Consider the following 115,343-nt stretch of genomic DNA (forward strand, 5'->3'; position numbering starts at 1 on the left):
AAATTTCGACCTAACTCAGTCAAGGTCAGTGTCTTACATTCAATCAGTGCCTTAGAGGCCAGCATCAAGCTGTTTAATCGTTTTAGGTGAAGTTCTGGGCAGTATTGGTGTAAAGAATGTTGTAGGATATTGGCTTCGCGCATCTTGTTGTCCAAGTGTAGTTTTTGGAGAAACCATTTGATCATGCAACAAGATGCGCTTCCACCCTAATTTGATGATTTATTTGTAAATCATCAGGGGATTCTTCAGGACTCTATTCCAAGTTTCGGTGATAATTTTATTTTCAACATCGTTATGGAAGTAGGTGATCGAGCCACCAAAATCCGTGGTTTGATATTGGGTCGATAACTCGTAGTTCACTGAGGTTTCGGGTTGTAGATCAGGATTTCCCGCAACGGTACAGGCGCCACGACAAGCGGGGATAATATAATCGGCTTGGGATTGCGCCATATTTGGCGCTTTAAAGGCTTTGCCGCCACCACCTTTAATGACCCATTCAGAGCTTAAGTTATACACCAAATACAAGCGTGGGCTAAATTCGGTGCCGTACACATCGTGGTGATCGACGCGCCCGCCTAAGGTGATATTGAGTTCGCCTAAGCTAAATTCATCTTGTAGATACAATGCCGATTGGCTGTCGTCTAAGGTGCCATCACCTAAAATATTGCGGCTATTTTCGAGCTGGGTCCAACGGTATTCTGCACCGCTGGTTAACATGTGATCGCCAAGCAGGACAGTGGTTTGACCGTCGAGATTGTGGTTGGTTTGGGTGATATTACCAATCTCGGCGATTAACGCTGAGTCGTCAGTCACCTCAACATTTTCATAGTAATAGCGCAGGCGAGTATCGCCCCAGTTCCAGTGGCCATTATGGGTCAGACCTGAACTTATCCGCTCCGCTTGTTGGTTATTGGTGAGAATCGTGCCGTAGTTATTCCAATCAGACTCGCGTTCATCGTTGGCGTAACTTAAGTCAAATTGCAGATCTTGCTGGTTATCAATCAGCCATTGTAAATTGGCGAGGGCGCTGATTTCATCTCTGTCTTCTAGCGCATCAATAGTGGGTTTTAAGTCCGAGCGCCATGCATCGCGTTTATTGCTGTCGACGATTAAGTTTGCCAGTAATTTATCTTTGATCAGCGCGCCACTGCTGTAGAAATTGTACTTAGTGCTATCGCCACCTTTGCCACTGGTAGGTGCATCGTATTGCACGCCAACGCTGGTTTGCCAGTCCTCAGTTGGTTGACGCAGTATGACGTTAACCACACCGCCTAAAGCTTCTGAGCCGTAGAGGGATGACATAGGCCCACGCACAACTTCGATACGTTCAATGGCAGACATTGGAATAGAGGACAAGTCAAAATCGTTGCCATAACCAGAGGTTAATGCTTCGCGGGAGTTAATGCGGCGGCCATTAATCAAGATTAAAGTGTAATCTGAATCTAAGCCTCGCAGGCTGATCTCATTGCGGCCATAGGGCGTGCCTTCGCTGATGTTCACACCCTGTAAATAACGGACTGCGCTAGCGAGATCGTCTATGACGAGAGCTTCAAGTTCACTGCGGTTAATCACGGACACCGAAGCGGGCGCCGAAAGCTCCGAGTGTTTAGTTTGTGTTGCTGTGATTACCATGCGCTCCATTTCTGGAGTGGTATCTTGCGTATTTGCCGCACTAGCCCATGCTGCAGGTAATAACAAACATAAACCAATAGCGCGTGATAGCTGGCTCAACATAGGTGTCTGTGTTGCATGAGATAGATGCGAGGTTTGGCGAGTGCGATGGATAAAGCGGGGCATATCATTCTTCCTTCGGTAATTTTGGCGAATGATAATTATTCTTAATTATAGCTTCAAGCTTGGATGTCTCTCTTTTGTGTAAAGGCAGTGTAAATTTTTAGTGTTTAATAACAGTGTGATAGCCCGTATATTCGACGTGTTGCTCGCTGGCATGGTCATTCTGATTGAGCGCATTGAGCACAAGGCACTGAGTATGACGATCTGAGTCTGACTGTCGTCGGATAAATCACTAAAAAATAGTGAGAATAATCAGAAACTATCACCGCACAAAACTGCATAACGTAATATGAAACTATATCAATATGATTAATATGGACATTTTAACTGGCATAAGCTTTGCTGGCGATGTGACTTTATGTTTCGTGGTGCATTCATGTTTGTGACGTGAATCGTCGCCATACAAAATGTATTGCCAATATTTACGGAGAGAATATGAATCCAGCATTTTATAGCCTAGCCACAGTCACTGTTTTAACTTTGTCACTCGCCACTACCGAACCTGCTGTTGCCACAGATACGCCAACATTAGCTAAAGCAGCATCAGTTAAAACGGCTGGTGCTTCACAAACTGACATTGCGCAGCCCGCTGCTGCACTTACAGACACTTTATCTACCCAAATTGCAGCGGTGGATTTTGCCTTGTTCGACAGTTTCAATAAGTGCGCCGCCCCTGCTGAACTCAATAAACACGCGGCGTTTTTCACTGAAGATGTAGAGTTTTACCACGATACGGGTGGCGTGACGTGGAACCGCAAGGACATGATCGCTAATACCGAAAAATATGCCTGTGGCCATTACCGCCGCGAGTTAGTTGCGGGCACGCTGAAAGTGTTTCCGGTGAAAGAGTTTGGCGCGATAGAGCAAGGCGTTCATCGTTTTTGCAGCTTTGAAACCGGCAATTGTGAAGGTCTAGCCGACTTTGTCATTGTGTGGCGCAAACAGGACGAGCAGTGGAAAGCTACCCGAGTACTGAGCTATGGACACAGAACCGCCGAGGCCAAAACGGACTAAACCACTCAACCAAAGCTAGCTTTTAACAAAAAGCTAGTCTCTAACAAAATGCAGTAGTCGATTATTGGCGGGCATAGCCACATCTTACTTCAGTGTTAAGCCTTGCTCGCTAGCTAAACTGCAAATCCATTCAATATCACGAATGCCGCTGGCGGGATCGCGCTGTTTTAAAAAAGTATCAAACTGGCGATTGCTGTCACTGCTAAATTCGCCTTGGTAGTTAAAGGGGCCGTAAATACACAGGGTCTTGAGTTGGGGCAGGTACAGACCAAGACCAGTAAAAAACGCTTCAACCATATTTTTGCTCATAATATGCAAAGTGTTTGCAGTAAATACGCCATCAATATCAGGTGTTAATCCCTTCACCGGCCATGGCACAGTGACATCAAGGGTAAGTGGTAAGCGTAGGTTTGCCGCTGCGTTGGGTAGCTTGCCTTCATGCATACACCTTGCGGTAATGACCTCAATATATTCAGCTTGATCGCTGGTTTGCCAGATTAAATGGGGAAGATTTGCTGCAAAATACACAGCATGTTGCGCTGTGCCACTGCCGATTTCGAGCACATGTTGGTTGAGTGAGAATGCTTGTGTTAATACCGCTAAAATCGGCGCTTTGTTGTTTTCGCACGCTTGGGAAAACGGCAATTGGACAAGTGGCTGGGCAATTGGCATTAGTGGCATAATGGACTCTAGGTTGCTGAGATTAAAAGAGGATGACGCCGCACAAGCCTATCTTAAACCAGCAAAAAGTATAAGGCTTAAAAGATAAAATGAGCCGCGCCTTAACATTCGGAGTCTCTATCTTAGATAACTTAATCTTAGGTGCCTTAATTTTAGTGCCTTAATTTTAGGTACCGCCATTTCAGAAGCTTCCATCTCAAGCACCTCCATTTCAGGTTCTTCAAGAAGGAGTCAGCAGCCAGCTCAACTTCCTTTGTCATGTCCTGCAAAAATAGTTATCGCAATTCACTGTTGACCTCGATCTCAACTTAGATATACTCACAAATTCTGAACGCTTGTAAAAAATATAAAACAACGTCGGTATGATGCCGTGTTAAAACGAGTCTCCAAAACTGAGTGTCCAGAAGAACTGAGAGCCCAGAACTAAGACTTAACACTCACTTTCAGCTATCAACTTTCAACAGTTAACTTTCAACATCAAGGAATGACCATGCCAGCAGAGCGTTGCGCCTCCTACTACAATGCCACCATTGACCAAGAGTCAGATTATCCTGCGCTTGAAGGCGACATTCGAGTCGATGTGGCGATTGTGGGTGGCGGTTTTACCGGCGTGGCAACGGCGTTGGAATTATCTGAGAAGGGCTACAAAGTGGCGCTTATTGAGGCCAATAAAATTGGGTGGGGCGCGACCGGACGCAACGGTGGGCAGGTGACGGGCAGTTTGTCCGGCGATGTTGCGATGACAAAACAGCTGCGCCGCCAAATTGGCAATGAAGCTGAAGATTATGTGTGGAATTTACGTTGGCGCGGTCATGACATTATTAAAAACCGGGTGGCCAAGTACGGCATAGACTGTGATTTAAAGTTTGGTCATATCCAAACCGCCTACCAGCCAAAGCACATGCAAGAGCTTAGGGCTATGCATGATGAAGCGCAGCGCCGCGGCATGGGTGAATTTATGACGCTGGTATCCGCCGATGAAATGCCCGCCTATTTAGGCTCGCCCTTGTATCACGGCGGCTTAGTCAATCGGCGCAATATGCATTTGCACTCAGTTAATTTATGCCTTGGTGAAGCCCGCGCGGCAGCAGGTCTTGGGGCGTTAATCTTTGAACACTCACCCGTACTTGATATTGAAGAAGGCGATGTGGTGACTGTTGTCACTGCCAAGGGAAAAGTGCGCGCCAATAGTGTGCTGATCGCGGGTAATGCTTACCATAAACTCGCCCGTCCAAAACTGCGCGGTATGTTATTTCCGGCGTCCTTAGGCAATTGCGCCACTGCGATTCTGCCCGATGATGTCGCTTTGCAAATCAATCCGCAGGATTTAGCCGTGTACGATTGCCGCTTTGTACTGGATTACTATCGCCTGACCGCGGATAAACGGCTGATGTTCGGCGGCGGCACTAATTACAGCGGCCGCGATCCTAAAAATGTGGCTGCAGAATTACGGCCTGCGATTGAGCGTACGTTTCCACAATTAAAGGGCGTTGATATCGAATTTGCCTGGGCGGGAATGGCGGGAATTGTGATTAACCGTATCCCGCAGCTCGGCAAAGTGTCGCCTAATGTATTCTATTGCCAAGGATATTCTGGGCACGGAGTAGCGACATCGCACATTATGGCCGAGATAATGGCCAATGCGATGGACGGGGAATTGCGTGAGTTTGATTTGTTTGCGGCCATGCGCCATATCCGCATTCCGTTAAATGAATGGTTCGGCAATCAAGCGCTTGCATTAGGCATGTTGTATTACACTTTGCGAGAAAACTGGCGCTAGTTTGCGCCGTGTTGTCTGCTACCAATCAATTTGCTCAAACAGTATTTAATCCTGCTCGGCGAGTTTTTCGGCAAGATAATCAACCAATACGCGGATCTTGGCCGACAGGTGGCGATTTTGCGGATAGAGTGCCCAAATGCCTTCTTTGGCTTCGCGGTGAGTGTCAAGGAAGGAGAGCAACCGTCCGGCTTGAATATCTTCTTCAATATAATAATCAGGCAGTTGAACTATCCCTATGCCTTTTAGTGCCGCATCCCTTAATGCGTAGCCGCTGTTACAATTAAGATTGCCGCGGACTTTAATATTGCGCTCGCGGCCATTTTCTACAAAGCGCCAGTAATTATGATTACCAATCAAGCAATTGTGCTGGCTAAGTTCAGATAAGGTATGGGGCTGGCCGTATTTTTCCACATAGCTTGGTGAGGCGGCGACATAGTGGGTACGGCTGCTGAGCGGTTTGGCCATCAAACTCGAATCGGCGAGTTTTCCGAGGCGAATCGCCAGATCATAACCGCCTTCAATCAAGTCCAAGGTGCGATTGGTCAAGTCGACGCTAAATTCAACACTGGGATATTGCACCATAAAATCATTGAGTAACGGCATGATAAATTTCTCGCCATAGGCGACTGGCGCCGTGAGCTTGACTAAGCCTTGGGGTGAGTCCTTTAGGTTTGAGATGGCGCGCTCGGCTTCTTCTAACCCAGTTTGTAATTGGCGGCAATGACGATAATAAATCGTGCCTTCTTCGGTTAACGACACTTTGCGGGTGGTGCGGTAAAAGAGTTTTGTGCCGAGGCGATTTTCTAAGGTGCTCACTTGGCGGCTAACATGGGCGGTGGAGATATTCAGCCGCTGCGCTGCTAGGGTAAAACTTTCGGCCTCAGCCACTGCGACAAATTCAGAAATGCCATCCCAGAGGTACATTGTTGTTACTCAGTAAAAATGAATTGCTTGAATACTAGATTGTCTCTCGCTGAGAAACAAATACAATCCTCCTATTCAGTAGCATTAGTGCAATGGGCGCAAGAGTTTGCTTGGCCTGAATTGAATCTATGATACACCAATGACTTACTCCTATTACCTATTCAAGGGACGTAACAATGTCGAACGAAAAACCGCAGTTTATTAAATCAAAGGCCGCTGTTGCTTGGGGACCAGGACAACCACTGAAGATTGAAGAAGTGGATGTGATGTTACCTAAAGCGGGCGAAGTCTTAGTGCGCATTGTGGCTACGGGCGTGTGTCACACGGATGCGTTTACCCTGAGCGGTGACGATCCAGAAGGCGTATTCCCAGCGATTCTAGGCCACGAAGGCGGCGGTATCGTTGAGCAAGTGGGCGAGGGGGTGACCAGTGTACAAGTGGGCGATCATGTGATCCCACTTTATACCCCAGAGTGCGGCGAGTGTAAGTTCTGCCTATCGGGCAAAACTAACCTATGCCAAAAAATTCGTGCGACCCAAGGTAAAGGCTTAATGCCCGATGGCACCACGCGTTTTTATCTTGATGGCAAGCCTATTTTCCATTACATGGGCTGCTCGACCTTCTCTGAATATACCGTGTTACCTGAAATCTCATTGGCTAAAGTCAATAAGAGCGCGCCATTAGAAGAAATTTGTCTGTTAGGTTGCGGCGTAACCACAGGCATGGGCGCGGTGATGAACACGGCCAAAGTGGAAGAAGGCGCAACTGTGGCGATTTTCGGCCTCGGCGGTATCGGTTTATCGGCGATTATCGGTGCGACGATGGCAAAAGCCAGCCGCATTATCGCGATTGATATCAACGAGTCTAAATTCGAGTTAGCCAAAAAACTCGGCGCGACCGATTGCATCAATCCTAAATTACTCGATAAGCCCATCCAAGAGGTGATCGTTGAAATGACCGATGGCGGCGTGGATTACTCATTCGAGTGTATCGGCAACGTCAACGTGATGCGCAGCGCCTTAGAGTGTTGCCATAAGGGCTGGGGTGAATCAGTCATCATAGGTGTTGCCGGTGCTGGTCAAGAGATTTCAACCCGTCCATTCCAATTGGTGACTGGCCGCGTTTGGCGCGGTTCTGCCTTTGGCGGTGTGAAAGGGCGTTCTGAACTGCCACACATTGTTGAGCGTTACATGGCGGGCGAATTTAAGCTCGATGATTTTATCACCCATACAATGGGACTTGAGCAAATCAATGAAGCGTTCGAGCTGATGCACCAAGGTAAGAGCATCCGCAGCGTGATCCATTTTGATAAATAAGCGATTTTGCACGCTAAGTTGATGCTTCAGCTTGATGTGACAAACCGGCAGACAGGTGCAAATCTGTCTGCTGTGTTGCCAACTGAGCAGATGACTAACGCTAAGACAAGCGCTAAAAGATTGAGCTTAAAAGGACTTGTATGACCATAGAAAATATCAGTTGTAACAAGAGTTTCGGTGGTTGGCATAAGCAGTATCGCCATCAATCTCAGTCGTTAAACTGCGAGATGCGCTTTGCCATTTATCTGCCGCCTGAGGCGGTGAATAAACCTGTGCCTGTGCTGTATTGGCTTTCAGGTCTAACCTGTACCGATGAAAACTTTATGCAGAAGGCGGGGGCACAGCGCATGGCAGCGGTACTTGGGATGGCGATTGTCGCCCCTGATACCAGTCCTCGCGGTGACGATGTGCCCGATGCGGCGGATAAAGCTTACGATTTAGGCTTAGGCGCGGGTTTTTATCTCAATGCGACAAAAGCGCCTTGGAATCGTCATTACAAGATGTACGATTACATAGTCCATGAGTTGCCTACCTTGATTGAAGCGCATTTTCCTGTCACTACCCAGCGCGCCATCTCCGGCCATTCAATGGGCGGTCATGGTGCTTTGGTGATTGGTCTGAGTAATCCACACAGATATAGCTCAATTTCGGCCTTTAGCCCGATTTCTAATCCAAGTAATGCACCTTGGGGCATTAAAGCCTTTAGTGAGTATTTAGGTGAAAATCGTGAACATTGGCGCCAGTATGATGCCTGCGAGTTGCTTAAGCTCGCGATTAGCGAAGTGCCAGTACTGATTGACCAAGGTGAAGCTGACAGCTTTTTAGATACCCAATTGATGCCACAATCGCTGGTGGATATCGCCCATACCAAGGGTTATCCCTTGGATGTGCGGATGCAAGCGGGGTACGATCACAGCTACTACTTCATCGCGAGCTTTATTGAAGAGCACCTTAAGTTCCATAGCTTGTACTTTAAGCCATAAATAGCCGATTCGGCAGTCACGTCGATGCGCTAAAACAAAAATGCCGCAACTCGCTGAGTTATGGCATTTTTTATGGTGCGATTTAAGCAATTAGCGAAAGTGAATTAACACTCAGCACTTAGCACTCAACAATGTTGACCGCTAAACCACCTTTGGCGGTTTCTTTGTATTTACTGCGCATGTCTTTGCCTGTATCCATCATGGTTTTGATCACTTTATCCAGTGAAACCTTATGGTTACCGTCGCCACGCAGGGCCATACGAGAGGCGTTAATCGCTTTAATCGCGCCCATGGCATTACGTTCGATACAAGGCACTTGCACTAGGCCGCCCACAGGATCGCAGGTTAGACCTAAGTTATGTTCCATGCCGATTTCAGCCGCGTTTTCAACGTGCTCAACCGTACCGCCCATGATCTCAGTCAGTGCGCCAGCGGCCATAGAACAGGCCACACCCACTTCACCTTGGCAACCGACTTCGGCGCCCGAAATTGAGGCATTTTTCTTGTACAAAATACCAATTGCAGCGGCAGTTAATAAATAACGGGCGCAGACATCGATATCCACTTCTTGTACGAAGGTATCGTAATAGCATAATACGGCAGGAATAATTCCCGCAGCACCGTTTGTTGGCGCAGTGACGACGCGATCACCGGCCGCATTTTGCTCGTTGACCGACAGTGCGAATAAATCGACCCAATCCATAGCGGTTAATGGATCGACATTGTTACGGCCTTCGGCTTTCAAACGGCGGTACAGTGCAGGAGCACGACGACGCAGTTTTAGGCCGCCAGGTAAAATGCCTTCCTTCTGATAACCGCGTTCGATACAGGTTTTCATCGTCTGCCAAATATTCCACAGCTTGGCTTTGACTTCCTCTTCAGAGGCTAAACTCAGTTCGTTCGCCATCATCAAAGAAGAAATGCTGAGACCTTGCTCGCCGCATAATTCCAGTAAATGAGCCGCACTCACAAAATCAAAAGGTGCCGATTCAATTTGTGAGGCTGGCGATGCATTACGTTGGCTAATTTCATCTTCATCTAAAATAAAGCCGCCACCCACTGAGTAGTAAGTGCGATCAAAAATACATTCCCCTTTACAGTAAGCGTACAAGGTCATGGCGTTAGCATGTGCAGGTAGCGTTTTGCGTCTGTGATAGGTAATGCCTTGCTCACGGGTAAACTTAACTACTTTGCCACAGTGTAGAGTTAAGGTTTCGTCCTTGGAGACGTGTTCTAAAATACCGTCGATACTGTCAGTGTCCACGGTTTCGGGATCTTCGCCCATTAAGCCTAAAATCACTGCTTTGCCCGTGCCGTGGCCTTTGCCTGTTTGGCCGAGGGAGCCAAAGAGTTCGGCTCTTAATTCATCAATCTGGGTCACGAGTCCTGAGTCAGTCAGGTTTTGCATAAAGATTTTGCCCGCTTTCATTGGGCCGACGGTATGTGAACTCGATGGACCTATGCCGATCTTGAACATGTCAAATACGCTAATCATGATAGAAGTCCTGTTGTGTCTTGTTTATTATTTTAGTCTGAGTGCATGGGATTGCTCGCTCTGCAGATTGAAGCACGCTAATCTTGCGCGTGTACTCTGGTCAGTGGCGGCGTTCTTTCATGCGAAATCTGCTTGTGTGATACTCTAACGCCAGTATCCCATAGATTAGTGTGACAATTCACATTAGTTTTTTTTATTCGTAATAGTTCGGATAAGCTGAACTTAATTGGGACTTTTTTACAGGCCATTTTATGGCCAAGAATACAGGCTTCGATAGCGCTACAAGGGTAGGTGGCTCGCTTTTTTTAGCTTTTTTGTGAGCGTGGACTACTTATGGCTTGAGTGGTTATTTTTTGAGTATTAATGAATATTTTTAGGGAGAAGTATGAGCTATTTAATGTTGGATTTACTGTCGTTGGACGTCAGTGAGGCTGAATCTGAGATGCTACGCCATCCACAGGTGGGTGGTCTAATCCTATTTTCCCGCAATTTTTCGAGCCGTGATCAGTTGATCCGTCTGGTACAACAGATACGCCAAATCCGCCCAGAAATATTAATCGCCGTCGATCATGAGGGGGGCCGAGTACAACGTTTCCGTGATGGCTTTACCATTATTCCCGCCATGGGCGACATTCTCCCCGCAGCAAAGGGTGATATGGTATTGGCCAAGCGTTGGGCCTGTGAGCTCGGTTTCTTGATGGCGATTGAATTACTGGCTTGCGATATCGACTTAAGTTTCGCGCCCGTGTTGGACTTAAACGGCGTGAGCCAAGTCATAGGTAAACGCAGCTTTAGCCCAGAGCCCGCCGAGGTTATTACATTGGCCGAAAGCTTTATTGCTGGCATGGCCGCAGCTGGCATGGGCGCCGTGGGTAAACATTTCCCCGGACACGGCAGTGTAGTGGCGGATTCGCACTACGAGAAACCCATTGATGAACGTGATGCCGAGGCGATTTTTGCAAAGGATATCCTGCCGTTTAAAGAATTGATCGCAAAAGAAAAGTTATTAGGCGTGATGCCCGCGCACGTGGTTTACCCTAAAGTCGACCCCAACTCTGCGGGCTTCTCTGAATACTGGCTAAAACAAGTGCTGCGTAAAGAACTTGGCTTTAACGGGGTGATTTTCTCCGACGATCTCGGCATGCAAGGCGCAGGATTTGCGGGCGATTACCGTGCAAGGGCCAGCGCCGCCTTAGCCGCAGGTTGTGACATGATTTTAGTGTGTAATGACAATGCGGGCGTAATGTCGCTACTCGATGGCTTTACTTGGCCTGTGAGCGCGCCACAGTATCCTGCAAGTTTACTTAAACCCAATGCCGCGCAAACGGCAGCGGCGCTCGATAATACGGCCCGTTGGGAAAATGCCAAGCAGCTTGCAGAGCAAATTTGTTTGGCTCAACAGGCGAAAGTTTGATGTAGCGCAAGGTGTGAGATCACTCTTTTGCTAGGGTTAGCTAATTCACTGTAATCAAAAATGATTAAAAGGCCTTGATATGATTTTCTATCTTCATGGATTTGATGCTACTAGCCCAGGTAATCACGAAAAAATGCGTCAGTTGCAATTTATTGACCCTGATGTGCGTTTGATCAGTTACAGCACCTTGCACCCTAAGCACGACATGCAACACTTGCTCAAGGAAGTCGCTAAGCAAATGCAGCATAGTGACGATCCCGCGCCGTTAATGGTTGGCGTGGGACTCGGCGCTTATTGGGCCGAGCGGATTGGATTTTTAAATGGTCTTAAATCAGTACTGATTAATCCTAATTTGCACCCAGAAAATAATATGCAGGGCAAGATCTGTCTCTTGATCAGATCTCATAGCGTTTTTCCGGCTTCAAAAAGGGCTTTGGCTAATCGATAGCCCTTTACTTGAGCCTGAAGATCATCCCATCCTTCCCAAATCGTGGTCCAGCTAGCCATTCCCGTGCGCTTGCTATCATTAAAGCCGCCTAATTTCGCCAGAGACTGATAGGCCCACTTCATATTTGGTGCCTCTTTGCCTTTGTGCGCCCTTGGCTTGTAGAGCGCCATCAGTACTCGCCATTCATCATCCTCAAAAACACTGCTGCTGCTTTGATTTTCCATGCCCAGGGCTGCTTCGACCTTGCCTCTTTTTCTCAGATAGACTGGCAGACTCATCACTTCCCTTAGTTGCAGTAGCCGCACACCGATAAAGCAAAGTATAGAGGCCGCTCGCTCAAGATTATCTGGCGAGGTCATCCGTAATCTTTCTACCCCCGCGCCAGTTTTCCACGCTTTATGAAAGTCCTCTATCCGCCACCGAGTGGTATAAATATCAATCACATGAAGTTGCTGCGCCAGCGTGTCAATCGGCTCACTGGTCAGGAGCATCCAAGATAAACCCGCTTCACCTTGGGGCGAATGGCATTCTTGCGCATACACCACATTAAGCGAGTGCTCTTTGCCATTATGTTTGACATTCACCGCACTGGCTTTGAGAGTGAGCTTGGCTGTTCGCGAAGGACGATTCTTGCTTTTACCACTGGCTTCCTTCATCCCTTTTTGTGGGATGGTGATGGTGTATCCGCCGGTAACGGGATGGCTGTCCATGTGCTCAAACAGCTTAGCCTCGGATTCAACAAGGTTTCTGGCATGTTTTGCTCGCACCACAAACCGTTCACTATGTGACTGTTTATCCGCTAAATAACTCATGATATCCGCTTCTCTATCACACACTGAGATCACTCTCGACATGTGAGACTGCAAGCGTTGTCGCGTAAAATAAGATGCATCGGCCCATTTACCGCTCTCTTTTTCATCGGCCTCGTTGGGATTGTCAGGTCGACACCACCAATCTTGGTGGATCAAGCCCAAGGTCCGAGAAGTATAGCTATCCAGCAGCAAGACAGAATGAACCCACCACCCACGAGACTTATCTGTAGGTTTACCTAATTTCCCTAATTCAGGCGCCACACTGTGCTTATAACTCAGGGCTGTTGTGTCTTCTAGAGCAAGTATTTCATCCACATTTTCAACCACTTGGGTTGTGCGAGCAAAACCGGCGACTCTGATCATAGATGGGCTAACATTATCATTGCGGATCAATCGATAGGCTCCTTCGAGTTTGGCATCTTCACCATTACATGATCTGGCAACCGATTTGCCGCTGCCAACCGCCATATGTTCAGCAACGACGGTTAACCTTGCCGCTCTTCGTTTATCACCTAGCTCAGCATGATGAAAGTGATCGGCTGCCCATTGGCTCGGGTTAAAAATTGACATGGAAAATGGTGAAGTAAATGAATTTGCATGATCAGATCATCGGCAGTCAAGAGAGTTCCGTTTTTTTACTAATTATTTGTGTAGAAGAGACAGGGGCAAGATCGATCGCCCAGAAGAATATGCCGATATTGCCAATAAGTGCGTGTCGCAATTTCGTGAAAAGAATACCCACAAGGCCATGTGCATATTTTCTGTGAATGATGAGATGTTCGATAATCAGCAACTCGCCAGTGAATTAAGCGCCTATTATTCGATTGATTGGGATGACGTTCAACCCCACAAATTCCCCCAACTCGCCGCCCATCTCCCCAAAATAAAAGCCTTTAAGTTGGCTTGATTGATATCGATTGAATAAAAGTATCACTCCTCTTTTTATATTTAAGAGGGGGAGTGGATTTATCTTATCGATTATTCTGCCTTATGGTTTGGCTTTCGTACTTCATGTGGCGGACATTGCGACTTTGAATATGACTGTGGCTATTGGGAATATTTTTAAGTAGAGCACATTGAGGGCTCTAGATTATAAAATCGACTGTATTGGTTTTGGACTGAAATGTGTAGGAAAGTAGTCTCGAGTGGCTGCGACTTTTGGTTTTTTTTTAGGGGATTAGCGTTGGCTGGTATCTACTTGCACAGGCTTGCCATGGCATTGACTTACCGACACGCAGCCAGTCCATCCTTGGATGCTCGACCGCCCCGTCCATGGGGCGGACGGTCGTCTCGCCAATCACCATGGCTCACCTTTCGTGCATTCACGTAACCTGTAGATTTAAAAGACATACGCAACACACTTTTGGACAAAACGTGTTTGATTCCTAACTCTAATTTGTGATTTTCAGATTAAAATTTCTATGAATTAACACCGCCAACAACAACAGCAAGCGTAGCTTTGATGTACGATGATGCTCGGCTCTGTTAGCTTTACAACTCCACGATAACTGCATAGTAGAACTTCATTGCCAAAACCCATTTCTTAACATCTATTTCAATATGCCAAGGTTTACCGTGCATATCCCCTTTTAAGGAACAAATGCCATTCCAATACTGACCTAAGCCACTCTCAATCGCAGTAAAATTTAGACTTACATCTTTTGCATGGATAATTTTATTACAGCATTCTCGAATAGATAGTTTTACGTTACCAACTATACACTTTGCAACTCCTGAATAACGCTCAAATGATTCTTTATCAGGGCAATATTCGGGATCATCGGTTTTAAATTCATTGGAGTCTTGAATGATTCGAGTTCGACTCGCACACCTAATTAGATAATCACTAACAGATGCTTCCAAAAATCCTTAATAGACAATTAGCTCACCTTCAAACTATGAAAGGCAGATCTCACATTCTTATTTCGTATCGAATAAAGATTCGTAATACTCCACCATTGCTCTACTACCATGAACAACTTGCTCAAGTAGTAGTAAATCTTCCTCTATAGAGCCGTAATAAATTTGATGAGACATATATTTCCTGTAAAGACAATACCTTATTAGCTGTAAATTATTTCAAAGTCGACATCAAATCTATCACTATTTTCTAAAGTTCTATAGAAAGTTAAGTTTGAACTGAACCTATTATTTTTTCTAATGGATTTAATGGCTTCATTGATTATTTCATTTGAAACTCTACATCCGAAATATATGGATTGAATTGCGCTTGGCATAAGTCTTTTGAAAAAGAATAGGCTTCCCATAGATTTTATATTACTATCATTTATTACCTTTGCAAGATTATTAATGGGAAAATTAATGTTTTCATTTTCAAATATATATTTACTTCCAACTTTAATAAAATCAATTTTTCTTTTACGTAAATACTCATCAAATTCATCAGTCGAGTAGATTTCATTATTAAAATTCAAAATAGCAACATCAGATTCAGTTATAGGAATCAAGAATCTATGTTCTTTTTCATACATCCAGCTATCACTTTTAACTAATGCGAAATGCCTAAAGAATTCATCCTCGTATATAGAAAATATGCACTCATCAGGAATATCTTTACTAGGTCGATTATTATCATATCGAACACGTACAGCTTTCTTCTCACCGATACGTGAAGATTTAATGCCATCTTTAGAAAAGGAAAATGTATCTTCTGAATTAGAAATTGCAATAACAATTCCGTTATGTTCGTTAGCATAGTGCGACCACATAAGAAGATTATGAGGGTTTTCTGTAAGTGAAATAATACCAAATTTATGGAGTTCTGTTTCTAAGTATTTTCTCGTATCACCATGTTTTAAAATAATTTCTTCATCAGAAATAAAACCAGCCCCTTCCCCCATATTATCAATCATAAAAGCGATCTTTTTTCTGATCGCTTCTTTAGTTGGCTTTGAGTCAAAAGGGTCATTAAGACTATATGGTTGAGTTAATCTAAGTAATGGATCACTGAAGAACTCTTGTCGTAATGGCATATATTTATACAAAACTTTCAAATGAACTCCTTTCCAACTAGACATAATGATTCCCCGCGCATGGCGGTGAATCGCCACGGATATCATAGTCACTTTGTATCATTACTAAAATTTAGTCAACATGCCATCTATTAACCAAACACTCCGGATTACTCTTAGCTTGCAATGGCGCATATACAGTGCCAGAACTGATCTAGCCTGACACGAGTTTGGACAGAAATGAGTTGGTGATTAGACTCTAAAAAAGCTCAACTCTATGCAAGATAGTCTTTCCATCCTTCACCAAACTCTTCATTCATTCTATTTTCAAAAGACTCGCTTTTTAGCTGCAACTCTTTATCAAATTCGAGATCATCACCAATCTCTTGGATGCAGCCACGTTCTTTTAAAATACTAAACTCTATCTTAGATATGGCTTTCTCTGTTTGTTCAATAGTTTGGTCTACATTGGCCCAAAATTCATCAGAGAGAACTATTACTTTTTCACCACCTGATTGGTAAGTTAATTTAACCTCAAAACTTTTATTCATTATTGTAAAACTGCCATGAGCCACGGCGTTTCGCCATTCCTGAATCTTCTTTAAGTCAGTTTGCAACGTTGCCTTTTCTTTACCGGAACAATATGAGGTTTTATTGAGAATATTAAATAAAATATTACGCTTTGCATTGTAACTCATTGCTGTTGATTCAATTATTAACTCATCAAATAATACAGAACGGTTATATTCTTCTTCAGAGTGATCTTTACTAGCAAAAAAATAACTACTAATAACACTGCCAACATCCTCATCGATTCTTGTTCCTGCATGCAATACCATCGAAGCGTTGTCCGTGGCAATTCTTGAAAGTTCTTTTCTCTTATTCTCGTGGCGGTACATGTGAATAAGTGCATCGTCTTCCCCCGTAAAATCATCAGGATCTTGAGTAATTGAAACAGGCACTTCTCGATTCAGCTTGTACATAACTTTACCTAAAGATTAAAAATAACTTATTGTACATTTGAAACCCTGCTTTGCAATGTTACAAAATCTCTAAAATCAAGTGTTCAACTAACACTATCACCCTCTGAATGCAATAGTAGGATTAATCTAGTTCTTCTATTAGAAGTGATATTATATTTTTGAGGGAAATGTAAGTGTCGTCATCTGAATAGATATCAACTTCAAACGCGTTTTGGGGCAATAGCATTTTAGCTAAACGAACTGCGAAAGTGATAGTTAGGATTGGCATTGCAGCTACAGTGATAGTTGACATGATGGGTGTCGCCGTCGAGCCTATAGGGATACTTCTTATTAAATAAAAAATCGGCGAGTCACTGGGAAACAATGACAATTAATGCCGCACAGCTAGCTGTTTGCATCAGTTCTTGATGCCGGAATTCGTCATTAAGAATTTGCCTAAGATTGGCATTGCTGTACCTGTGACTATCTAAAAAGGATGCTTTAGTCGCGCACTCAGGTGTTGCGCTGGACAGGCAAAATAGCCAAAGCATTTTATTTACTGGGTATGAAAGGGCATAATGCGGCGCTTACTATTTGTTTGAGATACAAGGAATAACCATGAAGTACTTGGTTAGCGTAGTTGCATGCTGTTTATTATCGGCCTGTTCTTTTGGGGATGCTGATGTTGAGTTTACGCCTGAAAAAGGGGAAGAGCGCTCTTATCAGCTGTATAGCACCACTAACATCACTGTAGACAATGGTCAGCGTACCGAAACGGTTAACGCCACGTCACATCAATTGCTGCGTTATAAGGTCCTCGAAACAGGCAAAAACAGTCGGTTTCAAGTGCATGTCGATTATATGAACATGCGCGATGGCCAAGGGAGCGGCGTCAGTAGTGGCCAGCGGGCCGATCGTAATCCAGAAATGCACGCTATTTTCTCGCAGGGGTTTGAATTTTCTTTAAATCTAGACGATGGCAGCGTTAAAGAATTCAGTGCATTGAACAAACCTGTATGGCAGGCGCTGTTGGCTGAACGCGGCGCAGAGCTTGAGCAGGAACTGAAAAAGCTCTTTAGCTCATCTGCCTTCCTTAGCACCATACCCGCCAAAGCGGGGGCGGTCGTCGCGCTTCCTGCCTATCAAGGCCACGCCAATGCCAAGCTTACTGTATTGCAAGTCACAGATACGCATGTGTTAGCCAAAGTTGAAAGTGGCGGCGAACAAGCCAAAATATACGGTCAGTTGATGTTAGAGCGTGAGCGGGGTTGGTTAGCGCAGTTAGCCTTAGTGGCGGAAGCGCCGTTTGAGCGCTACGGCTATAAGGGCACAGTGCGCAGCAACGTTATTATGTTGCCGCAGGAGCGCCAGTTGGGCGATCTGACGCAGTATTTAGGTTTTTATTATTTCCCAGTATTTGAGTATCAAAAACAACCTGACGTTGTGTTGGATAACGTCAATAAGACCTTAACCCAAGATGCTGTATTTGCCTATGATGCGGGCTACTTTTACCAGCAAGATGATTTATTAAAGCTGACTTATCAGTATGACTTTTCAGGTTTTAAACCCGAAGGCGGGTTTAGCTTAACCGATATCACAGCACACAATGCGGATGGCACAGTACTGCCGCTGCAATTGAGCAAGGTAGGCAGTTACAGTTATCCAGAACAGGATGGTTTCCATCAGTCTGAGCAGCAGAATTTGCTTATCGGCTGGAATGCACCGAATGACCTATTAGCTCAGGTTGCTGAGTTTCGCGCGACTGCCCATTATCGCGGCGCGAAATTAGTCAAACTTAACCTGACCCCCGATCCCAGCAAAACTGTGGCCTTGCAGTATGAAGATATACAGCTGGAACTCTCGCCAATCCCAGATAAACCATTCAGTTATTTGCTGAAATCGCGAGGCAGCACTGACAAATCTTGGTTATACCGGCGCTTTGACGGTGCCGAAGGCGCTATGGTGAAATATCTTTCACCGCCGCCCACTGGACCGGATTGGTTAACCCCGGCAGAGCAAAATATGGTGGCGTTGGCCTCATCGACACAATATGAATCGATCACACATTTTACCTTTCCCGCAGCGCCGCCCACGCTGACACTCTATGTGAATACTGTGGTTGATAGTGGTGAACTGACTAAGAACATTCGTTTTATTCCGACTCAAGATTACGCGCAAAATGTCGCCTATCCGCCGGCGCAGCAACAACTGCTTTATAGTGATGATATGTATGCGTCCTATGTTAATCAGCCGCAAGTTACTGCACCTGAAGACCCCGCCTTACTTGAGCCGCAAGTCGTGGCCAAATACGGCGTCAGTTTGCTGTTAACTTCCGAGCAGGCAGCGGTGTGTACGCTCAGTGTTGTCGATGCACCTAAGGTCAACGAGCACACACTGCAATGGACAAACACAAGCACTAACAACACGGGTTTTGGTGGAGGGCTGGATAAGTTTGCGCTGTACCAACTGACTAGCGCCGATGGGATCCGCCGCAATTTTTACGACATCAATGTCAGCAGCACTTTGGCCTGTACCGGTACGCCCAAATGGCAAGCGCTAGCGTATCAACCCGAGCAAAGCTGGTTGATTGATATCACTCAGTTGCCGAATGTTGATACCCATCAAACCGTGGCCGACTTTATGCGGCGCTATCGTTTTTTAAATGCGCAAAATTTACAGCTAGCTCCTGCTATTCAAGGTGACAGCAGTGATTTTTATCAGCGTCCGTTGCAGCAAGTATTACGTGAGGAACGCTGGTTTGTACTGGCGGGGCGCACAGCACAGATAGAGCAGCTGACGATAAGCGGCGAACCGGTCAATAAACAGTGGGTTAATACATTCCCTGCGTTACCTTAAGGAGCAGAATATGAGAGTCTTATTACTATTATCTGCACTACTTATGTCGTTTAATCTGTCGGCTGAGCGAATTTTACTCGACGAACTATGGCGGCTTAGCGATGTGCCTGGTGAAGCCATTTATTATCAGGAGCAAGCGCCGACAGAGCAAAATGGCGTGTGGCCGCTACAACTCTTTTATCTGGAGACGGATAAACCCGTTTTTAAGGGCAGCGTCAACAGTCCTAATTTAGCCGAGAGTTTTATCGTTGGTGATTTCGAGTTTTTCTATCCCGACGGTCAACTGTCTCGCAAGGGCAGTAGCGATGCACAAGGGCGTTATCAGGGCACGCATCTGCATTATTGGGAAGACGGAGCGCTCTCGGGAGAGTACCACTACCAGCATGGCCAGTTGCATGGAGATCAGAAAAGTTATCATACTAATGGTCAATTAAGGGAGCTTCAGCATCGTGTGAATGGTGCTGAATTAGGATTATCGCAAAGTTATTTTAACAATGGCCAGTTGCAAACACGCGTAACCTACGGCGCTAACGGTATGGAAGGGCTATATGAAAGTTTTCATAACAATGGTCAGCCGGAGCAAACCGTTAATATGGTGGCGGGAAAAAGAGAAGGCGAACGACTGTATTGGACAAAAGACGGCTGGTTATACACTAAAGAGTTTTATCTTAAGGGGAAAATACACGGCGAAGTGTTGATTTACCGAGCTGCCGATGTGCTGCAAGAGATTAAACACTATGAGCATGATAAACAGGTGGGAAACCAGCAGCGTTTTGATGAACAAGGGCGGTTAGCAGAGCTGCAAAAGTATGATAAGGATGGTCGTGAAATTCAACATATTACCTATGATAATGCCGGTAACGTTGCGACCCAAACCTACACGCAATACCTCGCTAAGGGTCAGACCAGCACTGAACAGCGCTTCGATTCTGCGGGTAAGTTAACTTATAAATATCAGCAAGATACTACAAAAGACTGGAGCTTACGTCAGCGTTTTGATGTAGCAGATGAGCTGATTGAACGTGATGAACAACTCAAGGGACGATACGATGGTTTGTATATCGGTGCTGGTTGGAACGGTTATATCAGGCGGATAAACTACCGCAAAGGTCAAATGCACGGTGCATATCGAGAAGACAAGGCCGAGGACGGCGGTTTTGTCATCGGCCAATATCACTTAGGGTTAAAGTCCGGCAAGTGGGTCACAAAAAACGCGGATACGACGCGCAATGAGCAGTTTAACCAACAAGGTGAGCTGAGTGGTGAACAAACAGAAATCGCAGCCGATGGCACGATAATGCGCCGAGAGTTTTATAAAAACGCTAAATTACATGGCGCGTATTTACTGCGTGGCTTTGATAAACAACTGCAAGCCCAAGGTCAGTATGTTAACGGTCAGCGCGAAGGCCAATGGCTGCTGCAAGATGAAAGCAGCTACAGCATGGTTAAGCTCTGGCATGGCAACTATAAAGCAGGACACGAAGTGGGTCACTGGCAAGCCTTTTCCGCCAATGGCCATTTATTAGGGCAGACCCAGTATGATGATCAAGGTCAATTGCAAGGCAAAGGCTATAGTTTTAACGAAGATGGCAGCCTACTGCAAAGTGATGAGTATCTTGATAATCAACTGCACGGCAGGTCGGTGTACTACTTTAATGGTGAACCCTCATCCGAGTATCGCTATCAAAATGGTCTGATGATAAGCGAGTAGCACTTCATCACCTACCCACACAATCGAGCAAAAACCGGCTAATTAGGCCGGTTTTTTGCTTTTTTGCATCTAGTTTGCTTGCCTTGCTTTATCGTCAGGCATACGCGCCGCTTGTCATTAGAGGGGGACTTCTCAAACCCTCGTTTCGCGTTTACTAACTTGCCAGAACAAACACAATCTCAGCGTTAAACGTCAACACGCCTTTATACTTCTTCGGTTATCACAGGGGGTGTTTTTAAACATGAACAATGCAGATGGGTGTACGAGCTGATTTTCAGCTAAAAGCATTATATTCATTCGGGATGGATAGTTTTACTTTTCAAACTCTTGAAAATAATTATTTATTGTGTAAAGTAGCGACCCTTGCTATTTTGTAACAAAATGATACAGAGTTGCTGTTTTATTTGTCCATTTATTGGATATCCCTTTGCGTATGTCGCCCGACACAGCTAGCAGCAGTCTTGTTAGCTGTTTTTTTTGCCTAAATTTAAATATTGTTTGTTTTTTGCTCTACAAATCCATAGGTTAACACTTAGCCTTTGGATAATTGCGGCTATGCTTATTTCTATAACAAGGTTCCGTGAAAAAGGAGCGTGAGATGAAGCGAGTATTAATTAATTTGACGGGAAAAGTGCAAGGTGTTGGTTGCCGTCATGCGACCTTGACTAAGGCCAGAGCCCTTGGTGTGACAGGATATGTAACCAATTGCCGCGATGGCAGTGTTGAAGTACTCGCCCAAGGCAGTGACATTGCCGTTAATGCTTTAATTGCTTGGTGCGAAGTAGGTGTGCCTTGTACCGAGGGATTAACCGTAACGGTAGGAGAAGACGAGGCTGATGATATCTACCTCGATTTCTCCATCGTTCAGTCTTAATTTAAACGTACCGTGTTAGCTTAAGAATTGTGCGGGTTGTGCGTTTGTTCAGTATTGGCCAACAGTCTGTATTGATTCGGCATTCTGATTATTTTGCATTGCACTGGGTTGCGCCATCTTGCGGATTTGGATCACCATGCCCATTTCGGGATGATCTAAATAATGGATTTCTTCACTCTTCACGCGGCGGTTTTGCTCCAAAGGCACAGACATTAAAAATGGTGTCATGACTTTGGGCGCCGTGAGTGTTGCGCTGGTATCGGCCGCATCACTGGGTACGGCTGGCATTAATTTTCTGCCTTCTTTGCGCAAGTGCAATGCGGTTTCAATATACAAATAGTGGCTTAAATAGATATTCAGTGTGCCATCTAATTCCCATACCGGTGATACAGCAGGTGCAAGCATTGGTGTGCCATCGGCATTAGTCATAGGCTCTGCTTGAGCTTGCTTAATGATTTTTCTGCCATCGAAGTGATAAGTACCTGAGAAATCTTTACCCGCAAATAAGCGTATGGGTACTGAGCCACTCTTACCACGCATAGGTTGTTGCCAAGCCATGTGCAGTAAACTGCGCGTACCACGTTCGCGGGAAATACTATTGATAATGCTCGCGAACTGACTTTGGCTGCGGGTTAACAATACTGGGTTGCCATTGGCTGTAGGATAACTGATCTGTGCGCTGCTGATTTCTGATGGGATCACCGGCGGGTAACGATATTCCACACTCGCAGGCGCGGCAGGCATAGGTTCTGACGTCGAGGTACCGTTTAAGGTTTCAGCGCAGTGGCTATTTGCATCGGCATCAAATACCAGTGTGCAAGGCGCAGATGCGCTGGGTATCGGCGTGATTGCTTGCGCGATAGCTGGGGAGATTAAGTCTATTGCGTTATCGGTTTTCGTCTTGTTCGGCGCATCAGGCCATTGTTCACTTGACTGACTTTGGCGTTCAAACACATAGACTTCAACCTCGAACCAAGCTTCTGCTTGGACGACCTGACTGTGTGATAGTGCAATGAGTGTAGCGATAGAGACCGCGAGTTTACGTAACACTATTTATCTCCAAGACGATGTTGCGATAATTGTTCTAGCAAGAGTTTCACTAAAGCGAGCCTGTCTTTACTGGTTTCGGCTGCAAGGCTGAACTTTAACTTATTCGGTCCTTCCATTCGATAGATTTGTGGCTGGCTTTGGAGTAATCCAATAATAAACACAGGATCTATGACATGATCATCACTAAATTCGATGCTGCCACCTTTACTGTGCACTTCTATTTTAGTCGCACCTAAGCGAGTCGCCTCATGTTTATAGAGGGTCATTTCCATTAAGTTACGCGTCGGTTCAGGTAATAAGCCAAAACGGTCGATCAATTCGACTTTTAACTCATCCAGCGCCGCCTGTGTTTCGCACCCTGCGATGCGTTTATAGAGCGACAGACGAATATTTACGTCGCTCACATAGGCTTCAGGCAGCAGGGCGGGGATACGCAGTTCAATTTCGCATTGCTGATTGAGCATTTGCGCCAGTGACGGTTCTTTGCCTTGTTTTAAGGCTTTGACTGCCGCTTCGAGCATTTCCATGTACAAGCTAAAACCAATTTTCGAAATATGGCCACTCTGTTCATCGCCCAAAAGTTCACCTGCGCCGCGGATCTCTAAATCTTGGGTCGCCAGCATAAAGCCCGCACCGAGATCTTCAAGAGCATCAATGGCTTCTAAACGTTTGCGCGCATCTGGCGTCATACGTTTGGGATGCGGCGTCATCAAATAGGCATAGGCCTGATGGTGCGAGCGTCCGACGCGGCCACGCAATTGGTGTAACTGTGCCAGACCAAAGGTATCGGCGCGCTCAATAATAATGGTGTTGGCACTTGGGACGTCGATACCGGTTTCGATAATAGTGGTACAGACTAACACGTTGAATCTTTGATGGTAAAAGTCTGACATTACCCGTTCTAGATCGCGCTCACGCATTTGACCGTGGGCAACAACGACTCGCGCTTCAGGCAATAAATCGATAATGCCTTGGGCACATTTCTCAATACTTTCAACATTATTGTGCAGGTAATACACTTGGCCGCCACGGAGAATTTCACGCAAAATGGCTTCGCGCACAGTCGCGGGATCTGATTCCCTTACAAAGGTTTTCACTGCTAAACGTTTGGCGGGCGGGGTGGCGATAATCGATAAATCGCGCATACCCGACATGGCCATGTTTAAGGTGCGCGGAATAGGCGTTGCGGTCAGGGTTAAGATATCCACGTTGGCGCGCAGCGCTTTGATTTTCTCTTTTTGACGTACTCCGAATCTGTGTTCTTCGTCGATAATCAACAGACCTAAGTTTTCAAACTTAGCCTCAGATTGCAGTAACTTGTGGGTACCGATCACGATATCGACTTTGCCTTCTTCCAATTGCTGCAGCACTTGAGTCTGCTCTTTGGCGGTACGAAAGCGTGACATCACTTCAGTGACCACGGGCCAGTCGGCAAATCTGTCTTTAAAGTTTTCATAGTGTTGCTGGGCAAGCAGTGTGGTCGGAACTAGCACGACCACTTGTTTGCCAGCGTTGACGGCCACAAAGGCGGCGCGCATGGCGACTTCGGTTTTACCAAAGCCCACATCGCCACAGACTAATCTGTCCATTGCGGTCGGCGATTGCATATCGGCTAACACGGCGATGATGGCGCTTTCTTGATCGACGGTTTCTTCGAAGGGGAAGCCGCGGGCGAATTGAGCGTATTCTTCTTCATCAATTGCGCAGCTTTCGCCGGGACGCGCTTGGCGACGGGCATAGACATCGAGCAGCTCGGCTGCGACGTCGCGGATTTTTTCAATCGCCTTTTTCTTGGCTTTAGCCCACGTCTCATTGCCGAGTTTATTTAAGTTGGCGTCTTCATCGGCGCCAACACTGTAACGGCTGATGAGATGCAATGAAGACACTGGCACATACAGTTTGTCACCGCCAGCGTATTCTAATTGCAAGTATTCTGCGACCAATCCACCCGTATCTAGGGTGACTAAGCCCCTATAAAGTGCAACGCCGTGTTCTAAATGCACTATGGGCTGGCCAACTTTGAGTTCGGCCAAGTTTTTAATCAGAGCATCATTACTGATCTGACGCTGTTTCTCACGGCGGCGTTGCTGGGAAATTCGATGGCCGAAGAGTTCAGTCTCACAAATGATACTGATACTATCTTTGGCGCTGATCTGCAGCAAACAACCGCGTGACAGCGGTGATACGATAAGGCCTAACTTGGTATCACTTTGAATAAATTCATCAAAATGGTTAAACAGTGCAGGTTTTAACTGAATTTTAGCGAGCAATTCAAGCAGCGCTTCGCGGCGACCCTCGGACTCAGCGCTAAACAACATGCGTTTGGCGCTGCTGGCATAATCTTGCAGCGCTAGCAGCGGTTGCTTTAATTTATGATTGGCGCTGATGTCGGGCAGGGTGCTGGCGGCAATAACAACCGCTTTCGTTGTTTCAGTGCCATCTGTTGGCACTTGCATTTGATAACGTGGCAGCGGTTTAAAGGCGGCAAATAACTCTTCTATGAGTAAATACAGCTCTTTAGGCGCCAGTAATGGCCGCAGCGGATCGACGCGTCTGTCTTGATAGCGATGTTCGACTTCTTGCAGATGGGCGCGCGCCGACTTTTCGATATCGCCTAAGGTGACGAGTTGAGTGTCCTTGGGTAAGTAATCGAATAGGGTGGCGGTGTCATCAAAAAATAGCGGCAGGTAGTTTTCGATACCTGCTGGCATCAAGTTACGGCTCACTAGCTGATAAACCGATTCCGGCTCTTTGACTATAACCTCGAAACGGCGGCGGTATCTTTGCCTAAACCCTTCTATGGCCGAACTGTCGGTTGGGAATTCCTTCGCGGGCAATAGGCGAATCGAGTCGACAGGTTGCAATGAGCGTTGGGTTTCTGGATCAAAATGGCGAATGGTTTCCACTTCTTCATCGAATAGCTCGATGCGCAGTGGCATATTCATCCCCGTTGGGAAGATATCCAGAATCGATCCGCGAATGGCAAACTCGCCATGTTCATATACTTGCTCCACCGAATGGTAGCCAGTGTCGGTTAAATGCTGGCGTACATCGTGTAACTTGTAGCTATCCCCCTTTTTGAGCACAAACACGTTGGCGCTTAAATAGGCCTTAGGTGGCAGGCGTATCATCAAGGTGGTGACGGGCACGATAACGATATTTTGCTCAATCTGAGACAGCTGCGATAGCGTTTCGAGTCGCTGGGAGATTAAATCCTGATGGGGCGAAAAACTGTCGTAGGGCAAGGTTTCGCGGTCAGGGAACAATCTGACCTTAATGCCTGTTTTACTGAGCAAATAACTCAGCTCTAACTCTAAGCTTAAGGCACTTGGCGTGTCACTGGTGACGACTAAGGTCGTTCCCTTATGTTGACGCGCTAAATTGGCGAGTGTAACGGCTTGGCAAACGCCGCCCACGGTGGACAGAGTCTGAATTTGAGTGCCATTTTTGACGGCTGGCGGCGTTAGGGCTGATATGTGAGTCATTGGCGTGCGATAAACTGATTTATTCACAAAGAGTTGCAGACATTGTAGAGACTTGATGGCGTAGGTGCCAGAGAAAAGTCAGCGGCTATTGACGCTCGTCTCTGGCGAGTTTGCGTAACTTGAGTTGTTTCTGTTGCACATTGAGGCTGGCTTTGACTAATTGCTCCACGTCAGATTCAAGAATTTGACTGAATTCAAAGTCGGTTTGCCATTGTAGATGTTCAGGTTGAGTATGTTGTTCTGTTCTGTCATTACGACTCATATCGCCTTCGGCTTGTGCTATTTTTTGTGCTTGAGTGGCGATGACTTTGCCAAAACAGAGAATGGCAACTAATTCGTCGTGAATAAACAGAGTAATTTTATAGTGGGAGCCAATGTCTAAGGCTGTTGGGGTGAGTAATCTCAGGCCACTACCACCAAATTGGTTACCAAAGCATTTTTCGCCCTCTTGGGTTTCTTTTTCTAATACATGTTGCAGCACTAGATCTACTTTGCGGGATTGCAGCTTTAAAAAATCCACGACAACTTTTGCCTCGTTATCTAAATGGCGCAGCTGTAGCAAGCAGTTAGCTTCGAGTGTTTTGACTTCGCTGAGCAGTTGAATGCCTAATGATTGCATTGATCTCAGTGCCATTTCTGAGGGTAATGGCTGGGAACTCGGCCATTGGCTTAGGTAGGCGGTAAAGTGGTGAGGCACACTAAAATACGGATTGGTGTCAGTGAACAAGGCTTGCCTCTTTATTTATAGGACCAATACCCCTATTATCGTGCCCATCTTCATGATTTAGCAAGTTCAGCACACAGGACGCAACCCTCTTTCAATGAATCCAGGATTCCCTTTCTATATCGGTTACCGTTATTGGCGGGCCAAAAAAGCGAACGCGTTCGCGTCGTTCATTACCTTATTTGCCGTTTCGGGCATTTTTTTAGGCGTTGCAGCCTTGATCGTTGTCAGCTCAGTGATGAATGGCCTTGAAGGCCAACTTAAGCAACGTATCTTAGGTGCAGTGCCACAATTAACCCTTTATAGCGAAGCGCCATTAGTCGATTGGACAAAGCAGGCGAGTGCGCTTAAAGCCTTACCGGGTGTGTTAGGCGTTACACCGAGCGTATCGACGCAGGCCATGGTGCAATCAGCGTCGAATATTCGCGCTGTGCAGGTTTATGGGGTGTTTCCCGAATTAGCGCAAAAGTTATCCTCCGTTGCGCAGCACACTTACTCAGGTGCATTTGAACAGTTGGCGAGTGGCGACTTCAAGGTGATTTTAGGAGCTGAGCTCGCACGGCAACTCAAAGTCGCTCCCGGTGATACGGTACGATTATTGAGTGGCGATGGTGTGGTGTACTCCCCATTAGGCCCTGTGCCGAGTCAACGTAAGTTCTTGGTATCTGGCATTTTTGAAATGGGCTCTCAGGTTGATGCTGGCGTTGCATATATTCATTATCAAGATGCAAAGCGTCTAATGCGTCAACCGAGTGAGGCTATTGATCAGCTTAGACTTTATTTAACCGATCCCTTTAGTGCGCCCGCTTTAGCGTCTAAAGTGCAGGATGTTCTCGCTAAACAAGATATTAAGGTAACAACTAGCGATTGGCGTGATACCTATGGTCACTTGTTTGGTGCGGTAAAAATGGAAAAGAACATGATGTCACTGATGCTGAGCCTGATTGTGGCCGTGGCCGCATTCAATATTGTTTCGGCGCTAGTGATGATGGTGGTCGATAAAACCACGGATGTGGCAGTGCTAAAAACCCAAGGCGTAACCACGCCCGCCGTGATGGGCATTTTTGTGGTGCAGGGTTCGCTCAATGCAGTACTCGGTTTAGTGCTTGGGCTCGCGGTAGGTATACTTATCACTTTGAATCTGAATGGCATTATGGCGACCTTAGGCATTTCGATTTTAGGTGCGGGACAGAGTTTGCCAGTAAAACTGGAGTTGATACAGTTGTCAGTGATCGTGATAGGCACGCTATTGGTCACCTTGTTGGCGACCTTATATCCCGCGCTGCGTGCGGCCAGAGTGCAACCTGCAACTGCGTTGAGATACGAGTAAGCTTGTGAGCTTTTACGAATAGTCGTCACCCATGGGCATTCATTCGTGAGTGATGGCTTGCCAAGATGGAAATAATTTAATGCATTGATTTAATGAAATAAATTGATGCCAAAGCATGTTTAAGAGAGAACTTCAATGCAAGACGTGTTACTGCAAGTGCAGAGTGTCAGTAAGAGTTACCATGATGGCGCCGTGACCACGCAAGTGTTGTCTAATGTCGATTTGCAGGTGTTTAAGGGCGAGCAGTTGGCGATTGTCGGCAGCTCAGGCTCAGGTAAGAGTACGCTGCTGCATATTATGGGGACTTTGGATGAGCCAACCGCGGGCAAAGTCTTGTTGCTAGGCGAAGATTTATACCAAGTGTCTAGTGCGCGCCAAGCGCAGATCCGCAATCAAGATCTCGGCTTTATCTATCAATTCCATCATTTATTGCCTGAATTCACTGCGCTAGAAAACGTCGCTATGCCGGCATTTATTCAAGGTAAAGATCGTAAAAAAGCGCTCTTCGATGCCAAAGTCTTATTGGAGCGGGTAGGGCTAGGCCATCGCATGACCCACATTCCCGCCGAACTATCGGGCGGCGAGCGTCAGCGTGTCGCTATCGCAAGGGCGTTGATTAATAAACCTAAGTTAGTGCTGGCCGATGAACCTACGGGTAATTTAGATGCTAACAGTGGCGATGCGGTTTATGAGTTGATCCGCGAGCTGGCCGATCAGTTAGGTACGGCGTTTGTGGTGGTGACCCATGATCATAAATTGGCTGCCCGTATGGACCGCCAACTGATGATGAAAAACGGTTACTTGCAATTAGCGGCGGAAACCCAAGTATGAAAGGACCGTTAGCCCTATCCATTGGTTGGCGTTTTTATCGCGCCCGCCAATCCAACAGTTTTATTAGTTTTATTTCCTTTGCATCGACTGCCGGTATCGCTTTAGGTGTGGCGGTATTGATCATAGTTCTGTCTGCAATGAATGGTTTTGAGCGAGAGCTAGAGCAAAGATTACTGGGTGTAGTGCCACAGGCGGACATTGTCGGGGTGGACGAACCTATCGTCAATTGGCAGAGTGTTGCGCAAGGTGCGCTACAAATTGAAGGTATTCGTGGTGCAGCCCCCTTTATCCGCATGCAAGGTTTAGTGCAGAAGCCAGGTGGTTTTCAAGGCTTAGCCGTGGTGGGTATTGATCCGAAAGAAGAAACGAAGGTTTCAACTTTGTCACAGTTTATGAGTGATGCAAGCTGGCAGAGTCTGAGCCAAGATGAGAATCATATCGTCCTTGGCGAGAGTTTATTGACTAAGTTGGGGCTTGAGGTGGGTGATACGCTGGCCTTATATGTGCAGGATATCGATCCAGACGCGGCAGGCAGTTTACGTGCTGCGAAGAGCCATCGTTTTGTGGTGTCAGGCACCTATCATCTGGGCGGCGAGCTTGAACTGACAACCGCTTATATTCCATTGCAATACGCGGCGCAGATCTTGAACATGAATAACGGTGTAACGGGTGTGCGTATTAGCGTCGATAAAGTGTTTGATGCACCAGTAAAAGTGCGCGAACTCGGTTATGCGCAAAAGCAGTCTGTGTATATCAGTGACTGGACTCGTACTCAAGGGCATTTATATCAAGATATTCAGTTAGTTCGCACTGTGATGTATTTAGTTTTAGTGCTCGTGATTGGTGTGGCCTGCTTTAACATTGTCTCCACCTTAGTCATGGCGGTGCGGGATAAAGCGTCCGAAATTGCGATTTTGATGACCATGGGCCTGAGTCGTTTGGCTGTGATGGGGATTTTCATGGTGCAGGGCGCGTTAAATGGTCTGCTTGGCTGTGGTCTTGGCGGCATTATTGGCATTAGTGTGGCGCTGAATTTAAGTGCGATTGCGAGCTCAGTTGAGCAATTACTCGGTATTCAACTGCTCTCGGCCGATGTTTACTTTGTCGATTTTTTACCGTCTGAATTGCATGTTTCGGATGCGGTACTGGTGATTGTGATGGCGTTTGTGATGAGTTTAATCGCGACTTTGTATCCCGCTTGGAAGGCGAGCCAAATTGCACCAGCACAAGCGTTAGCGGGTAGATAACTGGATAAGTGGCTGTTCGTCATGTTAGCCGATGTGGGCTGAAATCAGTGCAGATGTTTTCAGGACACTCCTTTCTTCCCAATGACTATTGCTTAATTACTATACTATTTCTAAATACGATATTGTGGTGACTGAGGACTTGATGACTCGAGTACTTAAGGCTTTAGAATGAAAACCATATAAACAAAAAGGCCAGTGGGTGCTCTTAAAGAGATTACCACTGGCCTTTTTTGTATCTGTTTTATGCGTTTATTTAAAGCTAAGTGTTAATCTTGATTAACGCTTTAAGCCTTCGTTCAATAATGGACGCATGATCTTCACTAATTCTGTGGTCACCTTAGGCGAGCCAGCAACTATGTTGCCCGAAACCAAATAGTTATGGTTGCCAGTAAAATCAGTCACAGTACCGCCCGCTTCGCGGCAAATCAGATCGCCAGCAGCGATATCCCATGGCTTTAAGCCGATTTCAAAGAAACCGTCCAAACGACCCGCGGCAACATAGGCTAAATCTAATGCGGCAGAACCTGCGCGACGTAAGTCAGCACATTGGCCGAAGACTTCGCCGAAAATAGCCATGTAAGTTTCAGTGTGTTGACGCGCCTTGAATGGGAAGCCAGTACCAATCATAGTAGGTGCTAATTCATTCACGTTGGTAACACGCAGGCGGAAATCATTGAGTTTGGCGCCTTTACCACGGACGGCGGTAAAGAGTTCTTCACGGACAGGATCGTAAACAACGGCAACTTCAGTCTTGCCTTTGTATTGCAGAGCGATAGAAACCGCGAAGTGGGGAATGCCTCTAACAAAGTTGTTAGTGCCATCCAGAGGGTCGACTATCCAAACATAGTCTTTATTCTCACCGCGGTTTTCGCCTTTCTCTTCACCCACGATAGTGTGATCAGGGTAAGATTTACGAATTTGGTAAGTAATTGTCGCTTCTGCTTCCTTGTCTACACTGGTAACAAAATCGTTGATACCTTTTGAACTGACTTCGATACGGTCAAGTTCAGTATAGGCGCGCATAATAGTTTGGCCGGCCGCGCGGGCAGCGCGTACAGCAATCGTCAGCATCGGATGCATTGCAATCCCCTGGATGTTAAAGAACGTTAAAATAGCGGGCGGTATTATACTCGATTTGATAGTTATATCAAATACCGATTTTCATATAAGCATTCGGCAATGGCTGTGATAATATTCGTCCCCAACGTTTTATGAATTAAATTAAGTTGTTTCATGCTAAGTAATATTCGAGTGGTTTTAGTGGGGACTTCGCACCCCGGCAATATTGGTTCTACTGCCAGAGCGATGAAGACTATGGGTCTGTCTACTCTGTATCTTGCAGAACCCCGGGTTGAGCCCGATGGTCATTCCATAGCATTAGCCGCGGGTGCATCGGATATTCTGAAACATCTTGTGAAAGTGGATTCACTTGCTGAAGCGATTGCCGATTGCAGTCTAGTGATTGCAACCAGCGCGCGCAGTCGCACTTTAGATTGGCCCATGTTAGAGCCAAGACAAGCTGGGGTGAAATTAGCGACCGAGGCACTTAAAGGCCCTGTTGCGATTGTGTTTGGCCGTGAAAACCATGGTTTAAGCAATGAAGAGCTGCAACAGTGCACTTATCATGTGGCTATCCCTGCAAATCCAGAGTACAGCTCGCTTAATCTGGCGCAAGCCGTACAAATCATTTGTTATGAAACCCGCGTTGCCCATCTCGCGCAAAAAGACGTTGCCGAAGAAGAGCTGACTGAGTATCCCTTGGCTGCCGATCAGGAACGTTTTTTCGCACACCTTGAAACGACACTGTTATCAACTGGATTTATCATCAAGAACCATCCTGGACAAGTGATGATGAAACTTCGCCGCTTGTTTAGTCGTGCACGGATTGAGAGTCAGGAAATGAATATCCTCAGGGGCATTTTGACGTCAATTGAGAAAGTGGCGGGTTCTAAAGAAAAATAGCCAAACCTTAATAATTAACACTAATCGCGAAGGATAAACAATGGGCGTGATAGCTAGGCTAAAAGAAGATATTGAATCTATATATCACCGTGATCCTGCGGCGCGTAGCGCGTTTGAGATCTTGGTTAACTATCCAGGCATGCATGCCATTTGGTTGCATCGGATAAGCCATAAGCTATGGAAGCGCGATTGGCGCTTAACGGCACGTTGTTTATCGACGTTTTCCCGTTGGTTGACAGGAGTTGAAATCCATCCAGGGGCAACCATAGGTCATCGATTTTTTATCGACCACGGTATGGGCGTTGTGATAGGTGAAACGGCTGAGATTGGTGATGATTGCACCCTTTATCACGGTGTCACGCTTGGTGGAACCACCTGGCAGGCGGGGAAACGTCACCCTACGTTAGCCAATAACGTGGTGGTGGGCGCAGGGGCAAAAATCCTCGGTCCTATTACCATGCACGATGGTGCGCGTGTGGGTTCTAATTCTGTTGTGGTGAAAGATGTGCCCAAAGATACCACGGTTGTGGGGATTCCTGGGCGCGTAGTGGCTACACCGTCACCGCAATCGAAAGAGAAAACTGAACGCCGCAGCGCGATGGCAAAAAAATATGGCTTCGATGCGTATGCGGTATCACCGGATAATCCCGATCCGGTGGCCAATGCAATAGGGCAGATGCTCGATCACATGCATTTGATGGACTCGAAAGTTCAAGAGTTATGTCAAGCCATTCAAGGGCTGGGTGGCAATGTCTGCACTGAAAAACTGCCAGAGCTGGATATGGGCGAGTTTAATGATGCAGAAAAAGCGGCAGCGGAAAAACGCCATAGTGCATTAGATGAGTTTGATCCGAGTATCTAAGTTTCAAGAAATAGTTCAACGAAATGATTTAACTTAGCGGTCTAACTTGCTTAAGGGTTGACCCTCACAAGGGTCTCCTTTAGCGTTTTACTTTAGCTCATCCTGTTGTAAAGGCGCATATTGCGATCAAACCTGAGTTTGATGGCGCCATAGTACCGAGATCACTTTTATCCTGCGTTTATATCGTGCTAGATGTCGATTAATTGGCGCTTTAGCATTGAATCTTAGGCTAGAAAAAGGTTAAATACCCCACCAAGATGAAAGGGTATTGGTTATGTGCACACTCATATACTTGAGTGTTTTAGTAGGTTTTAATACTTGACTGAATTACTCGGGTATGTTGAAATAATGCATACCTGTTCGGGAGCTATGGTAGTTATGAAACTTACATCAAAAGGTCGTTATGCAGTAACCGCTATGCTAGATGTGGCAATCCACTCAGCATCGGGACCAGTTCCCTTAGCGGATATCTCTGAAAGACAAGGTATTTCGCTTTCCTATCTGGAACAACTCTTCGCTAAGCTAAGAAAACACGGTTTAGTTGCCAGTGTACGTGGACCGGGCGGTGGTTATCGCTTAGGCCTAGAAGCCAATGATATTTCAGTCGGCATGGTTGTCCATGCTGTAGACGAGTCTGTCGATGCGACTCGTTGCCAAGGACTTGGCAATTGTCAGAGTGGAACTCGCTGCTTAACCCATTCACTTTGGGGCGATTTAAGCAAACAAATTTCCGATTTTTTAGATGGTATCAGTCTTGCCGGCTTGATGCAGAAGCGAGATGTGCAATTTATCTCACTTAAGCAAGACACTATGCAAAAGGAACAAAGAGTCAGTTTATAGCGGCACTTTGTTATATATAAAAATAATTTTTGTACGTTGTATGTAGCCTCTACCAGAGACTGCTCAGTACGGAGTGTGTTATGAAGCTTCCTATCTATTTAGATTATGCCGCCACCACGCCTGTTGATCCTAGAGTCGCGGAAAAGATGTTCCAATGCATGACAATGGACGGCATCTTTGGTAATCCGGCCTCACGTTCACACCGCTACGGCTGGCAAGCCGAAGAAGCGGTGGATATTGCTCGCAACCAAGTTGCCGAGTTAATTAACGCCGATCACCGCGAAATTGTGTTTACCTCTGGCGCGACGGAATCGAACAACTTAGCGATAAAAGGTGTTGCTCATTTCTATCACAAGAAAGGCAAGCACATCATCACCAGTAAGACTGAACATAAAGCGGTTCTCGATACTTGTCGCCAATTAGAGCGTGAAGGTTTCGAAGTGACTTATTTAGAGCCTGCGGTAAACGGCATCATTCCGATGGAACGTTTAGAAGCGGCAATGCGTGACGACACTATCCTTGTCAGCATCATGCACGTGAACAACGAAATCGGTGTGATCCACGATATCGATGCAATCGGTGAGCTATGCCGTTCAAAGGGCATTATTTTCCACATGGATGCGGCACAAAGTGCAGGCAAAGTGCCTATCGATGTGCAAGCCACTAAAGTGGATTTGATCTCGATTTCTGGTCACAAAATGTATGGCCCTAAAGGTATAGGCGCACTATATGTTCGTCGTAAGCCACGCATTCGCTTAGAAGCGCAAATGCACGGTGGTGGCCATGAGCGCGGCATGCGCAGCGGTACGTTACCGACGCATCAAATCGTAGGTTTAGGTGAAGCGGCTGCAATCGCAAAAGCGGAAATGGCCTCTGATGACGCTCGTATCGGTGCATTACGTGACAAATTATGGAATGGCATCAAGCACATTGAAGAAACCTATATCAATGGTGATGCGATTGAGCGTGTTAGCGGTAGCCTCAACGTCAGCTTCAACTATGTTGAAGGTGAGTCGTTAATGATGGCACTGAAAGATTTAGCGGTTTCATCGGGTTCGGCTTGTACCTCAGCCAGCCTAGAGCCTAGTTACGTATTACGTGCACTTGGCTTAAATGATGAAATGGCACATAGCTCGATTCGTTTCTCAATCGGCCGTTTCACAACCGAAGAAGAAATCGATCACGCTATCGAAGTTATTACTCAATCTATTGATAAATTAAGAGAAATGTCTCCTTTGTGGGAAATGTTTAAAGATGGGATCGATCTGAACCAAGTTCAGTGGGCACATCATTAATTCTGACCTTTACAATAGATAATTTTGGAGCAGTACCATGGCTTACAGTGAAAAAGTGATAGATCATTATGAGAATCCACGTAACGTTGGTTCTTTTGATAAAAACGATCCTTCGGTCGTGACCGGTATGGTAGGCGCGCCTGCTTGCGGTGACGTGATGAAACTTCAGTTGAAAATTGGTGCTGATGGCATCATTCAAGACGCTAAGTTCAAAACTTACGGTTGTGGTAGCGCAATTGCGTCTAGCTCACTGGTAACTGAGTGGGTTAAAGGCAAGACTATCGAACAAGCTGCGGCGATCAAAAATACGGATATCGCTGAAGAATTGGCATTGCCACCAGTGAAGATCCACTGTTCAATTTTGGCTGAAGATGCCATTAAAGCTGCTATCGACGAGTACAAATCGAAACAAGCTAAGTAACATCTGGAGTTAAGATGGCGATTACAATGACCCCAGCGGCAGCCGATCGTGTCAGATCTTTCTTAGTCAACCGAGGCAAAGGTGTAGGCCTGCGTCTCGGCTTAAGAACATCAGGCTGTTCTGGTATGGCTTATGTACTTGAGTTCGTTGATTCTTTAAATGATGACGATGAAGTGTTTGATATCGAAGATGTGAAAATCATCATAGATGCCAAGAGCCTTATCTATCTTCAAGGGATCGAGCTGGATTTTGTTAAAGAAGGGCTGAATGAAGGCTTCCAATTTAATAATCCTAACGCAAAAGGTGAGTGTGGTTGTGGTGAGAGTTTCACTGTTTAACCGCTAAAGTTGACGCATGAATTATTTCGAGCTGTTTAAATTTCCCCCTGCCTTCGATATTGATACCGCCTTACTTGCAGAACGCTATCGCGAACTGCAACGGGCGGTTCATCCCGATAAATTTGCCAATGATACTGATCAGCAAAAATTGCTGTCGGTGCAGCGCACGGCGCAAGTCAATGATGGTTTTCAAACCTTAAAAGATCCCATTCGCCGCGCCGAGCATATGTTATCGCTGCGTGGTATTGAATTAAGCCATGAAACCACGACAGTGAAAGATACTGGCTTCTTGATGCAGCAAATGGAATGGCGCGAGGCGTTAGAAGATATACGCGATAGTGCCGATCCTCAAGCGAGTATTGACGAGCTATATCAATCTTTTGCGCAGTACCGCGCGCAACTCACTCAGCAATTGACTCAACTGTTAACCAGTGAGCAGGCTGAAGATGCATTGTTAGCGGCAGATCAAGTTCGCAAACTCAAATTTATGGCAAAATTACACGACGAGTTGACCAGAGTCGAAGACGCTCTGTTAGATTGATTTTCCGTGTTTATGTTACTTTGCTGACTCAAGTACGCTTGAGTTGGCATTACTAAGTTGGATATATATGGCCCTTTTGCAGATAGCTGAGCCCGGTCAAAGTGCCGCGCCGCACCAACATAGACTTGCCGTTGGCATCGATTTAGGTACGACCAATTCTTTGGTGGCGGCCGTTCGAAGTGGAGAGACGGCAACCCTGCCGGACGAACTTGGACAGCATTCATTACCTTCTATCGTGCGTTATACCCAAGATTCAGTCGAAGTCGGCGCACTTGCGGCGTTGAGTTCGGCGCAGGATCCGCAAAACACGATCGTTTCGGTAAAGCGTTTTATGGGCCGCAGCCTAGCGGATATTCAAGCTGGCGAGCAATCATTACCCTACGAGTTTGCCGAAAGCGAAAACGGTTTACCTTTATTTGTGACTCCCCAAGGCCAAGTGAATCCCGTGCAAGTATCTGCGGAGATTTTACGTCCGCTGATCGCCCGCGCTGAAAAAACCTTAGGCGGCGAACTGCAAGGCGTGGTGATCACTGTGCCTGCGTATTTCGATGATGCCCAGCGCCAAGGCACAAAAGATGCCGCAGCTTTGCTGGGTGTTAAAGTGCTACGTTTGTTGAATGAACCGACTGCTGCTGCGATTGCCTATGGTTTAGATTCTAAGCAAGAGGGCGTGATTGCCATCTATGATTTAGGCGGCGGTACTTTCGATATTTCTATTTTGCGCTTGAATCGCGGTGTATTCGAAGTGTTAGCCACTGGTGGTGATTCAGCGCTTGGCGGCGATGATTTCGATCATTTACTGCAAGCACATATGCAACAAGTGTGGCAGCTTAGCGACATCGACTCACAATTAAGTCGTCAGTTGTTGATTGAATCGCGTCGAGTCAAAGAAGCCTTAACGGATGCAGCAGAAACTGAAGCAAAAGTGATCCTTGCCGATGGTACTGAACTGACGCAAATCGTTACTAAAGCTGAATTTGATGCCATGATTGCGGCATTGGTGAAAAAGACGATTGCCAGCTGTCGCCGTACCCTGCGTGATGCGGGCGTGACGACGGATGAAGTGCTTGAAACTGTGATGGTTGGCGGTTCAACGCGCGTGCCATTAGTGCGTGAACAGGTCGAAGCTTTCTTCGGTAAACCACCCCTGACGTCTATCGATCCCGATCGTGTTGTCGCCATTGGCGCGGCCATTCAAGCCGACATTTTAGTGGGTAACAAACCCGAATCGGATTTGTTATTGCTCGATGTGATCCCTTTGTCATTAGGCATAGAGACCATGGGCGGCTTAGTGGAAAAAGTGGTATCGCGTAATACCACGATTCCGGTTGCACGGGCGCAGGAATTTACCACCTTTAAAGATGGTCAAACGGCCATGGCATTCCATGTGGTGCAGGGCGAGCGTGAGCTCGTCGCTGATTGCCGCTCACTGGCGCGTTTTACCTTAAAGGGTATTCCGCCGTTAGCCGCTGGTGCTGCGCATATTCGTGTGACCTTTCAAGTGGATGCCGATGGTTTACTTAGCGTGACCGCGATGGAGAAATCCACCGGCGTGCAGTCTAGTATTCAAGTTAAGCCGTCTTTTGGTTTATCGGATACTGAAATTGCCACTATGCTGAAAGATTCGATGAAGTATGCCAAAGACGATATAGGTCGTCGTATGCTGGCCGAGCAGCAAGTGGAGGCGGCGAGGGTACTCGAGTCTTTACATGCAGCGTTAGCGAAGGATGGCGATTTGCTGAATGCCGATGAGCGTGCTCAGATCGATGCTACTATGGCCAATGTGGCGCAAGTTGCCGCGGGCGATGATGCCGATGCGATTAAACTCGCGATTGAAAAACTGGATGAGCAAACCCAAGATTTTGCTGCCAGACGTATGGACAATTCTATTCGAGTGGCATTTAAAGGCCAGTCGATCGACAACATATAGGTGATGTAATGCCCCAATTAGTCTTTCTTCCCCATGCCGAGTTGTGCCCTGATGGCGCTGTGCTTGAGGCGAATGTTGGTGAGACCATTCTCGATGTTGCGCTGCGTAATGGCATCAATATCGAGCATGCCTGTGAAAAGTCCTGTGCTTGCACGACGTGTCACTGTATCGTGCGTGAAGGCTTTAATGATCTTGAGCCAAGTGATGAGCTAGAAGATGACATGTTAGACAAAGCATGGGGACTCGAGCCCGAAAGCCGTCTATCTTGTCAGGCTAAAGTGGTCGACACTGACATGGTGATTGAGATCCCTAAATACACGGTTAACATGGTTAGCGAAGGCAATTAATATTGCTTCGATAATGATTAAAACCAGTCCACGTGACTGGTTTTTTGCTTTTGGCGTTGAGCATTTGTGCAACTAATCTTGTCTATGCCTCTAGTTGTTTGATTTATCCTTGCGCAGGCGTATTATGCGCTCAAAATTAATGGTTGCCGGAGACCAAATGAGAATAGCGATTTTATCGCAAGGGCCAGAGTTATATTCAACGAAGCGACTCGTTGAAGCCGCTCAATTACGTGGTCATGAAGTACACGTAATCAATCCCCTTGAATGTTATATGAATATCAACATGCGGCAATCGAGTATCCACATTGGCGGGCGAGAGTTACCTGCATTTGATGCCGTGATCCCCCGCATTGGGGCGTCGATTACCTTTTATGGTTCGGCGGTGTTGCGCCAATTTGAGATGATGGGAGTCTATGCCTTAAATGATTCAGTTGGAATTTCCCGCTCACGGGACAAATTGCGTTCTATGCAGCTGATGTCACGCCGCGGTATTGGTTTGCCTATTACCGGTTTTGCCAATAAACCGAGTGATATTCCAGACTTAATTGATATGGTGGGTGGTGCGCCTCTGGTGATTAAATTACTCGAAGGCACCCAAGGCATTGGCGTGGTATTAGCCGAGACTCGCAAAGCGGCTGAGAGCGTGATTGAAGCCTTTATGGGCCTGAAAGCCAACATCATGGTGCAGGAATATATCAAAGAAGCCAACGGCGCAGACATTCGCTGTTTCGTGCTCGGTGATAAAGTGATTGCCGCCATGAAACGTCAAGCTATGCCCGGTGAGTTCCGCTCTAATTTGCATCGTGGTGGCACGGCGAGTTTAGTCAAACTAACTCCTGAAGAGCGCTCTGTGGCTATTCGTGCGGCGAAGACGATGGGATTGAATGTGGCAGGGGTTGATTTGTTACGCTCAAACCATGGTCCAGTGATCATGGAAGTGAACTCTTCACCAGGGCTTGAGGGGATTGAAGGCGCCACCACGAAAGATGTGGCGGGTGCTATTATTGATTTTGTTGAAAAAAATGCGATTAAAGTAAAAAAGGTGACGCAAGCACAGGGGTAATGCCTCGGTTGTCGAGTATTGACTACGGAATATCAACACTTGATTCACCTCCTTATGGGTAACGGCGTTAAGCACTAGCTTATCCATTCAAGCGAACAGAATAGGGGAAAACGATGACATTAACTTGGATAGATTCGTTAGATATTGCGTTGGAATTACTCGAAGCACACCCAGAGGTGAATCCCACTCAGCTGCATTTCACCCAACTGTATGAGTGGGTGTTAGCTTTGAATGATTTTGCCGATGATCCTAAGCATTGCAATGAAAAAATACTGGAAGCAATTCAGCAGTGTTGGATTGATGAAAAGTAGTGAGCACAGTTGTGGTACGGCTTTTTATGTGAGGCATCTTGTCCTTCAGAAGATTAACTAAGGTGATTTATCTCACGTATTTGCAGTGGCGCAGAGAATATTTGGCGAGAGTTTGATCACAGTCAAGTTCATTTCCTGTGGATATCGTAATTTGTTGTATATTGGTTAAGGCATTTATATGGCTTAACTTTATTATCGCAACTGCAAGGATGTTCACATGAAACTTTTGCTTGTATTGTTATGTATGCTTGTCCCTTCAATGGCTTGGGCTCATCCAGGTCATGGCGGTGTCGGTTTATTCCATCACTTATTAGATCTTGCACCCGCAGTCATTTTAGTCGCTTTGATTGCATGGGCTGGTATTTGGGCAAAAAACAAAAAATAATCCCATTTTTTAATGAGTTAATGAACCCTGCTAAGGATTTATCCTCCTAGCGGGGTATTTTGTGTGATCAAACTGATTACGAATAAAGCGAATGTGCGCAATATCTCAGACTAATTTGCTATAAAGATAGGATTTAGCTTTTAAATTTCGTATAATCCGCGCGAATTTTTTAAACTTGCTGACAAAGGAAGCTAGTTATGGCGATCGAACGCACATTTTCTATTATCAAGCCAGATGCTGTTGCAAAAAACCACATCGGTGCTATCTACAATCGTTTTGAAACTGCTGGTCTTAAGATCGTTGCAGCTAAAATGTTACACCTGACCAAAGAACAAGCTGAAGGTTTCTATGCTGAGCATAGCGAGCGCGGTTTCTTCGGTGCTCTGGTTGCATTTATGACTTCTGGTCCAATCATGGTCCAAGTATTAGAAGGCGAAAACGCTGTTTTAGCTCACCGTGAAATTTTAGGTGCAACTAATCCTGCTCAAGCAGCTCCTGGTACTATCCGTGCTGATTTCGCAGAAAGCATTGACGAAAACGCGGCTCACGGTTCAGATGCTGTTGAATCTGCTGCTCGTGAAATTGCTTACTTCTTCAGCGCTGAAGAATTGTGTCCACGCACTCGTTAATTCGATGCTAAGACTGAAAAAGGAGCCTAGGCTCCTTTTTTATTGGCTGCAATTTAGCGAATATAGATTTCCGTGTTGCAATGACGCTAATGCCTCTATACAAATCACACGTCAATTCAAAGTATTAAAATTAATAAGAGTTCGTTTTTGTTGGTCTTTTTAAATTTTGCACATTTTTTTAATTTTCTTGCTTGAAATTTTCTCTCCCGTCCTTATATCTATTTCAGGATAGCTCGATGAGGATCCTAGTGTGAATTCTGTGCCGTAAGGACAGAAGATTTAACTCGGCAGACTCTACAAGCGTTTTCATCGTGAAAACCGTCCGCCAATTCTCCATATTGCTTAAGACAAGGATATGAATATGCGTAATTATGATCTAGCTCCCCTGTACCGTAGTGCCATTGGTTTTGACCGTTTAGCTCAGCTGGCAGAACATGCCGCCGCTAATAATGGCAATACTGGCTATCCCCCATATAACATTGAATTATTAGGCGAAAATCGCTATCGCATTACTATGGCCGTGGCCGGATTCTCAATGAATGAACTTGAGATCAGCAGTGAAGGTGAGAAATTACTGGTGAAAGGCAACAAAGCTGAAAGCCAAACCGAGCGTAAATACTTGTACCAAGGCATAGCGGAACGCGGTTTTGAGCGCACTTTCCAACTGGCAGACTATGTCACTGTGCTCGGCGCAAGTTTAGAAAATGGCTTACTCAATATTGATTTAGTGCGTGAAATCCCTGAAGCATTGAAACCACGCAAAATTGAGATCACTTCATCGCGCTTGCTAGACAGCCAGTCATAATTGACACTGTGGTAACCACCTAAAAACAAGGGGAGCATAATGCTCCCCTTGTTTTTGTGTTCACGCAAAAAATGTCCGCGAGATTTCCGTGAGAAAGTTACGCTTTCATGGCCTTTTCTCCGCGAGCCAAACCCACCACACCGGAGCGAGAGACTTCGACCAATTTAGTCACTTCACCTAGCGCATGAATAAACGCATCGAGTTTCTCTGATGTGCCGACCATTTGGATGGTATATAAATTGGCGGTGACATCGACAATCTGGCCGCGGAAAATGTCCGCCATCCGTTTAACTTCTTCCCTAAACTCGCCTTGGGCGCGGACCTTGATAAGGGCTAATTCGCGTTCAATATAAGCTGACTCGGTAATATTCGAAACTTTTAACACATCGATGAGTTTATGTAGCTGCTTCTCTATTTGCTCTAACACCATTTCATCGGCAACGACTGTGATGTTAAGCCGCGACAGTGTGATATCGTCCGTTGGCGCCACCGTTAAACTTTCAATGTTATAGCCGCGCTGTGAAAACAAACCGACCACACGAGAAAGGGCGCCGGATTGGTTTTCTAATAATACAGATATAATTCGACGCATTAGCATTTCTCCGTCTTGGTCAGCCACATTTCATTCATCGCACCACCACGGATCAACATTGGGTACACGTGCTCAGTTTCATCCACCATGATGTCGATAAAGACCAGTCTGTCTTTCATCGCCAGCGCTTCTGCCATTTTTGACTCAAGTTCGGCGGGATCGCTGATCGTCATACCTACATGGCCATAGGCCTCGGCAATTTTGGCAAAATTAGGTACTGAATCCATATAGGAATGTGAGTGACGGCCAGAGTAAATCATGTCCTGCCATTGTTTAACCATGCCAAGGAAACGATTGTTTAAGTTGATAATTTTAACCGGCGTATCATATTGCAGCGCGGTCGAAAGCTCTTGAATGTTCATCTGGATTGAACCATCACCCGTGACACAGACAACCGTGGCATCAGGCATCGCCATTTTAACCCCCATTGCGGCGGGTAGGCCAAACCCCATGGTGCCTAGACCCCCTGAGTTGATCCAGCGGCGCGGCTTATCGAACGGATAGTACAAGGCGGCAAACATCTGGTGCTGGCCAACATCAGAGGCGACATAGGCATCGCCATTGGTCAGCTTATACAAGGTTTCAATCACTTGCTGTGGTTTGATGCGACCACTGTTTTTGTCATAGGCCAGACAATCGCGGCCGCGCCATTGCTCAATATCATTCCACCAAGTGGCGATGGCATCGTTGTCATTGTGCTCGTTCGATTCATCTAACAGTGTCAACATGCTGTCTAAAATACTGTCGGCCGACCCTACGATGGGAATATCGACGTGGATAGTTTTTGAAATAGACGAGGGGTCGATATCTATGTGCAAAATGGTCGCGTTCGGGCAATATTTTTCCACATTATTAGTGGTTCTATCGTCGAAGCGCACACCAATACCGAAGATCAAATCGCAGTTATGCATTGTCATGTTGGCTTCGTAGCGACCGTGCATCCCTAACATGCCTAGGCTGTTTTTGTGGGTACTTGGAAAAGCCCCTAGTCCCATAAGTGTGCTGACGACGGGAATATTTAATCTCTCAGCTAATTGTAAAATTTGCTTATCACAACCCGAGATAATGGCGCCGCCACCGACATAGAGCACAGGCTTTTTAGCCGCTAATAGTGCCTGTAGTCCACGACGGATCTGTCCTTTATGCCCCGAGGTTGTCGGGTTGTATGAGCGCATTTTCACGCTTTCGGGATAAATATATTCGTGCAGTAGCGCTGGGTTTAAGCAATCTTTTGGCAGGTCGACGACCACAGGCCCAGGACGGCCGGTAGAGGCAATATAAAAGGCTTTTTTTATCGTTTCAGGGATTTGAGTGGGATCTTTAACTAAAAAGCTATGTTTGACCACTGGACGAGAGATGCCGATCATATCGCATTCTTGGAAGGCGTCATTACCGATAAGGTTGCTCGGTACTTGACCCGATAATACGACGAGGGGAATAGAGTCCATGTAGGCGGTGGCAATACCGGTAATCGCGTTGGTGGCACCGGGTCCTGAAGTGACTAATACCACACCCACTTTACCCGTGGCGCGGGCGTAGCCATCGGCCATGTGTACGGCGGCTTGTTCGTGGCGAACGAGTATGTGTTCAATACCTGGGATAACGTGCAGGGCATCGTAGATATCTAAAACTGAACCGCCAGGATAGCCAAAAATGTGCTTTACGCCTTCATCAATCAAAGAACGCACTATCATGCTGGCGCCGGATAACATCTCCATGTGGAACTCCTATTGCATAGTACCGTTACGGTAAACAGTATTTTGTTACAGCGACGGTAATCGCTCTAAAAATTAAGCCTGAAGGGTAATTCAGACTCCGAAATGCTGAACTGACTTCGTAGAAGACAAGTGATTCATCCTTAGGATGCAGCAACTGTTGCAATGAACAGAATTTCATCATATTCAAAAAAAACAACATTTCAAGCCTTTTATGTAAAAAGTAACCAACTTGAAACAATTTCACGTTTGAATGGGTGGAGAACTTGCTGGAATCGCCAAGTAATCTAGGCTGATTTATGGACTTATCTTATATTTTTCAGATTGTTAGATGTTTAAAAAGCAAAAACGGCACTAAAAGTGCCGTTTTGGTGTGGGACGTTAGATAAGCAGATACTTAACTGTTGCGATTAAATATTACTTATTTGCTACATTAGTGAAAGCCAATGCGCTGTTTTATGCGATCAAACATGTGTTGTAGATGAGGCATTGGCATCCATGATTTCTTAAAAATAGATCCTTAAATCGTCGGCTGTATTTGATGCTTTGGACGATTGAATTGGCAAATGCCGACTAACGCAATAGAGCCTAACATAAGAGCGGAGAAGGGCACTGCTGTGCCATCATAGAACACCGCTAATAACGGCCCCGCTAACGCGCCACAGCCAAATCTTAAGGTGCCAATAACCGCTGTTGCCGTTCCGGTTTCTTGTTTGAACTTCATCAGCACTATCGCATCGGCGTTGACCGACATCACCCCTAGGCTGCCCATCAAAGGAATAAGCATGATCACGGTAAAATGATAGCTCATATCCAGTAGGTTGACGGTTAATAAACCAGCTCCCGCAATAGCGCCAAAAAAGGTCGATACGTGCAACATACGCAGCGAACCATAGCGGCCGACAATGCGAGTATTAATGATATTGGCCAACATCAAAGCGCCAACGTTGGTGCTAAACAAGATGGCAAAATAGGATTTATCTAAGGCAAAGACTTCCATATAAACGAAGGGTGATGCGGTGAGATAACAGAAAAACGCAAAAGACGTTAACACGCCGCTGGCAATGTTTAACTTAACGCCAGATCGGGAAAATACGGTCGCATAGGCACCAAGAAACGATTTTTGGCTGCGGGTATCCATATCTTTATCGCTGGGCATTTTTAGCGCAAACAGCACGAGTAATAACAGGGTTGCTGCATAGGCAGATTGAATGAAGAAGATTAAATGCCAATCACCGAGTTCTAAGATAACGCTGCCAATGCTAGGTGCCAGTAATGGCGCTAACATCATGATTAAACTCACGTAAGACATACCTTTGGCGGTATTGTCGCCATAGACTTCTTTGATGTATCCCGGCACCACCACAGTCGCTGCTGCGCCGATAAAGGCCTGCAAAAAGCGTAGTCCAAGAAAGATTTCGACTTGACCAGCAAAACCAATCAATAAACTTGTTAGCATAAAGCCACTCAGCCCCATTATCACCATAGGGCGACGGCCAATGCGGTCAGCTAAGGGACCGAAACACAACATGCCCAGTGCATAACCTGCTAAGTAGATACTCAGGGACTGTTGCACTGTTGTGATATCGGTATGAAAACTAAGGGCCAATGTCGACATCGCAGGTAAGTACATGTCGATGGCCAATGGTGTGATCGCGACAATCGCCGCTAGCATGGGAATAAGCAGTGCTAAATTCGGTATACGTCTGCCGTTATGGGCAGAAGGTTGTGATTGTGGGTCCACTGTTACCTCGGGTGGCGAAAGAATTGAAAGCGTATTTCTCAGGGTTATGCGGCGTGGTTTAAATTGTACTAGGACAATTCACTCTAATCCGTCCATTTTTAGCCAGCATCTTGCGCTAATTGGCAGTGTTTGGGGAAAAGTGAATTGTGCTTCGATCAATTTTCACGGTAAGGCATTAAGCAATAGCATAGTAAAGCGCTAGGACAAATAAACCAATCTTTGCGATGATTTCTTTACCGTATTTTACCGATTAAATTGTAACTAAGTAGCAAGTCTCGATAATCGAGGTATAACCTTGGCGGCTCGAGCCGTTATCCTCCAATATGCTTCATTCAAAAGTGTTAGTTGTCATCTGAGTGTCACTGCTTTGTCATCTAGGTGTCTTTTATGCTGACTAATTTAGTGGGCTTTAGCTTCACCCTACTAAAAATAAAATATTCAGGAATGACACGATGAAAACACAACGACTCCCGCTTGCAGCCGCCATTATGGCGAGCTTATTGCTCGGTGCTTGCAGCGGTGATGATGGCGCAGTAGGTGATAAAGGCGACAACGGCTTAAATTCACTGGTTAAAGTGACCGCATTAACTATCGGTGATGCAAATTGTCCCGCTGGTGGTCAGCGTATCGATACCGGATTAGATGCCAACCATAATGGACAATTGGATGACAATGAAATTGCAGTCGCGCAAACCCAATATGTTTGCCAGCCACAAACTGCAAGCTTAAAAGCAGAGTTAATTGGTCGTCATCAGACTGGTGTTTATGGCTTAAGTGCTGCTGAAATCGTTGAATATCACAGTGCATCTAACCGTATTTTTGTGGTCAATGCGATTAGCGGCAAAGTCGATATTATCGATGGCAGCTTATTAGCGACTGCATCAAACACCACAGATCCTTTAGCATTGAATAATCTCGAAAAATTAGCAGAACTCGATGTTGCTAAGGATGTGGGTCAAACCTTTATGGGAAGCGTTAACAGCGTGAGTATTTCAGGCAACTTGTTAGCGGCTGCCATTGAGCGTGGTGACGCTGCAGGCAATAAAACCCAAGCCAATGGTTTTGTGGCTTTTTATCAGCTTAACGGCACAGATGCTCCGCAGTTTATCAGCACCGTCGAAGTCGGTGCTTTACCCGATAATGTGGTGTTCACCCACGACGGTAAAACCTTACTCGTGGCCAATGAAGGCGAACCTAATCCTGCTTATACCTTAGATCCTGACGGCAGTGTTGCGTTGATTGCTATTACTGACGGTAAGCCCGCAGCTACTGCGACCATCATAAATTTTAGTGCGTTTAATCAGGGCGGTGCGCGTGCAACTGAAATCACCGCTGACATTAAAATTAATGGTCCAATGGCGAGTGTGGCGCAGGATTTAGAACCTGAATATATCGCCATTAGCCAAGATAACCGCCGTGCATTTGTCAGTTTACAAGAGAACAATGCTATTGCCGTGATTGATATCGCCAATGCGAAAGTCTCTAAGATTTTACCGCTAGGCCTCAAAGATTACGGGCTTGATGTGAATAAAATTGATGCGAGTGACAAAGACAATCTTGTTAACCTGCAAAGCTACACTGGGGTGTACGGCATGTATCAACCCGATACCCTTGCTAGCTACCGTTGGAATAACACTGACTTTATTGTGACTGCGAATGAAGGTGACTCCCGTGACTATGCGGCTTTTTCGGAAGAAGCCCGCGCAGGGGATTTAGTGCTCGACCCGAATCACCCACAATTTGCCGCCGCAAAAGATAAAACCCAATTAGCGCGTCTTAAGGTAACGACGAGCATGGGTGACGATGATAAGGATGGCGACTACGACAAAGTCGTGAGCTTTGGTGCTCGTTCCTTCTCGATTTGGAATGCCGATGGTCAGCAAGTGTTTGACAGTGGAAGTGATTTTGAGCGTATTACCGCCGCACTACTGGGGGATAAGTTCAACAATAACAACGAAGAAAATAAAGGTGATAGTCGCAGCGATGACAAGGGGCCAGAGTCAGAAGCTTTAGCCCTAGGCCAAATTGGTCAACGACTATATGCCTTTGTTGGTTTAGAACGTACCTCTGGCTTTATGATCTATGACGTGACTAATCCTTTTGATGTGCATTTTGTCGACTATGTTGTGAACCGTGATTTTGAAGCTGACTTCGTTGTCGATACCGCTACAGGTGCAGTCAAAGGTGATGCAACATTGGCGGGTGATTTAGGGCCAGAAGGGATGAAATTTGTCAGTGCCGATAAAAGCCCTAACGGTAATCCTTTGTTAATCATAGGCAATGAAGTCAGTGGCACAACGAGTGTTTACCAACTCAAGATCAAGTAATTGAGTTTTATTCAGTCACCTGAGCATCGCGCTTTGGACGTGGGCCTTGTGGGTTCTTGATATAACCGCTCTAAAATCCACCATTGGCGGCATGAATACCGCCAATGGTGAGGGTTTAGGCTATCCAACCGAGCCATAGCCACCACAGATAATCCAGTGGAATAAGTGCAACTAGAGTTATTGCCGCTAGAGGTAAGGTGATGCGAAGTAGTTTAGTTAATGGCTCTTGGGATAATTGCATCGCCAAAATCAAAGGAGCCACTTGATAAGGAAAAATCACGGTTGAGAAACCGATCACCTGCGTCATTAATATCGCTGGAGTGGAGAAGCCAGTTGCATTGGCAAAGTCTGCTGCCATGGGGGATAACACAGTCGGCACGCCTGGAACCGTTGCCACTAATCCTGTTAGCGTCGCGATTAACGATAACGACATAAAATTCAGGAACGATGCCCCTTGCTGCAAGGGTAACCATTCACTGAACAGTTGACCTAGCGCAGTGCCGAGCCCGGAATGATTGACCAATGCTCCCAGACCTAAGGCTGCCGCGACAAAAATGACGGTCGACAAATCCACTGAACTATTAAAACTCTTAGACTCAAGCACTCCCCATTTGGGGAGCAATAACAAGATAGCCGTTGTTAATCCTACCCAAGCGGGATTAATGCCGTGCAGCGAGTCAGTCACCCAAAAGAGCAAAGTAATAGTCAGTAACAGTGCAACTTTATTTTGCATATCAAGGTTGTAAGCTTCTTTTTTAATAACGCGTTCAGGCTGGTTGTTATCAATTTTTGCAGGAAATAGGAAAACGACTAGCGCCACAATCAATATTGATTTGAGTAAGCCAAGGATTGGAAAATGCAATAAGAGATACTCAGTATAACCAAAGTGGATATTGAATAGATTCTCACTGGAACCCGCTAATATCATGTTGGGAATATTCGCGGGCAACACGGCAAAACTGGGCATGTTGCACGCCAGTGCCAAGGCGGTCGCAATGCCTATCCGTCCATGGCTACCACGAGCAAAACCGACTTGCTCAGCTAACGCCATACCAATTGGCACCATGACCACAGCACGGCCAACGGATGAGGGCATCACAAAGCCAAGCAGCACGGCACTAAAGACCAAACCCGCAATCAAGCGTGGATAACTTGTGGTCAGTATGGGGGCAATCAAACTGGCCATTCTGCGACTTAAACCTGACTGAGTGATGGCACTGCCGATCACAAACCCCGAAATGATTAACCACACCGCAGTTGAGCCGAATCCGGAGAAAAGTATACTCGGCTCAATGAGTTTAAAAATGGTGGCAAGGGCAAAAAAGATTAACCCCGCCATAAAGGGCGGGAAGAAACCTGTGCTCCAAAACATCAAGGTCACTAACACTACGCCTGCGCTGTAGGAAAACACCGCGGGATGCTGACTTAGCGGAAAAAGCGCAAGTAAAGTAGCGATCAACAGTGCACTGAAAAACGCTAGCTGTTTAACGCCAATAAAACGTTTCATGTTTACCGACCTATTGGGTTGAATACGTAAAAGATGCCTACTAAGATAACTGACTTGGTTTGGCGTTTTAAGAAGGTAATATGTCAAAGTATGTTCCTAAAGCGACATTGTTAACACCCAGTGATGCGGCGTTTATCATAGATGCCAATCGGCCCGTGCTGACCCATACTCGCAATATGGCGGCGGAAGCGGGCATCGAACCTCACTCGCACCCGCGGGGTCAGCTACTTTGGGCCGCCAAAGGCTTGTTACGTGTTCGCAGTGAAAATGCCGTCTGGGTGGTACCCTCAACCCATGCGGTATGGATCCCCTGTAATTTGCCCCATCAAGTGAACAGCGAAACCCACGCCCACACTCGTAATATTTATATTGACCCTAGTTATGGCGTTAGGCCACAGGATACGCAAGTGGTGATGGTGACGATGACAGCGCTGATGCGTGAATTAGTGCTTAAACTTTGTGAAAGTTCACATCTTATGGACAGTGGACAACTGCATCGGCTGGGTTTGGTTGCCATCGATGAGCTTCAAACTCTGGACAGTCTGGATGCCCATTTACCTGCTGGCTCAGATCCAAGACTCAGCCGCTTGATCCAAACGCTGATCCGACGTCCAAAAGTGAGTTACTCACTGACCGAGTTAGCCGAAATGGGCGGCGCGAGTGTGAGAACTATTGAGCGACTATTCAAAGCTGAAACTGGGCTTACTTATCGACAATGGCGACAAAGATTTCGTTTGTTAAATTCGCTTGAGAGCTTAAGCCAAGGGGAGAGCACAACTATGGTGGCCCATAGTTTAGGTTATTTGAGTGTCAGCAGTTTCAGTGCCGCTTTTAAAATGCAATTTGGTTGCACGCCGCAAGATTACCCGCAGCATAAGCCTATGAAAAGCGGGCGCTAAATCAGGCATCATAAAACCGTCTATAAAAAAGCTAGAACAATATCTAGGATGCTGTTCTAGCCTGCAATTTATCAAAGTGTCTTAAGCTAATGCGCTATTTTAATTGGCTATTTCAACTTGTCATTTCAATGCCGCTGGGACGATAGGGTAATAATCCCAGACTTGGCCATCGGTCATTGAGCGCACCAGTTTGATGTATTCTGCATGGGTCCAGGCGAGCGGTGTGGCAGAATTAGTGCCTTGTCCGAGTTGGTAATGATAGCGGGTGGCATCGCCGACACCGTCCCACGCTTGCTCGGGTAACATCATGCCCGCATTCGCAAAGGTTTCCATGCCTTGCACATAGGTGTTGATCAACTGCAGCTTGGTTTGCTTGGCATTATTGCCAGTTAGCTCGCCTTTTGCTTGGGCGAGTGCTAATTCAAAATGACCGCGCTCGCCGGTGAAGAAGGGCCAGACTCGGCCGCGTTGATCGGCGCTGTTGCTGCCGGATTCTGCATAGTTTTTGCCAGAAACCGTATCCTCACCGTAGCCGTCGTTGCCATAACGTCTAAAGCCTGAGATGGTGCTGCCATCTTTGGCGGTAAACACGTATTTTATGCGTAGGTTGTGCTCAAGCTCTGTATTATCAATCAGTTGAAGGCTTTGATTGATGAGCTTGTCAGTTGCACCGCGCACGCCATAACGTACCAGTTCTAAAAATCCGCCATCGAGGATCTGACGTTGATCTAAACCTTGCTTACCGTTATTTGCCGCCAGTGTATCGCTAGTATTTGGCTCGCCATTCGGGCTTAAACGTAAATAGTAAGGCGCGCTGACATCTGCGCTGTTTTTCAATAGGCCTTGGGTGGTGACTAAGTGTTTTTCTAAACTATGACTTAAGTCTTTGGCGGCGGTAAGATAACGGGCGCTTGAAGTAATATCTTTAGCTTCTTTGGCGATGTCACTCGCGGCAACAAGACCGGCAATCACTGCGGCCGTTGTCGAGGGGGAGTAACCCGCTTGTTCTTCCCAACGCTCTTGCTGGGTTTTGGGCGGGGTGATTTGAGTGTGATTCCAATCCAGATTGACGTCACCGCCGCTGATCAAAAAGTCCGCTGCACCTTTGAGCATCTCTTGATACCAGTGACTGATCTCATCAGGGGTGAGTACGCCCGCTTGCCAGAGTTTCCAGCCGAGCATGATAGGCATGGCGGTTTGATCGAGCTGTACACCGACCCATTCAATTTGGCCATCCACATGGGTCTTTTGCAGGAACCAACCTGGCGTACCTGTATAGCCGGGCGTCTTTTCGGTCACTTGCACTTTTTTCAGGTATTCGAAGGCCACTTTGGGCGTTTGCGTGTCACCCATGGCGAGGAATGCCATGGCGCATTGGTAAAAGTCGCGCGGCCATACTGCTTTATAGCCAGTGCTCGGCACGGCTGCCGAAACCGTATCGCCCCAAGGGTTTGAAAGCGAAGCGATCAGTGCGCCCGCATAGGTTTTATCTTCCTGCGCTTTCAAGACCATAGCGCTGGTATACAGCAGCTTGCCGTTATCTGTGGTGTTGTTAGCCATGTTAGCGATGGCGGGCAGTGAGCTTAGGTAACCCTGCCAGCCTGCATTGTAATGGCTGAGCACAGCATCATAACCTGCGGCCAAGCTGGCATCGGCATTGGCTAAACTCTGTGCTTCATCTTTACCAAAACCGATGGCGAGATTAAAGGTGACGGGTTTGGCTTTGATGAGCGTAGGGTAACTCGCGGTAAAGGCGATATTGCCAACGGTCGATTTATCTTGCGCACTGGTCGTTTGATAGGGCGTATCGAGTTTGCCGTTATCGGCCAAATCGGCTAGGCCATCGGAGACGCCGACAAAGCCAGTCGTAGCCTGCACAAAATTCAGATCGGATTTTACCGTCATTACGCTACTGTCTTTGGCGGCGGTATAGGCCACCAGCGACTGATTCTTTGTATGAGTGTCGATGCGGCCGATATCATTGGCGCCCGCGTTATCGATATGCGGATTGACATACAAATGCGGTGTAATGCCGTCTTCAAAGGCAGTAAAGGTGACACGCATCATCAAAGTGTCGCGGTCTGGATCGGTAAAGATATGCTTTTCAATCTGATACTTACCTTCAACATCTTTATTGATAATTTTATAGGCAAGGGATTGTGGGCGACCGTTAGCATCTGTATCTAAATATTCTATGCTGCTGATGGTGTTCTCTTTTTCGGTATCGACAAAGCCATTACCTGTGACCACAAATTGCAGTTCTTTGAGCTGCGCATTATGGATAAGACCATACATGGTTTCGGTTAAAATACCTTGGGCGAGGGAGAACCAAACGCGGCTAATGGGATTTTGCTTAGCATCTTGATATTGACCTTGGGTATAAGGCTCGTAAGACGTCCCAATACCAGTTTTACCCGAAAATGCCCAAGTCGGCGCTTTACCCGGTGCGCCGGGCGCAACCCGCTGCACATTTGGCGCGGCATTCACACTTGTGGCAGTTGTTGCTGAATTCGATGTGGGTGAACAGGCCGCTAACCCTATTATCCCTAATAGGCTTGCGGCGACGGCAAGCGCTAGGCGGCTGTGTCTTGTTAACGCTTGTGTGTGACGGTTTTGGCTGGTGTGCAGATCCTGCTGCGGCGTAGGACTCGATTCCATCTCGTTCTCCCCAAATAATGGTTTTATTTTTATAGTGATTGAATTGATAAAGATATTTTATGCTGCTGTGATTAGCCGAGTGACCGAATTCACCGCGCTTAACATGCATTTCTGCATGTCGCCTAATGTGTATCGTTGCTATAAAGAGTTAACTTTTATTTGTTAATTTGTCTGTGGCTTTCGTGATTAAGTGAGTCTTGCGGTTCATCGCTGTACTTTGATTATTTGGGTTATTTTGTTCGACAACGTCTTGGTCGACAAATAATACGGCAATACCTGCGCACATCATCAAGACGCCACCTGTGATCAGTGCATAAATAGGTTGACCATCGAACAGACCATTGAGCACTAAACCCAGCACACTGGCGGCAAGAAGCTGCGGGATGACGATGAAGAAGTTAAAAATCCCCATGTAAACGCCCATTTTTTGCGGGGGTAACATGCTCGACAACATGGCGTAGGGCACAGATAAAATTGACGCCCACGCGATACCGACACCTATCATAGGCAGCCATAACAGGCTTGGGTCTGTAATAAAAAAGAAACTAATCAAACCTATACCACCACAGAACATATTGACTGTGTGGGTCAGCTTGATGCCAATACGCTTAGCCAGCATAGGAATAAAAATCGCGGCAATGGCGGCAAAACCATTGTAGGAGGCGAACAGTACGCCGACCCAATCTGCGCCGTCGTTATAAGCTTGGGACAATACATCGCTGCTGCCAAAATGGTAAGACGTCACGGCGGCTGTGGTGTAAATCCACATGGCAAACAGTGCGAACCAAGAGAAAAACTGCACGATCGCCAGTTGATGCATGGCTTTGGGCATATGGAACAAGTCATCGACCACGCTAAATACCATGCCGAGCTTATTGCGTTCAGCGGGTTGTGAATTGCCCAAACGCAGCGCGCAATATAGTTGTAATGGGCCAAAGGCGAAAATCCCTAAGCTTAAGATATACAGTTGTTTATCTAAATCCTGCGCCCAAATAGCGAAGGTGAGCAGGGCGCCGAGACCCATCCACACGATGGAGGCAAATTGATAGTCCTTGCGGGTACGAGTGCGGGCTAAAGTTTCATCTTCAGCATCGACTTGTTTTGCGTTAAAGGCGGCTAATTCTTCAGGGGAATATTCTCTTGACGATACGACAGTCCAACTGACGGCGAGCAATAATACTGTGCCGCCAAAATAGAAGGCATAACGTACTGAATCGGCAATTTCACCTGCTGGTGCAGTATTCGCAACATCAAAAAAGTGAGTCAAAATATAGGGTAAGGCCGAAGCCACCACAGCGCCAATACCGATGAAAAAGCTTTGCATGGCATAGCCTTGAGTACGTTGGCTTTTCGGTAAATTGTCACCGACGAAGGCGCGAAACGGCTCCATGGCGATGTTGATCGAGGCATCCATGATCCATAACATGCCTGCGGCAATCCACAGGGTAGGCGAGTGCGGCATGATAAAAATGGCAAGGGTAGTAAAAATCGCGCCAATCAAAAAATAGGGGCGACGACGGCCAAGGCGACCCCAGGTGTTATCACTCAAATAACCAATAATAGGTTGAACCAATAAACCCGTTAGCGGCGCGGCAATCCACAGTATGGGGATTTCATCGATAGAGGCCCCTAAGGTTTGAAAAATGCGGCTGACGTTGGCATTTTGCAGGGCAAACCCAAATTGAATGCCTAAAAAACCGAAACACATATTAAAAATTTGCCAGAAACTCAACTCAGGTTGTTGCTTGAATGCATGCGGCAACTGAGGTGCTGCGGCTTGATGGGGATCTTGCTGGTAATTCGAAGACATTGAACTTCCTTTCTGTTGCTGGCAGTCGTTCTGCCTTGAGTGCTTATTGTTTTAATTGTTTTGCCTAGCAATGGATTGGCACTGTACTTTGCTTTTATGTGGTGAGCTATTTCATCACAGCCAAGAGCATACAATAAAAGCTAAGAGTCAGATTCATGGCTTATTCATGGTAGTTTCGCGCATGCCATGAATGAGTGTACTCTGTGAAAAAATGGCGAATATACTCCTCCCTCAGAAGCATATTCGCCGATAAATTCATTTCAAATTTGGGCTAACACCTTAATTCAAAGGGGTTAGCCCAAGTGAGTGGCCTAAAGCCAGTCAGCAGAAAGAACTTAAGTCTGATAGCAATCCTTGTATGTAACCCTATCAGAAACGACCTCACAGATTTCAAACCCCACAAGCAGAGGGTGAAACGAGCGGATTTATAGTAGCCTCGGCGTAGATTTTTGCACAACTGCTTACATACGTATTCATCATGGCTCAGTAACTGGATGGAAACATAGGTGTAACGCATCTAGACGGTTTATCAATAGCTATAGGCTTGCTGGAATGCTCAAATAACTCTCTAATCTTGTTAGAATACTTGATGATCAGTCATTGCATTATTTTTTAGAAAAAAGGGTATTGTTATTGCGGATGTTAACTGAGTGATAAAATCAACCGCAGCATAACTGACGGCGAGTTAAATGCACTTAATAAGAGTCAGCATGCAATAAATATCCAGTACGGATGCCGATAGCTTGACTCGAAAGTCGCGCACTCTGCACTATGATAATAGCCAGCTTAGATATGGTGGGATCAGATAGGTACTTAGCTTATGATGATCGCCAGATTAAGCGTTTTTCGTTCGATTATTTTAAATTTTTTCAGTTGATTAAAGGATCCCTATGTTTGTTGTCTCGCTTACCTATAAAAAGCCAATTGCAGAAGTGGAGTTACATTTAGCCGCCCATATTGCTTATCTTGATGAGTATTATGCCGCAGGGACTTTTGTCGCCTCGGGTCGTAAGGTGCCACGTACCGGTGGCGTCATCCTCGCCAAGGCTGAAAGTCGTGCGGCGCTAGAGGCTATTTTGCAGCAAGATCCTTTCAGCATTGCCGATGTTGCTGAGTTTGAGGTGATAGAGTTTGTGCCGACTAAAACGGCGCCAGGGTTAGAGCCGTTGCTTGAAGTGATTTAACCCACATCTTTGTTTGAAAATTATTCCGTGTACATAGTTATAACAGGCTTGGCGGGTTGGGGGACATAGAGTTCCGCCCATTTGGGTGTTAGTCGGTGTTTATGCTGTTTTCGGGGCGAACTTTTCCGATATTCTGCGACCTAGTTTGGTATTATGCCGTTTTCCATCTTGAAACCTTACGCAGGTTTCCGCTGCGCGAGTCCCGCTTTTTATGTCTATTCAAACGCTGTTATCGACGGCTCTGGCGAAACGCCATGATTTTTTACAACAAGCTGAACAGGATCAAACCGATTGTTTTCGGGTGTTCCATGGGACAGTCGAAGGCGTCAGTGGCTTGAATGTCGATCGCTACGGCGATGTTTGGCTAGTGCAGAGTTTTCATCAAACCTTAACCGACGAAGAGTTGGTTGATGTCGGCACTGTTTTGTTGCAACAGGCCGATTTGCCTATTGTGTATAACGATCGTTCTTTAGGCCATTCCCGTGTATTGAATGCCTTATCACCCGCACTGACAGAGATTGCGAGTTCTGAGCGAGTAATGCAGGAAAATGGCATTAAGTTCAGCACTAAACTGCGCCACGAAGGACAAGATCCGCTGTTATTCCTTGATATGCGCATTGGCCGCGAATATGTGCGGGCACACAGCCAAGATAAAACTGTGCTGAATTTGTTTTCCTACACCTGCGGCATTGGTACTGCGGCAGCCATCGGCGGTGCAACTCAGGTGATGAATGTTGATTTTTCTTCCTTTGCTTTAGCGACGGGCAAAACGAATGCGGCATTAAATCAGGTGTCGAATGTATGTGAGTTTGTGCAGAGTGATGCGTTTCCGGCATTGCGCCAATTGGCAGGCTTGAGTGTGGGAGGGCGCCGCAATCAAAAATTACCGAGTTATCCCAAATTGGCGCAAACCCAGTTTGATCTGGTGTTTCTCGATCCGCCGCGTTATGCCAAGAGTGCTTTTGGTATTGTCGATTTGGTCAATGATTATCAAGGTTTGTTTAAGCCCGCATTAATGGCGACCAAAGTCGGTGGCACTATCGTTTGCTGTAACAATGTGGCGAAAGTCGAGCGCCAAGCATGGTTCGACAGTTTAGTGCGCTGTGTTGAAAAACAAGGTCGTACAGTCACTACGCACACTTGGCTCGATCCCCATGAGGATTTCCCTTCGTTCGATGACAATCATCCACTTAAAATAGTGGCGCTGACGTTAAACTAATCGGGTCATAATAAACACAAAGGGCGCTTTTTAGCGCCCTTTGTTTATGGTGACTTTTGTTTATAGCGACTTTGTTGCTCGCAACAAAGTCGTTAAAGCACTTTATTAAAGTACTTTGAATCTGATTGCCGTGCCGCCACTGCTGGCGAGTGTGAGGTTTAGGCTATCTTTAGCACTCACCTCTTTGGTTTCAATCACATAATCATAGGGATTGGTTTTCCAATCGGCCTTTGAACCATCGCGGTAAATTTGTGCTTGATAACGTTTATTCGGGGAGAGGAAATCCAGTTTGACCGTGACCTTGCGTGCGGTTTCATCCGTGAGTGCGCCTAAGTACCAATCACCTTGATCCTTCGCTTGGCGAGCAAAGACCACATAGTCACCGACTTCACCGGCCAGCGCGACACTTTGATACCAATCTGTGGGCACATCGCGGATAAATTGGAAGGCATCTAAGTGCTTTTCATAATTGCGCGGCAGATCCGCTGCCATTTGGATTGGGCTATAGAGCACAACGTACAAGGCGAGCTGTTTGGTCAATGTGGTTTGCACACGATTTTCAGCATCCAACCCCTTGGGCGCTAAGTCAAAAATTCCCGGGGTAAAGTCCATTGGACCCGCAAGCATGCGGGTAAAGGGTAACATGGCCGTATGTTCAGGGCTGTTTGGTGGGCTACCCCAAGCATTGTACTCTTGGCCGCGGGCACCTTCGCGGGAGATCCAGTTCGGATAGGTTCGGCGCAGGCCTGTGTCTTTAATCGGCTCGTGGGTATTGATACTGATGTGGTGTTTCGCTGCTTCAGTGACATTGTGCAAATACTCACCGACCATAAATTGGCCGTCGTGCCACTCGTGACGGGTAATGCCTTTGTCATCTATGCGCTTGATCTGGCCACCATCGGCGACATAGCCCGTTTTGACTTGAGTAACACCATGCTGCTCATACAGGGCGAAGGCATCTGCCATTTGCTCGCGATAATGCGTGACTGAACCTGCGGTTTCATGGTGGCCGATTAAACGTACATTTTGTTTTGCTCCGTATGCTGTGATGGCGGGCAGATCGAAATCAGCATAGGCCTTAGTAAAGCTAAATTGGTCGCCGTTGTGGAACCAGTCGCCATCCCAACCTTCATTCCAACCTTCTACCAGTACGCCATCAAACTGATATTTAGCGGCAAAATCCATATAACGCTTTGTTTCACTGGTGGTTGCGCCATGGGTTGGGCCCGAGCCCCAGGTATTTTCGTTTAAGTGCATTCCCCACCAAATACCGACGTATTTCCCCGGTTTTACCCAAGTGACATCGCCGAGTTTATTGGGCTCGTTGAGGTTTAGGATGAGGTGCGAATTGAGCAGCCCAGTTGCTTTGTCGGCAATTTGAATGGTGCGCCACGGCGTATAAAAACCCACTTGAGTTTTGACGCGAATACCATCGGACCAAGGCGTGAGATCGGCCTTAAGCTTGCCATCGCGCTGTTGATCTAAGGTCATGGCGGCAAAGTCCACCAAGGCGGCCTCGTGGATACTTAAGTGTGTACCGTCAGTGAGTTTAAAGGTGAAGGGGGTATGGGCTCTATCGACGTCTTTAAGCGCTGTGGTGCGATATAAATATTCGTAGCGATTCCAGCCGCGGGCAGGGATCCACCATGCTGTGGCTTTATCGCTCTGGCCGACATTGAACTCGGTTAACTCGTCAGTGATGGATAGCGGTGAATTGGCGGGTAGGGCGGTTTGCTCGGCTAAGTGATAGCGAAAGCCAATACCATCGTCAAAGGCTTTAAATTCGACTTGGAGTTGTACCTTGCCATTACTTAATACCGCAGTCAGTTGATTGTGTTGATCGCGGATCCATTCCTGCTCGCCCCAGGGTTGTTGCCACTTTTCATCGGCACTTTTTTTATCGCTGCTTTTTATCTGTAATCCTTGGCCGAGTTCGCCAAGGGATTGAAAAACTAAGCCTAAGCGGCTCGGTTCTATGACTGTCTTGCCGTGAAAATCGATTTTATATTCGGGGCGGCCAGTATCATCACTCAAGCTGATTTGAATTTGTTGGTTGGGTGAGCTGACGGTAACGGTTTTGGCAAATACGTTGGCACTAAAAAGACTCGTGACCGCAAGGGCGATAGCTGTAGGGCTTAATAGCGCTTGCGATAGCTTTTGTCGCGATGAGCACTGGCGAGTGTGGCTGTTTGTTAAGTGGCAGTCTGTTACGTGACGGGCAGTTAAGTCGCTGCGAGTGAACTGAATAGGGTTGGTCTTGATGAACATTCCTTGATCCTTGTTTTTATAATGAATGTGACTCACAGCATACTAGTGGCGATGGCTTTTTAACCGCAACGGCCTGCATACGTATTCACCACATTAAGGCGTGTCGTAACAGACGTGACGAGAAGCACTTTGAGGGCACGAACAAAAGATGTGGTTTGCTTTTGACTCGGGTAAACTGCGCGCTTTCTTTTTGCTTAAAAATGCAATTTAGCGTGGGATTTACAGCATTTGGAGCCGCAGCAGTAAGGTCAAACCGTGAAAATTAGCCAACGTTTACAACAGATAAACAGCATGATCACTGGTCATTACGATCATATTTGGGATTGCTGCTGCGATCATGGTTTGCTCGGTATGCTGTTGTTAAAAAGGAATGTTGCTCGCCAAGTGCATTTTGTCGATTGTGTGCCTTCGCTAATGCAGGCGCTTGAACTGCGGTTGCAGCGTTTCTTTCCCGCAGAGATATCAGGCCTTAATCCCAATTTAGCGCCACACTCAGATCCAGACTTAAACCCAGACATAGACTCACAGTCAAACCAAGAACCAAACTCAAACTTATATCGTCATACTCAGTGGCAAGTGCATTGTCTCGATGTTGCAGCTTTACCGCTCGGGCAAACCCGTGTCCAAGATAAACAGTTGATTATCATCGCTGGTGTGGGCGGTGAACTGCTGGTGGACTTAGTGCGGGCAATCTTAGTTCAACACCCACAGCGGTACCTCGAGTTTATTTTGTGTCCCGTGCATCATAATTATCACGTTAGGCAATCACTCTCAGCCTTAGGGCTAGGGCTTAAGTCGGAACACTTATTGGAAGAGAATCAACGTTTCTACGAAATCCTCCACGTCAGCACAATCATAGATCCAAATGGTCTGCCTATCACTGCTACGGGGTCGTTAATATGGCAGACGTTAGATGAAGCAAACCTGCCGCGAGCACACCGCTACCTGTCGCAGGTGATTGGACATTACCAACGCATGCCGGCGCACAAGCAAACTCCTGAAATTATTCACGCCTATCAGCAACAATTGGCCCAGCTCTTGAGTGAGTATGAGTGAGCTTGAATGTTCTTGAGCATTTTTGCCGCTTGGGCATTACGCTGAGAACTAAGATGAGAACCAAAGATGAGCAGCTAAGATGAGGATCAGGAGAAAGAGCTGATGCATCGCGATCTCGTTGTTAATATTATGGGTAAAACGATTTTAGCATAAACCGTTAACAATCAATCTTGTAATCGTTAAAACCAATTAATCACTCGGACTGGACTGAGTGTGATTATTGCCTCTGTGGCAGTTTTTGATCTGCATTTGGCGCATTTTCGTTTATGCTGCGACTCCTTTTCGGCAAATGGCTACGACTATGCGTTTATTGAGAACCACCCAAGATCCAGCGGTTAACTTACAGACGGCACGCGTTTTTTATCGCAGAGCTGCCCGCGCGATAGTGTTATCGGGTGAAGACATTTTGCTACTTTATACCCAAAAATACCGCGACTACAGCTTACCCGGAGGTGGAATTGACGATGGCGAGAGTCTCGAAGATGGACTGATCCGCGAGCTTCAGGAAGAAACCGGCGCCTTAGATATTCAAGTGTTAGCCCCCTTTGGTCGTTACGAAGAGTTTCGACCTTGGTACCGTGAGGGGGCGAACGTGGTGCACATGGAGTCATTCTGTTATGTGTGCCGTATCGACACCACCTTGGGCGAGCGTGGTTTAGGTGAGACTCGATTAGAAGCCCACGAGATTAAAAATGGCATGCGGCCTGAATGGCTCAATATTCATCAAGCAATCGCCCATAATGAAGATATTCAGCGTAATCATCCCCATAAAGGCCAATCAATAGAGCGTGAAACTTTTCTGCTAAAAAAGATAGTGTTGGAATTTTTTTAAGTTTTATCATTTTTAAATCATAACTTTAAACTATGATTTTATTTCATGTCAAACTTAGTTTTCTTGGTTTATTGGCGATTGAACGCCGTTATTTTAACCTGATTTTTTAAGTGGATGTGCTTCGAGTCTGTGCCTGACTCAGTGGATGTTTAAGACAATTTCTCACTCTTTTGCCGCAGCAGGGAAGACAATGCAGATTATTTTATTGACCCACGAACGCGAGTTAACTCGCAAAACGAATACTGGCCAACTTGCGTTAGCCGCATTCCCTGAAGAGGTGAAAAGCATCGTCTGGTCGAGAACGGCACCTGATAAAAATTTAGTGGCAATGCTAGCATCCCAGCAAGCCAAGCTGTTGTTTCCTGCAAGTGATACTGAGCCAGCGCTCTCGAACGCACAAACGTTATTAGCACCAGCGCAATCCACACTCATAGCAACACAACGAATGCCTAGCCAAGTGGTGATTTTAGATGCGACCTGGCAGGAGGCGCGTAAGATGCTGCGCCAGAGTCCCTATCTCAAAACAGCCGCACGGATTAGTTTGCCGCCACTTATGCCTGAATCGGCCTTTATACTGCGGCGTAATCAGCAAGAAGGAGGCTTGTGCACTGCAGAATGCATTATTGCGCTTTGGCGCCAGTGTGGCAGAGCAGAACAAGCGACGCTATTAGCGTCGCTGTTTACTGAATTGAATAGCCGTACTTGATAGCGGTGTTTGAGAGAGTGTTGGCGGAAGTGCTTGAATAGATAATTAACGACTATTAGCTTTAACCCTTATATAAACCACCGTCAGTTGAATCACCATCTGTTAAGTCATAGTCATTTAATTCAGAGCCAGTTAAATCACCATCTGTTAAATCATAGTCATTTAAATAACAGTCAGATAAATACACAGAAAGTGGTTCATGGCACCGCCGAGCACAAACAAATGCCAAATGGCATGGTTGAATGGAATGCGTTTACCGACGTAGAATACAACCCCTAAGGTGTAAAATAAACCACCTAAGATCAATAGATTAAACCCTACTTCTGACATCGCCGCTGTTAAATCGCCCATCACAGTGACACATAGCCAACCCATAGCGAGATACAAAACTAGGCTTAACTTTTTGAATTTGTGAATAAATAACGTCTTAAATAGGATCCCACCAATTGCAAGCGACCAAATGGCCGTTAAAATCACTATCGACTGCGTGCCTTGTAAGCTTATCAGCATCAAAGGTGTGTAAGTTCCTGCAATTAAACAGTAAATAGCGCAGTGATCGGCGATCTTCAGTTTATGTTTCCAGCCTGAATGGCTAACGCTGTGATATAACGTCGAGCATAGGAAAAGCACTATGATGCTCGCACCATAAATGGTTACGCCCGTAAGTTGAATTGGCGTTAGGTGATCTTGACCTTTAAGCAGCATGAGCACCAATGCCACAATCCCCGCAATGACACCTAGGCCATGGGATACACTGTTAGCGATCTCTTCTTTGATACTATATGGTCTAGATTTTACCGGGTTTTTAACTGTGTTTGGCTGTTCGGTAACACTTTGACTCGACATGGTAGATACACACTCGTAAACGATAATGACTGAGTCTATCAGTTAGAAAAATAAATCACCATATTTAAGCGTACACTTGTAAGCTTAAGTTTATAGTTGGCTTCTATTTTTCATCTTTTAGATTTTTAACGCCGTCTTGCACTCCCATCAGTGCATCGCATTGATGATGCTACTCGCTTCAAGACGTGAGATTTACATTCAATTTAGCGCGATAGTGAGCTCAATTCCCAGCCTTATTTATCTTAACTGGCAAGTGACTTATTAAGCACTGGCGTAAAGTACTGTGCTTGTAGCAGGTTGCATTCGCATTGAACTTTGCTCTGTTTGCCTCCTCTAATCTGCGTTGAGCGCTCGTAAGTAAATGCAATTATTGGGTAATTCGCTTTCAATATTCACCAACCCGATATTGGATTGATATTGAATTAGAGTGCAATCGTTCCACGTTAAGCATCATTGAAATCAATGGATACTATACAAAACCTAAGGATGGATTTTGCCTTTTCAACATCAACCCAAGGCCGCGCCTTTATTGACAGCATCTCCTACAGCGATAGCGATTGGAGATGATGCTGATAGTGCTTTGCTGATTTCGGCCACATCGCCAGAAGGTGAGACTTTTATCGCATTTGATCATCACCTCGGTGAACTGGATGCTGCTCAAACGCCTGTTTTTACCACTAATGCGGAGCCATTAGCGTTCAATAGCGGTGCAGGCTTTTTAGTCACTGAGCATGACACCCAAGCTATAGACCAAGAGCAAGCCCAAGATTTGGTACTGCAAGAAATCCGTGCTGAACATCAAGATCAAGATAAATTGGTTTCTGAATCTGAATCTGAATCTGAATCCAAACCTGAACTGTCTAGGACGATACAAACTAGTGCTCAGGGATTGGGGACGGGATCCGTTTTGCGTGCTCTTCAGCCGTATTTCAAAGGATTCAGTTTGTTATTTTTTGTGCTCTTAGTGCATGCGTGTTTATTTTTACTTATCTGCATTTTGTGGCGCCCGCAGTTAAATCCCTTTGGATTGAAGGAAATAGAAAGCCGTGGCCCTAAAGTGACAGCGATCAAGGCTTACTTTATTTATGCTCCCGCAGTAGAGAAAGCCGAAACCTCGGAGTCCAAAACTGAGATCAAGGCCGAGGATAAGACTGAAGCGACAAGTTCTGTTACGCCTACAATTGTTCCCACACCTCAAACTCAAGTGAAGCCTCTGCCAATACTTGAAAAGGTCATGCCTGAAACAATAGCACCCGAAAAGGCCGTCTCTGAAAAAGTAGAGTCGGAAAAAGTGAACCCAGATACGGTTAAACCGAACATCACTCAATCGAGCCAATCTCAATCAAAGAAAACTCAATCAAGTGCCCAAAGTGAAGTACAGCCCGCGGAAGTGACGGCAAAAAAACCAACTAATACGCTTGATACCACAGAAATGAAGCCGCAGCTTGGCGCTAAGAGTTCGCCCGCAGCAGAAGGTGAGAGCACAATAGCGACAAGCTCAAGCATGAGTTTATTCACTCAGCAATATTTTGAACGTCAGCGCGAGCAAGCGCTCGATGATCTCGTCATTGAACAGGCCGATAAGTTCACCCGGAAATCGAATATGAGTGAAATGAGCCCAGAGATGGAAGTGTTATTTGTCCCTAACGCCGATGATTTCGGTGGCACGACGAGTCTGGATTTACCCTTAGATCCAAATCGGATTGTGCGTAAAGGGGATATTTGTTATCGCGTGGTACAAGTCGGCACTCAAGTTAATCCTAACGCCGAAAATTTAGGTTTTCCCATTAACTGCAGTGGCAAAAAAATCAATCAAGCTATTAATGATGCCATTCAATCTCGATTAAACAAAATGATGCTCAAACCCCATAAATAGTGACTTTCTTTTATGATTTATTTTCATTCTAATTATGGATTTTTTAGTTTAATTTTATTTAATCAATTAAAAACAATTAATTATGAATCTTTATTTTGGATTGGTGGTTAAGGTTTTTAATTGCTTTTTTCCTTGTTTGTTGCTGCCACTTCTGTCTATACTGCGCACTCATCTTGTCGGAGTGCCTCTTGGCTGAGACCGTTTATTCGGGATCCGTTGAACCTGATCAGGTTAAAACCTGCGAAGGAAACAAGCGTAATAACACACATTAAATCGCTAAAATAGACGGCTTGAACACCTGTTTACTCAGCAGTGTTTTAAGCCTTAATGTTTAGATTTAATCGTTATTGAGCAGGGTAACTCAATTTTTGAAGCCAGTGTTGGCCACAAAAGTTGATTGCCATGTCCAGCTATCAACAACTCAATTCTCCAGACAAGCAACTCCATTTTTTAACGTGAGATTGCTTATGTCCAGTTCAAACCTAAACCCAGCTGTAGCTGCCAATGCGATAGAAATCACAGCACCAGAATCGACAATCCCTAATAAATCGACAGTGCCTAATAAATCGGCTGAGTCTAGTCAATCAATCGTGCCTAAGGCGCCGAGTCGCCGCGAAACCCGTGCGCAGTCCCAAGCCTTTATCGATACGTTAGCGCCACTGCAACATCCTAATTCACAAAAGATTTATCTCGAAGGTTCCAGTGCCGATATTCGCGTTGGCATGCGGCAAATTCTGCAGACTGACACATTTGTCGGCGGTACTGATGATGCGCCTATCATGGAAAAAAATCCGCCAATCCGCGTGTATGATTGCGCCGGACCTTATTCCGATCCTGAGGCCGACATCAATGTGCGTCTAGGCCTTGGTAAATTAAGACAAAACTGGATCCTAGCCCGCAACGACACAGAGCAATTATCCTGCGCGACCTCAGACTTTACCCAACAAAGACTCGCCGACGACGGTTTAGATCATCTGCGTTTTGAGGCAGGCTCGAGTGCCATTGTCCGCCCACGCAGAGCGCTGCAGGGCAAACGAGTCAGTCAATTACACTATGCCCGTCAAGGGATTATCACGCCAGAAATGGAATATGTGGCGATCCGCGAGAACATGGCACTTGCGCAAGTACAGGATGAAATCCTCAATCGTAAAGCCAAGGGCGAAGCCTTTGGTGCCTTAGTCGGCGAACCGATTACCGCCGAATTTGTCCGCGCCGAAGTTGCCCGTGGCCGCGCGATTATTCCGCTGAATATTAACCATCCCGAAGCCGAACCTATGATTATCGGGCGTAACTTTCTGGTGAAAGTGAACGCCAATATCGGTAACTCGGCGGTGACGTCTTCCATCGAGGAAGAAGTGGAAAAGCTCGTCTGGTCTACCCGTTGGGGCGCAGATACGGTAATGGATTTATCCACGGGTCGTTATATCCACGAAACCCGCGAGTGGATCATCCGCAACTCACCAGTGCCCATCGGCACAGTGCCGATTTATCAAGCGCTGGAGAAAGTGAACGGCGTGGCAGAGGATTTAACGTGGGAAGTGTTCCGCGATACCTTGATTGAACAAGCTGAGCAAGGTGTTGATTACTTTACTATTCATGCTGGTGTGCTGCTGCGTTATGTGCCGATGACGGCTAAACGTGTTACTGGGATCGTTTCTCGCGGCGGTTCAATTATGGCCAAATGGTGCCTGAGTCATCACAAGGAAAACTTCCTCTACAGCCATTTTTGTGAGATCTGTGAGCTTTGCGTCGCTTACGATGTATCCCTGTCTTTAGGTGATGGTATGCGTCCCGGATCGATTGCCGACGCTAATGATGCAGCCCAGTTTGCAGAGCTTGAAACCTTAGGTGAGCTAGTCAAAATCGCGTGGGAATACGACGTACAAACCATTATCGAAGGGCCGGGACATATCCCGATGCAGCTCATTAAAGAGAACATGGACAAGCAGTTAGTTCACTGCGACGAGGCGCCGTTTTACACGCTTGGCCCACAAATCACCGATATCGCACCTGGGTATGATCATTTCACCTCCGGCATAGGCGCGGCCATGATTGCTTGGTATGGCTGCGCTATGTTGTGTTACGTCACGCCAAAAGAACACTTAGGACTACCGAATAAACAAGATGTTAAGCAAGGTTTGATTGCCTATAAGATTGCCGCCCATGCTGCCGATGTGGCAAAAGGTCATTCGAGTGCGCAAATTCGTGATAATGCGCTGGCAAAGGCGCGGTTTGAATTCCGCTGGGAAGATCAATATAACTTAGGGCTCGATCCTGAAACCGCGCGTGCTTATCACGATGAATCTTTACCGCAGGAATCCGCTAAAGTCGCGCATTTTTGCTCTATGTGCGGCCCTAAATTTTGTTCGATGAAAATCACCCAAGATGTTCGCGCCTATGCCGCTGGCTTAGAGGCGGCACAAGCGAAGGCGGAGCAAGTTGAAGCGGCTGCCCAAGCTATGCAAGTCACAATCAAGACGCCGCAGGAGTTGGAAGCGGCAATGGCGCTAAAATCGGCACAATTTGCTGCCTCGGGCGCCGAGATTTATCACGTTAAAGACAAGCTCGTCGCCGAAGCTGAGGAAGCCTAATGATGCTGGGTATTCATGGGGGGAAATTGCCCATGAATACCGAGCGCCCCGCGTTTGTCTGGACTATAGCCGGTTCAGACAGCGGCGGCGGTGCCGGTATTCAGGCGGACTTGGCAACGATTCAGGATTTGGGCTGCCACGGTTGCAGCGTGATCACCACAGTGACGGCGCAAAGCTCAGTGGCGGTCACTTTAGTCGAGCCCGTATCAGCGGCGATGTTAATGGCTCAGTTGACCACTTTACTTTCAGACTTGCCACCCAAAGCGATCAAAATCGGCTTACTGGCAGATCAATCTCAAGTCGCATTGCTGGCAGATTGGATCGCGAGTTTTAAAATCCACTATCCATCAGTGCCTGTGATTGTCGATCCTGTGATGGTCGCCAGTTGTGGTGATGCATTAGCAGTAGATAACAGTCAGGATATAAAAAGTACGGCTAAATCAGCCTTAGATTTTAGGCCTTTCAAAGGTTTAATCGAACTTATCACGCCCAATGTGCTTGAACTTGGGCGGTTAACTCACAGTGATGTTTCGACCAAATCGCAGTTCGTTGCTGCAGCACAGGCTTTATCCCAGAGTTTAGATTGCAGTGTGCTCGCTAAAGGGGGCGATGTGAGCTTCGGCAGCACTGACATTCTTGCTGATACTCATGCTAAAACTCACGATAACACTCATGCTCAAACTCAGGCTAATGTTCATGTTAGCACTCTCGATAGCAACGGCTGGGATTTTGAGCTTGCCGAGGATTATCTGGTTTGCCATCAAGTACGCGCTAGCTCTGAGCTGCATCAAAATGGGCGTTTCTGGTTGGCAAGCCCGCGGGTTAATACCTGCCATAACCATGGTAGCGGCTGTACTTTGTCATCGGCCATTGCCACCGTGTTAGCGCAGGGTTTTGTATTACAAGATGCGGTGGTGGTTGCCAAAGCCTACGTGAGTCAAGGCTTAAGCGCGGCGATTGGTTTAGGGCAAGGTCCAGGGCCGTTGGCCCGTTCGGGTTGGCCTAATGATTTGTCAAGCTATGCGAAGATAAGGCCGTGTGATGGCATTGACATTGACCAAGACAGCCATGCTGGTCATGACTTACCCGAAGCGGTTCTGGTGAATACAACCTCGACGCCAGCTCAAAATATTTTATCCCACGGTTTTAAAGTGCTCGATGCCGATCTTGGTGTTTATCCCGTGGTGAGTGACTTAACCATGCTGGAGAGTTTGTTAGCTGCGGGCGTTAAAACCGTACAGTTACGGATAAAAACCGATTCAAGCGAGTCAACCGCTGCAGTGTTAGCCGAATCTGATTCAGGTAAGTCTGCGCTAGGTAGATGTGAGTCAGGCAAATCTAAGTCAGGCGAACCTGAGTTAATTGGCTCTGAATTAGAGGCAAAAATTCAAACGGCTATTGCCTTAGGCAAGCATTTTAATGCGCAGCTTTTTATCAATGATCACTGGCAGTTAGCGATAAAATACCATGCCTTTGGGGTACATTTAGGCCAAGAAGATCTCGCCGTTACCGACTTAGCGGCCATTCAAGCCGCGGGACTCGCGTTAGGTCTATCCAGCCACAGTTATTTCGAGTTGCTATTGGCGCATCAATACTCGCCATCCTACATAGCGCTTGGGCATATATTCCCAACCACGACGAAGCAAATGCCTTCTGCGCCCCAAGGGCTCGCAAAACTTAAGCACTATGTGGCGTTACTCCAAGACCATTATCCCTTGGTCGCCATTGGCGGCATCGACTTAGATAATCTGGCAAAGGTGAAAGCTACTGGGGTAGGCAATATTGCTGTGGTGCGCGCAATAACGAAAGCTAAGGATCCGTTAGCAGCGTTCGCAGAGCTGAGCCAAGCTTGGGAGCAATGTAGCTTGTCTGAAGAACTGGCTGTAAAGCATAAGTTGGTTGCAAAGCATGAGTAAAAAACCACCGCTTTCTCACGCAGACGTTCTCAGCGACGGAACACAAAGCGCTCATACACTCAGTGATGCTGATTTCATCCGCTATTCTCGGCAAGTCTTATTGCCAGAAGTCGGTGAGGCAGGGCAATTACAACTGGCCGACGCCAGCGTTGTTATTGTAGGGCTTGGCGGTTTAGGGCAATTGGCGGCGCAATATCTGGCCTGTGCAGGTATTAGTCGCTTGACCTTAATCGACATGGATAAGGTTGAAGTTTCGAATCTACCAAGACAATTGCTATTCACCGATGCCGACATTGGACTCAATAAGGCGCGAGTTGCCAAGCAAAAGCTTAAAGGCTTAGCGCCGCAGTGCACTGTTACTGCCCATGAAACAGCATTTAGTGCTGAGACATCAGCTCATCACTTCGCTGAGGTTTTACAATTAAAACAACAGGGTAAAAGAGTGCTCGTGCTTGACTGCACTGATAACTTTGCGACTCGCCAATCCATTAATCGCTGCTGTATCGAAGCTGCTTTGCCTTTAGTCAGTGCATCAATCGCAGCATTTAGCGGTCAATTGTTTGCAGTCAATCAAATGCAGCTCCCCTCTGGCGGTTGCTATCACTGTATTTTCCCCGCACAGACAAGAGTGTCGCAGAGCTGCAGTACCCAAGGTGTACTCGGCCCCAGCGTGGGCGTGATGGCGTCAATGCAATCTTTGGTGGCTATACAACTCTTGCTGAGTGTGGACAGCGGTTGTGATGAACCGAAAAATGCCTTGTTGGGGCGTTTTTGGCGCTTCGACGCTAAGTCACTTGCATGGACAGCTGCGGTATTAACGCGGGATCCCCACTGTGACGTGTGTGGTCCCAAAGGGGCTTATCTATCATCAAATAAAGATAGTCTTGAGGTTTGATATGATTTTAATTCACATAAACAATATCCCGCAGTCGTTATCTGAACCGACGTCACTCGCGGCTGTGATCCTCGCGCAAGATATAGCCCTCGATTCGGTTGCTATCGTGTTGAATGCTGAGGTGGTTCCGCGCAACCGCTGGCAATCTATTCTCTGCCAACATGAAGATAAATTAGAACTTTTCTCAGCTGTAGCGGGAGGCTAGTATGTTAAAGATTGCCGATGTGGAGTTTGAGTCGCGGTTATTTACAGGAACGGGAAAGTTCAGTAATAGCCAAGTGATGATCGAGGCAATAACGGCCTCGAAATCGCAATTAGTAACTATTGCGATGAAAAGAATTGATTTTAAAATGGGGCTTGATGATTTACTCACGCCGTTACGTCAAGCGGGTGTCCGGCTATTGCCTAACACTTCGGGGGCGAGAAACGCCAAGGAAGCGGTGTTTGCGGCTGAGCTTGCCCGTGAAATGCTGGGAACTCATTGGATTAAGCTCGAAATCCACCCCGATCCTAAGTACCTGATGCCCGATGCAATTGAAACCTTAGCAGCGGCCAAGATTCTCTGTGATAAAGGTTTTATCGTGATGCCCTATGTGCATGCCGATCCTGTGCTGTGCTGTCGCTTGGAAGAGGTGGGCTGCGCTGCTGTTATGCCACTGGCGAGTCCGATTGGCAGTAATCAGGGTTTAGTCACTGAAAGCTTTTTAAAAATCATCATAGAGCAGTCGCGGGTGCCAGTGGTGATCGATGCCGGTATTGGCGCGCCTTCACAGGCTGCGCGGGCAATGGAGCTGGGCGCCGATGCGGTGCTCGTCAACACCGCCATCGCCAGCAGCGCGTCGCCGATAGTGATGGCCGAGTGCTTTAAGGAGGCGGTGCAATGCGGCAGACGGGCCTTTGAAGCAGGGCTTGGCCGAGTACAAACGGGCGCGGTACAGACCAGTCCTCTGACAGGATTTTTAAACCAATGAGTTTTGTAGCGGAATTTGCCAACATCCCACGGGATAAACTGTTACTCGATTTGTATTCTTGCACAACCCAAGATGTCGAGCGGGCGTTAGTGAGTCCGGCAGGGGATTTGCGCAACTTACTGGCTTTGTTATCACCTGCGGCAGAGCCTTATATCGAAATCATGGCACAACGTTCAGCGGCGCTTACGCGGCAGCGATTTGGCGCGAATCTTGGCATGTATTTACCGCTATACGTCTCTAATCTGTGCGCTAATGAATGTGATTACTGTGGTTTTAGCATGAGTAACAAACTCAAACGCAAAACCTTGAATGAGCAGGAGTTGATGGTCGAGATGGCCATTATCAAAGATAGGGGGTTCGATTCGATTTTACTGGTGTCGGGTGAGCATGAAACTAAGGTTGGTATCGATTACTTCAAGCAGATTTTGCCATTGGTAAAGCAGCAATTTAGCCATGTGGCGATGGAGGTTCAGCCCATGAGTGAGGACCATTATTGCCAGTTAGTCGCGCTAGGTTTAGATGCTGTGATGATTTATCAGGAGACCTATCAGCCCGAGACTTATGCTCGTCACCATTCCCGAGGTAAAAAAATGGATTTTGCCTATCGTTTAGCAACACCGGACAGAGTTGCGGCGGCGGGGGTCGATAAAATTGGTCTTGGGGTGTTACTGGGGCTGGATGATTGGCGTTTAGATGCGTTAATGATGGGATATCATCTTGACTATTTAGAGCGTCGCTATTGGCGCACTCGCTTTAGTATTTCGCTGCCAAGGTTAAGGCCTTGTACTGGCGGGATCACCCCAAAAGTTATGCTATCGGATTTAGGTTTAGTACAAATGATTTGTGCATTTAGACTTTTTAATCATCAGCTTGATATAAGCATGTCGACAAGGGAAAGCCCTGAGCTGAGGGATAATCTTTTACCACTTGGAATTACTCACATCAGTGCAGGTAGTTCGACACAACCGGGCGGCTATCAAGCACCCGACAGTCAACTCGATCAATTTGAGATAAGCGATGATCGCAGCGTCGAGCAAGTCATCGAACAGATGCAACGGCAGGGTTTTAATCCCGTATTTAAGGATTGGGAAGCCAATTGGATCACAGGATAAATAAGACTGTAAATAAATGGTGAGAATGCGGATAAAACCTGTACTTTTGCAGGTGATTGGTCAATAATTGACCCATTAATCACAGCGTGCAGGAATACCGTTATGCAAATCCAATCTGCTTATTCATCCGGTCTGCAAGGCTTGCAAAGTGCTCAATCTGGGCTCACTCAAGCAACAATAGATGTGGCTAAACCTACACCGACTCAAAGTGCGGCTCCGGCTGAATCTACAAGAGATGTTGCGCAGCCTGATAAAACCTCGGCATTACTTACCGCTAATGAGTCATTAAGACAAGGGGAAGCGTCAACAGAAGTGATTGAAACTGATTCTGAAACGATAGGTTCGATCATTAATATTAAGGTGTAAATATCATGTCGGTTGTGGCGCTATCACCTAAGGTTGGAGCGCCATCCTCTTCATTTTCGGCACATGATAAGATGCTCAGCTCGAATCTAAGCCAGAGTCAAAGCCAGAGTCACGCTAATAGCACTTATCAAGGAGCCAGCGCTCACACAGCAGGCTCCTCAAAAATTGAAGCGAGTGGTGTCCATGAACTACAGGTTACTGGAACTTCATTTGCTCCAGTTCAAGCCACGCCTATTACTTCATTAGCTGCTAACGTTTCCCAATCTCTCCACTCATCACCGAATGTGTCTTTTGCTGCTTCTAGTGCTGTTTCATCAACTGCAGCACCTGTACTTCCTGTACTGAATGGTGCAAGCCAAGCACCCAAGATCGATCCTTTTTCCGTACCAACGCCAAGGAGCAATCCTCAGGTAAATACGTTAAATGATCGAGCGAGCTTACATGCCGATGCAAGTTTTAGTTTGTTAACAGGACCAAGATCCATTTCTGGTATACGCGGGGGACAGATTACGACACCTATTTCTACTCAGATATTTTCGCCTGTCGCGGGTACGAGTAACAGCGGACTTGGGGTAAATTCCTTGGCTACAATAAGTCCAAATCTCAGTGTAACGAGCAATATTCCCGTTGATATTTTTACGCCTCTGAGTCCATCAATTGGTACGAGTGGTACTGATATTCCTGCTTTCAATCCATCAAGCACGGGTGATGTTTCTCCAATAATGCCTGATTTAGCTACTGTGTTTGGACCACAAACTGTCTTTACTGGAACTGCGTTAGTTGATCCCACTACGTCCGATTCTGCAATCAACAGTTCTGTAAATAAGAGTGCTGTAAATAAGAGTGTAGCAACGAGTGCAGGGCCTGTTGGCCAGTCAAACTCTGCGCAAGCCGTAGATCAATCCGCTAGCAGTGATGTTGCTCAACCGACTGTGTTAGAGCAATTTACTCAAGTTTTCGGTGAAGCTCAGGCTCAAGCTGGTCCTGTAGATGCTCCTGCGACAGCTTCTAACCCAGATGATAGTCAACAAGTCTTAGCTGCTGTCTTTGCCCCAAATGATAATCAGCTTGAAAAGCAAGTACAGGAAGAAGAATCGCGGAAACAGCAAATAGCAGCAGCGGAAGAGGCAAAGCAGCAATCACTGGTTCAGCAGGCTCAGGAACAAGAGATACAAGCCCAAGAAAAAGCGCAGGCTCAACAGCAACAGCAAGTCGATGAACTTAAAACTCGAGATTCAGAGGTTAAAGCCCATGAGCATGCCCACGCAACCGTCGGAGGACAATACGCTCAGAGCCCGAGTTTTAAGTATGAAAAGGGTGCTGATGGCCAACGTTACGCCACCGATGGGGAAGTGCAGATTGATGTCTCTCCAGTGGGAGGCGACCCGCTTGCAACGATAAACAAAATGAAGCAAGTTTATGCCGCAGCAATGGCTCCTGTTGACCCGTCATCAGCGGATATCCGTGTTGCCGCGGAAGCCTTGCAAAAAATGAATGAAGCTAAGGTGATGCTGGCAGAGGAGCGACAAAAACAAATTGTTGACTTGCAAACGGCTCAAACATTAATAGACGCAGATGCACAAATCAAAGAGTTGCCACCGTTAGAAAAACATACACCTGTAGTGACGGGAGACGTTGATGAGTCCGGTAATATTGCTCAGCCCCAAGAGGCTGTATTCACCCCCGCCTCTACTGCGCTTGATAAGCTAAAACAAGCGATCGAGGCGCAAACGGTCAACACGAGAGTCATTGATACTGGTTCGAAAACCTCTTCTGATATCAGTGACTCAGTCACTACATCGACCACAGTGGAAACGATTGAACCACCGACCGCAACTTTAGCATTTGGAGAAGCTTCAATTTCTGCGGATTTAGCGACGGGCTTTATCTCAAAATCCGATAGTACTGCTACTGCAAGCCGTTATTATGCCGCGGTTGCACAAGCCAGTGCTGGACCTTCAGCTCGTGTCGATATGACGTCGCAAGCCAATATTCAGCCTTCTTATCTGGCATCTTCAAATGATCTGCTTAGCAATTTGCAATCTACGGATGTTTTGTCCGCAAACGATGTAAATGAGCAGTCTTCAAATATCAGTGCTAGCGCGAATACGAATGTGTCTTTGCAGAGCGAGTTATATGTGAAGGATGACCTCTTACAGGAGACGGGATTTATTCAGCCGCAATATTTGGGTTATCAACAAGCGCGCTATGTCGACTTTAGTGTGTAAGATTAGGTTTTAAGCTTTAACTATTTCCATGATTCGCTTTTCATTATCTTTTTCGAAACAACTTCTCAGCGCCACTAAGAACTAAGCATTTAATCAGCAGTTGGCATTTATCGTTTTGCTCACTCGAATTGATAACTCGTTTGGTATCTTGCTGTTAATGACTATTCGTCGTTTCAATTCCATGCTGTTTTAAAATCAAGGAAGCAAGCAGTTTTGATGCAGGCCCTTGTTGATCCCTATTAGGGATAACTAAACTCAACATGATGCGACGTTTTTGGCTACCCTCAAGATGTAAACGTACTAGATTACCCGAAGCCAATTCTTCTTGGACTAAGAAAGAGGGGATCCAACAGAAACCAATACCTTGATTTAAAATGACTTTAGCTTCATGGAAGTTAGAGACTGTCCAGCGCTGCTCAGCTTTGAGCCAGCCTATGTCGATATTGGATTGCACGCCGGTATCTTTGATCACTAACTGTAAATATTGTGCCAGTAGTTTATCGTCTTCAATTGTGCCTAAGTCAGCGAGTGGGTGATTTGGATGACAGACGAGGTAGAGTTCTTGTTCACATAAGGGTTCGGATAAATACCCTTTAGGCGGCACCCCTGCACAGATAGCAATATCGACTTTACTCTGCAGAATGAGCTCCTGAGTGCCAGTAATCACAGAATCTAGCATGATGATTCGAGTGCCACGACTGTGGGGCAGAAACGCATTGAGGGCACACACTAAGCTTTCCATCGGATAGATAATTTCACGGGCAATCGTGAGTGTCGGCTCCCACCCTTGTTCGAGATTACTCGCAAGTTGTTCTAACTCGTTGACGGCTTGGGTGACATGCCGTGAGCGGCGCAGCAGCACTTCGCCCTGCGGGGTGAGATAGGCTTTACGGCCTTTGACTTCGAGTAGCTCGATACCTAACTGATGCTGTAATTTGGCAACGGCATGGTTAAGTGACGATTGACTCTTGTTGAGTTTTTCGGCCGCTTGGGCATAGCCGCCAAAATCGACCACCGCTTGCAAAATACGCCATTGTTCTAAGGTAGATTTAGCTCGAGTCATTATAATCTCAAAAAAACGATAGATTGAGGCTTATAGTGGCCACTTCTTACGACTTTTTCAATTAAATATCATAGAGTCAGTCATTCTCACGACATATAGATAGTTATGTCGCGCTAAGTTATTAAGGTGATAGAGAGGCTAATCATGACGATTTTCAGTGTTTGCGCCCGAGCGAGTCACAAACACATCCTAAGCATTCACACTTAAAACGCACAAGAACCTGTTGCGTCGAAAGCTTGATTGTTGGAATTGTCAGCATGTTCTGAAGCGGCGCTATTTGAAATTCTTTGGATCAGTGCAGCACTATTAACGGGGGCGCCAATGACCACTTTTAATTGGTCACTGAAGCTTAAAGCGTCTTCATTGATGACTAATACATTGAATAATTTGAGTTTGTCTCGGCAGTTGAATGTGGATTGATCTATCAGCCTGGCTAGCGATGCTTGCCAGAGTAATTGGTAGTAGAGCGGTCCTTCGTTGGCGATAGCATTAAAGCTGTAGGGATAATCCTTGGTTTGCGGCCAACCTTGGCCAAAGCTGGCACTAAACTCTGCAGCGAGATCGGGATAGACTTGTGAATTTGCGTCTTGGTAAAAGTTAACTGCAACCTTAGCTCGAAAAACTTTGAGCTGTTTCGAATAAGCTTTAGCTAATGTTTCACGCTCCTGTAAATAATCTTGTTCAAACTGCGGAAAGAGTTGATGCCGCAGCACTTCAGCTAACCAGAGACTCACTACAAAATAGCTATCCTGACTCTGCCCCATGGCATTGTTGAGGTAGAAATGACTCGCTTTAGCAAGGGAAGTGACAGCCTCTGCGATGGATTCGGTTAATTGCTCAATGTCTTTGTAGTTACTCAGCTGTGGTTTGAGATCCAACGCTTGTTGTCCAAATTGCTGGCCGAGTACACTTTGACGCAATGTCTGCTGTTGACTACCTTGCTGTGGATTTGGGTTATACGCCACATAGATTTCACCTAACAATCTTTGCTGGTGGTAGACCCTGACGATATGTGGCCGATTGGGATCGGCAGGTATTTTATCGACCTTAGCGGTTTCTATGGTCTCAAAGTGTAAACCAAACACTTGCAGATAAGTAAAGCTGCGACTCAAGACGTCAGAAGTTTGCCATGTCGGCCCCTTGGCTGATGCTTGTTGTGACAGGGTTCGCCCAATATCCCAGGGAGCCACTTGCAGATCTTGGGTTTGGCTATCAAGAAAAGCTTTGACTAATTCAGGGGACGATAACTGCTGCGAACTAAGCACTAATGCGCTGTAATCGGTAAAGCCTGCAGCAGTGGCGGCTTGTTGGCGCTGCTCAGCAATTCGCTCTAATGCCGTTTGATTGGTTTCACTGGCTCTGACTTGGTAGGCCTGCCATACATTTTGGCGACATACGGCGTTTTCCTGCGTCAGTAAGTAACTGACGATAGTGCCAGAAAAGTCGCTCTGCTTTGAATTGTCGGGCTTCGGCTCATCACTTTTATCACCTTTTTTATGCAGATGATGTTGCTGCTGAGTCGCTTCGGGTTGGCATTGGCTGTCATTGAAGGCAAGATTAAATTGCTGGCTGCCTAACCCTTGGCCTATGCTGGCTTGCGCTGTATGTAATTTCGCTTTTTCCTCGGCGCTCCAATGCTGTTGTAGTAACTGTTTAAGCTGTTGGCTCAGCAGTATTTGTTCTGTATTGCCTTGGGCTAAGGCGTAGGCGAGTTGGCTCAATTCAGTTTGGCTGAGAAGTTGCGATAGGGTGTCGGCGAGGTGTAGCTGGCATTGCAGTAGACCCTCGCGTTCCTCACTCGGTAAGTTAAACCCACGGTAATAGTTGAGCCTGTCGTTGATATTATTAAGCCCTAACATCTGTTGCTCAAAAATAAGCGCGCGCTGGGCCAAGGTTAATTCAGACGCAGTTAAACGCGCATTGGCGAACACAGTCGCGAGATCAATACTTGGCAAACGCAGGCATTGTTCAACTAAAAGGGGAACAGGGCTTGGCGCCGCATAGGCGGCATTCGTAACATAAAGGCTCAAGCCAAACAGGCTAACCAGTAAAGTGGGTTTTAACATGGGTAATGTGTTCTGCATCTGTGATGGAATGAGTTAACTTTGACTTAGTATCCAATTGAGTTAGCTTCAAGTCATTGTTATGCATGAAACCCTGTTCTGTTATGGATGTCAACGATAAGGGTGGGAGTCGCAAATGTATTGCTATTCAAGGAAGGAGTTACACTGAGCTGCTGAACACCTACAGATTCCAGATGTACTAGAGGAATGGTGTTCTTTCTGCTTTTGATATCAGCCATCACCAACTCAAACCCTGAGGACGTAATGACTGATATTCGCTTACTTCAGACTGAAAAGGTTAGTTTAAATCCTGATTAGGCTGATTTTTCACCGCGATAATCGTGGCGCGTTTGGGCGCAGGATAACCTTCAACCGTTTTGGTGATGTCGTTAGGATCTAGGTATTCAACCAGTGATTCGTTGGGCATCCAGTCGGTACGGCGTTGCTCGGCAAGGGCAGTGACATCGGTATCGACACAACGGATATCAGTGAAATCACACTTTTTTAACCATAGCATGAGCGCGGCAACGGACGGAATGAACCATACATTATTCATTTTGCCATATCTATCTTGAGGCACGAGTACGGCATTTTCGTCGCCATCTATCACCAAGGTTTCTAGCACGAGCTCACCACCGGTGCGCAATTGATCACGCAGCTGTAACAAGTGATCGATAGGCGAACGTCTGTGATACAAAACACCCATGGAGAAAACCGTGTCAAATGCATCGAGCGGTGGCAGCTCTTCAATACCCAATGGTAACAGGTGTACAGGGTGATGTGTGCCCGCTAAACGTTTGATGGCTTCAAACTGACATAAAAACAACGGCGAAGGGTCGATACCGACGACACGTTTGGCACCTGAGCCCAACATGCGCCACATGTGATAACCACTGCCGCAACCGACATCGAGCACAGTGCGGTTTTTCAGCGGCGAAATATGTTGCTTAACGCGGTCCCATTTCCAGTCACTGCGCCATTCGGTATCGATGTGGATGCCATGAATGTGGAAGGGGCCTTTACGCCATGGCATAAACAAACGCAGCAGGTTTTCAAGCTTCTCTTTTTCGCCTGGGCTGAGTTGCTCGCCGCTACCGACGGTCACGCTATCAACAAAATCCACTTGGTCGGGTGCTGGATAGTGCAGCTTGTTGAGCACTTTTTCCCACTTTGGCAGGTTGCCGTGTTTATGATCTCGTTGCCACTTGCCTAAAATGCTCGGCAGGGTTTCGAGCCAGTGCTGTAGATTCGAATCGGCGATTTGTTGGTAAAATGAGCTAAAGCTGATCACTTGATGGCCACCATAGAAGCAAAGTTAAAGCATTGGAACCAGAGACTAAAATGGCTAAAGCCTTGGCTGGTGAGTCGTTGTTGATGCGTGGTTAAGGTGTCTGGCTTCATGACATTTTCCAGCGCACTGCGTTTTTGGCTGATCTCAAGTTCGCTGTAACCATTAGCGCGTTTAAAGTCTAAATGTTGCTCTTCCAATAGGGTTTGGATCGGGGCATCTTCGAAGCGAATTTTTTCTGACAGCACTAATATCCCGCCGGGATTCAGACCTTGATAAATCTTTGCTATCAGGGTTTCTCTGTCTTCTGGCGGTAAAAACTGCAATGTAAAGTTGAGTACCACCAATGACGCATTTTGAATATCGATATCGCGAATATCACCGCAAACCAGATCGACATCCGTATCGCTGACATAGGCATTCAGGTTCTCTTGGCAGCGTGCGACCATAGATTCACTGTTATCTACAGCAATAATGCGACATTGGCGGCCTTGGATTTGGCGACGAATACTTAAGGTCGCGGCACCGAGTGAGCAACCCAAATCGTAAATTTGAGTATTTGGCATGACGAAACGATCTGCAAAATCGCCTATGGTATTGATAATTTGCGTATATCCAGGCACTGAGCGGCGGATCATGTCACTGAATACGCCTGCTACACGGTTATCAAACTGGAAATCGCTAATATGCTCGCTCGCTTGAGCGTAGATAGTGTCTTGAGAAACGTTCATCTGAGATTTTTCATGGGAATTCAACTGCGCATTTTAACGAATCAGAGTGATTAGCAGCAAGTCTCATGCTAGTAATTTGCGATAAATTTTTGTCTAATACTTAATAGATAACAAAATCGTTACATGTACATCAAGTACTAAGGGCTCAACTTGAAGTTTGTGATCCACTTAATTGTGATCTTGTGCAGCTGTTTTTTGAGCATAACGGGGCAGGCAAGTCCGTTGTCCTCTGAGCCATTAATCATCGTTATGGGTGAGGATAGTTTTCCCTATCAATATGTCGACAACGATGGCGAGCCGACTGGATTACTGGTTGACTTATGGAAAGAGTGGGCTAAACAAAGCCATACCCAAGTCGTTTTTGTGGCGCGCCACTGGCATGAGTCCCTTGATCAACTGCGGCAAGGTAAGGCGCAAGTGCATATCGGCATGGGGAAAACCCCAGAGCGAGAGCAAGAATTTGATTTTGCAGTGCCCATTGCGGATGTGGGCACTTTTTTGTATTTGCATAAATCCTTGCAGGGCAAAAAATCCATCAAAGAACTGATCCCCTTTCAAATTGGTGTGGTAGCGGCTTCATCCCATGAAGCGGAATTACACCGTATCGAACCGCAGCTTGTGTTTAAACGTTACGAAAGTCGTGAGAAATTATTGGCAGGGGTCGCCGCGGGCGAGATCGTAGTGTTTGCGGGGTTAGAAGGCTATTTGAAAGATCCCGACTCATCCCAAGAGATTGCCGCAAACTTTCCCAATACTGCCCGCCTTCAAATTAAGGGGATGCAGTTTGTACCCGCAGTTCAAAAGGGCAATCTTGCATTAGTCGATAAAATCAATAAAGGTTTCACTGCGCTTGATGCGCACTTTATTCAGCAAACGGAGCGACGTTGGCTTGGCTATGAACGTCAACAAGCTGGACTCGTTATTTCGATGCAACTGGGCGTCGAGCCTTTTGTGGACCTAGGGGTCGATGGTTTACCCCATGGTTTGTATGTGGACATGTGGCAGCTTTGGTCTGAGAAAACGGGTATTGCCGTTGATTTTATTTCTGGTGATATGAACTCCAGCGTGGACGATGTTCGTCGTGGTCTCGCCGATGCCCATATAGGTTATCCTGAAAGTGATGATGTTAAAACGGGCCTTACTCAGGCTTGGCATTTATATACGGTGAAGAGTCGACTCTTTCTCTATCAGCAACAGTTAATCGATTTAGACAGCTTAAAAGGTAAACGTATTGGTGTGGTGCCGACAGCGCCTTATTTGGTGGATTTGCGTAAAGCATTACCCCAAGTGTCACTGCGTTATTACGACAGTATGGATGCCATGGTGGCGGGGGCGAGGTCTGGAGAAGTTGTCGGTTTTATCGCCGCGGGTGCATGGACATCCCATTATTTACTGCTCAATAAAGGCTGGTCTGACTTTAGCCAGTATCCTGATCTCGAATTTAGCACCAACATTTATGTGCTGACCCGTAGCGATGATGCAGGCCTTACACAGAGGATAGCCAATGGGTTTAACAGTATTAGCAATCAAGAATTTGCCGAGATTGAACACAAATGGATGCTCAATCCTAAAGATCATGTTTTTACCCAAGCTGAGCGTCATGTCAGCTTAAGCCCCGCTGAGCAGGCCTATGTGGAAAGTGTAGGCGAACTTAAAGTCGGTTATCTAAAACAATGGCCACCGATGGAGTTTATGGATGAACAGGGTGAGTTTGCGGGGATCAATAGCGATATCGTCAAATTACTCAAGGAACAACTCAAACTTAAGCTTACGCCAGTTGCCTTTGATGATTGGCATTCGTTAATCGAGGCGTTGCAAAAGGGCGAGGTGAGTTTAGCTGGCAGTGTCGCGCAAACGGCGGAGCGCCAGCAGCGTTTAGCGTTTAGTGAAGCCTATTGGCCATCGCCGTGGGCCTTAGTGTCGCAACTGGAACAAGTCTCGGTTTTTAATATTGCTCAGCTCGCAGGTCAAAGGGTGGCCGTGGTTGAGGGATATCATTTAGTGGCGCAATTGATGAGTCTGGAGCCTTCGCTCAAGTTAGTCATAGTGCCAAATACGCAGGCCGGATTAGCGGCCGTGACGAATGGCAATGCGGATGTGTTTATCGATAAAGTGGTGACTTTAGCTTCTGAGCTTAAAACCAGCCACTATCCGACATTAAAAATGTCGCTGCTCAGTGATCTCGCCGATCAACACAGTCATATTGGTGTTTATCCTCAATTTGCGCCGCTGGTGCCGCTAATTAACAAAGCTTTGGCTTTGGTTGATGCTCAACATCAGCAAAAAATATATACGCGCTGGGTGTCATTTTCTGTGGCGACAGAGAGTGCTAAATATCTGCAATGGCTGCGTTATATCGTGTTTGGCGTGATAATCTTGTGTTTAGTGATGGTGGCTGTGCTGTTAGTGAATCGACGTTTAAATCGTGAGATCACCCAGCGATTGGTGGCAGAAAAACGTTTGCTGCATGTGGCTAATCATGATGCTTTAACTCAGTTGCCCAATCGTGCCTTACTTGATGACAGACTAACCCAAGCTTTGCTATCTCATCGCAGAGAACAGGCACATTTCGCTTTGTTATTCATCGATCTCGATGGTTTTAAACAAATCAATGACCAACACGGTCATCCCATTGGCGATGAATTATTGGTACTGGTCGCCCAAAAGTTAACCAAGGTTATCCGTGGCTCAGATACCGTTGCGCGATTTGGCGGCGATGAGTTTGTTATCCTGCTAAATCGTGTGCAAGATCTCGATGCCGTTACCCAAGTTGCTGATAATATTCTACAGGCACTGTCGAGCCCTTTGCTTATTCAAGGCGCCAGTGTCAGCATAACCGTCAGTATTGGCGTGGTGATTTACCCCCGCGATGGTGACACAGCCATCGGTTTATTGAAAAAAGCCGATCAACTGATGTACCAAGCAAAAAGTAGCGGCGGGCGTTGTTATCGCTCAGCTTGATGTTTTTTTGAACGCTCATGCTCAGATAGTGCGTTCGCCTCTAGTCAAGGGCGTAAAACTGTTTGATACTTCACCGCCTAAGTGTGAAGTACTTTGGTAATCGGCATTATTTTACTATAATGCCGCTTTTATCTCGTTTTGATTATTTCCAAAGCACCGGTTTCCGGATAAAGGATAGAGTTAGATGCGCAGTCATTATTGTGGAGACGTCAATAAGTCTCACGTTGGACAAGAAGTTACCTTGGTAGGTTGGGTTAATCGTAGCCGTGATTTGGGTGGCGTTGTCTTTTTAGATTTAAGAGACAGAGAAGGTCTCATCCAAGTGGTCTATGATCCAGACTTACCTGAGGTGTTCAATGTCGCCAGCACGCTGCGCGCCGAATTTTGCGTTCAGGTCAAAGGCTTAGTTCGTGCCCGTCCTGATAGCCAAGTCAATGGTCAAATGAAGACGGGTGAGATTGAAGTCTTAGGTCAAGCCTTGACGATTATCAACGCTGCCGATCCACTGCCATTGAGCATGGATAACTACCAGAACAACAGCGAAGAGCAACGTCTTAAGTATCGTTACTTAGATTTACGTCGCCCAGAGATGGCGCAGCGTTTAATGTTCCGCGCTAAAGTGACCAGTTCTGTGCGTCGTTTCCTCGATTCAAACGGTTTCTTAGACATAGAAACCCCGATCCTGACCAAGGCTACCCCAGAAGGTGCCCGCGATTATTTAGTACCAAGCCGTACTTATAAAGGTCAGTTCTTTGCCTTGCCACAATCACCACAGCTGTTTAAACAGCTGCTGATGATGTCAGGCTTTGATCGTTACTATCAAATTGTAAAATGCTTCCGTGATGAAGACTTACGTGCCGACCGTCAGCCAGAATTCACCCAAATCGATATCGAAACCTCATTTATGACGTCCGAGCAAGTGATGGCGAAGACCGAAGAGATGATGCGTGGTCTGTTCCTTGAAATGCTGAACGTCGATCTCGGCGAGTTCCCGCGCATGACTTACAACGAAGCGATGCGTCGTTTTGGTTCAGATAAGCCAGATTTACGTAACCCATTAGAGCTGGTGGACATTGCCGATTTACTCAAAGAAGTCGAATTTGCGGTATTCTCTGGTCCTGCGAACGATGAAGAAGGCCGTGTTGCTGCACTGCGTATTCCGGGCGGTGCTGCGCTGTCTCGTAAGCAAATCGATGATTACACTAAATTTGTTGGCATCTATGGTGCTAAAGGCTTAGCGTGGATGAAGATTAATGACCTAAGCCTTGGCTTAGAAGGCATTCAATCACCTGTGCTAAAATTCTTAAACGAAAGCATAGTCAATGAAATCGTGAGCCGCACTGGCGCGCAAACTGGTGACATAATCCTGTTTGGTGCAGATCAGGCGACTGTGGTTGCCGAATCTATGGGCGCACTGCGTCTTAAAGCGGGCGAAGATTTCAGCTTATTGCAAGGTGAATGGCGTCCACTGTGGGTAGTTGACTTCCCAATGTTTGAGAAAATCAACGGCAACTTCCACGCGGTTCACCATCCGTTCACCGCACCGCGTGGCGTCACGGCAGCTGAACTTGAAGCTAACCCTGCAAATCGCGTTTCTGATGCTTACGATATGGTATTAAACGGCTGCGAATTAGGCGGTGGTTCAGTGCGTATCCACAACCAAGAAATGCAGTCTGCGGTATTCCGTATTCTGGGTATTACTGACGATGAAGCTAAAGAGAAATTCGGCTTCCTGTTAGAAGCGCTGCGTTACGGCACACCACCACATGCAGGTTTAGCGTTTGGTTTAGACCGCATCATCATGCTGATGACGGGCGCAAGCTCAATCCGTGATGTGATGGCGTTCCCTAAAACCACCACTGCCGCTTGTCCGCTGACTAACGCGCCTGGTTTTGCCAATCCGCAGCAATTAGCTGAACTGGGTATTGCCGTGGTTGAGAAAGCTGTTAAAGCTGAAGACTGATCTTTTGTAAGAGGGCTTTGTAAGGCGACTTTTGTAAATCGACCTTATTCAAATCGACATTATGTAAATCGTTTTAGTGTAACTCGTTTTTGTGTAAGTCGATTTGGGTTAACCCTTGTCAGTTATTTTAAGTCGTACCGAAAACCGAGGCATGAGCCTCGGTTTGTTTTAGTGAACCGTCATTCCACTGCTTATCAATATCTGTTAGTTCAATCCTTTAAGTAAATAGCCGTTATTTAGTCTCATTCCACCTTCGGCTCTTGATAAGCTTTGTGATGGCACCTAGATGATACCTAAGTAGAGGAGACTTCCCATGGCAGGTCACAGTAAATGGGCCAACATTAAGCACCGTAAAGCGGCTCAAGATGCTAAACGCGGTAAACTCTTTACTAAATTCATTCGCGAGTTAACCGTTGCAGCCCGTGAAGGTGGCTCAGATCCCGACTCCAATCCACGATTACGTGTCGCCATCGATAAAGCCCTCGGTGGTAATATGACCCGAGACACGGTTGAGCGTGCGATTAAACGCGGCGCCGGTGAATTAGAAGGCCAGCAACTCGAAACCATTCTCTATGAAGGTTATGGCCCAGGCGGCACCGCTGTGATGGTTGAAACCATGACGGACAATCGTAATCGTACTGTGAGTGGTGTACGTAATGCGTTTAGTAAATCGGGCGGTAACTTAGGCACGGATGGGTCGGTTTCTTATCTGTTCACTAAGCGTGGGGTGTTATCCTATGCGCCGGGAACCGATGAAGATGCATTGATGGAAGCGGCGCTTGAAGCGGGCGCGGAAGATATTGTCAGCTATGATGGTGCTGTGGATGTGTTTACTGATCCCGTTGATTTCTATACGGTGAAAGAGGCGCTCGATAACGCCCATTTTGTGGCGGATAATGCCGAAATCGCGATGATAGCCTCGACGAAAGCTGAGCTTGATCTAGAAACCGCCGAAAAATTTATGCGCCTTATCGACACCCTTGAAGATCACGATGATGTGCAAGAGGTGTATCATAATGCGGAAATCTCCGATGATGTGATGGCAAGCCTAGGCTAGATTGACTGTGAGCTGAATTGGGGCGTCAATTGATGCCCATTTCAGCTCGCAAACGCTAACGTAGGAACAGGGACGCAAATGTAGATCCCAAATAAGGTATTGAATGGCAATTATTTTAGGTGTTGACCCAGGTTCACGGATCACAGGCTACGGCGTGATCCAATGTCAGGGACGGCATCAGATTTACCTCGGCAGTGGCTGTATTCGCACTTCGTCTGAAGAGCTTCCTGGTAGGCTAAAGCAAATTTTTGATGGGATCACTGAGATTATTCGTCAGTATCAACCGGACGAATTTGCGATTGAGCGCGTATTTATGGCAAAAAATGCCGATTCTGCGCTCAAGTTAGGCCAAGCACGCGGCGCGGCCATTGTTGCTGCCACAGTCGCCAATTTACCTGTGGCCGAATACAGTGCGACTCAAATTAAGAGCGCAGTCGTGGGTACGGGGCGAGCACAGAAAGCCCAAGTACAACACATGATCCAACAACTACTTAAATTACCCGCAGCCCCACAAGCTGACGCCGCAGATGCACTCGGAGTTGCTGTGTGTCATTATCACACCAGCCAGAGTTTAATTGCATTGAGTGGCCGGGCAACGGCAAGAACATACGGACGGTACAGATGATAGGTCGTTTACGGGGCGTGCTCGTTGAGAAACAAGCACCAGAAATTTTGATCGATGTTAACGGTGTTGGTTACGAGTTGCAGATGCCGCTTACTAGCTTTTATGAGCTGCCTGAAGTTAATCATGAAACTATGGTCTACACCCACTTTGTGGTGCGTGAAGATGCACAGCTTCTCTATGGTTTTATCACTAAGCAGGAAAGGGCGTTATTTCGCTTACTGATCAAGACCAATGGTGTCGGTCCCAAGCTTGCTTTGACCATTTTATCAGGCATGACAGCCGCAGAATTTGTGGGTTGCGTTGAGCGCGATGATATAGTGACCTTAGTGAAATTACCCGGTGTTGGCAAGAAGACCGCCGAGCGGTTACTGGTAGAAATGCGCGATAAGCTCAAGAGCTTGATGGAAGCCTCCGCAGGCTCAGAGCGTGAGTTCGTGCTGCAATCCAATTACTCACCCACACCGACAGTCAATAGCGCCGAAGAAGATGCTATTTCAGCTTTAATTTCGCTGGGTTATAAACCACCGCAGGCGAGCAAATCGGTTTCTGCAGCCTACAAAGAGGGCATGGATTCAGAAACCCTGATCAAAGCCGCCCTTAAATCGATGCTTTAATTGAACAATGATGATAATTAAGATGAAAGCTGCGATAAGGAATAACAATGATTGAGGCAGACAGACTCATCCAGCCGCAGATCCAAGCTCAAGATGAATCCATCGACAGGGCAATGCGCCCTAAAATGCTCGATGAATACACGGGTCAAGATGACACTCGGGCACAGCTTAAGGTGTTTATTCAAGCGGCAAAGAATCGTAATGAAGCCTTAGATCATATGTTGATTTACGGTCCGCCGGGATTGGGTAAAACCACCTTAGCCATGATTGTTGCGAACGAGATGGGGGTGAACATTAAATCCACCTCGGGGCCTGTGCTGGAAAAAGCGGGAGATCTCGCCGCACTTTTGACCAATCTCGAATCCGGTGATGTGTTATTCATCGATGAAATCCACCGATTAAGCCCAGTGGTAGAAGAGATTTTGTATCCAGCGATGGAAGATTACCAGCTGGATATCATGATAGGTGAAGGGCCAGCGGCACGTTCTATCAAGCTTGATTTACCGCCGTTTACTCTAGTGGGCGCGACAACACGGGCAGGGGCTTTGACTTCACCACTTCGGGCGCGTTTTGGGATCCCGCTACGGCTTGAATTCTATAACATCAAAGATTTAAGCACCATAGTCACGCGTTCGGCGCAGGTGATGGAACTGGATATTGATGCTGAAGGTGCATTTGAAATCGCACGCCGTTCACGTGGTACACCACGGATAGCTAACCGACTGCTTCGCCGCGTGCGGGATTACGCGCAGGTGAAGCATGATGGCGCTGTCACTAAGTTTGTTGCTGACCATGCACTAGACTTGCTGGATGTCGATAATGAAGGTTTTGATTACATGGATCGCAAGTTACTACTCGCCATTATCGATAAGTTTATGGGTGGCCCAGTTGGACTCGATAACTTAGCAGCAGCCATAGGCGAAGAACGCGAAACCATTGAAGATGTGCTAGAGCCCTTTTTGATCCAGCAAGGTTTTATCCAACGCACGCCCCGCGGCCGTATTGCAACCGCACGGGCATATCAACATTTCGAATTGATCAAACCCGAGTAATCATCATTTTGATGATACAGACTCTAAGAGGCGACCTAAGTGGTCGCTTTTTTTATAAAGAAAATTTGTCCTTGAATGTGGTCCGTATGAGATGTAAGTCATTTATTTAAGAATAAGAAATAGGGAGTGTTTAGAGGGATTGGAAGCTAATACTTATATTTAAAATTAATATGCAAGATCAGTAACAAATAGTCATTTCAAAGACGTGTAGAATTATTTGTACCTTAATTGTTAAACCATAATTTTAGACGTTGTTAAAATGCATAATTAGCACAATTGATACATAGTGTATCTCTGTTTTAATGCAATTTATCTATGTTTATCGGTATTTTAGCGCTTTGGCTATCGGTGGATATTGCTAGATATGCAGATTTAACAATAGTTAATCAATACACTGTTCTTCTAGATAACTTTAATAAGGATTAAAAAGTGTGATCCGCATCACATTTTTTAATGTGCAAAATGTTGCATTCATGTTTCTTATTAACAGTCTTAAAATCTGCTTAATATCCACATCTTGGTGATTAACTCTGTATAAGTGTGGTAAATAAGGGTATTAAAAAATAGCATTCAAATTAATTAACCAAATAAATCACAATAATTAACAATTTGTTTTTGTTGGTTAAAATTTTGAGCATTGACGGAGTTAAAGTGAATCCTCAGTATCAGGTGCAACACTAGTACAGCAATAGCTGTACAAGCTGTAAGCATAAAAATAATAGTAAGATCTAGGGAGCATTCATACATGATCAAAAGAACTAAAGTAGCGTCAGCTATTAACTTAGCTATCGTTGCATCTATCACTACTGGTGCATTTGTTACGTCAAGCGCATTTGCTGCTGAAGAAAAAGCAAAAGTTGAACGTATTGAAGTGACAGGTTCACGCATTCAACGCCAAGATATGGAAACAGCATCTCCTGTGACCGTTATTGATGCTGCTGCGATTAAAGCGGAAGGTTTTACTTCTGTTGACCAAATGCTGCAAGTACAGACTTCGATGGCGGGTGCGGCAATTGGTTCAACAACAAACAACGGTGCAGACGGTGTTGCACAAGTTGATTTACGTGGCATGGGTTCACAACGTACGCTTGTGTTATTAAACGGTCGCCGCATGGTGAACTCTGGTTCCGGTGCTAACAGCTCTGTGGATTTGAACTCTATTCCAGTCGCTATGATTGCACGTGTTGAAATTCTGAAAGACGGCGCTTCAGCTGTTTACGGTTCTGATGCGATTGCTGGTGTAGTGAATATTATCACTAAGAAAGACTTTGAAGGTTTCCAGCTCGATTTTAACGGTAGTGGCACTGACAAGGGTGACGGTAAAAATGGCGACGTAAGTGCACTATACGGTTTCAATACCGATGGTGGTAATTACACCTTTGGTGCTGCTTTTTCTGACCGTCGTGGCGTGATCCAAGGTGACCGTGATTGGACTGAACCTGGTGCAAGTTCATTTATCCCTGAAGGTACTTTAGGCGGCAAGATTAAAGATGCCAATGGCAACTGGGTAGACCGTTCATACGGTTATGATTTTACCCAAGATAGTTACTATCAAACACCAAGTGAACGTCGTAGTTTATTTGCTAACATGACTCAAGAGTTAGGTAATGATGTTGTGTTAACTGCAGATGCTATTTATACCAACCGTCGTTCTAACCAGCAAATGGCTGCTCAACCCGCTGATCTTATGCTAAATGTTTGTGGCGCGGCGGGCGTTCCAGCCGGAGCTCCATGTGTAACGCTTGATAGCGGCATGATCGCAGCAGGTATTAAAGCCGATGATAAGGGTTTAGTTAACTATCGTCGCCGGACTAACGATGTAGGTCCTCGTATTTATACTCAGGATACTGATACTTGGCGTTTATCAGGTGGCTTAGCGGGCACCTTAGATGTTCATACTGGTATGAACTGGGATGTAACCTACACCTATGGTAAAAACCAAGCTAAAACTGCAGTAGATAATTCTATCAATGCATCAGATATGCTTGATTCGATCTATGCAAATCCTAATGCATGGTTTAGTGGCACCCCATTAACACAGCAAATGATTAACGAAATCGGTTATTCAGAGCAAGCAAATGGTGGTAATGAGCAACAAACACTTTCTGCTGGTTTAAATGGCGAATTGTTTGATTTAAAAGCAGGTGCCGTTGGTTTTGCGATTGGTGCAGAATACCGTCGTGAAAGTGGTTTTTATAATCCTGATCCTGTAGTTGTTGCTGGTGAAAGTACTGCTGCTCAACAAGACCCTACAGATGGTAACTATAACGTTATTTCTATTTTCCAAGAAGTAAGTGTGCCTTTCACTGAGAAATTAACGGGTGAATTTGCGCTACGTTTAGATGATTACTCTACTTTTGGTAAAGCAACCACTTGGAAGATTGGCTTAACTTATGCAGCAACGGATGAGTTAATGGTTCGTGGTGTAGCGGCTACTGGTTTCCGTGCTCCAAGTGTTGCTGAATTGTATGGTGGTAACTCAGGTTCGTTTGATTATTTAGATGATCCATGGGGCAATGCTCAAGATCCACAAATTTTAGTAAATCGTACATCAGATCCAGATTTAAAGCCTGAAGAATCAGAGTCTTATACGGCTGGTTTAGTGTATTCGCCAAGCTATCTTGATGGTATGTCTGTGACTTTGGATTACTGGAGTTTCAAAGTTGATAACGCGATTGCACGTATGGACACTCAAGCAGGTCTAGATGCATGTCATAGATTCCAAGTAGATGGCGATGCAACAGGTGCAGCATCTTGTGAAATTTTCAATATCGGCGCTAATGGCGATTTAGATAATTTAACGAATGCTTTAACTAACGTGGGTACACAAGACACGAGTGGTGTAGATTTCAACTTAGCCTACAGCTTTGAGCTTATTGGTTTAGATTGGAAACTAAACAATGACACAACTTACTTAGTTAACTTCGAGCAGGATGGTGAAAGCTATACTGGTACTATTGATGGTAACTTTGGTGCTTATGCCCGAGTTCGTAACAACTTTAGCTTGTCAGCGGGTCAAGATGATTGGAGTGTTATGTACTTCAATCGTTATATCGGCGGAATGACAGATCTAGCTCAAGGTACTGATGTAGACTCAATTTTGTACCATAACATTTCTGGTACTTATCATATCAATGATATGACGACTGTCAGTTTAGGCGTTAAGAATTTCACTGATGAAAAACCAGTTACTGTTTCTAACGGTAGCGATGGTGGTACAGTTCCACAAGTATATGACACAGTCGGCCGCGTGATTTACGGTGGTGTAACTGTTAAATTCTAAGCTAAGTTCAGACTCTTAGTTTCTAAAAAGCGCCTTAGGGCGCTTTTTTATTGGGAGTTTATGAGATGATTTTAGAGTCGCTAATCATCAGTTGATTGGTTGTTAATATCGTATTTTGTTCACAGTTTTCAACATCACACTTCTTAACGAATGTAATAGCGCTAGAGTCGTCTCGATTCGCATGGTAATATAAATGATATAGATTCTCGTTTGGGCTTTAAGGATGAGTAAAATACTCTTGGTCGATGATGATCCATTGTTTAGCGTTTGGTTAGCTGATGCCCTATGTACACAAGGGCATGAGGTTAAGTGTGCGGTTAATGGCATCGAGGGTCTGGCATGCATTGACAGTTTTGCTCCAGACATCATAGTGCTTGATTTAGTGATGCCACAGATGAATGGATTTGAGTTGCTAAAAGCGCGTGAATGTTCAACGCCAGTATTGATGATTTCAGCACGTGACAATGAAGATGATCGCATCACTGGTTATGAATTGGGGGCAGATGATTTTCTGAGTAAGCCGTTTAGCATAAAAGAGATTTTTGTCCGCTTACGAGCCTTAGAGCGGCGTCTCTGTGCCGGTCACTCTCACTCGCCGCAAATGGCGACTGTGGCGGCTAAAGTGATTAACTTCGATGAAATGAGCTATAGGATCACTATTGGCACCCGCTATGTCGATTTGACCCAAACTGAGTTTAAATTATTTAAATATCTTTTTGAAAGAAAAGGCCAAGTCATCACTAAGCAAGAGTTGCAGCGCTCAGTGCTACAGAAAGATTTGGGCCGATTTGACCGTAATCTAGACATGCATATTAGTAACACTCGCCGTAAGCTAGCCAATATCAGCTTGCCGCGTAACTTGATTAATACAGTACGAGGCCAAGGTTATAGTTTTATGGTCTAATATCTTCATTAACTTATAGTGAAAGGCTCATTTTTTGTGGATGTTAGGCGTGTTAACTGGTCAATTAAAGGCCGATTGCAAGTGTCTTGACTGAATTTAATGGCTTTCGTTTTCCCCTTGGGATGTTTTGGTTTATTCTATCGGCCATATAATAAAATGTGCCGTGTGCTATCTGTCGCACGCCATTAAATTGCCCTTAGTTTTAACAACCTATTAGGAATCATTATGCGGATCAGTGCCAACTTTGATGGCGGAAATATCCAAGTCGTCAATCTTGATAATAAAGACGATATTCAACTTGCTATCCGCCCTGATGCGGGTGGTGAGTTTTATCAATGGTTCAATTTTCGATTTGAAGGTGAGGTGGGTAACCATTACACCTTGAATATTATCAATGCGGGAACCGCTTCTTATACCAAGGGATGGGAAGATTATCAGGCGGTGGCCAGTTATGATCGCCAGCATTGGTTCCGTATTCCGACTCAATATCAAGACGGTAAACTGAGCATTAGCATAGAGTTAGATTGCGATGCCATCCAAATCGCTTACTTTGCACCCTACAGCTATGAGCGTCATTTAGATTTACTCAGCGGCGCCCAGTTACACCCAGATGTCAATTTAGAGCATTTAGGCCTGACCTTAGATGGCCGCGATATTACTCTGATGAAAGTAGGGAATGGCGATCCTTCTAAACGCAATATTTGGATCACCGCCAGACAACATCCGGGTGAAACGATGGCTGAATGGTTAGTTGAAGGCCTAGTGAATCGTTTACTCGATAATGACTGTCCCACGGCAAAGGCGCTGCTTGATAAGGCCAATTTCTATATAGTGCCCAACATGAATCCCGATGGCAGTGTCAGAGGCCATCTGCGCACTAACGCGATTGGGATTAATCTTAACCGCGAGTGGCAAACACCGAGTTTAGAAAAAAGCCCTGAGGTATATCACGTCGTCAACAAGATGCTGCAAACGGGTGTTGACCTGTTTTATGATGTGCATGGTGATGAAGGCTTACCTTATGTGTTTCTAGCGGGTTGTGAAGGCGTCCCCGCTTATAATGATAAACTCGCGCAGCTGCAAGCGGACTTTAGTCAAGCATTGACCTTAGCCAGTGCCGATTTTCAAACTCAGTATGGGTATGATAAAGATGAGCCCGGTCAAGCGAATCTGACCGTAGCGTCTAATTGGGTTGCCCAGACCTTCAAGTGTTTATCAAATACCCTTGAGATGCCGTTTAAAGACAATAACAATCTGGCCGATCCTTTTGTGGGTTGGTCACCAGAACGCAGTATTTATTTAGGTGAAGCATCGCTAATTGCCATGCTCGCCGTTGTTGATAAGTTACGTTAGGGCGAGGCTGATATGGCATTAATTGAATGTCCGGTGTGTCGTAAACGTATGTCGAGCAAAGCGCCTTCATGCCCCCATTGCCAAGCAAAAACCGATGGCGACAATGAGTCCTTATCGCGCATTAGCCATATTCAAAAGTCCAGCAGCTTAATGAATCAGAGTTTCGTTGCTATGACCTTGTTCATTGCTGGTGTGGTGATTTGGTTTTGGGGTGGGGAACCCGCCGAAGGTATGCGTGCGAATATCGCCGGAATATGCTTTGTGTTTGGTTTTGTAGGTTATCTCATTACACGAGTCAGAATCGTGTTACATAAGCGGAAAAGTGTATGACGGATATCAATCAAGTGATCGACCAAATGCCCGTTGAAGTCTATGAAAGGCTTCGCAGTGCTGCAGAGCTGGGTAAGTGGGAGGATGGTACTGTGTTGAGTGAGACTCAGCGTGAATCGACTCTGCAGGTGGTGATGTTGTATCAAGCACGTAAGCTTGAGCAAACAGAGCATTTCACTATTGCATCTGACGGTAAAATTAATGAGCTGTCTAAGGCCGAGCTGAAAAAGCAATTCCGTGGTGAGCCAATTGCCGGCTTTAAAGCGCAGGATTTATAATTTCTGACTGGCCGTACTGATTGGCATGTAAGGGGTGTTTTATTATAGGTATTAGGCGTAAGTCTGAGGTTAGCAAGGGGATTGGCATTTTATCTTTTGTTAGTGATATCAAGACTAACATTGATTTGATATCAAATAACTTCAATGCAAATCTTGGTCCGCAAAAGTCTTAAAATAAATATTCATTTAGTGCTGTTTAGTCTGAGCTGAAATCTAGTCTGAGTTTAAATCAAAAAAGCCCATCAAATATGGGCTTTTTTGTTGCTAGCGTTTGAGGGCAACAAACAGATTAGAAGACACTATCTTTAATCTATGCTCAGTTCACCGACTAGATTTTGTAACATGGCTGCCTTTATCTCAGCTGGTTGCAAATTTTTAGATAGCAAATAATGCAGTTTTGCTAAGGCCGCTTCTATAGTCATATCGGCGCCACTGATCACGCCTGCTTTGGCTAATGCATTGCCTGTGGCGTAGCCGCCCATATTCACCTTACCTTGAAAACATTGGGTTAGATTCACCAGCACTATGCCACGTTCATCTGCTTGCCTTAAGGTTTTGAGTAAGGCGGCATCCTGCGGTGCGTTACCCACACCAAATGTCAGCAGTATGAGGGCTTTAACTGGCTGTTGCAGAATGTTCTCAAAAATCTGTGTCGATATTCCAGGATACAAGGTCACCACACCGACAGGTTGTGGGCTGATATGAGCGACTTCTAATGGGGTATCGTTGGCGACCGTGATTTTGCCTGCGCGCAGATTGATTTTGATCCCCGCCTCAAGCAGTAGCGGGAAGTTGGGTGAGGCGAAAGCATCGAAGCCATCGGCGTGGGCCTTAGTCGAGCGATTACCCCTAAAGAGTTTGTTATTGAAGAATAAACACACTTCAGCGACTGGATAATTCGCCGCTATGTAAAGTGAATTCAATAAATTGGTTTGGCCGTCTGAGCGCAGCTGGGCGAGGGGAATTTGCGAGCCCGTCACTATCACAGGTTTTGACAAACCTTGCAGCATAAATGACAGTGCCGAAGCTGTGTACGCCATGGTATCTGTGCCGTGAAGGATCACAAAGCCATCGTACTTATCGTAATTGGCTTGTATATCGTCGGCGATCATCTGCCAATCGGTTGGTGCCATATTGGAAGAGTCGATAAGCGGGCAGTATTCGTGGATGACGAATGTCGGCATTTCTTCATGATAAAACTCAGGCATAGATTGCACGCACTGAGTCAGGAATCCCGCGACGGGAACAAAGCCGTTATCGGTCTTTTGCATACCGATGGTGCCACCAGTATAGGCAACATAAATGGAGCGTTTAGTCATTCTTGTCGTTTTCTTAGCTTCAAGTGGCCGAATTATACGATTTTACTGACATAAACCCAATAAAAAAGCCCGGAGATCCGGGCTTTGTCTTTGTCATCATCTTGAAGTTGCGAGCAGCAACCTAGACGCTAGCAGATTTAGTTCATCATATTGCAAGTATCACAGTAGATGTAGACGTTATTTGGATCATCGAAAGAGGTTAACGTTTTCAAACTGCTAGTCCACTGTTGTAGCATTTGCTCTAACATCGATGACTGACTTAGTGAGGCGGGCAGGTAGCTCGATACTGAGGCAAATATCTGCTGCATGAATTTTTGTTCGGGTGTCAGCTCTTGTTCGATGACGCGGGTATCAAATAGCGTCATATCCGCGAGTTTAGCGGCTTTAGCTATGGCTTCATCTACATCACCCAGTTCATCGACTAAGCCAAGTTCAAGAGCCTTTTTACCGCTCCACACACGGCCCTGAGCAATCTTATCGACTTGTTCTATGGTCATCTTACGTTCTTTAGCGACCAGGGAGATAAAGTCCGAATAGCCGCGTTCAATATGACGTTGGATAATCGCTTCAATCTGGGGGGAAAGTGTGCGGGTAACAGATAATCCTGCCCATTCTGAGGTCGATACGCCATCGGTATGCACGCCTATACTGGCCAATGAATCTTCAAAGGTAGTGATCATACCAAAGATCCCAATCGAACCCGTGAGTGTTGTTGGCGTTGCGAAGATATAGTCGGCACTGGCTGAAATCCAGTAACCACCGGATGCGGCTAAACTGCCCATGCTCACAACCACGGGTTTACCTGCTGCTTTAAGTGCCAGTAATTCTTGACGAATTTGCTCAGAGGCAAAGGCGCTACCGCCAGGGCTATCAACGCGTAATACTAAGGCTTTAATGTGCTTATCAAAACGTGCCTTACGTAGCAGCTCGGCGGTGCTTTCGCCGCCAATTTGGCCCGCAGGTTGAGTGCCGTTCAAAATTGTGCCACTTGCCACAATAATACCAACACTGTCTTGCTCTACAAAGCTGGGTAATGGCGTCACTAAGGCTAAGTAATCATAAAAACTGACTTGCTTGAAACTGTCACCACTGCTGGCTTTTCCTACGGTTTCTAGCATGGTTTTACGAAAATCTTCTGTGGTCGCTAGGTTATCAACCCATTTCATGTTAATTGCCATTGTGGCTGAATCGCCATTGGCTTTATCGAGCTCTGCCAAATAAGTGGTTGCGTCGGGCACCAGAGAATTCGGTTCGATATTGCGATTGCCAGCAACCGTTTGTGTGTAGCTTTGCCATACATCGGCTAACAGTGCACTACTGGCTTCCCGCGCAGCATCTGACATATCGTCACGTATGTAGGGTTCAACTGCAGATTTAAAGGTCCCCACGCGGAAAATATGCGCTTTGACTTTGAGTTTTTCTAAGGCCGATTTGAAATATTGGTTGTACATACTCAGGCCATCAAGCGAGACACCGCCTTGGGGATTGAGGTAAATGGTGTCGGCAAAACTGGCGAGGAAATATTGATTTTGCTCGTAGTAGTTGCCGATGGCGATGACTTTTTTACCACTCTCTTTAAAGCGATTGAGTGCATTACCGATAGATTGTAGTTTGCTGATCCCTGCACGTTTAAGATCGACCAGATCGAGCACTAGTACGCTAATACGTTGATCTTGTGCTGCATTGTCAATGACATAAAGCACATCAGCGAGTAGGATTTCACCATCGGCGTTGGCATTTTGGCCTTGTTTGAATGCGGCTTCTAAGGGATCGACTTGTTGTTTCTGATCGACAATAGAGCCGGCTAAATTAAGCACCAGTGCCGAATTATCTTCAACTTGGATATCTTCGCTACTGCCAATGGAGATAATGATCGCGGCTAAGAGTCCAAAAAAGATTAGATTGAGGATGAGTTTACGCGTCCCGTTCAGGGTGTGCCAAATAAACAAACATATTCTCTTGAAAAACGATGGGTTAGCGGACATCTGCCACTCCTTTATAAGTCCAATCTGCCAATGCTAACTGAAAATGGCGCTACAGGCTAAACACAATTGTAAAGGATTTTGACTGATGGCCTCGATCCAACGGTTGAGCTTAGATTTGACACAAGGTATGCTGATTTAAATCACTTGTTTTAAAAGGATGTTTGAATGTCGTTTCCCCATTTATTAGAACCCTTAGATCTGGGATTTACCCAGCTCAAAAACCGCGTGCTTATGGGCTCAATGCACACAGGTTTGGAAGAAGAAAAGGGCGGATTTGAGAAACTGGCAGCGTTCTACAAAGAACGTGTTCTGGGCGGTGTAGGTTTGATTGTGACGGGTGGTATTTCCCCCAATCTTCGTGGTCGCCTTACGCCCCATGCCTGTCAGCTGAGTTTTCCTTGGCAAGTGGGTAAGCATCGCGTGGTAACGCAGGCGGTGCATGGGGCTGGCGGTAAGATCTGTATGCAAATTTTGCATGCGGGACGTTATGGCTATCATCCTTTTTCCCAAGCACCAAGTAAGATTAAGTCACCCATTACACCTTTTACGCCGTCTGCCATGTCCAGCCGTCAAGTGCGCTCGACCATTAAGGATTACGCCAGTTCGGCCGCCCTTGCCAAGAAAGCGGGTTACGATGGTGTTGAGGTAATGGGATCTGAAGGCTATTTGATCAATCAGTTTGTCAGTGCGCGTACCAACACCCGCACCGATGAATGGGGCGGTGCGTTTGAAAAGCGGGCGCAATTCCCAATTGAGATTGTTAACGCGATACGGGCAAAGGTCGGAAAAGACTTCATCATTATCTTCCGTTTATCTATGCTCGATCTAGTGGATAACGGTTCGACTTGGGATGAAGTGGTACAACTGGCGCAGTGGTTAGAGCAAGCTGGCGTGTCCATTCTAAATACGGGCATTGGTTGGCATGAAGCGCGAGTACCGACCATTGCGACAAGCGTGCCCCGTGGCGCCTTTGCGTGGGTGACAGAAAAGCTCAAACAATCTGTCTCCGTTCCCTTAATTGCGACTAACCGCATTAACACCCCTGAGATTGGTGAGCAGATTATCGCCTCTGGTCAAGCTGACATGGTGTCGATGGCGCGGCCTTTCCTTGCTGATCCCGAGTTCGTGAATAAAGCGGCTGCGAACACGCCGGAGCTTATCAACACCTGCATTGGCTGTAACCAAGCATGTCTTGACCATACCTTTTCCCTCAAGCGCGCAACTTGCTTAGTGAATCCTCGCGCCTGTTATGAGACTGAAATCAACTTCTTACCCACAGCCAATAAAAAGCGTATTGCGGTGATGGGGGCAGGCCCTGCGGGCATGGCATTTTCTGTTTATGCCGCTATGCGAGGCCATCACGTTGTCTTGTTTGAAGCGAAATCTGAGGTGGGTGGTCAGTTTAATCTCGCCCGTAAAATCCCTGGGAAAGAAGAGTTTAACGAGACTATTCGTTACTTCATAAACCAAATTAAGTTGCATAAGGTGGAGCTGAGATTAAACACTCGTCTCGATGCCAGTGTGCTGACGACGGAAACGTTTGATGAAGTGGTAATCGCCTCAGGCGTTGTGCCGCGTGATTTAGTCTTACCCGGTTTTGACGACCCACGGGTGGTCGATTATCAAAAAGTGCTCTCGGGTGAAGTGACTGTCGGTAATACGGTGGCCTTGATTGGCGCCGGCGGTATAGGGTTTGATATGGCGCACTTTTTGTGTGAGCGCCAGTCGAGCACCTTGAACCCCGATAAATGGCTACAACAGTGGGGCATAGATAAAACTTACCAGCATGCAGGCGGCCTAACTGAACCTCATTCCGACAATACTGATCATCGTAAGGTGTTTTTACTGCAACGTAAAACGTCGAAGATGGGCAAGGGCTTAGGTAAAACTACCGGCTGGATCCACCGTCTTGTGCTTAAGCAACATGATGTGAAGATGAAAACGGGCGTGAGTTACGATAAGTTTGATGATGCCGGACTGCATATTCGCGTGGGTGAAACCGCTGAAGTGCTGGCCGTTGATAACGTCGTTTTGTGTGCTGGGCAAGAATCGAATCGCACGTTAGTGGATGAGATGAAAGCGACGGGCCTGCCTGTGCATCTGATTGGTGGCGTAGATGTCGCGGCAGAGCTTGATGCTAAGCGTGCAATCCGCCAAGGCGCTGAACTGGCAATGCGTTTATAGAAAGTCGATAAGTCGTACGTTTTAAACCTTAAGTATTCAATTTTAGATCCTGAAAGCCTGAACTTGTGTTCAGGCTTTTTTGTTTTAGTTTGTTTGTGTGAATGCATTGTAAATAGAGAAACGGGAGAATAGTGGGTTTTAAAATGTTTGGTATCTAATGGCGCGGATTGAATAAGGCTGTATTGAAAGGGGCTGTTTGTCTTAAAGCTACTCTTTGTTTAAAAGCTCATTTTTGTTTAAAGCGATTTTTGCTTTTAACGCTACATCTTGTTTAAAGCAGCTTATTGAACAATCGAGTCTTGCCGTTATGAGTCTTCAAACACTGCCTGTTTCTGCGTGCGTGTGTCACTTGCTACATTTTGTGTTTGCTTTGGCTTAGCCAAACTGGCTTTATTCTGATGAGATTGACACGCATAGGTGACCACAGCTGCACCTTCAGGTGATAGATCCAGCTCTAAATCTTCGGTAGGCACACAGCAGCAGGGTAAACATTCATCATGTTTGAGTTCGGCTAAGGGTTCGTTTAAGTAGCTGACTTTTCCGCTGATGACGCGTGTTTTGCAGGCACCGCAGAAACCGTTGCGACATTCTGAGAAGATTTTGACTTTTTTGGCTTCGAGCGCTTGCAGCAAGGTGCCTTGTTGCTCGGTAAAGAGCAACACAGGTTGACCTTGAAGGCGCACGATTGGCGCCTTCGCAAACAGGTTTTGTGGCCGTTTTTTTGATGTCACTGTTTTAATGCCATTTTGTAACGTCACTTTTAAGTGTCTTATAGATCGAAGTCGAGGAACTCATCACCATCAACCGCGGAGTCGATTTGGCCGACAAGGTATGAAGAGACTTCAACTTCCTGTGGTGCAACTTGCACTGCATCGCTTTCTAACCAGTTTTTCATCCAAGGTAATGGATTGGTTATTTCTGGGTATGGTTGCGGTAGATTCACCGACTTCATGCGTTGATTAGTAATAAACTCAACATATTGGCACAGGATCTGTTCATTCAAACCTATCATAGAGCCGTCTTTGAATAGGTATTTTGCCCATTCTTTTTCTTGCTCTGCGGCTTTGAAGAATAAATCGAAAGCTTCCTGTTGGCATTCTGCAGCAATTTCACCCATTTCTGGATCGTCTTTACTGCCTTGCATGATGCTTAAAATATGCTGAGTGCTGTTTAAGTGTAAGGCTTCATCACGGGCGATTAAGCGAATAATTTTCGCGTTACCTTCCATGAGCTTACGTTCAGCAAAGGCAAATGAGCAGGCAAAGCTAACATAGAAACGAATAGCTTCTAGGGCGTTGACTGACATCATGCACAGGTACAAGGCTTTTTTCAGGGTGCGGGTGTTGACTATGACTTCTTTGCCATCGATAACATGGGTTCCTGCACCGAGTAAATGGAATATCTGAGTCAGTTGGATCAAGTGATCGTAATAAGCGGCGATATCGGTCGCACGGCTTAAGATTTCTTTGTTCACGACGATATCGTCGAAGATCACTGAAGGATCGTTAACGATATTACGAATGATGTGGGTGTATGAGCGCGAGTGAATCGTCTCAGAGAAAGACCAAGTCTCAATCCAAGTTTCTAATTCAGGCAGTGACACCAGCGGCAAAAAGGCCACATTGGGCGAGCGGCCTTGAATCGAGTCGAGTAGGGTTTGGTATTTCAGGTTCGAAATAAAGATGTGTTTTTCATGATCAGGCAATGCACCGTAGTCAATCTTATCGCGACTGACGTCTACTTCTTCTGGGCGCCAAAAGAAAGATAACTGCTTTTCTATCAGTTTTTCGAACACTTCATATTTTTGTTGATCGTAACGAGCCACGTTGACCGATTGACCTAAAAACATAGGTTCACGGGTGGCATCGTTAGGTGTTTGACAGAAGGTAGAGTAGGCCATGGTGCTATTTTTCCAATGGATAGGGATCCACTAAATAGGGATCCCTATAAAACCGTTAACGTTAAAGTTAAAGACTAGATTTTACATGCGCCGCCGGCGCAACCGTCATCTTCTTTCTCTAAATTGGTGATGTCATCGTGTGAATCCGACGCACCATCGCGAGTGTTATGGTAGTAAAGCGTTTTAACACCTAACTTGTAAGCATTGAGCAAATCTTTCAGCAGGGTTTGCATGGGGACTTTACGGCCTTCAAAACGTGAAGGATCGTAGTTAGTGTTAGCCGAAATCGCTTGGTCAACGAATTTCTGCATAATACCCACTAACTGTAAGTAACCGTCATTGCTAGGCATTTTCCACAGCAATTCATAGCTATCTTTCAGTGTATCGAAATCGGGTACCACTTGTTTTAGCTGACCGTCTTTGCTCGATTTCACGCTGATAAGGCCACGTGGTGGCTCAATACCATTGGTCGCATTGGATATTTGCGACGAGGTTTCTGATGGCATTAATGCCGACAGCGTCGAGTTACGCAGGCCATATTGCTTGATATCGCTACGCAGTGATTCCCAGTCTAAGTGCAATGGTTCGGCACAAATTTTATCCAAGTCACGTTTGTAGGTATCAATTGGCAACATACCTTGAGAGTAAGTGGTCTCGTGGAATAACGGACACGCACCTTGCTCTTTGGCTAAGTTCATTGAGGCTTTCAGTAAATAGTACTGAATCGCTTCGAAGGTTCTGTGGGTTAAAGCGTTCGCGCTACCATCGGAATACTTCATGCCGTTTTTCGCTAAATAGTTAGCGAAGTTGATCACGCCTATGCCTAAGGTACGGCGATTCATCGAGGCGATTTGCGCGGCTTTGATAGGGTAATCTTGATAGTCCAATAGATTATCCAGTGCGCGTACGGCGAGGTCGGCTAATGGCTCAATATCAGATAACTCTTTGATAGAACCCAAGTTAAGTGCTGACAGCGTACAAAGTGCGATTTCACCTTCAGGATCATCGATGTTGTTCAATGGTTTAGTCGGCAGGGCGATTTCAAGGCACAGGTTAGACTGTCTGATCGGCGCAACTTTTGAATCAAACGGGCTGTGAGTGTTGCAGTGATCCACGTTCTGAATGTAGATACGGCCCGTTGAGGCACGCTCTTGCATCATCAGTGAAAACAGTTCAACGGCTTTTATCGTTTTCTTACGAATGCTGCTGTCTTGCTCATATTGCAGATATAAACGTTCGAATTCGTTTTGATCTTCAAAGAAAGCATCGTACAAGCCAGGTACGTCAGATGGGCTAAATAAACTAATGTTTTCGCCTTTGATCAGACGTTGATACATCACTTTGTTCAGCTGCACACCGTAGTCTAGATGACGGATACGGTTGTCTTCGACGCCGCGGTTATTTTTCAATACCAGCAGAGATTCGACTTCTAAGTGCCAAATAGGGTAGAACAGGGTCGCAGCACCGCCACGCACGCCGCCTTGAGAACACGACTTCACTGCGGTTTGGAAATACTTATAGAAAGGTAAACAACCTGTGTGGAAGGCTTCACCACCACGGATTGGGCTACCTAAGGCGCGAATACGACCGGCGTTAATACCGATACCCGCACGTTGGCTGACGTATTTCACGATAGACGAAGCGGTCGCGTTGATGGAATCTAAGCTGTCACCACATTCGATCAGTACGCAAGAGCTAAACTGACGCGTTGGGGTACGCACACCGGCCATAATTGGCGTTGGCAGCGACAGTTTAAAAGTTGATACTGCGTCATAGAAATCTTTAACGTATTTCAGGCGCGTCTCTTTTGGATAACGGGCAAACAAGCAAGCTGCAACCAAAATGTAAAGGAACTGGGCGCTCTCATAGATTTCGTGGGTAACACGGTTTTGAACTAAATACTTGCCTTCAAGCTGTTTTACTGCAGCGTAGGAAAAGTCCATATCGCGCCAGTGGTCGATATAGGTATCCATCACATCCAGTTCTTCGCGGGTGTAATCTCTTAAAATGTGTTGGTCGTATTTACCTAGCTTAACCAACTTAGTCACGTGAGCATACAATGCGGGCGGCTCAAACTGACCGAAGGCCTTCTTACGCAAGTGAAACACCGCTAAACGAGCAGCGAGGAACTGATAGTCCGGTGATTCTGGAGAAATTAAATCCGCCGCAGCCTTGATAATGGTTTCATGGATAGCTTCGGTTGGGATGCCATCGAAAAACTGTAGGTGCGAGCGAAGTTCAACTTCCGAAACAGAAACGTTTTTTAATCCCTTGGCTGCCCAAGTAATTACGCGGTGTATTTTTTCGAGATCGATATTCTCACGATCGCCACAGCGTTTTGTGACTGTCATAGTGCTATTCATTTGGAGATAGGCCTTGGTTCTTATATGTATTTAGGTGAGCAAAATCACCGTACGTATCCTTGTAAAACAATCAATAATCGTCCCTTAAATACAGCTGACTGGTTACAAACGAGTCAATTAAGCGGCGAGCTTCTAGTGTGTCTGATTGTTACCTATACACAAGATATGGTGTTTTAAATTATATGGGATACAAGATAGTGAGGTTTGCCCCTATTTGCAAGTCTGAATTCAGGGGACATCTTGTGGATAACGTGAGGATAAACTTTTGCGTTAGTAACGACTAACCTTGAAGCTCAATTTCAGGTTAGCGTGTCACACTCATGGGGGATTTTTAGGCGATCTTTTTCTTTAGATCGCGTTCGCTCACGAGTGCCGATCTTTTATCCGCCTGACTTTTTCCGTGGGTCATAAATAGTATGCTGACACACTGATGTCCGTCAGTGAAGTTACGTATTGTATGCCTTATTCGTGAGCATTTGTAGGCGCTGTTTTTGGTTGATGTTGTTAAGCCAGTGCTTCGATTAGTGCTTGATGTAGCTCAGTTGGGCTTGCAAAATGCGCGTGCGCAGGCCATTGCAACGGCTTGTCGTTCACGCCCAGATAACCCCATAGGGCCACGCCGCCTAACATGCCAGTAGCCTTGGCCGCGAGCAAATCTCGCTCGGCATCCCCAAGATACAAAATGTGCTCTGGAGCACAGTTCAGCTGTTGTGCGCCTAACAGCATAGGTGCAGTGTGGGGTTTTGGGTGTTTTGTCGAATCGCCACTAATGATAACGGGCATACGCAAGTGTAAATTCAGTTTTCGCAATAAGGGACGGGTAAAGCGCGCAGGCTTGTTGGTGATCACCCCAAACGGCAGCTGAGTTAACTCGAGCCAATCGAGTAATGCTGCTATGCCTGTAAATAGCGCACAATGATCGCCATTTATACGCTGATAGTGGGCGAGTAGCCCTTGCTGAACTTGAGACCGAAGATCTTCTGCCGCATCAGGGATCGCGGCATCGACTAAGGCAAAACTGCCGTGGGATGCGGCGTAGCGCATGGCCGCTAACGGCTGCGCGGCGATGCCGACGTCTTGAAGACTTAAATTGAGGGCTTGCACCAGATCCGGCGCGGTATCGGCTAAGGTGCCGTCGAGATCGAACAGTACGCCTTTGATCTGTGCCAGACTCATATTAATCAACCTTACGCGTCGCTATCATGTAATTCACATCAACCTTAGGCGTGTACTTAAAAATGCCCGTCAATGGGTTGTAGCTTACCCCTAAGGCATCGGTACAGATAAGATCGGTATTATCTACGAGCTCAATCAGCTCCGAAGGCTTAATGAATTTTTTATGCTCGTGGGTGCCAACTGGCAGCATTTTTAGCAAATATTCCGCACCTAAAATGGTGTGCACGTAGGATTTAATGTTGCGGTTGATGGTGGAGAAAAACACATGACCACCGGGTTTGACCATGTCACAGCATGCTTTAATCACAGATTGTGGATCGGGTACATGTTCGAGCATTTCCATGCAGGTCACCACATCGTAATAGGCTTGATGATCTTGGCTGTGGGCCTCGGCAGTATTTTTTACATAATTAATGCTCACGCCCGTTTCGAGGGCATGTAGGCGGGCGACTTCTAAGGGCTCATCACCCATATCTAAGCCATCAACCTCGGCGCCGATGCGGGCCATGCTTTCAGACAAAATGCCGCCACCACAGCCGACATCGAGCACTTTCTTCCCGAAAATACCGCCAGCGGTTTGATCGATATAGTTTAAGCGCAGCGGGTTTAATAGATGCAGCGGCTTAAATTCGCCGTTGAGATCCCACCAAGTTTCGGCCATACGTTCAAACTTTGCGATTTCCTGTGGGTCTACATTGGTATTCTGATGCATGCTATTACCTGAAGAAGCTGTATTGTGCGGCTATTATAACGACTATGTTTGATAAACAAAGTGCTCGACTGAGCTAAGCCCTTGTGGTTGAGTGAATTTTCAGCAGTTATCTGCTTTTATGTTAATTGTTGTGCTCCGTATCGACCTTTTACTTTATCCCTTTGACGATTTTTCCTCATCGTAAGCCGTGAATTTCAACGCTTGTTTATCGCACAAACGACCAAATTGACAGTGTTTTCATCTATTAAGCCACCAGACTCTCAATTCGATAATGATAGGTCTGGCGACATTAAATAACTGTGTTAGAATGCCAAATCACGTTTTTGGGCTAGGCAATGATACGGATTATACGTTGTCGGCTATTTTTCAGGGGAACGAGCAGTTTATGACTGATCTGGCATCATCTATTTCGCCAATTAATATCGAAGACGAACTAAAGAATTCGTACCTTGATTACGCCATGAGCGTTATCGTGGGACGTGCATTACCAGACGTGCGCGACGGCTTAAAGCCGGTTCATCGCCGCGTTCTGTTTGCCATGAGTGAATTGAAGAACGATTGGAACAAGCCTTACAAAAAATCTGCCCGTGTGGTCGGTGACGTCATCGGTAAATATCACCCCCATGGTGATTCTGCTGTTTATGACACTATCGTCCGTATGGCCCAGCCATTCTCACTGCGTTACACCTTAGTAGACGGCCAAGGTAACTTCGGTTCGGTCGACGGTGACTCAGCGGCGGCAATGCGTTATACCGAAATCCGTATGGATAAGTTAGCGCACCAATTACTGGCCGATCTTGAAAAAGAGACAGTGGATTTCGTCCCTAACTACGACGGCACAGAACAGATCCCAGCTGTATTACCTACACGCGTACCTAACCTGTTAATTAACGGTTCATCGGGTATTGCGGTAGGTATGGCAACCAACATCCCACCACACAACCTAACGGAAGTCGTGAAAGGCTGTTTGGCATTGATTGAAGAACCTTCACTGTCGATTGAACAGTTGATGGAATACATTCCAGGTCCGGATTTCCCCACAGCAGCGATTATCAACGGCCGTAAAGGCATTATTGATGCCTATAAAACTGGCCGTGGCCGCGCGATCATGCGTGCTCTGGCAGATGTGGAAACCGAAGATAATGGCCGTGAGCGCATTATCGTCACTGAAATCCCGTATCAAGTGAACAAAGCCCGTTTAATCGAGAAGATTGCCGAGCTGGTTAAAGATAAAAAGCTTGAAGGGATCAGCGGTCTACGCGACGAGTCTGATAAAGACGGTATGCGTATCGTTATCGAAATTAAGCGCGGTGAAGTGGGCGAGGTTGTACTCAATAACCTTTATGCTCAAACGCAAATGCAGTGTTCTTTCGGGATTAACATGGTGGCCCTGACCAATGGTCAGCCTAAACTGTTTAATCTTAAAGAAATGCTCGAATGCTTTATTCTGCATCGCCGTGAAGTGGTGACGCGTCGTACCGTATTTGAACTGCGTAAAGCCCGTGAGCGTGCCCATATTTTGGAAGCGCTGGCGGTTGCACTGGCTAACATTGACCCGATTATTGCACTGATCAAAGCCTCACCCACGCCTGCGGATGCCAAAGTGAAATTGGTTGAGCAAGGTTGGGAATTAGGCCACGTTCAAGGCATGCTGGAAAAAGCGGGCGATGACGCCGCGCGTCCAGAGTGGTTAGAGCCACAATACGGTATTCGTGACGGTCAATACTTCCTGACTGAGCAACAAGCTCAGGCCATTCTGGAACTGCGTTTACACCGTTTGACCGGTCTTGAGCACGATAAGATCATCGCCGAATACGAAGAACTGCTCGAATTTATCGCGGGTCTGCTGTTTATTCTGCGCAGTCCTGAGCGTTTGATGGAAGTGATCAAGGAAGAATTAGTTCAAATCCTTGAAGAATATGGTGATGCGCGCCGTACAGTGATCAATGCCAACGAAGTCGATATGAGTCTTGAAGACTTGATCAACGAAGAAGACGTTGTGGTAACACTGTCGCACTTAGGTTATGCCAAGTATCAACCATTGACCGATTACCAAGCCCAGCGCCGTGGTGGTAAAGGTAAAGCCGCGACGAAAGTGAAAGATGAAGATTTCGTCGAGAAGCTGTTAGTTGCCAATACCCATGACACCATTTTGTGCTTCTCTGACTTTGGTAAGATGTACTGGCTCAAAGTGTATCAATTGCCATTAGCGAGCCGTACGGCCCGTGGTCGTCCAATTGTTAACTTGCTGCCGTTATCCGATGGCGAGCGCATTACTGCGATTCTGCCAGTACGTGAATACGCGGCTGACAAGTACATCATCATGGCCACCTCACACGGTACTGTGAAGAAAACCGCACTAACTGCTTATAGCAACCCACGTGCAAACGGCATTATCGCCGTTAACCTCAAAGACGGTGACCAACTGATCGGTGTCGATATCACTAACGGTGATGACGAAATCATGTTGTTCTCGAACGAAGGGAAAGTGGTTCGCTTTGGTGAGAAAGTTCGTGATTCTGAAACTGGCGAAGTGAAAACCGATCCTGAAACCGGTGAAGAAGTCTTGTCCTTACGTCCTATGGGCCGTACTGCAACAGGCGTTCGTGGTATCCGTTTAGAAGAAGGTCAGAAAGTCGTGTCGCTTATTGTACCCAAAGGCGATGGCGCGATTCTGACTGTGACTGAAAACGGTTACGGTAAACGGACTCAACTGTCTGAATATCCTGCGAAGAGCCGTGCGACTAAAGGTGTGGTTTCAATCAAGGTGAGCGAACGTAATGGCGCTGTTGTTGGGGCTGTTCAAGTCGGTCTTAACGACGAACTTATGCTCATCAGTGATAAAGGTACCTTAGTGCGTACACCGGCTGGCGGCGTGTCTATCATTGGCCGTAACACTCAAGGTGTAACGATTATCCGTACTGCGGGCGACGAGAAAGTGGTCGGCCTACAACGTATCGACGAAATCCAAACTGAAGAAGATGAAGTCGAGCTGGATGAAAACGGTTTACCGATTGTTCCTGTCATTATCGAAGGTGAATTAGCCGACGAGGCTCTTGAAGAAGCGCTGGATGACGAAGAAGAGTTGGACGAAGATGAAGACGAGCTTGCTGATGATGAGCAAGACGAAGAGTAATTAAGTGTCATATTAACGAGCGTCCAATTGGACGCTCGTTTTTTTAATGGCATTGATGTTGATAGCATTGTTCGTTTTAGAATGGTTTCGTATTTATCAATACATACATCATGGTTGGGATTAAGGAGAGTGTCAGTGAGCGCGATTTATAATTTCTGTGCTGGACCTGCAATGTTACCCGCAGCGGTAATGAAAAAAGCACAACAGGAATTACTTGATTGGAATGGCCAAGGCGTTTCCGTGATGGAAATCAGCCACCGAAGTAAAGAGTTCATCGCGCTTACACAACAAGCCGAGTCCGATTTACGTGAACTGATGCAGATCCCCACAAATTACCATGTGCTATTTATGCACGGCGGTGGTCGTGGACAGTTCTCCGCTGTTGTGAATAATTTTTTAGGTAATCATGGCAGAGCCCTGTATTTAGTCAGTGGTCAATGGTCATCTGCCGCGTTAGCCGAAGCACAAAAGCTCGTGGGTGAAGCGCAGATTGATAGCTTGAATATTGTTGAAAAACACAATGGACTCAATGCGGTTGTCTTACCTGATTTACATAAGATCGATGCCGATTATCGCTATGTTCACTATTGCCCTAATGAGACAGTAGATGGTATCGAAATTTTTGATGAATTAGACTCACCTTGGCCAATTGTTGCCGATTTATCGTCAACCATTATGTCACGTGAAATCGACGTCAGCCGCTACGGTTTGATTTACGCTGGCGCACAAAAGAACATAGGTCCATCGGGTCTGTCGATAGTGATAGTGCGCGATGACATGTTAACACTGCCGAGTTTACCGCAGTCGTCCATCATGGACTATCGTTTAGCCGTTGAGCATGACTCTATGTTCAACACACCGCCAACCTTTGCTTGGTATCTCGCCGCTGAAGTCTTTGCTTGGCTTAAGTCCATTGGCGGCATTGCGAGTATTGCAAAAATTAATCAACAAAAAGCGCAGATGTTATATCAATGCATTGATGGTAATGCTTTCTACCGTAATGGGGTTGTTGCAGCGAACCGCTCACAAATGAACGTGACTTTCCAATTAGTCAACGAAGCGCTCGATAGTGAGTTCCTAAAGCAAGCCCAAATAGCTGGACTCGTTGCCTTAAAGGGCCATCGTATCGTAGGGGGTATGCGTGCTAGCCTCTATAATGCAATGCCACTCGATGGCGTAGTTGCTTTGGTCAAGTTTATGAATGAGTTTGCAAACAAACATAGCTAGGCTTAGCTGTATTGAGTCACTCATTAGCTTGCGACGCTTAGCGTCTAGGCTTTGCTGCCTGAATATCAACGTTATGCTTATTGAATGTTGATCATCAGTTAGCCATCTCAAGTGAGACATCCCAAAAGCGAATGCTCAAATGCATTCGCTTTTTTGTTAACTTTAATTTATCGACAATGGCGTTAAGCAAGATGACGTTGAGACCTGATGCCTTCAATAACACTCGTTTTGAGAAAGCCTGTGAGCTGACGCGCATTACTGAGTAAGATGCTGGGTTAGTTGTATGTTATTGTTTATCATAATTAAAAGAACGTATCTTTAGATGCGTATACACGATAAATCAATAGGATGTCACAGATGGATTTGGCCAAGCTTTCGCGCATTAGTATGAAGCACTTGATCACTTTGCATGTGATGCTCGATACCCTGAGCGTGACCGCCAGCGCCGAACGTTTATGCCTCAGTCCCTCATCCGTCAGTAAAACCTTAAGCCAGCTCAGGGACAGTTTGAACGATGAACTGTTCTACCGTAACGGCAACTCACTGGTAGCAACCCCATTGGCAAGACGATTAGGGCCAAGCGTGCAGCAGATGATCAATGATATGAATCAGATCATGAGTCAGGATGCGTTTAACCCTGCACATTTTGAGGGGCGTTTTTCGCTTGCGATGCGCGAAAGCACCTTTGAACTGCTGGCCGCCAAGCTCAGCGCCCATATTCTGAGCTTGGCTCCTAATATCCGCCTCGATATTTACAGCAAAGACAATATTGGTTTTGATGGATTGCTTAAAGGTACATTAGACTTTGTGCTGTTACCCCATGATCTGAGTCAACCTAATCCTCTTCAAGACGATCTGGTGTGGGAAACCTTGTTCAGCGATGAAATGGTCTGCCTGATGAATTCATCCCATCCCTTGGCTAAACAGCCGCAGATCAGCTTCGATGACTACCTGAGTTTTAGCCATATTGGCATTACAGACACAGATCTGAGTACGCCATTTTTTGATATTTTGCTCGCCCAGCAATCTAAAAAACGGGCCGTTCCCATTTCGGTCCCAGACTTTGGCAGTGCGGCGTTAATGTGCCATCACAGTGAGTTGCTGTTTACCTGCTCGCGCCGCTGGGCATCCATTGCTAGCCAAGCCAAAGGCTTAACGATTAAATCTTTACCCATAGAATATGGCAAAGTGGCTTACAGCCTAGTTTGGCATAGTCAAAGCATGAAAGATCCCGCGCTGCGCTGGCTTTATGAGCAAATTTTGTTTTGCAGTCGTTAAAGGTATATAGAAGGTAACATGAGATTGGTTACGCCTCGCTTTGCAAGGGTTGCGGCTAAGCGTTCAATATCGGCTTGTTTACAGCTTGGCCAATTGAGTGCTGCATCGACAACACCATGATGGTGAAAGGCATTTAACTTAACTCGCGTATCTGGGCCTAGCAGAAGTAAATAGGTCGCTAGCGCTTCTATTTCGTCCTCGTAATCCGTGATGCTCGGAATGTGCAGCAATCTCACCTCATACAGTTTTTGCTGTTTAGCCAATAACTGGATTGATTTGAACACGGCATGGTTATCACGACCAGTAATGTATCTATGGGTATCCTGTTGCCACGCTTTAAGATCCACCATAGCGCCATCTAAAAACGGCAGCAGTTTATGCCATCCCGTTAGGCTTAAACTGCCATTGGTGTCGAGCATGCAAGTTAAGTGTGATAACGACTCTGTCGCCTTAATTCCTTTAAACAACGCAAGAATAAATGGCAGTTGTAGGCTCGCTTCGCCGCCGCTCACGGTAATACCATTAATAAAGTGACGCTGACTATGGAGAATCGTCAGTATCTCCTCAACGGTGTAACGACTGACCTTAGGGCTCGCTTGTTTCGGGCATACGGCAATACAAGTATCGCATTGGCTACAACGCTCACTATCCCAGTGAATGCGAGGCTTATCATTGAGGTTTATTAATGTCAGCGCATTGTCAGGGCAGGTGGCGACACAATCGCCACAGGCATCGCATAAACCTATGGTATGTGGGTTATGGCAGTTTTTGCATTGATAGTTGCAGCCCTGCAGGAATAATACGAGCCTGCTGCCAGGCCCGTCGACGCATGAAAAGGGCAATAGCTGACTGACTATTGCCTTTTTATTTATGGCCGGTTCATTTAACAACACAGGGGGAGTGCTCATGGGCGATAACTCGTGCTTGTCGTTGCAATATTCCCGTATTAACCGCCGCTTCTGCGGCTAAGCCTGTGGTATTGAGACGTGAGCCGCATTGTTTAAATGCTTCAATATCCGAGCGTTTTACCATATAGCCAGTGACGCGCATTAAATCGTTAGAGGCGACATTGGCGGTAAATTCCCTAAAACCTAACTCAAGCGCCGCTTTACACAGTTGGAACATGGCTTGAGGATTGGATTTCACGGTTTCATCGATAGTCAAAATATCGCTAATTCCCGCCGTATAATACTGATGATGCTGCGCTAAGGCTTGAATATGGGCGATGGGATTCGGTTCAGTGCTATAGGGGATGCGAACACCGGGAGTCACATCGTTGTCGATACTGATACCGCCCTGTGAATGCAGTAGTGCCCGCTCATGGTAACCATGGGCGACGGGTGTGGATTTCACTATGGCATCGAGCGTGGCAGAAATACGGTAGCCAAGTTGATTTGCGTCTGTCTGATGACCATAGCCAGTGTGTTGATCTCGTTGAGATAACTTCGTTACATCAGTAGCCGTGAATGTCCGCAGAATATTCACGGCTTCTGCCATGCCGTAAATACCAAACATGGGTGCAAAGCGCGATTCATCAATCAATTGTTCTTTAACTAAAAAGCTGTCAAAGAAGTGTGATTCTTGATGCAAAAATGCCGAGCGCGCGTCAATGAGCTCGAAGGTGAGTGAGCAGTAATTTGGCAATACAGTATCAAAAAAATCGTTTATAGAATTGGCCTTTAACGCCACTTCTTTAAGATTAAGTCGAACTAAAGTATTGGCGCCGCCCGCTAACGGCAACGCGTTGTAGCAACTGACAATACCAAAACCGCGCTCATCAAACGCACTGGCATGCAGAGGGTAATTCGCGATATGCGGCTTACTGCACTGACAAATATTGGTGGTCGCAAGCAACAACAATTCATCCGGTGTGACGGCGGGGTCGTACATAAAGGTCAAATTGGGGGCAACTTGTTTTAACTCGGCATCAATGCGCAGTAGGGTGCGGCAAACGATGTTATCTGTAGGGCCAATATTCACATGCATAAAGGCATCGGGCAGGGTTCGGTCGAGCATGATCCAGAACAGTTTTAATTTACGATAAAGGACTTCCGCATCCATTCCTTCAACGAAAGGCATCAAAATGTCATCCAGCTGACCTAAATACACGGGGATATTGGTCACCGATGGCACGTGATGATACAGAATCGTTAAGGCATTGATGGCTTCGTCCAAGTTTTTTGCCGCTGATAACTCTAAGTATTCAGAGCCTTGTTGAAGGTAGCGGGCATAATCTGGCAACACATAGCGTGGTTTAAAAGGCGCATGGCCTTCAAACATGTCGCAAATAATACCGTCATTCATCGCCGCTTTTACCTCGGGCGATATCGATATATAGGGCAAACTGGCTTCCGCTTCTAATGCTAAATAGTTGGATTTTTGCTTGGGTGAAAGCTGCGGGTTGGTGACGATTTGCACTAATTTATCTTGTAATAACATGGCGGAATATCCACAAGTTCTATGATGACCACTAATCTACTGGGCAGGTCTGGCTTTAAAAAGTGAAAATAGCCGCAGTCCTGATTAATGAAATGGAAATCCGCCGACCGAGGTCACAATTTGTGGCTTATTGCGATAACGCCGCGATGTCAAAATCACTAGAATGTGGTTTTACGATTGAAAATAAATGCTTGAACAGTGAGACGTGGTGGTGTTTGTCATATTGGGGGATATGCAACAGAGGATAATGAACTGCCAAAACTTATCGGGTGGGATGATTGAAAAATTTAACACTTGAGGCGGTAAATG

At 46.2% G+C, this 115,343-nt stretch carries 87 protein-coding genes, 5 pseudogenes and 1 riboswitch; of the genes and pseudogenes, 58 read left to right on the forward strand and 34 right to left on the reverse strand.

Annotated features, from left to right (window positions below):
• Both L5M17_RS13435 and L5M17_RS13440 read right to left on the reverse strand, forming a co-directional pair.
• Positions 1–143 (reverse strand): annotated as a pseudogene (locus tag L5M17_RS13435) (IS4 family transposase); the annotation flags it as partial.
• A 109-nt stretch (positions 144–252) separates the two neighbouring features.
• Positions 253–1,797 (reverse strand): annotated as a pseudogene (locus L5M17_RS13440) (TonB-dependent receptor domain-containing protein); the annotation flags it as partial.
• 432 nt (positions 1,798–2,229) lie between these two features.
• Here L5M17_RS13440 and L5M17_RS13445 point away from each other — a divergent pair.
• On the forward strand, positions 2,230–2,808 hold the full coding sequence (locus tag L5M17_RS13445) for a nuclear transport factor 2 family protein (RefSeq protein ID WP_263148089.1): 579 nt from the start codon (positions 2,230–2,232) through the stop codon (positions 2,806–2,808).
• An 84-nt stretch (positions 2,809–2,892) separates the two neighbouring features.
• Here L5M17_RS13445 and L5M17_RS13450 read toward each other — a convergent pair whose 3' ends face one another.
• Positions 2,893–3,489, reverse strand: a complete 597-nt coding sequence (locus L5M17_RS13450; RefSeq protein WP_263148091.1) for a class I SAM-dependent methyltransferase — start codon at positions 3,487–3,489, stop codon at positions 2,893–2,895.
• A gap of 490 nt (positions 3,490–3,979) precedes the next feature.
• On the opposite strand from L5M17_RS13450, the gene L5M17_RS13455 reads away from it, so the two are divergent.
• A complete protein-coding gene (locus tag L5M17_RS13455; RefSeq protein ID WP_263148093.1) occupies positions 3,980–5,269 on the forward strand; it encodes an NAD(P)/FAD-dependent oxidoreductase in 1,290 nt (429 codons plus the stop codon).
• A 45-nt stretch (positions 5,270–5,314) separates the two neighbouring features.
• Here the strand turns inward: L5M17_RS13455 and L5M17_RS13460 are convergent, their stop codons facing one another.
• Entirely contained in the window at positions 5,315–6,193 is an 879-nt protein-coding gene (locus L5M17_RS13460) for a LysR family transcriptional regulator (RefSeq protein WP_219252648.1), read from the reverse strand.
• A 176-nt stretch (positions 6,194–6,369) separates the two neighbouring features.
• On the opposite strand from L5M17_RS13460, the gene L5M17_RS13465 reads away from it, so the two are divergent.
• Both L5M17_RS13465 and fghA read left to right on the forward strand, forming a co-directional pair.
• Positions 6,370–7,509 carry an S-(hydroxymethyl)glutathione dehydrogenase/class III alcohol dehydrogenase gene (locus L5M17_RS13465; protein WP_014610474.1) on the forward strand — a complete coding sequence of 380 codons (1,140 nt, stop codon included), beginning with the start codon at positions 6,370–6,372 and terminating at the stop codon, positions 7,507–7,509.
• Positions 7,510–7,649: 140 nt separating this feature from the next.
• Positions 7,650–8,492 carry an S-formylglutathione hydrolase gene (gene fghA, locus L5M17_RS13470; RefSeq protein ID WP_028759793.1) on the forward strand — a complete coding sequence of 281 codons (843 nt, stop codon included), beginning with the start codon at positions 7,650–7,652 and terminating at the stop codon, positions 8,490–8,492.
• 118 nt (positions 8,493–8,610) lie between these two features.
• On the opposite strand, the gene L5M17_RS13475 is transcribed toward fghA, so the two are convergent.
• Positions 8,611–9,987, reverse strand: a complete 1,377-nt coding sequence (locus L5M17_RS13475) for an L-serine ammonia-lyase (protein WP_263148095.1) — start codon at positions 9,985–9,987, stop codon at positions 8,611–8,613.
• 385 nt (positions 9,988–10,372) lie between these two features.
• Between L5M17_RS13475 and nagZ the strand changes: the two genes are divergently transcribed.
• Together nagZ and L5M17_RS13485 are read left to right on the forward strand one after the other, a co-directional pair.
• The gene (nagZ, locus tag L5M17_RS13480; RefSeq protein ID WP_263148097.1) at positions 10,373–11,401 is read left to right on the forward strand and encodes a beta-N-acetylhexosaminidase; all 1,029 of its coding nucleotides are present in this window, start codon (positions 10,373–10,375) and stop codon (positions 11,399–11,401) included.
• Positions 11,402–11,480: 79 nt separating this feature from the next.
• Positions 11,481–11,786 (forward strand): annotated as a pseudogene (locus L5M17_RS13485) (YqiA/YcfP family alpha/beta fold hydrolase); the annotation flags it as partial.
• Positions 11,787–11,803: 17 nt separating this feature from the next.
• On the opposite strand, the gene L5M17_RS13490 reads toward L5M17_RS13485, so the two are convergent.
• A complete protein-coding gene (locus tag L5M17_RS13490) occupies positions 11,804–13,231 on the reverse strand; it encodes an IS4 family transposase (protein ID WP_263148099.1) in 1,428 nt (475 codons plus the stop codon).
• 91 nt (positions 13,232–13,322) lie between these two features.
• Here L5M17_RS13490 and L5M17_RS13495 point away from each other — a divergent pair.
• Positions 13,323–13,568: pseudogene (locus L5M17_RS13495) on the forward strand (YqiA/YcfP family alpha/beta fold hydrolase); the annotation flags it as partial.
• 584 nt (positions 13,569–14,152) lie between these two features.
• Here the strand turns inward: L5M17_RS13495 and L5M17_RS13500 are convergent.
• From L5M17_RS13500 to L5M17_RS13510, 3 genes are all read right to left on the reverse strand, one after another.
• Positions 14,153–14,524 carry a hypothetical protein gene (locus L5M17_RS13500; RefSeq protein WP_263148100.1) on the reverse strand — a complete coding sequence of 124 codons (372 nt, stop codon included), beginning with the start codon at positions 14,522–14,524 and terminating at the stop codon, positions 14,153–14,155.
• Positions 14,525–14,724: 200 nt separating this feature from the next.
• Complete coding sequence (locus tag L5M17_RS13505; protein WP_259562505.1) at positions 14,725–15,699, reverse strand: DUF2971 domain-containing protein; 975 nt, start codon at positions 15,697–15,699, stop codon at positions 14,725–14,727.
• Positions 15,700–15,908: 209 nt separating this feature from the next.
• Positions 15,909–16,616 carry a hypothetical protein gene (locus L5M17_RS13510; protein WP_006081874.1) on the reverse strand — a complete coding sequence of 236 codons (708 nt, stop codon included), beginning with the start codon at positions 16,614–16,616 and terminating at the stop codon, positions 15,909–15,911.
• Between the two features lie 597 nt (positions 16,617–17,213).
• On the opposite strand from L5M17_RS13510, the gene L5M17_RS13515 reads away from it, so the two are divergent.
• The 3 genes from L5M17_RS13515 to L5M17_RS13525 all read left to right on the forward strand — a co-directional run bounded on the left by L5M17_RS13515 (position 17,214) and on the right by L5M17_RS13525 (position 22,036).
• The gene (locus L5M17_RS13515) at positions 17,214–19,451 is read left to right on the forward strand and encodes a hypothetical protein (protein ID WP_263148103.1); all 2,238 of its coding nucleotides are present in this window, start codon (positions 17,214–17,216) and stop codon (positions 19,449–19,451) included.
• Positions 19,452–19,461: 10 nt separating this feature from the next.
• Entirely contained in the window at positions 19,462–21,162 is a 1,701-nt protein-coding gene (locus tag L5M17_RS13520; RefSeq protein ID WP_263148104.1) for a toxin-antitoxin system YwqK family antitoxin, read from the forward strand.
• Between the two features lie 598 nt (positions 21,163–21,760).
• Positions 21,761–22,036, forward strand: a complete 276-nt coding sequence (locus L5M17_RS13525; RefSeq protein WP_028759808.1) for an acylphosphatase — start codon at positions 21,761–21,763, stop codon at positions 22,034–22,036.
• Between the two features lie 48 nt (positions 22,037–22,084).
• Here the strand turns inward: L5M17_RS13525 and L5M17_RS13530 are convergent, their stop codons facing one another.
• The 3 genes from L5M17_RS13530 to L5M17_RS13540 all read right to left on the reverse strand — a co-directional run bounded on the left by L5M17_RS13530 (position 22,085) and on the right by L5M17_RS13540 (position 27,298).
• A complete protein-coding gene (locus L5M17_RS13530; protein WP_173244633.1) occupies positions 22,085–23,086 on the reverse strand; it encodes a peptidoglycan binding protein CsiV in 1,002 nt (333 codons plus the stop codon).
• Complete coding sequence (gene mfd / locus L5M17_RS13535; RefSeq protein WP_263148174.1) at positions 23,086–26,571, reverse strand: transcription-repair coupling factor; 3,486 nt, start codon at positions 26,569–26,571, stop codon at positions 23,086–23,088. The genes L5M17_RS13530 and mfd overlap by 1 nt, the downstream gene beginning before the upstream one ends.
• An 85-nt stretch (positions 26,572–26,656) precedes the next feature.
• Complete coding sequence (locus L5M17_RS13540) at positions 26,657–27,298, reverse strand: hypothetical protein (protein ID WP_212601065.1); 642 nt, start codon at positions 27,296–27,298, stop codon at positions 26,657–26,659.
• 94 nt (positions 27,299–27,392) lie between these two features.
• Between L5M17_RS13540 and L5M17_RS13545 the strand changes: the two genes are divergently transcribed.
• From L5M17_RS13545 to lolE, 3 genes are all read left to right on the forward strand, one after another.
• Positions 27,393–28,625, forward strand: coding sequence for a lipoprotein-releasing ABC transporter permease subunit (locus L5M17_RS13545; protein ID WP_263148106.1), 1,233 nt, complete (start codon positions 27,393–27,395; stop codon positions 28,623–28,625).
• 135 nt (positions 28,626–28,760) lie between these two features.
• A complete protein-coding gene (gene lolD, locus L5M17_RS13550; protein ID WP_263148108.1) occupies positions 28,761–29,456 on the forward strand; it encodes a lipoprotein-releasing ABC transporter ATP-binding protein LolD in 696 nt (231 codons plus the stop codon).
• On the forward strand, positions 29,453–30,703 hold the full coding sequence (lolE, locus tag L5M17_RS13555) for a lipoprotein-releasing ABC transporter permease subunit LolE (RefSeq protein ID WP_105252620.1): 1,251 nt from the start codon (positions 29,453–29,455) through the stop codon (positions 30,701–30,703). Before lolD ends, lolE begins: the two co-directional genes overlap by 4 nt.
• A 276-nt stretch (positions 30,704–30,979) precedes the next feature.
• Here the strand turns inward: lolE and suhB are convergent, their stop codons facing one another.
• A complete protein-coding gene (gene suhB / locus L5M17_RS13560; protein ID WP_028759815.1) occupies positions 30,980–31,783 on the reverse strand; it encodes an inositol-1-monophosphatase in 804 nt (267 codons plus the stop codon).
• Positions 31,784–31,936: 153 nt separating this feature from the next.
• On the opposite strand from suhB, the gene trmJ reads away from it, so the two are divergent.
• The 14 genes from trmJ to L5M17_RS13630 all read left to right on the forward strand — a co-directional run bounded on the left by trmJ (position 31,937) and on the right by L5M17_RS13630 (position 42,432).
• The gene (gene trmJ / locus L5M17_RS13565; RefSeq protein ID WP_028759816.1) at positions 31,937–32,665 is read left to right on the forward strand and encodes a tRNA (cytosine(32)/uridine(32)-2'-O)-methyltransferase TrmJ; all 729 of its coding nucleotides are present in this window, start codon (positions 31,937–31,939) and stop codon (positions 32,663–32,665) included.
• A 40-nt stretch (positions 32,666–32,705) separates the two neighbouring features.
• On the forward strand, positions 32,706–33,527 hold the full coding sequence (gene cysE / locus L5M17_RS13570) for a serine O-acetyltransferase (protein ID WP_028759817.1): 822 nt from the start codon (positions 32,706–32,708) through the stop codon (positions 33,525–33,527).
• A 378-nt stretch (positions 33,528–33,905) separates the two neighbouring features.
• On the forward strand, positions 33,906–34,367 hold the full coding sequence (gene iscR, locus L5M17_RS13575; RefSeq protein ID WP_006081858.1) for a Fe-S cluster assembly transcriptional regulator IscR: 462 nt from the start codon (positions 33,906–33,908) through the stop codon (positions 34,365–34,367).
• Between the two features lie 80 nt (positions 34,368–34,447).
• Positions 34,448–35,662: an IscS subfamily cysteine desulfurase gene (locus L5M17_RS13580; protein WP_263148110.1), complete on the forward strand. Its 1,215-nt coding sequence runs from the start codon at positions 34,448–34,450 to the stop codon at positions 35,660–35,662.
• A 37-nt stretch (positions 35,663–35,699) separates the two neighbouring features.
• Entirely contained in the window at positions 35,700–36,083 is a 384-nt protein-coding gene (iscU, locus tag L5M17_RS13585; RefSeq protein ID WP_006081856.1) for a Fe-S cluster assembly scaffold IscU, read from the forward strand.
• 14 nt (positions 36,084–36,097) lie between these two features.
• Complete coding sequence (gene iscA / locus L5M17_RS13590) at positions 36,098–36,421, forward strand: iron-sulfur cluster assembly protein IscA (RefSeq protein WP_006081855.1); 324 nt, start codon at positions 36,098–36,100, stop codon at positions 36,419–36,421.
• 16 nt (positions 36,422–36,437) lie between these two features.
• Entirely contained in the window at positions 36,438–36,962 is a 525-nt protein-coding gene (hscB, locus tag L5M17_RS13595; RefSeq protein WP_263148112.1) for a co-chaperone HscB, read from the forward strand.
• Positions 36,963–37,029: 67 nt separating this feature from the next.
• Complete coding sequence (gene hscA / locus L5M17_RS13600) at positions 37,030–38,892, forward strand: Fe-S protein assembly chaperone HscA (protein ID WP_198572276.1); 1,863 nt, start codon at positions 37,030–37,032, stop codon at positions 38,890–38,892.
• Positions 38,893–38,900: 8 nt separating this feature from the next.
• On the forward strand, positions 38,901–39,239 hold the full coding sequence (gene fdx, locus L5M17_RS13605) for an ISC system 2Fe-2S type ferredoxin (protein ID WP_006081852.1): 339 nt from the start codon (positions 38,901–38,903) through the stop codon (positions 39,237–39,239).
• A gap of 157 nt (positions 39,240–39,396) precedes the next feature.
• Positions 39,397–40,302 (forward strand): 30S ribosomal protein S6--L-glutamate ligase, encoded by a 906-nt coding sequence (gene rimK / locus L5M17_RS13610; protein ID WP_006081851.1) that lies wholly within the window; start codon positions 39,397–39,399, stop codon positions 40,300–40,302.
• Between the two features lie 113 nt (positions 40,303–40,415).
• A complete protein-coding gene (iscX, locus tag L5M17_RS13615; protein WP_028759821.1) occupies positions 40,416–40,613 on the forward strand; it encodes a Fe-S cluster assembly protein IscX in 198 nt (65 codons plus the stop codon).
• A gap of 217 nt (positions 40,614–40,830) precedes the next feature.
• Complete coding sequence (locus L5M17_RS13620) at positions 40,831–40,998, forward strand: hypothetical protein (protein ID WP_081729028.1); 168 nt, start codon at positions 40,831–40,833, stop codon at positions 40,996–40,998.
• Between the two features lie 197 nt (positions 40,999–41,195).
• On the forward strand, positions 41,196–41,627 hold the full coding sequence (gene ndk / locus L5M17_RS13625) for a nucleoside-diphosphate kinase (RefSeq protein WP_011789197.1): 432 nt from the start codon (positions 41,196–41,198) through the stop codon (positions 41,625–41,627).
• A gap of 361 nt (positions 41,628–41,988) precedes the next feature.
• Entirely contained in the window at positions 41,989–42,432 is a 444-nt protein-coding gene (locus L5M17_RS13630) for an Hsp20 family protein (protein WP_028759822.1), read from the forward strand.
• Positions 42,433–42,529: 97 nt separating this feature from the next.
• On the opposite strand, the gene ilvN is transcribed toward L5M17_RS13630, so the two are convergent.
• The 3 genes from ilvN to L5M17_RS13645 all read right to left on the reverse strand — a co-directional run bounded on the left by ilvN (position 42,530) and on the right by L5M17_RS13645 (position 46,483).
• Positions 42,530–43,024, reverse strand: a complete 495-nt coding sequence (ilvN, locus tag L5M17_RS13635) for an acetolactate synthase small subunit (RefSeq protein WP_028759823.1) — start codon at positions 43,022–43,024, stop codon at positions 42,530–42,532.
• Positions 43,024–44,742, reverse strand: coding sequence for an acetolactate synthase 3 large subunit (locus tag L5M17_RS13640; RefSeq protein WP_105252618.1), 1,719 nt, complete (start codon positions 44,740–44,742; stop codon positions 43,024–43,026). Before L5M17_RS13640 ends, ilvN begins: the two co-directional genes overlap by 1 nt.
• Positions 44,743–45,259: 517 nt before the next feature.
• The gene (locus L5M17_RS13645; RefSeq protein ID WP_263148114.1) at positions 45,260–46,483 is read right to left on the reverse strand and encodes a multidrug effflux MFS transporter; all 1,224 of its coding nucleotides are present in this window, start codon (positions 46,481–46,483) and stop codon (positions 45,260–45,262) included.
• A gap of 452 nt (positions 46,484–46,935) precedes the next feature.
• On the opposite strand from L5M17_RS13645, the gene L5M17_RS13650 reads away from it, so the two are divergent.
• Positions 46,936–48,810 carry a choice-of-anchor I family protein gene (locus tag L5M17_RS13650; protein ID WP_263148116.1) on the forward strand — a complete coding sequence of 625 codons (1,875 nt, stop codon included), beginning with the start codon at positions 46,936–46,938 and terminating at the stop codon, positions 48,808–48,810.
• A 115-nt stretch (positions 48,811–48,925) separates the two neighbouring features.
• On the opposite strand, the gene L5M17_RS13655 is transcribed toward L5M17_RS13650, so the two are convergent.
• Entirely contained in the window at positions 48,926–50,317 is a 1,392-nt protein-coding gene (locus L5M17_RS13655; RefSeq protein WP_263148118.1) for an SLC13 family permease, read from the reverse strand.
• An 80-nt stretch (positions 50,318–50,397) separates the two neighbouring features.
• Between L5M17_RS13655 and L5M17_RS13660 the strand changes: the two genes are divergently transcribed.
• Positions 50,398–51,216, forward strand: a complete 819-nt coding sequence (locus L5M17_RS13660) for an AraC family transcriptional regulator (protein WP_173244669.1) — start codon at positions 50,398–50,400, stop codon at positions 51,214–51,216.
• Positions 51,217–51,336: 120 nt separating this feature from the next.
• On the opposite strand, the gene L5M17_RS13665 is transcribed toward L5M17_RS13660, so the two are convergent.
• Positions 51,337–53,874: a glycoside hydrolase family 15 protein gene (locus L5M17_RS13665; protein WP_263148119.1), complete on the reverse strand. Its 2,538-nt coding sequence runs from the start codon at positions 53,872–53,874 to the stop codon at positions 51,337–51,339.
• Positions 53,875–54,022: 148 nt separating this feature from the next.
• Positions 54,023–55,684 carry an MFS transporter gene (locus L5M17_RS13670; protein WP_263148120.1) on the reverse strand — a complete coding sequence of 554 codons (1,662 nt, stop codon included), beginning with the start codon at positions 55,682–55,684 and terminating at the stop codon, positions 54,023–54,025.
• Between the two features lie 890 nt (positions 55,685–56,574).
• On the opposite strand from L5M17_RS13670, the gene L5M17_RS13675 reads away from it, so the two are divergent.
• Together L5M17_RS13675 and L5M17_RS13680 are read left to right on the forward strand one after the other, a co-directional pair.
• On the forward strand, positions 56,575–56,868 hold the full coding sequence (locus L5M17_RS13675) for a YciI family protein (RefSeq protein ID WP_263148121.1): 294 nt from the start codon (positions 56,575–56,577) through the stop codon (positions 56,866–56,868).
• Between the two features lie 211 nt (positions 56,869–57,079).
• The gene (locus L5M17_RS13680) at positions 57,080–58,087 is read left to right on the forward strand and encodes a class I SAM-dependent rRNA methyltransferase (protein ID WP_263148122.1); all 1,008 of its coding nucleotides are present in this window, start codon (positions 57,080–57,082) and stop codon (positions 58,085–58,087) included.
• Positions 58,088–58,192: 105 nt separating this feature from the next.
• On the opposite strand, the gene L5M17_RS13685 is transcribed toward L5M17_RS13680, so the two are convergent.
• Entirely contained in the window at positions 58,193–60,355 is a 2,163-nt protein-coding gene (locus tag L5M17_RS13685) for a glycoside hydrolase family 97 protein (RefSeq protein WP_263148123.1), read from the reverse strand.
• Positions 60,356–60,610: 255 nt separating this feature from the next.
• Here L5M17_RS13685 and L5M17_RS13690 point away from each other — a divergent pair.
• From L5M17_RS13690 to L5M17_RS13700, 3 genes and pseudogenes are all read left to right on the forward strand, one after another.
• A pseudogene (locus L5M17_RS13690) lies at positions 60,611–61,427 on the forward strand (tRNA (adenine(22)-N(1))-methyltransferase).
• Positions 61,428–61,712: 285 nt separating this feature from the next.
• Positions 61,713–62,243, forward strand: a complete 531-nt coding sequence (locus L5M17_RS13695; protein WP_028759835.1) for an NUDIX hydrolase — start codon at positions 61,713–61,715, stop codon at positions 62,241–62,243.
• 190 nt (positions 62,244–62,433) lie between these two features.
• Positions 62,434–62,949 carry a tRNA-uridine aminocarboxypropyltransferase gene (locus L5M17_RS13700; RefSeq protein WP_411568942.1) on the forward strand — a complete coding sequence of 172 codons (516 nt, stop codon included), beginning with the start codon at positions 62,434–62,436 and terminating at the stop codon, positions 62,947–62,949.
• Between the two features lie 162 nt (positions 62,950–63,111).
• Here L5M17_RS13700 and trhA read toward each other — a convergent pair whose 3' ends face one another.
• Complete coding sequence (gene trhA, locus L5M17_RS13705; RefSeq protein ID WP_263148126.1) at positions 63,112–63,795, reverse strand: PAQR family membrane homeostasis protein TrhA; 684 nt, start codon at positions 63,793–63,795, stop codon at positions 63,112–63,114.
• Between the two features lie 493 nt (positions 63,796–64,288).
• Between trhA and L5M17_RS13710 the strand changes: the two genes are divergently transcribed.
• From L5M17_RS13710 to L5M17_RS13750, 9 genes are all read left to right on the forward strand, one after another.
• Positions 64,289–65,671: a hypothetical protein gene (locus L5M17_RS13710; protein WP_263148127.1), complete on the forward strand. Its 1,383-nt coding sequence runs from the start codon at positions 64,289–64,291 to the stop codon at positions 65,669–65,671.
• A 167-nt stretch (positions 65,672–65,838) separates the two neighbouring features.
• A riboswitch (TPP riboswitch) is annotated at positions 65,839–65,937 on the forward strand.
• 201 nt (positions 65,938–66,138) lie between these two features.
• Positions 66,139–68,262, forward strand: a complete 2,124-nt coding sequence (gene thiC, locus L5M17_RS13715; protein ID WP_263148128.1) for a phosphomethylpyrimidine synthase ThiC — start codon at positions 66,139–66,141, stop codon at positions 68,260–68,262.
• Between the two features lie 2 nt (positions 68,263–68,264).
• Positions 68,265–70,178, forward strand: coding sequence for a thiamine phosphate synthase (gene thiE, locus L5M17_RS13720; protein WP_263148177.1), 1,914 nt, complete (start codon positions 68,265–68,267; stop codon positions 70,176–70,178).
• Positions 70,171–71,073: a HesA/MoeB/ThiF family protein gene (locus tag L5M17_RS13725; RefSeq protein ID WP_263148129.1), complete on the forward strand. Its 903-nt coding sequence runs from the start codon at positions 70,171–70,173 to the stop codon at positions 71,071–71,073. Before thiE ends, L5M17_RS13725 begins: the two co-directional genes overlap by 8 nt.
• 1 nt (position 71,074) lies before the next feature.
• Positions 71,075–71,278: a sulfur carrier protein ThiS gene (gene thiS, locus L5M17_RS13730; RefSeq protein WP_131524081.1), complete on the forward strand. Its 204-nt coding sequence runs from the start codon at positions 71,075–71,077 to the stop codon at positions 71,276–71,278.
• A 1-nt stretch (position 71,279) separates the two neighbouring features.
• Positions 71,280–72,044: a thiazole synthase gene (locus L5M17_RS13735; RefSeq protein ID WP_263148130.1), complete on the forward strand. Its 765-nt coding sequence runs from the start codon at positions 71,280–71,282 to the stop codon at positions 72,042–72,044.
• Positions 72,041–73,156 carry a 2-iminoacetate synthase ThiH gene (gene thiH, locus L5M17_RS13740; RefSeq protein WP_263148131.1) on the forward strand — a complete coding sequence of 372 codons (1,116 nt, stop codon included), beginning with the start codon at positions 72,041–72,043 and terminating at the stop codon, positions 73,154–73,156. Before L5M17_RS13735 ends, thiH begins: the two co-directional genes overlap by 4 nt.
• A gap of 102 nt (positions 73,157–73,258) precedes the next feature.
• Positions 73,259–73,522 (forward strand): chemotaxis protein, encoded by a 264-nt coding sequence (locus L5M17_RS13745; protein WP_105252574.1) that lies wholly within the window; start codon positions 73,259–73,261, stop codon positions 73,520–73,522.
• A gap of 5 nt (positions 73,523–73,527) precedes the next feature.
• Positions 73,528–75,750, forward strand: coding sequence for a putative metalloprotease CJM1_0395 family protein (locus tag L5M17_RS13750; protein WP_263148134.1), 2,223 nt, complete (start codon positions 73,528–73,530; stop codon positions 75,748–75,750).
• Positions 75,751–75,904: 154 nt separating this feature from the next.
• Here the strand turns inward: L5M17_RS13750 and L5M17_RS13755 are convergent, their stop codons facing one another.
• From L5M17_RS13755 to cmoA, 4 genes are all read right to left on the reverse strand, one after another.
• Positions 75,905–76,813 (reverse strand): LysR family transcriptional regulator, encoded by a 909-nt coding sequence (locus L5M17_RS13755; RefSeq protein WP_113940376.1) that lies wholly within the window; start codon positions 76,811–76,813, stop codon positions 75,905–75,907.
• A gap of 203 nt (positions 76,814–77,016) precedes the next feature.
• The gene (locus L5M17_RS13760) at positions 77,017–78,879 is read right to left on the reverse strand and encodes a M3 family metallopeptidase (protein WP_263148136.1); all 1,863 of its coding nucleotides are present in this window, start codon (positions 78,877–78,879) and stop codon (positions 77,017–77,019) included.
• 295 nt (positions 78,880–79,174) lie between these two features.
• Complete coding sequence (cmoB, locus tag L5M17_RS13765) at positions 79,175–80,167, reverse strand: tRNA 5-methoxyuridine(34)/uridine 5-oxyacetic acid(34) synthase CmoB (protein WP_263148138.1); 993 nt, start codon at positions 80,165–80,167, stop codon at positions 79,175–79,177.
• The gene (gene cmoA / locus L5M17_RS13770; protein ID WP_006081747.1) at positions 80,164–80,895 is read right to left on the reverse strand and encodes a carboxy-S-adenosyl-L-methionine synthase CmoA; all 732 of its coding nucleotides are present in this window, start codon (positions 80,893–80,895) and stop codon (positions 80,164–80,166) included. Before cmoA ends, cmoB begins: the two co-directional genes overlap by 4 nt.
• A gap of 150 nt (positions 80,896–81,045) precedes the next feature.
• On the opposite strand from cmoA, the gene L5M17_RS13775 reads away from it, so the two are divergent.
• The 11 genes from L5M17_RS13775 to L5M17_RS13825 all read left to right on the forward strand — a co-directional run bounded on the left by L5M17_RS13775 (position 81,046) and on the right by L5M17_RS13825 (position 95,315).
• Positions 81,046–83,856, forward strand: coding sequence for a transporter substrate-binding domain-containing protein (locus L5M17_RS13775; RefSeq protein WP_263148140.1), 2,811 nt, complete (start codon positions 81,046–81,048; stop codon positions 83,854–83,856).
• Between the two features lie 184 nt (positions 83,857–84,040).
• Positions 84,041–85,819, forward strand: coding sequence for an aspartate--tRNA ligase (gene aspS / locus L5M17_RS13780; RefSeq protein WP_212600979.1), 1,779 nt, complete (start codon positions 84,041–84,043; stop codon positions 85,817–85,819).
• A gap of 313 nt (positions 85,820–86,132) precedes the next feature.
• Entirely contained in the window at positions 86,133–86,876 is a 744-nt protein-coding gene (locus L5M17_RS13785; protein WP_263148142.1) for a YebC/PmpR family DNA-binding transcriptional regulator, read from the forward strand.
• A gap of 103 nt (positions 86,877–86,979) precedes the next feature.
• Entirely contained in the window at positions 86,980–87,501 is a 522-nt protein-coding gene (ruvC, locus tag L5M17_RS13790; RefSeq protein ID WP_006081743.1) for a crossover junction endodeoxyribonuclease RuvC, read from the forward strand.
• Positions 87,498–88,115: a Holliday junction branch migration protein RuvA gene (ruvA, locus tag L5M17_RS13795; RefSeq protein ID WP_263148144.1), complete on the forward strand. Its 618-nt coding sequence runs from the start codon at positions 87,498–87,500 to the stop codon at positions 88,113–88,115. The genes ruvC and ruvA overlap by 4 nt, the downstream gene beginning before the upstream one ends.
• A gap of 47 nt (positions 88,116–88,162) precedes the next feature.
• Entirely contained in the window at positions 88,163–89,167 is a 1,005-nt protein-coding gene (gene ruvB / locus L5M17_RS13800; RefSeq protein WP_028759854.1) for a Holliday junction branch migration DNA helicase RuvB, read from the forward strand.
• 745 nt (positions 89,168–89,912) lie between these two features.
• A complete protein-coding gene (locus L5M17_RS13805; protein WP_028759855.1) occupies positions 89,913–92,450 on the forward strand; it encodes a TonB-dependent receptor plug domain-containing protein in 2,538 nt (845 codons plus the stop codon).
• Between the two features lie 223 nt (positions 92,451–92,673).
• Positions 92,674–93,354, forward strand: a complete 681-nt coding sequence (locus tag L5M17_RS13810) for a response regulator transcription factor (RefSeq protein WP_105252565.1) — start codon at positions 92,674–92,676, stop codon at positions 93,352–93,354.
• Positions 93,355–93,579: 225 nt separating this feature from the next.
• Complete coding sequence (locus L5M17_RS13815; RefSeq protein WP_263148148.1) at positions 93,580–94,707, forward strand: M14-type cytosolic carboxypeptidase; 1,128 nt, start codon at positions 93,580–93,582, stop codon at positions 94,705–94,707.
• A gap of 12 nt (positions 94,708–94,719) precedes the next feature.
• Positions 94,720–95,037 carry a hypothetical protein gene (locus L5M17_RS13820; RefSeq protein WP_028759858.1) on the forward strand — a complete coding sequence of 106 codons (318 nt, stop codon included), beginning with the start codon at positions 94,720–94,722 and terminating at the stop codon, positions 95,035–95,037.
• Positions 95,034–95,315, forward strand: coding sequence for a YeaC family protein (locus L5M17_RS13825; RefSeq protein WP_113940384.1), 282 nt, complete (start codon positions 95,034–95,036; stop codon positions 95,313–95,315). Before L5M17_RS13820 ends, L5M17_RS13825 begins: the two co-directional genes overlap by 4 nt.
• 305 nt (positions 95,316–95,620) lie before the next feature.
• Here the strand turns inward: L5M17_RS13825 and ansA are convergent, their stop codons facing one another.
• Both ansA and sppA read right to left on the reverse strand, forming a co-directional pair.
• The gene (gene ansA, locus L5M17_RS13830; RefSeq protein WP_006086774.1) at positions 95,621–96,634 is read right to left on the reverse strand and encodes an asparaginase; all 1,014 of its coding nucleotides are present in this window, start codon (positions 96,632–96,634) and stop codon (positions 95,621–95,623) included.
• Between the two features lie 137 nt (positions 96,635–96,771).
• Positions 96,772–98,619, reverse strand: a complete 1,848-nt coding sequence (gene sppA, locus L5M17_RS13835) for a signal peptide peptidase SppA (protein ID WP_263148151.1) — start codon at positions 98,617–98,619, stop codon at positions 96,772–96,774.
• A gap of 165 nt (positions 98,620–98,784) precedes the next feature.
• Here sppA and L5M17_RS13840 point away from each other — a divergent pair, with 165 nt between their 5' ends.
• Positions 98,785–100,803, forward strand: coding sequence for an NADPH-dependent 2,4-dienoyl-CoA reductase (locus L5M17_RS13840; RefSeq protein ID WP_263148152.1), 2,019 nt, complete (start codon positions 98,785–98,787; stop codon positions 100,801–100,803).
• Positions 100,804–101,108: 305 nt separating this feature from the next.
• Here L5M17_RS13840 and yfaE read toward each other — a convergent pair whose 3' ends face one another.
• The 5 genes from yfaE to ubiG all read right to left on the reverse strand — a co-directional run bounded on the left by yfaE (position 101,109) and on the right by ubiG (position 106,954).
• On the reverse strand, positions 101,109–101,534 hold the full coding sequence (gene yfaE / locus L5M17_RS13845; RefSeq protein WP_028759862.1) for a class I ribonucleotide reductase maintenance protein YfaE: 426 nt from the start codon (positions 101,532–101,534) through the stop codon (positions 101,109–101,111).
• 38 nt (positions 101,535–101,572) lie between these two features.
• A complete protein-coding gene (gene nrdB, locus L5M17_RS13850; RefSeq protein WP_263148154.1) occupies positions 101,573–102,703 on the reverse strand; it encodes a class Ia ribonucleoside-diphosphate reductase subunit beta in 1,131 nt (376 codons plus the stop codon).
• 74 nt (positions 102,704–102,777) lie between these two features.
• Positions 102,778–105,066 (reverse strand): class 1a ribonucleoside-diphosphate reductase subunit alpha, encoded by a 2,289-nt coding sequence (nrdA, locus tag L5M17_RS13855; RefSeq protein WP_263148155.1) that lies wholly within the window; start codon positions 105,064–105,066, stop codon positions 102,778–102,780.
• Positions 105,067–105,570: 504 nt separating this feature from the next.
• A complete protein-coding gene (locus L5M17_RS13860; RefSeq protein ID WP_263148156.1) occupies positions 105,571–106,242 on the reverse strand; it encodes an HAD family hydrolase in 672 nt (223 codons plus the stop codon).
• Between the two features lies 1 nt (position 106,243).
• Positions 106,244–106,954: a bifunctional 2-polyprenyl-6-hydroxyphenol methylase/3-demethylubiquinol 3-O-methyltransferase UbiG gene (gene ubiG / locus L5M17_RS13865; RefSeq protein WP_028759866.1), complete on the reverse strand. Its 711-nt coding sequence runs from the start codon at positions 106,952–106,954 to the stop codon at positions 106,244–106,246.
• A gap of 385 nt (positions 106,955–107,339) precedes the next feature.
• Here ubiG and gyrA point away from each other — a divergent pair, with 385 nt between their 5' ends.
• The 3 genes from gyrA (at position 107,340) to L5M17_RS13880 (ending at position 112,595) form a co-directional block, all read left to right on the forward strand.
• A complete protein-coding gene (gyrA, locus tag L5M17_RS13870) occupies positions 107,340–110,090 on the forward strand; it encodes a DNA gyrase subunit A (protein ID WP_263148158.1) in 2,751 nt (916 codons plus the stop codon).
• Positions 110,091–110,225: 135 nt separating this feature from the next.
• The gene (gene serC, locus L5M17_RS13875; protein WP_105252556.1) at positions 110,226–111,317 is read left to right on the forward strand and encodes a 3-phosphoserine/phosphohydroxythreonine transaminase; all 1,092 of its coding nucleotides are present in this window, start codon (positions 110,226–110,228) and stop codon (positions 111,315–111,317) included.
• Between the two features lie 357 nt (positions 111,318–111,674).
• On the forward strand, positions 111,675–112,595 hold the full coding sequence (locus tag L5M17_RS13880; protein ID WP_263148161.1) for a LysR family transcriptional regulator: 921 nt from the start codon (positions 111,675–111,677) through the stop codon (positions 112,593–112,595).
• On the opposite strand, the gene L5M17_RS13885 is transcribed toward L5M17_RS13880, so the two are convergent.
• Together L5M17_RS13885 and L5M17_RS13890 are read right to left on the reverse strand one after the other, a co-directional pair.
• Positions 112,592–113,503 (reverse strand): YjjW family glycine radical enzyme activase, encoded by a 912-nt coding sequence (locus L5M17_RS13885; RefSeq protein ID WP_263148162.1) that lies wholly within the window; start codon positions 113,501–113,503, stop codon positions 112,592–112,594. The genes L5M17_RS13880 and L5M17_RS13885 overlap by 4 nt on opposite strands.
• Entirely contained in the window at positions 113,475–115,034 is a 1,560-nt protein-coding gene (locus L5M17_RS13890; protein WP_263148163.1) for a YjjI family glycine radical enzyme, read from the reverse strand. The genes L5M17_RS13885 and L5M17_RS13890 overlap by 29 nt, the downstream gene beginning before the upstream one ends.
• Positions 115,035–115,343: the final 309 nt, after the last annotated feature.

The organism is Shewanella sp. SW24, from assembly GCF_025653395.1.
In the GTDB taxonomy this organism is placed as follows: Bacteria; Pseudomonadota; Gammaproteobacteria; order Enterobacterales; family Shewanellaceae; genus Shewanella; species Shewanella oncorhynchi.

Excerpts from the sequence above, each read along its gene's own strand:
- trmJ (WP_028759816.1), top strand. The coding sequence starts at position 31,937 with ATGCTAAGTAATATTCGAGTGGTTTTAGTGGGGACTTCGCACCCCGGC.
- sppA (WP_263148151.1), bottom strand. The coding sequence starts at position 98,619 with ATGTCCGCTAACCCATCGTTTTTCAAGAGAATATGTTTGTTTATTTGG.
- iscU (WP_006081856.1), top strand. The coding sequence starts at position 35,700 with ATGGCTTACAGTGAAAAAGTGATAGATCATTATGAGAATCCACGTAAC.
- rimK (WP_006081851.1), top strand. The coding sequence starts at position 39,397 with ATGAGAATAGCGATTTTATCGCAAGGGCCAGAGTTATATTCAACGAAG.
- L5M17_RS13620 (WP_081729028.1), top strand. The coding sequence starts at position 40,831 with ATGAAACTTTTGCTTGTATTGTTATGTATGCTTGTCCCTTCAATGGCT.
- mfd (WP_263148174.1), bottom strand. The coding sequence starts at position 26,571 with ATGACTCACATATCAGCCCTAACGCCGCCAGCCGTCAAAAATGGCACT.
- L5M17_RS13735 (WP_263148130.1), top strand. The coding sequence starts at position 71,280 with ATGTTAAAGATTGCCGATGTGGAGTTTGAGTCGCGGTTATTTACAGGA.
- L5M17_RS13725 (WP_263148129.1), top strand. The coding sequence starts at position 70,171 with ATGAGTAAAAAACCACCGCTTTCTCACGCAGACGTTCTCAGCGACGGA.
- L5M17_RS13805 (WP_028759855.1), top strand. The coding sequence starts at position 89,913 with ATGATCAAAAGAACTAAAGTAGCGTCAGCTATTAACTTAGCTATCGTT.
- L5M17_RS13670 (WP_263148120.1), bottom strand. The coding sequence starts at position 55,684 with ATGTCTTCGAATTACCAGCAAGATCCCCATCAAGCCGCAGCACCTCAG.
- L5M17_RS13630 (WP_028759822.1), top strand. The coding sequence starts at position 41,989 with ATGCGTAATTATGATCTAGCTCCCCTGTACCGTAGTGCCATTGGTTTT.
- L5M17_RS13465 (WP_014610474.1), top strand. The coding sequence starts at position 6,370 with ATGTCGAACGAAAAACCGCAGTTTATTAAATCAAAGGCCGCTGTTGCT.
- L5M17_RS13640 (WP_105252618.1), bottom strand. The coding sequence starts at position 44,742 with ATGGAGATGTTATCCGGCGCCAGCATGATAGTGCGTTCTTTGATTGAT.
- L5M17_RS13665 (WP_263148119.1), bottom strand. The coding sequence starts at position 53,874 with ATGGAATCGAGTCCTACGCCGCAGCAGGATCTGCACACCAGCCAAAAC.
- ubiG (WP_028759866.1), bottom strand. The coding sequence starts at position 106,954 with ATGCATCAGAATACCAATGTAGACCCACAGGAAATCGCAAAGTTTGAA.
- L5M17_RS13455 (WP_263148093.1), top strand. The coding sequence starts at position 3,980 with ATGCCAGCAGAGCGTTGCGCCTCCTACTACAATGCCACCATTGACCAA.
- L5M17_RS13475 (WP_263148095.1), bottom strand. The coding sequence starts at position 9,987 with ATGATTAGCGTATTTGACATGTTCAAGATCGGCATAGGTCCATCGAGT.
- thiS (WP_131524081.1), top strand. The coding sequence starts at position 71,075 with ATGATTTTAATTCACATAAACAATATCCCGCAGTCGTTATCTGAACCG.
- L5M17_RS13660 (WP_173244669.1), top strand. The coding sequence starts at position 50,398 with ATGTCAAAGTATGTTCCTAAAGCGACATTGTTAACACCCAGTGATGCG.
- cysE (WP_028759817.1), top strand. The coding sequence starts at position 32,706 with ATGGGCGTGATAGCTAGGCTAAAAGAAGATATTGAATCTATATATCAC.
- L5M17_RS13520 (WP_263148104.1), top strand. The coding sequence starts at position 19,462 with ATGAGAGTCTTATTACTATTATCTGCACTACTTATGTCGTTTAATCTG.
- L5M17_RS13490 (WP_263148099.1), bottom strand. The coding sequence starts at position 13,231 with ATGTCAATTTTTAACCCGAGCCAATGGGCAGCCGATCACTTTCATCAT.
- nagZ (WP_263148097.1), top strand. The coding sequence starts at position 10,373 with ATGAGCTATTTAATGTTGGATTTACTGTCGTTGGACGTCAGTGAGGCT.
- L5M17_RS13510 (WP_006081874.1), bottom strand. The coding sequence starts at position 16,616 with ATGTACAAGCTGAATCGAGAAGTGCCTGTTTCAATTACTCAAGATCCT.
- L5M17_RS13545 (WP_263148106.1), top strand. The coding sequence starts at position 27,393 with ATGAATCCAGGATTCCCTTTCTATATCGGTTACCGTTATTGGCGGGCC.
- L5M17_RS13890 (WP_263148163.1), bottom strand. The coding sequence starts at position 115,034 with ATGTTATTACAAGATAAATTAGTGCAAATCGTCACCAACCCGCAGCTT.
- ndk (WP_011789197.1), top strand. The coding sequence starts at position 41,196 with ATGGCGATCGAACGCACATTTTCTATTATCAAGCCAGATGCTGTTGCA.
- ilvN (WP_028759823.1), bottom strand. The coding sequence starts at position 43,024 with ATGCGTCGAATTATATCTGTATTATTAGAAAACCAATCCGGCGCCCTT.
- L5M17_RS13450 (WP_263148091.1), bottom strand. The coding sequence starts at position 3,489 with ATGCCACTAATGCCAATTGCCCAGCCACTTGTCCAATTGCCGTTTTCC.
- L5M17_RS13750 (WP_263148134.1), top strand. The coding sequence starts at position 73,528 with ATGTCGGTTGTGGCGCTATCACCTAAGGTTGGAGCGCCATCCTCTTCA.
- L5M17_RS13760 (WP_263148136.1), bottom strand. The coding sequence starts at position 78,879 with ATGTTAAAACCCACTTTACTGGTTAGCCTGTTTGGCTTGAGCCTTTAT.
- L5M17_RS13580 (WP_263148110.1), top strand. The coding sequence starts at position 34,448 with ATGAAGCTTCCTATCTATTTAGATTATGCCGCCACCACGCCTGTTGAT.
- L5M17_RS13505 (WP_259562505.1), bottom strand. The coding sequence starts at position 15,699 with ATGTCTAGTTGGAAAGGAGTTCATTTGAAAGTTTTGTATAAATATATG.
- fdx (WP_006081852.1), top strand. The coding sequence starts at position 38,901 with ATGCCCCAATTAGTCTTTCTTCCCCATGCCGAGTTGTGCCCTGATGGC.
- thiE (WP_263148177.1), top strand. The coding sequence starts at position 68,265 with ATGCTGGGTATTCATGGGGGGAAATTGCCCATGAATACCGAGCGCCCC.
- L5M17_RS13885 (WP_263148162.1), bottom strand. The coding sequence starts at position 113,503 with ATGAGCACTCCCCCTGTGTTGTTAAATGAACCGGCCATAAATAAAAAG.
- L5M17_RS13655 (WP_263148118.1), bottom strand. The coding sequence starts at position 50,317 with ATGAAACGTTTTATTGGCGTTAAACAGCTAGCGTTTTTCAGTGCACTG.
- L5M17_RS13820 (WP_028759858.1), top strand. The coding sequence starts at position 94,720 with ATGGCATTAATTGAATGTCCGGTGTGTCGTAAACGTATGTCGAGCAAA.
- thiH (WP_263148131.1), top strand. The coding sequence starts at position 72,041 with ATGAGTTTTGTAGCGGAATTTGCCAACATCCCACGGGATAAACTGTTA.
- hscB (WP_263148112.1), top strand. The coding sequence starts at position 36,438 with ATGAATTATTTCGAGCTGTTTAAATTTCCCCCTGCCTTCGATATTGAT.
- L5M17_RS13460 (WP_219252648.1), bottom strand. The coding sequence starts at position 6,193 with ATGTACCTCTGGGATGGCATTTCTGAATTTGTCGCAGTGGCTGAGGCC.
- L5M17_RS13785 (WP_263148142.1), top strand. The coding sequence starts at position 86,133 with ATGGCAGGTCACAGTAAATGGGCCAACATTAAGCACCGTAAAGCGGCT.
- L5M17_RS13680 (WP_263148122.1), top strand. The coding sequence starts at position 57,080 with ATGTCTATTCAAACGCTGTTATCGACGGCTCTGGCGAAACGCCATGAT.
- iscR (WP_006081858.1), top strand. The coding sequence starts at position 33,906 with ATGAAACTTACATCAAAAGGTCGTTATGCAGTAACCGCTATGCTAGAT.
- hscA (WP_198572276.1), top strand. The coding sequence starts at position 37,030 with ATGGCCCTTTTGCAGATAGCTGAGCCCGGTCAAAGTGCCGCGCCGCAC.
- suhB (WP_028759815.1), bottom strand. The coding sequence starts at position 31,783 with ATGCATCCGATGCTGACGATTGCTGTACGCGCTGCCCGCGCGGCCGGC.
- L5M17_RS13840 (WP_263148152.1), top strand. The coding sequence starts at position 98,785 with ATGTCGTTTCCCCATTTATTAGAACCCTTAGATCTGGGATTTACCCAG.
- L5M17_RS13695 (WP_028759835.1), top strand. The coding sequence starts at position 61,713 with ATGCGTTTATTGAGAACCACCCAAGATCCAGCGGTTAACTTACAGACG.
- thiC (WP_263148128.1), top strand. The coding sequence starts at position 66,139 with ATGTCCAGTTCAAACCTAAACCCAGCTGTAGCTGCCAATGCGATAGAA.
- L5M17_RS13860 (WP_263148156.1), bottom strand. The coding sequence starts at position 106,242 with ATGAGTCTGGCACAGATCAAAGGCGTACTGTTCGATCTCGACGGCACC.
- lolD (WP_263148108.1), top strand. The coding sequence starts at position 28,761 with ATGCAAGACGTGTTACTGCAAGTGCAGAGTGTCAGTAAGAGTTACCAT.
- ruvC (WP_006081743.1), top strand. The coding sequence starts at position 86,980 with ATGGCAATTATTTTAGGTGTTGACCCAGGTTCACGGATCACAGGCTAC.
- L5M17_RS13825 (WP_113940384.1), top strand. The coding sequence starts at position 95,034 with ATGACGGATATCAATCAAGTGATCGACCAAATGCCCGTTGAAGTCTAT.
- L5M17_RS13525 (WP_028759808.1), top strand. The coding sequence starts at position 21,761 with ATGAAGCGAGTATTAATTAATTTGACGGGAAAAGTGCAAGGTGTTGGT.
- lolE (WP_105252620.1), top strand. The coding sequence starts at position 29,453 with ATGAAAGGACCGTTAGCCCTATCCATTGGTTGGCGTTTTTATCGCGCC.
- iscX (WP_028759821.1), top strand. The coding sequence starts at position 40,416 with ATGACATTAACTTGGATAGATTCGTTAGATATTGCGTTGGAATTACTC.
- ruvA (WP_263148144.1), top strand. The coding sequence starts at position 87,498 with ATGATAGGTCGTTTACGGGGCGTGCTCGTTGAGAAACAAGCACCAGAA.
- nrdB (WP_263148154.1), bottom strand. The coding sequence starts at position 102,703 with ATGGCCTACTCTACCTTCTGTCAAACACCTAACGATGCCACCCGTGAA.
- L5M17_RS13675 (WP_263148121.1), top strand. The coding sequence starts at position 56,575 with ATGTTTGTTGTCTCGCTTACCTATAAAAAGCCAATTGCAGAAGTGGAG.
- L5M17_RS13755 (WP_113940376.1), bottom strand. The coding sequence starts at position 76,813 with ATGACTCGAGCTAAATCTACCTTAGAACAATGGCGTATTTTGCAAGCG.
- L5M17_RS13815 (WP_263148148.1), top strand. The coding sequence starts at position 93,580 with ATGCGGATCAGTGCCAACTTTGATGGCGGAAATATCCAAGTCGTCAAT.
- aspS (WP_212600979.1), top strand. The coding sequence starts at position 84,041 with ATGCGCAGTCATTATTGTGGAGACGTCAATAAGTCTCACGTTGGACAA.
- cmoA (WP_006081747.1), bottom strand. The coding sequence starts at position 80,895 with ATGAACGTTTCTCAAGACACTATCTACGCTCAAGCGAGCGAGCATATT.
- L5M17_RS13685 (WP_263148123.1), bottom strand. The coding sequence starts at position 60,355 with ATGTTCATCAAGACCAACCCTATTCAGTTCACTCGCAGCGACTTAACT.
- L5M17_RS13745 (WP_105252574.1), top strand. The coding sequence starts at position 73,259 with ATGCAAATCCAATCTGCTTATTCATCCGGTCTGCAAGGCTTGCAAAGT.
- trhA (WP_263148126.1), bottom strand. The coding sequence starts at position 63,795 with ATGTCGAGTCAAAGTGTTACCGAACAGCCAAACACAGTTAAAAACCCG.
- nrdA (WP_263148155.1), bottom strand. The coding sequence starts at position 105,066 with ATGAATAGCACTATGACAGTCACAAAACGCTGTGGCGATCGTGAGAAT.
- L5M17_RS13650 (WP_263148116.1), top strand. The coding sequence starts at position 46,936 with ATGAAAACACAACGACTCCCGCTTGCAGCCGCCATTATGGCGAGCTTA.
- ansA (WP_006086774.1), bottom strand. The coding sequence starts at position 96,634 with ATGACTAAACGCTCCATTTATGTTGCCTATACTGGTGGCACCATCGGT.
- L5M17_RS13700 (WP_411568942.1), top strand. The coding sequence starts at position 62,434 with ATGCAGATTATTTTATTGACCCACGAACGCGAGTTAACTCGCAAAACG.
- iscA (WP_006081855.1), top strand. The coding sequence starts at position 36,098 with ATGGCGATTACAATGACCCCAGCGGCAGCCGATCGTGTCAGATCTTTC.
- ruvB (WP_028759854.1), top strand. The coding sequence starts at position 88,163 with ATGATTGAGGCAGACAGACTCATCCAGCCGCAGATCCAAGCTCAAGAT.
- L5M17_RS13880 (WP_263148161.1), top strand. The coding sequence starts at position 111,675 with ATGGATTTGGCCAAGCTTTCGCGCATTAGTATGAAGCACTTGATCACT.
- gyrA (WP_263148158.1), top strand. The coding sequence starts at position 107,340 with ATGACTGATCTGGCATCATCTATTTCGCCAATTAATATCGAAGACGAA.
- L5M17_RS13515 (WP_263148103.1), top strand. The coding sequence starts at position 17,214 with ATGAAGTACTTGGTTAGCGTAGTTGCATGCTGTTTATTATCGGCCTGT.
- L5M17_RS13445 (WP_263148089.1), top strand. The coding sequence starts at position 2,230 with ATGAATCCAGCATTTTATAGCCTAGCCACAGTCACTGTTTTAACTTTG.
- L5M17_RS13810 (WP_105252565.1), top strand. The coding sequence starts at position 92,674 with ATGAGTAAAATACTCTTGGTCGATGATGATCCATTGTTTAGCGTTTGG.
- fghA (WP_028759793.1), top strand. The coding sequence starts at position 7,650 with ATGACCATAGAAAATATCAGTTGTAACAAGAGTTTCGGTGGTTGGCAT.